Raw genomic sequence first — 113,330 nt, 5'->3', positions numbered from 1 at the left:
GGACGAAAATCGCTGACGCTCCATCCGCGAGCGCCCTCATTTCCCGGAGGTTCCCATGGCCGATACTGCGACACAGAAGCCCGTACCCGTGACCGTTTTGACCGGTTACCTCGGCGCCGGCAAGACAACGCTTCTCAACCGCATCCTGTCCGAAAGCCACGGCAAGAAATACGCCGTCATCGTCAACGAGTTCGGTGAAATCGGCATCGACAACGATCTTATCGTCGAGTCGGACGAAGAGATCTACGAGATGAACAACGGCTGCGTCTGCTGCACGGTGCGTGGCGACCTGATCCGCGTGGTCGAAGGCCTCATGCGCCGTCCGGGCCGCTTCGACGGCATCATCGTTGAAACCACCGGCCTTGCTGATCCGGTGCCGGTTGCCCAGACCTTCTTCATGGACGACGACGTGCGCTCCAAGACGGAACTGGACGCGGTCGTGGCCCTCGTGGATGCCAAGCATCTGCCGCTGCGCCTGAAGGATAGCCGCGAGGCTGAGGACCAGATCGCCTTTGCCGATGTCGTGGTCGTCAACAAGACGGACCTCGTAACGCCGGCAGAACTGGCGACGATCGAGGAGATCGTACGCGCCATCAACCCGACGGCTCGCATCTACAAGACCACCCGTTCGGGTGTCGATCTCGCCCGCGTGCTGGATCAGGGGGCGTTCAACCTGGAACGCGCGCTGGAAAACGATCCGCATTTCCTCGAACATGGCCATGAAGACCATGTCTGCGGACCGGATTGCGACCACCATCACCACGATCATGACCACGGGCACGACCATGGCCATCATCATCATGACCATGGTCACGATCACCACCATGACCACGGGCATGATCACCACCACCATGCAGCACCGTCTGCCATCCATGATGTGACCGTAAAGTCCATCTCGCTGCGCGGCGGTGAAATGAACCCGGATCGCTTTTTCCCGTGGATCCAGAAGATCACGCAGACGCAAGGCCCCAACATCCTGCGTCTGAAGGGCATCATTGCATTTGCGGGCGATGACGAGCGTTATGTGGTTCAGGGTGTTCACATGATCATCGAAGGCGACCACCAGCGCGCCTGGAAGGAAGGCGAAAAGCGCGAAAGCCGCCTCGTCTTCATCGGCCGCGATCTGGACCGCGAGAAGATCGAACAGAGCTTCCTCGCCTGCCAGGCAAATGGCTGATAACAGGTCCTGCCTCAAGAACTGACATAGAAAAGGATTGCCCAGGAAATGCCGACAGTTGCCCCGTTCGACATCGAAGGACACGTGATTGCGACACATTTCCTGGGTGATACGCCCTTCTTCGCCACGGCTGCGGGAGAGTTGCGCAGACTGGATGAAGGAGAAAAGGTCACGCCCCTGCATGCGGGTATGCTGACCTGCATCAAGGACCCTTTCAGCGCTTCCCTGCTGACGGGCGGCGAAGACGGCAAGGTGATGCGTGTGGCTGCCGATGGCTCGAGCAAGCTGATTGCCGAAGCGCCACGAAAGTGGATCACGGTTGTCGCGGGCGGACCGCAGGGTGCGGTGGGTTACGCCTACGGCAAGGCCAGCATCATTGTACTGCCGGATGGTTCAACCAAGGAATTCGGCGAAGAGCGCACGGTCGAGGCGCTGGCCTTTGCGTCCAAGGGTTTGCGCATCGCAGCTGCACGCTACAACGGCGTTTCCCTGCATTGGGTCAGCACCAATACGCCGCCGACCGATCTGGAATGGAAAGGCGCGCATACCGGCGTGACCTTCTCGCCAGATGGTCGCTTTCTTGTCACCACCATGCAGGAAAATGCCTTGCATGGCTGGAAGCTGGACGGCAAGCCGGGTGAGCCGCGCCATATGCGCATGACCGGTTATCCGTCCAAGGTCAAATCCTACTCCTGGTCTCCCAAGGGAAAATGGCTGGCAACCTCTGGTGCGCCAGCGGCTATCGTCTGGCCTTTCTCGGCCAAGGATGGCCCCATGGGCAAGGCACCGCTGGAGCTTGGCACGCGCGCAAACATCATGGTCACCTGCGTTGCCTTCCATCCTGCCGAGGAGGTTCTCGCCATCGGCTACATCGATGGCATGGTGCTGGGCGTTCGTGTCGGCGATGGCAAGGAGGCGCTTCTGCGCCGTCCGGGAAATGGCGCCATCACCGCCATGAGCTGGAGTGCCAATGGCAAGCTTCTGGCGTTTGGTTCCGAAGCTGGCGACTGCGGCATCATCGATATCGCAGCCTGACCGCTCTGGACGCTGTCATTCGGCGTAGATCATCTTCCGTGTCATTCCGCCGTCAAGCGTCAGAACCTGCCCGTTCATGAAGCCTGCGGACGCTATATAGACAACCGCCTCCGCAATGTCCTGCGGTTGCCCAACGCGACCTGCCGGATGCTGCGCATGATCTTCTGAGCTCAAGGTTTCATCGCCGCTGATCCAGCCGGGCGCAATGGCGTTCACGCGGATTTTCGGCCCGAGACTGATCGCGAGCGCATGGGTGAGCGCGACGATGCCGCCCTTCGACGCCGCATAGGCTTCCGTATGAGGCTCTGACATGAAGGCTCGCGTCGAGGCCATGTTGATGATATTGCCGCCCGCCTGCATCAGCGCCACTGCAGAGCGAGTCATCAGAAAGGCCGCAGTCAGGTGGCTGTCTGTTACCTTGCGCCAGGCATCCAGCGAAAGGGTCTCGATCGAACCATTCACCGGGCCGGCAATGCCAGCATTGTTGACCAGGAGATCGAGACTGTCCCATCCGAGTTCGGCAAACGCGCCGTGGACGGAAGCCTCGTCGCCCACATCGCAAAAGATAGACCGGCTACCATCGTCTTGAAGCTCGGCGTCAAGTTCCTTCATGTCGAAGGAGGCGACCTCCCAGCCCAGTGTCCGAAGATGCCGCATGATTCCTGTGCCGATAAGGCCGGCACCGCCTGTCACAATCGCTCTTTTCATGAATCGTCAGATAGTTGCCTGTTTTCGAGGGTCAAGCAGACCGTTGAGACTGAATGATTGCGGCCAGCAGATCATGCAGCCGATCCCTGTAGCCATTGGCCGCTGAAGGCGCTCCTTCTTCGGAGGTCATTGTCACGGTCATCTGCAACTCGGGAATAATGTAGAGCATCTGGCCACCATAGCCCCAAGCGAAGCGAACATCCGCCTCCCCGATCCGCTTCAGAAACCAGCCATAGCCGTAGCCATCGCCGGAATAACGGGAGTTCGTCCGCTGTTCCCATGAGGCGCGAACCCAGGCTTCGGGAACAAGCTGCACCCCCTCAGCGGTACGTCCACCGCGACGATACAGTTCCCCGAACGTGTGAAGCGACCGTGTCGTCATGGCCATCTGATTGCCGCCGAGATAAATGCCCTGGCGATCTCTGGCCCAGGAGCCGATCCGAAACCCATCGAGAGGTTCAAGCCATTCCTGCGCGAGTGCAAGCGTCGGCTTTTTGCCGACACGGGTCAGAATGGCCGACAGCAGATGCGTGGAGGCCGTCGAATACAGCATGGAACCACCGGGTTCTTCGACAAACTCCTGCGCCAATGCAAAACGCACCCAGTTTCGGCTCGCCACGAAGCGTCCGTAATTGGGGCCGGACAAGGGGTCCATGCCAGTCTGCATGGAAAGAAGATTGCCGACCGTGACCCGCAGCAGGCGCGGATCGGGACTGTCAGGCAGATCCGCCTTGAGGATCGGTGCAATCGGCTGCCCGACGCCTTCAAGCAGGCCTTTGGAAATCGCGATGCCGACCAGAGCCGACACGATGGATTTTGAAGCCGATTTGATGTTCGTCGATTCGGCAGGGCTATGGCCGTGATAGCCACGCTCTGCCAGCGTCTCTCCATCGCGAGAAACGATGACGGCCTTCAAAGCCCTCAATCTCTCTGCGCCATTGAGGCTCTCGGCCAGACTGCCATTTGGCGGATTGACCTCCTGTGCGGGAAGGCGCGTCGCGTAAAGCGCAAAGGGTGCGGCAAGGATGGTTCTGCGATTCAACATCCTGCTGATGTAAGGCAGAACATGCGCCAGCGTGATGCGGATTCAAGCGGATGTGAGCTATCGTGACGAGTGGTAATGCGCAAATCCAGAAATGAAGCGAGGGACAACGCTTTCACGTTGCCCCTCGTTCGTTCCCCCACAGAAGAGACCTGCCACGGTGCCGGATGCCCCCATCCGAACGATTCTTCATGGAGGTAGCTTGAAGATCAGAACCGATAGGTTACACCGGCGCCCACCAGCCACGGATCAAGTTTGGCCTTGCCCGAGAGGCGGCCGAGGGTCGTATGATTGGCGCTCCAGTCGGTTTCGAGGAAGATCTTCTTCACATCGAAGTTCACGCCCCAATGTTCGTTGAACATGTAGTCGAAACCGACCTGCAAGGCCGCGCCAACATGATGATCCACCTTGAGGTTGCTGAAGCCACCCTTCTCGGATTCGTTATAGAAGAAGGTGTAGTTGATACCTGCACCGACATAGGGCTTGAAGGCGCCGAGCTCGGTGAAATGATACTGAAGCGTGAGCGTTGGCGGCAGAATCCAGGTCTTGCCCACGTTCACACCGGCCAGCGTTCCAGCGCCGCCGATCTTCGAGCTTGTCGTGCCGAGGATAAGCTCGGCAGCGAGGTTGTCCGTGAAGTAATAGGAGATATCGAGTTCAGGCGTGATCGAGTTCGAGTACTGGAGATCCGACCCGGCAACACCGTTGACGGAACCCTTGTCGTTGGGGATGACGCCCAGCGCACGAACGCGAACCTGCCAGGGGCTATGCGCAGCCGCAACGGCGTCCTGCGCTGCCTGTGCGGGATCCGATACTCTCAAATCCGCCGCCTGCGCTGCGCCCGAAAGAAGGACCGTAGCCGCACCCAGGATGGCGGCAATGGCTGGTCCGTTCTTGATCATGATACTCTCCTTGGTACGTCAACTTGTCTGTCGAGGAGAGTTTCTAAAGCTGGCAACCTCTGCTGTGGTTGATCCGGATCAACACCGCTTGACGATGGTCAACCCGGACACCAATTCGCCACATCTCGTGTGGCGGCTTTGCAAAAATGCAACAGTCCGGACAGGCTCAAAAAAGAAAACTCCCTCCTGCAGGGACAGGAGAGAGCTTCACTGGAGATAGAGTAAGGCAGAATCAGGCAGCGCGGCGCAGAGTAGACGAACGGGAAAGCTTGCGCCCGGACGCGGTCAGCATTCCGGCGGCCCCCTCAAGCCAGCCGGCTTTGAGTTCGAGAGCGAGGAAACGCTCGCGGGCAAATGGTCCCGGCATGACGAGATGCTGCGTTTTTTCCGCAAAGAAGCCGAAGCGCTCATAATAGGGGGCATCGCCGACCAGCAGGATCGCACCGTGACCGCGGCCTGTGGCCTCGGCAATGGCAGCACGCATCAGTGCTGCGCCGATTCCCTTGCCCTCATGGGCTGGATCGACCGCCAGCGGACCAAGCAGAAGTGCATCCACAGCAACGCCATCGCGACCGACGCCGGCTTCCACGTTCCACAGGCGAACAGTGCCGATGACATGGCCTTGGCCGTCACGGGCAACCAGAGCCAGCCCTTCTGCCGGAACACGACCACGACGCAGCTTTTCGGACGACTTCTTGCGGCGGCCCGCCCCCATGGCACGGTCCAGCAGAGCCTCGCGGGCAACCACGTCTGCCGGTGTCTCATCGGCAATGATATAGGATTTCGGCGCAAGCAATGCGCGCACAGTGTCAAGAACAGCGGCCATCTTGGCCTCCGAAGCTCAAAACCGTTCAAACGGCTCAATCGGGAATGGTGAGATGCGGCTCCGGTTCGCGACCGGAGCCAACAGATCAGATGACATAAGCCTTCAGCGGATCAAAGCCGTTGAAAGCAACCGCCGAATAGGTCGTCGTGTAGGCGCCCGTGCCTTCGATCAGAACCTCATCGCCCACCGTCAGAGAGATCGGCAGCGGATACATGTTCTTCTCATACAGCACGTCTGCCGAATCGCAGGTCGGGCCGGCCAGCACGCAAGGCTCCTTGGCGTCGCTGTCGCGATCCGTGCGGATCGGATAGCGGATGGCTTCATCCATGGTTTCTGCCAGACCACCGAACTTGCCGATATCGAGGAAAACCCAGCGATGCTCGTCATTGTCGGACTTCTTGGACACCAGCACGACTTCAGCCTTGATGACGCCTGCATTGCCCACCATGCCGCGACCCGGCTCGATGATGGTCTTCGGCAGGTTATTGCCGAAGTGCTTGCGCAGCGACGCGAAGATGGCCTGACCGTATTCTTCCGCCGACGGAATATCGCGCAGATACTTTGTCGGGAAGCCGCCGCCCATGTTTACCATCTGCAGGAAAATGCCCTGCTTGGCGAGCTGTGCGAACACGCGCTTGGCATCGGCCAGAGCCGAATCCCAGGCATCGACCTTGGTCATCTGCGAGCCGACATGGAAGGAAACGCCGTAGGATTCCAGACCCAGCTGATGCGCATAAACCAGAACATCGACAGCCATCTGCGGCACGCAACCGAACTTGCGCGACAGCGGCCATTCAGCGCCTTCGCCGTCCGTCAGCACGCGGCAGAAAACGCGTGCACCTGGGGCAGCACGGGCAACCTTTTCCACTTCCTCGTGGCTATCGACGGCAAACAGGCCGACGCCCAGCTCGAAAGCGCGCGCAATATCGCGCTCCTTCTTGATGGTGTTGCCGTAGGAGATGCGCTGCGAGGACGCTCCAGCGGCCAGCGCCATCTGGATTTCGGCAACCGATGCGCAATCGAAGTTGGAACCCAGCGAAGCCAGCAGCTTCAGGATTTCCGGCTCCGGATTTGCCTTTACGGCGTAATAGATCGCGCTATCCGGCAGGGCGTGACGAAACGCCTTGTAGTTGTCGCGGACGATATCAAGGTCCACAACCAGGCAAGGGCCTTCCGGACGTCGGGTGCGGAGAAAGTCGAGAATACGTGCAGTCGTCATCGGTCAGATCCCTATAGAGCTTCTCCGGCGGACCGGAGGACAAAGACGCGCCATAAGGTGAACGAGGCCCGGCCGGTGGAAAAACCCGGTGCTTCGATCGCGCCTTATTGCGCAGGGTTTGGATCAACGCCCTGCCAAGAGCATGGATCCGGCTTTGTCTGCCATGGATTGGAGGGGATCATCCCAACCGCACTTCCGGCAATGATGGTGTGCCTCTTCAGTATTGCAGGCTGATGGAAAGCCTGCAGAGACTAGAAAGGCCCGCACCGTCGTTGCTTCAAGATGTCCTCGCATTTTCCGGTTGGCCGGAGTAGCGACTGGAGGGGTTAGTTCCAGGTACCTTACCGATTATCCTCACCACTCGAGGGTCGGCGGACACCCACAGGCACGTGCGACTTTGGGCAGCACGGAAATATGAATAATCACGGTCATAATCAAGAGGTTTTTTCACCCTCACCGCAAAATTCACATTGCGCAACGACGAGTAACGCTCCACGAAAGAAACTGAATGACAAAAGGGACGAGAGTGTGGACACGCTGACGCGCATGCGCGCCTTCATAGATGTCGTGGAAGCGGAGGGCTTCTCTGCTGCTGCAAGGCGGACGGGTCGCTCCAAAGCCCTGCTTTCCAAGTATGTTCGCGAGTTGGAAGACGATCTGGGAGCCCTGCTTCTGAACCGTACGACACGGCAGTTTTCGCTGACCGAAGCGGGCCATACCTATTATCGCAGCGCCTCCGACATCCTGAAGGAGATCGACAACCTGTCCGATCTGGTTCGGGAGGGGAATGCCGATCTCAAGGGACGCCTGCGCCTTTCCGTGCCCCGCACCTTCGTGGATGCCGATGTGGGCCAGTCGCTCATCGATTTTGCCAAGCATCACCCGGATGTTTCTCTCGAGATCGTGGCAGAAGACCGTTTCGTGGATCTGATCGAGGAAGGGTTTGACCTTGCGATTCGCGTCACCCGCCTGGAAGATTCAGGAATGATCGCCCGCAAGCTGGCTGATTTCCGGATCTATGCCTGTGCGACGGCCGAGTATCTCGTCCGGTATGGACCGATCAATCATCCGCAGGATCTTTCCGGCAAGCCGGTGATCATCGACACCAATGCCCGCACGCACAATCACCTGCGTTTCCGCGATCCGCAGGGGGGAACGATCTCGGTGTCTGTCTCCGGCCAAATAGAAGTTAACAGTCCACAGGCGACGCTGCGCGCTGCGAAGGCAGGCATAGGCATTGCGCTCATTCCTGATTTCATTGCCAAGAATGCCATCGAATCAGGCGAGCTTGTTGCTGTCCTCGACGATTTCATCTTCCGCGATCGCGGCATCTACGCCGTCTATCCCCATCGCCGCTATCTGCCCGCCAAGGTCAGAAGTTTCGTCGATTTCCTTCACAACTGGTTCCGCAAATCGGCATGAGGAAGAGCTGAGACTGAAGGTGGATTGACGACAGCCGAAATTCCGTCCCATTTGCGGAAGAGAGCTTTGCGGCATCAGCAACGTGGATTCGGAAATGATCAAGAAACGGTGGCTTGCAGCCGCCCTGTTGGGCTTAACTCCGGTCTCTGCCGACGCGCATCCACACATCTTCGTGGAAGCACGCATGGAAGTACTGGCCAACGACAAGGGCGAACTGACCGAAGTTCGCAATGTCTGGCGTTTCGACGAGTTGTTTTCCTCCAGCGTCCTTCTGGATTTCGACAAGAACACCAACGGCAAGCTGGATGATTCGGAACTCGCCGAACTTGGCGAGACGATGCGCACCTCGCTTGCGGACTTCCATTACTTCACGACGATCACGCAGGACGGAAAGAACATCCCGGTCCTGAAGCCGGATGTCATCCATGTCAGCGTGCAGGACCAGCAGGTTCTCGCCTTCTTTGCCGTCAAACCGTCGCAGCCGGTTCACCTCAAGGGCCGACTGGCATTCGGCATCTACGATCCGTCGCTGTATACCTCGATCGATTTCCCCAACGACGCAGATCTTGTCCAGGAAGGAAAAAGCTTCGGCGCCTGCAAGAGGCAGGTCGTGCGCCCCAATCCGGATGAGGTTATCTCCCAGAATCAGGCCTCGCTGACCGATGCCTTCTTCAACGATCCGTCAGGCACGGACATGACCAAACTCTTTGCAACACGTCTGGAGGTGACATGCTGAGGAAGCGATCCATCGTCATCGCGGGCTGCATGATCCTCGGCGTGGCCATCGCCGCCCATGCGCAATCGCCGCTGGGGGTCGGAACGGCAGAGCCATCTTTCAACACGGGTGGTTTCCTCGGTCCTTTCCTCGGCTGGATCAATGCCTGGCAACAAAGCTTCTATCGCGCCTTGACGGGCTCACTGCGGGCCATGCGGGAAGACCCGTGGGCGCTGAAAACGCTGATCGGCCTGTCCTTCGCCTATGGCGTGTTTCATGCCGCAGGCCCCGGCCACGGCAAGGCTGTGATCTCCTCCTACATGATCGCGAATGAGACGGCGCTGAAGCGCGGCATCATGATTTCGCTGATCTCGGCCCTGCTCCAGGGCGTGGCAGCGATCGGTCTCGTGATCGTGGCCTATATGCTTCTGCGCGGCTCCGGCATTACCATGACCAAGGCCACCTGGGCGATGGAACTGGCAAGCTTCGGCATGGTCACGCTGTTCGGTCTCTGGCTGCTGGGGCGAAAACTCTATGAACTGCGGCCTCGCTATTCCTCGCTGCCGATTTTTGCCAATGCCACTCCCGGTACTGGCGCAACCGGGCTGAACTTTCAGGCCATCGAAGTGGGCCATGACCACGCGGACCTGGCACCCGGCACCTATTGTGCCGATTGCGGAGAGCTGCATATTCCAGATCCGGCAGCATTGAAGTCCAAGGATTTCAGCCTGCATGAAGCCTGGTCGGCCATGATCGCGGTCGGACTTCGTCCCTGCTCCGGCGCCATCCTCGTCATGAGCTTTTCGCTTTTGAACGGGCTCTATCTGGGAGGTGCGCTTTCCGTGCTCGCCATGTCGCTGGGCACTGCCATCACCGTCTCGATCCTGGCCATCATCGCCGTCGGCGCGAAGGATCTTGCCGTTCGTCTTGCAGGCCCACGGTCACGCGGCGCGCGCCTCGTGTCCAACGGTATCGAGGTCTTCGGCGCACTGTTCATCGTACTGGTGGGCGCCACCCTGCTGGCGGCATCGCTTCAGGGCAGCATGGTGCAGGGTGGCTAAACCGAAGGGGCATCAGTCGCGCTTGCGCTGATGCCGTGCCCTCAGCCAGAAGATGGCGAAGAACGAGAGGACTGCCACGGTGCCGAAGGCTGCTGCAAGCCATGGTGAGAAATCCGCCAGCCAGAGCATGATGGCAGGCATCGCAAAGAACAGCAGCAGAAAGCCAAAGAAAATGACGGCGGCCGCAATGGCGGGCGATTTCTGGCCCTGCCCGCTCATGCTGCTTGTTCCTGAAGTTCAGCGCGAACCTCTTCCAGGCGCCGCTTCTGGTGACCATGGTCGTCAAAATTGGATGGATCGAGCCATGCCTCAAAGGCTTTGGCCAAAACCGGCCATTCGCCATCAATCATCGAGAACCAGGCCGTATCGCGGTTGCCTCCGCGCGAAATCATGTGCTGGCGGAAAACGCCTTCAAACGTGAAGCCATAGCGCAGAGCCGTGCGCTTGCTCGGCTCGTTCTCGTTATGGCATTTCCATTCGTAGCGCCGATAACCGAGATCTTCGAACACATGCCGCGCCAGCAGATAATGCGCTTCCGTCGACAGCGGCGAGCGCGTCATGCCGGCACCATGCGCGATGGAACCCACCTCGATGACACCGTTTGCGGGATCGGGACGCATCAGCGTGCCCATGCCCACCACTTCGCCATCTTCCTTGTCCCGGAAGACGAAGGTGACGTAGCCAAGTCGCGTGTTGATATCGTCGATCCAGTCTGCAAACTCATCCGGCGTCCGATAGGTCTTGTTGGGGAAATAGCGGATGAGATCGTTGATCCCCTCCTCGCCACCAAGCGCATCCCATAGGGTGATACGGTGAACTGCCCGCTCATACGGCTCGGCAATGACATAGCGCCCTTCCAGGCGCACAGGTGCCGGCGCCGGGCAGCCCTTGAAATTCGCAAGATCGCGCATCGTGTTATTCCCCTCACTCTTGGGCTCAAGGCTTAAGCGAGGCAGGCGACAAAAACAACTGCGCCGCATGCCGCACCGCTAGTGGAATGAATTTGACATTTGGTTTCCGCCCACCGCACGCTCTCAAAGCAAATGTCGGAATCGAACCACTAATTTATCCCGAGCGGGAGACATCGGTTACAGGCTGACCTTGGCCGAAGAGACTGTCGCCTCAATATGGTCGACCAGCGGATCCGGCAGTTTCAACCGACCGGCCAGAAGGTCCAGATAGCCGCGCTCGGCCCTGGTATCCGGATCGATTGCCAGACGCGACGCGGTGTAGATCTCGACGCGCTGCTCCTCGGTTCGACCAGCGGCCACCAGCGCATCGAGGTCGATCGGGTCAGCAAGCTCCTTTGACAGGAAGGCCTCGGCTTCCGCGCCAAGATCGACCTCGTGAACTTTCTCCATGATCTTCTGCCGTTCGAAGGCATCGATATGACCATCTGCCTTAGCGGCAGCGATCATTGCGCGCAGAAGCGTCAGCGCAAAATCATTGCTGAGCGAAGGCGATTCGAAATTGAAGGGAGAATCGGCTGGAGGCTGAAGCGCGGACGGATCCACCGGGCCGGACTGCGGCGCCTTTCCGGACTGGTAATTGCGGTAGGCGAGATAACCAAGGCCAGCGACTGCGGCGATACCGCCAAGCGTTGCGACATTGCCGGCGAGTTTTCGGCCCGTCTTCGTGCCCAATATGGCGGCGGCAAGCGCGCCAGCCTTCATCGGGTTGTTGCGAGCAAAGCCGCCCACCTGATCGGCACGCCCCTTGACCGAGCCGGAAAGGCCGGGAATCTGCGAACCAAGGAACTGATCCAGAAGCTTCTTCGCGTCGAACATTCATCTTCTCCCTGTTGGTCTTCAGGCAGGAGATAGGAAGCCCGACGCGAAATACAAAGGCGTTCAGCCCTTCAATGCGGCCGCTTCCGATGCCAGTTTCGTGATTCCGGCCCAATCGCCAGCAGAAACCAGCTCCTTCGGAGCAACCCAGGATCCACCCACGCAAACCACATTCGGCAGGCTCAGATAGTCCCGAGCATTCTTCAGCGAGATGCCACCCGTCGGGCAGAAGAGCGTTCCAGCCAAGGGCGAGGACAAAGCCTTGAGGTAAGCGGAACCACCAGCCTGCTCGGCCGGGAAGAACTTCAGCACATCATACCCGGCCTCGCGAAGCGTCATCACTTCGCTGGCCGTCGCGGCACCCGGCAAGAGCGGCACGGAACTGTCCTTTGCCGCAGACAAGACACCCGGCGCGACGCCAGGGCTGACGATGAAGGTCGAGCCTGCCTTCACAGCGGCATCGAAATCACGACCGTTCAGAATGGTTCCGGCACCGACATTGGCGCCTTCGACTTCCGCCGCAACCGCCTTGACCGCATCGAGAGCAGCAGGCGTGCGCATCGTGATCTCGATTGCGCGCAGGCCACCGGCGACCAGCGCACGCGCAAGAGGAACAGCCGAGGCGACATCTTCCACGATCAGAACCGGTACGACCGGCTGGAGCTTGAGAATGGACAGAAGGCTTTCGGTTTTGCTGCTCATCATGGACCTCCCGGAGGATGATTTTGAAACGATTGAAAAACCCTTAGTGTCCCTGCGGCAAGGTGTCGAGCGGAAAAACCGCCTGCTTTCCGTTCTCGCTCTGGTTTGCGCGCCGAGTTTACAATAGGTTGTCGCAACAGACGCGATAGGGAAGCTGATGGCCAAGGAAATCGAGCGCAAGTTTCTGGTTCGGTCCGATGAATGGCGCACCAGAGCGGTATCGAGTGCCAAACTGATGCAGGCCTACATCACCGTGAACGAGGACCGCAATGTCCGTGTCCGGTTGATCGACGGGACGTCAGCACGCCTGACCATCAAGGTCGGCAAAAGCGCGATGGTGCGCGATGAATTCGAGTATGAAATCCCTGTTCAGGATGCCGAGGAGCTGACCTCGTCCGCCATTGGAATCGTGATCGAGAAGGTTCGCCACCGCGTCCCCATCGCAGGCAAGACCTTCGAAATCGATGTCTATGAGGGATTCTATTCCGGTCTTGTCGTTGCGGAGGTTGAACTGGAAAGCGAAGAGGACCATTTCGAGCGCCCCTCCTGGCTCGGTGAGGAAGTAACCGGCGACCGGCGCTACTCGAATATGATGTTGGCTACGAATGATCTGGCATCGGAGTTGATCCATGGCGTTTCGCATCAGGCCCTCTAGATCCTTCCCGCAAGAATTCCGCCGTGTCACACGTTCTCAGTTGAACGTGGCAATCGAAACGCTGCAACAGCGCGAGAACGGCGTTCATGAGGCTATCCACGCCGCACGCAAGCGCTTCAAACGGGTGCGTGCGCTCTATCGGCTGATTGAACCGGATTCGAAAGACTTTCGCCATCGGGAGAATGCGCGCATCCGGGACATGGCGAAGAGCTTGTCCACGGTGCGGGATGCGACTGCACTGGTCGAGACACTCGATTATCTCCAGTCGGTGACGGACCAACCGGACGAACTTCGATCGCTGGCAGAGGTTCAATCATGCTTGCGCGATCGCCGCGATCGGATCGCAAGCGAGGAAGAGCACGATCTGGAGCGCAAGCTGAGTGACGCGGTTGCAACCTGCACCGATGCAGTGGCAGCGCTTGACGAGCTGGAGATTTCCGCAAGCAGGGCAAGAACCGCCCGGCGGCTGGAGCGGGTGTGGGCGAAGCAGCTACGAAAGGCTCAGCGCGCAATTACCGCCTGTCACGAAACGCGCGCCGAAGATGCCTTTCACGAACTGCGCAAATGCGGCCAGATCTACTGGATGCATCTGGCAATCCTGAGAGATCTTTGGCCGACCGCCATGAAGGCAAAGGAAAGCGAAGCCCGCGCGCTCGTCGCGCTGCTTGGTCATGAGCATGATCTCAGTGTGTTGTTGCAGGTGATCAATGAAGACCCGGCGCTGGTGCCGGATAGTGATAGCCTCGCGCATCTCTATGCCGCCATTATCCGCAGCCAGCAATCTCTGCGGGAACAGACGTTGGACCGTGCAAGCCATGTCTTTGCCGAGGATCCTGCCCGCGAAGCCAGCATTATCGCAACGCTCTGGAGCGAAGCATCCGACTGAAAATCCCTTCGTTATCCTATTTTTAGGGCTCCAATATTGATGACATAGAGTCAATTTCGTAGCGCTATTATATCTTTTTACGAGTGTTGATTTAGTCTTTTTTAATTGAGTAGACGCACTCTCGCCCCGGGGAACAACGGGGGACTTCGACATTGCTTTCGCGCCGCCTATTCTGCGCTACCACCCTGACGATTGCGGCTTTTGGGGCCGTAGCACAGCCTGTGAAGGCTGCGGGGACGGACACCATCTATTACAATTCCAGTGGCAACAAGGAAAAGACGCTGGGCTTCGAAGTCTTGAAGCTAGCGCTTGAAAAATCTGGCAAATCCTACGCCTTGAAGCCTTCGCCAACGGGATATAGCTCGAACGCCGGCATGGTGGATGCCATTGCCAACGGCGCCCAGATCGATATCGCCTGGGTCAACGCATCGAAAGCCGTGTCGTCAAAGCTTCTTTCGGTACCCTTCCCTGTCGACATGGGTCTGGGCGGCTATCGTCTCTTTCTGATTGATTCCAGGCGACAGGCAGAGTTCAGTACAGTCCGCAACCTGCAGGGTCTGAAAAATTTCATAGCGCTGCAAGGCACCGGTTGGGCCGATGTGGACGTCATGCGCAAATCCGATCTGACCGTGCGTACCGGACCGCAGAAAAATCTCTACAGGATGACAATCGGCAAGCGCGGCGACTACTTCGCCAGAGGCGTCAACGAAGCCCTGAACGAACAGGCCAAGCAGGTTGCGGATTTGCCCGATCTTTCGGTCGAAACCTCGCTCGTCCTGCAATATCCGTCTGCCTCCATCTTCTACGTCTCGAAGGCTCGGCCGGAACTGCGTGACGATCTGATGCGCGGCCTCGAAGCCGCCTGGAAGGACGGTTCGTTCCAGAAAACCTTCCTGTCGAACCCGGACATAAAGCTGGCGCTGGACAAGGGAAACCTGAAGAGCCGCACCATCATCAAGATCCCGAATCCGAACCTGCCGGAAGACATCCTCGCCATGGACGAGCGCTACTGGTTCAAGCCCTGATCCCGGGCTGCAGGCATCTTCCGTCTTTCATACATCTCAGGAATTAGACGCATGTTCAAAAGCAAGTCCGTTCGCATGCAGGTCATGCTGCCCTCTCTGGCGCTCATTGCCATCGGCTCCATCGCGCTCAGCGGTTACTCGGTCTGGTCGCAGGCCGAGGCACAGCGGGAAATGTTCGATCGCAAGGTCAACCTCACAGCCTCCATGACAACAGCCGGCGCATCCACCGCCCTGTGGCAGTTCGACAAGGGTCTCGCGAAGGAAACCTTCGACCCGGCCACGACGGATGCTGATTTCCGCGCCGCCGTGGTGATGGACGAGACCGGCAAAACCTTCTTCTCTTCGGGAGAAAATGCAGCCGTGGCAGCCGCCGCGAGCCATGCGGCCAAGCCAGGCGCCATCACAGAGGACTCACCCCTCAACTTTTCCGTCATCGCGCTGAAGCATACGGAAGAAGGCAAGGAAATGACCATCGGCAAGATGGTGCTGGCCTTCGATTCGACCGCCGTCATGCAGGGCATCTGGGCCTCGCTGCTGGGGCAGGCTGCCATTGCAGGCCTGACCCTGCTCGGCTCTGCCATCGCACTTCTCTTCCTGCTTCGGGGCATCACCGATCCGCTGCTGGCACTTTCGACAGTCATGAAAAAGCTGTCCTCCGGCGCGCTGCAGACAGAGGTTCCCAATCAGGACCGCGCCGACGAAATCGGCGAAATGTCCCGCGCGGTTCAGTATTTCAAGCAAAGCGTCCAGCAGGCGACACAGTTGCAGGAGGACGCAGAACAGAACCGCTCGCAGGCCGAAGAGGATCGCCGCCTGAAAGCCGAGGCGGAGAAGCAGCGCATGCAATCCATGGCTCAGGCCAATCAGGCTCTCGCGCGTGGCCTGAGCGCTCTTTCCCACGGCGACCTGACCGTCCAGATTGAAGAGCGGTTCACGCAGGAATACGAAGAACTGCGTACGAACTTCAATCAGGCAGTCGCCCAACTGAGACAGACGCTCTCGGTCGTGGTGTCATCGGCCATGAACATCGATGCCGGCACGCAAAACATCGCATCGAACACCAACGATCTTTCGCGCCGGACCGAACAGCAGGCAGCATCGCTTGAAGAGACAGCAGCGGCGCTGGATGAAATCACCGCCAACCTGTCCTCTTCCCTGCATCGCACGGAAGATGCCCGTCGCGTAGCGACCGAAGCTAACCAGAACGCCATGCGCTCTGGCGCAGTCGTCGCGCAGGCTGTTGAAGCCATGAGCCGGATTGAATCCTCTGCAACGCAGATCTCGAACATCATTGGCGTGATTGACGACATCGCCTTCCAGACCAACCTGTTGGCTCTGAACGCCGGTGTGGAAGCGGCCCGCGCTGGCGAAGCCGGAAAGGGCTTTGCAGTGGTCGCACAGGAAGTACGCGAACTTGCCCAGCGTTCGGCCAATGCCGCACGCGAAATCAAGGTTCTCATCCAGAACTCGACAAATGAGGTAGAGGCTGGCGTGCGGCTCGTTTCCGACACGGGTGCAGCACTCTCAAGCATTGGGCAGCTGATCGTTTCCATCAACGACCATGTCGGCGCCATCGCCATTTCGGCGCGCGAACAGTCGACCGGACTGGCGGAGATCAACACCGCCGTCAACCACATGGACCAGAGCACGCAGCAGAATGCGGCCATGGTCGAGGAAACGAGCGCCGCGTCCACCGCGCTTGCCCATGAGGCGGCACGCCTCAGGGACCTCGTCGTGCAGTTCAGCCTGGAAAGCCCCGGCGCAGCCGCGAGAAACCGCTACGCAGCCTGATCAAAAGACCCGAAACCAATGGCCCTCCCCTTGAGGGCCATTGTGGGGGCCCATTTTGAGGGCCATTTTCGTCGACGCGTCAGGGCTTGATGAAAGTCAAAGTAAGGCTGAACCTCGGAATTCCGTTGATTTGCGGGCTCCAAGGGATTATTTCGCCAGTCATGACCGACATCACCAACACCTCCGCAGGCGCGGAACCGGGCTCGTTCCTCGTTGCAGCGCTCTATCATTTCGCCCGCTTCGAAGGCTTCGCGGATTTCCGCGAGCCGCTGCAGACCCTGTGTGATGAAACCGGCGTGAAAGGCACTCTGCTGCTGGCGCGCGAAGGCATCAACGGCACCATTGCCGGAACCGATGCAGCCATTGCAAGCGTACTCTCCTTCATCCGCGCCCGCCCGGAATTCGCACATCTGGAGCACAAGGAAAGCCGCGCATCCAAGATGCCGTTCCTGCGCATGAAGGTGCGGTTGAAGAAGGAAATCGTGACGATGGGGGTCGAGGACATCGACCCCAACCGGATCGTTGGAACCTACGTCGATCCGAAAGACTGGAATGCGCTCATCTCCGATCCGGAGACGATCCTGATCGATACACGCAACGACTATGAAACGGCGATCGGCATCTTTAAGGGTGCGGTCGATCCGCAGACAAAGACCTTCCGCGAGTTTCCCGATTGGGTTCGCAACAATTCCGGCCTGCATAACAAGCCGAAGATCGCCATGTATTGCACCGGCGGCATTCGCTGCGAGAAGGCAACGGCCTTCATGAAGGAGCAAGGCTTCGATGAGGTTTATCACCTCAAAGGCGGCATTCTGAAATATCTCGAGGAAGTGCCGGAAGAAGAAAGCCTTTGGGAAGGCGCCTGCTTCGTCTTCGATGAACGGGTCTCCGTGACGCACGGCCTGAAGGAGGGCGATCACAAGCTGTGCCACGCCTGCCGCGAGCCACTGACGCCCGAGCACCGCGCCTCACCGCTGTTCGAGGAAGGCGTCTGCTGCCCGAACTGCTACGATACGCGCACGGAAGCCGATCGCGACCGCTATCGTCAACGGCAGAAGCAGATCGCACTGGCCAAAAAGCGCGGCGAAAAACATCTCGGAAGCTGAACGAACGAATACAACCGAAGCCTATTCGGCCGCCCGCAGTCTGGGTGGAGAATCATAGGTCTGGCGGACGAGGCGCGTGATCTCCTCTGCCGGGCTCGGTCTGCCGAACAGATAGCCCTGCAACAGTTCGCAACCCGCCAGCCTGAGCGCATCCGCCTGCGCGCCCGTCTCCACGCCCTCTGCCGTCACGGGCATATCCAGCGCGCGTGCCAGCGCGACCGTTGCATGAAGCAGTTCGGCAGAGCGCTGGTTTTCGGTAATGTCCTGAACGAGTGTCTTGTCGATCTTGACCCGGTCGAACCCGAACTGGCGAAGATAACCCACGCTCGAAAAGCCTGCGCCGAAATCGTCCAACGCCACGCGAATACCCATGCCGCGCAACATTTCAAGCGTCTGGCGGGCACGGGCCGGGTTCTGGATGAAATAGGTTTCAGTCAGCTCCAGAGTAAGGCGTCTCGGTTCGATGTCCGCCTCCTGCAGGATCTCTTCCACCCGGCCGACAAAGGCAGGATCGCGGAACTGGCCGGGTGATACGTTGACCGAAAGCGTGAGTTCCGGCCACTGGCGCAGTTCGAAACAGGCCGATCTCAGAACGCACATGCCCAGCAGATCAATAAGCCCTGTGCTTTCTGCAATCGGAATGAAGACATCCGGAGAAATGGGTCCATGCCCTTCGCGTGTCCAGCGGGCCAACGCCTCCACACCAGCGATCCGGCCATTGTTGGACCGCACAACGGGCTGATAGGCAACGCCGATTTCCTGCCGTTCGATTGCCGCACGCAGGTCAAGTTCCAGCTGATTGCGCATTTCGCGCTCATCGTCCATCGACGGATCATAGAGCGTCCAGCGACCGCGGCCGTCTTCCTTCGAGCGATACATGGCCATATCTGCCCGACGAATGAGTTCCTCGCTGGCCACGAGACCCTTTCGGGACACGGAGAGCCCGATGCTGCATCCGATGACGGCGACACGCTCGCCAATAACCAACGGCTCGCTGAGAAACTCAAGAATTCGCTCTGAAAGCTCCGAAGCCTTCTTGTGAACGTCAAAGCCTGAAAAAGCCATGGCAAACTCATCGCCACCGACACGGGCCAGAACCGTTCCTTCCTGGCAAAGCACTTTGAGGCCGGCAGAAACGCACCTGATCAGAAGATCACCGGTTGCGTGTCCATAGGCATCGTTGACTTCCTTGAAACCGTCGAGATCGAGATAGAGAAGCGCGACATCATGGTTTTCATGCTGGGCATGGACCACAAGCTGCTGCAGATCGCTGAAAAGTCCGGCACGATTGGCAAGGCCGCTAAGGCGATCCGTAAGAGAAAGCCGAACAGCCGCGGCCTCGTCAGCACTCATCCTCTTCAGTGCCTGGCTACCGCTCACAAAAAGAAGAGCCATGTAGATGGCAATCATCAGGACGGCGCACCATACGAGCGGTCGGACCTGTGCAAGGCTCGTATCGCCGGGATAGCGCGGAACCCAGGATAATGCGGCGAGTTGCTCGCCTTGCGGGTTGAACAGCTCGACGCGATGGGAACTCCGGTCGTTTCCACGTTCCAGCGCAAGACCGGGAAGCACATAGGCCTGCGAAAGGCGCGTCACCGTCGTATCTGTCAGGTGGCGCAGGAAAACGATATAGCGGCTCTCTTCCAGCAGACCGACACGTTCTCCGGATTTCTTGCGAATCAGGCCTACAGCCATCGCCGCAATGCCGGTCTTGGTCCGGGCAAAGCCAGTTGCTTCAGGATAGTCCTCCTGGCGCGTTGACCTTACCCTGTCGAACAGCGTGCGCACGTCCACTGTCATGTATGTGTCGAGTTCCGGCTGGATGTCATCGCCATTGGCATGGGCCGTCAGCGCATTACCCTGATGATCAAGAATGATTGCCGCATCGAAGAGCTCGCTGTTGAAGCTCATGTCACCGAAGTTGCGCTTGAGCCAATCCAGATCCGGCTGGATGTAAGCAAACTGCACGGCATCATCCCAAGCAGCATAATCGTGCAAGGTCGCAGCAAGCTGATCCCGGAAGGTGCGAACAGCGCCGGTCACCGCCTCGCGCGAACGATCCTCATCAAGCTGGTTGGCGTAATGGGCAACACGGTCCAGGGCTGTGAAGACCATGGAGGAAACGCAGATCATCACGGCGCCGAAGATAAGCAGCATCGAGCGAACCGCCGATCGCCGATCGACCTTCGCTGCGGATTGCTTGAACTGGGATGAGACAAACCGCATTTACACGCCCTGATACACCCGGCGACTTTGAACGGTAAGCGTTCGATTTTGGTTAAAGTTCATCGCGGGATCAGGCGGAAATTATTGAGGTCGCTGACATCTCGATAGCGCGACCTATAAAATGGGCCAACCTGGCCCATTCTGGGTGTTGCTGAAGCAAAATGAACGGGTGACAGCCTTCGAAAGGCGGGGCTTAGGCTGCGAGGTTGAATCCTCGATCAAATCGTTCGAACGAAGGTTTGGCGAGCACATATCCCTGGATCAATGTTACACCAAGATCCTGAAGGACCTCGAGTTCCCCTGCCGTTTCCACGCCCTCGCAAATCGGTTCGATACCGAGATCGGTCAGCATGGCCAGCGTATGACGCACGACTTTGCGTTTGGCCTGATCTGTATCGATATTGCGGATCAGTTCCATATCAAGCTTCACGAGATCAGGCTGGAACTGCGCCAGAAGATTGAGCCCGGAATAGCCGGCACCGAAGTCATCGATCGCCGTCTTGAAACCCATGCTGCGATAGGCCTTCAGGATCTTGAGAAGATGATCCGGGTCAACCCGCTCGTTCTCGCAGAATTCGAAAATGATCCGCTCCAGCGGGAACTGGCACTGTTCTGCGGTCTCCAGTGTCATGCGGATACAGGCGCGAGGTTCATACACCGCGTTGGGCATGAAGTTGATCGACAGCATCTCCGACGAACGCGGGTCATAAAGCTTGGCTGCCAGTTGAATGGCGGTTACCCGGCATTTCTGGTCGAAGGCATAACGGGTCTTATCGTCGACGCGTGAGAGAACACTGCCAGCCCCGGAGCCGTCGACACCTCGAACCAGAGCTTCGAAGGCGAAGGGCTGTCCAGTGCGTATGTTGACGATCGGCTGAAAAGCCATGGAAATATCAAAGTCCAGTCCTTGGCCGTCGCGGCAGCCTGCACATTGAGCCGACATAAATAAACCTCCTGTTATATCAGGATGATTCCATAAACTGGTTAAGTAAATTAAACATAATTACATATCAGATTTAATATGATTTCCTCTCGGAAAGTGATCGGCCAATATCCGATACCATTCTCCGCTCTTTTTGATCGTGCGAACTTGGGTGTCATAATCGACATGAACCAGACCGAAGCGCATGCGATAGCCCTCCGCCCATTCGAAATTGTCCATCAGGCTCCAGGCGAAGTAACCACGAAGCGGGATGCCGTCCTCAATGAGATCAGCAGCCACGGCGAGATGTTCGCTATAGTAATCGAGGCGCATCTCGTCATCGATTGCGCCATCAACCACATCCGTGTTGTCGCAGGCACCGTTTTCGGTGATGTACATCTCCGGCAGATCATACCGCTGATAAAGCTGGGTGACCATGTCTGCCATGGCTGACGGATAGATCTCCCAGCCGATATCCGTCTTGGCCTCGTTGACAAAAGGAGCGGGTTTCGTCGCCGGGAACTCCGCACCCTCTGCCGGATCGTCCGACACACGCATGGGTGTGTAGTAGTTCAGGCCCCACCAGTCGACTTTCTGGCTGATGATCGCCAGATCCCCCTCTTCGATCACCGGCATGCGGTGACCCAGCGCCTGCATGAAATCGGCTGGATACTCGCCCTTGAATACAGGATCGAAAAAGACGCCATTGTGAAACTGGAAGGCGCGCTCTGCTGCTTGGCCATCTGCTTTGCTCTCGGAGTCCGCAACAACCGCATGGGCGTTCAGGACCAGACCCAGAGGCACATTCGGAGACACATGGCGGATGGATTCCACCGCCAGCCCATGCGCCAGGTTCGTGTAATGCAGGGCATGAAGGGCTGCATCCATATTGCGTTCGCCGGGTGCATGAACGCCATAAAGGTGGCTGAGCCAGACGGAGCACCAAGGCTCGTTGAACGTCGCCACCGCATCGAGCCGGTCGCCTAGCCGCGCCATGACAACCTTGGCATAGCGTTGGAACGCGTGGGCTGTAGAGCGTGCCGTCCAGCCCCCATCGCCCATCAGGGCCAACGGCAAATCCCAATGATAGAGCGTCGCGAAGGTCTTGATGCCGCGCGCCTTGCAGCCATCGACCAGGCGGTCGTAGAAATCGAGACCCTTCTCGTTGATGCGCCCGACGCCATCGGGAATGATCCGCGGCCAGGCAATGGAGAACCGGTAGCCCAAGACGCCCATCTCCTTGATGAGATCGAGATCTTCCTCAAGCCGGTTGTAATGATCGCAGGCAACATCGCCGTTATGCCGCTGGTAGACGCGGCCCGGCATGTTGGAAAACGCATCCCAGATCGAGGCCTTGCGCCCATCCGCCTTTGTCGCGCCTTCAATCTGGAAGGCAGCAGTGGCGACACCAAACAGAAAATCGCCCGGAAAACGGTCGGCAAGGATTTTCGGATCGATCATGAGCTTGTCCTCAGTTTCGGGCAGATGGCCTACTCAAATATTGTCACTGTCTGTGTAGACCATGGGCAGAAAGGCGTGAAGATCTTGTGCCAGGGCCCAAGATCTTCATCAGAATGGTAAACGGGAAGATCCAGCCCGGTTCTACACCTTCACCCAGGCTCCATTCTTCCTGGAGCTTTCGATGCAGGCCGTAACAAAGGCCACGCCCTTCACTCCATCATCGACGGTTGGATAAACCACGGCGGGATCAACCGTTGCGCCAGATCGCGCCGCCTGGATTGCAGCCGCCGCTTCCGAATAGATTGTGGCGAAGGCTTCCAGATAGCCTTCCGGGTGGCCGCTCGGAATACGGGTCACCCGTGAAGCTGCGGAACCGGCCCCCGCACCACCACGGGTAATCAACTGCTTCGGCTCGCCGAGTTTCGTGAACCACAGATAGTTTGGATCGGCTTGCGTCCATTCGATGCCAGCCTTCGTGCCGTAGATGCGGACCTTCAGGCCGTTCTCATTGCCTGTCGCGACCTGGCTGCACCACAGAAGCCCTTTTGCGGGCATTTCAGCCCCCTTGGCCTTGAAGCGCATCATCACATGCGCATTGTCATCCAGCCGCCGTCCTTCAACAAAGGTGTGCACATCGGCGGCCAGCTCCTCCAGTTCGAGGCCTGAAATGAAAGAACCGAGATTGTACGCATGCGTGCCGATATCGCCGGTCGAGCCGCCGACGCCGGATTGCGCCGGATCCGTGCGCCAGACCGCCTGTTTCGCACCAGTCTGCTCAACCGGTTCTGCCAGCCAGTCCTGCGGATATTCCATCTGGACGAGCCTCAGATCACCAAGTGCACCCGTTTGCACCAGTTCGCGTGCATGGCGCACCATGGGATAGCCGGTGTAGTTATGCGTCAGGATGAACAGGGCCTTCGAGTTGTCCGCGACCTCTTTCAGTTTCCGGGCATCATCCAGATTGGATGTGAGCGGCTTGTCGCAAATGACATGGATGCCCCGCTCCAGAAAAGCCTTGGCGGCGGCGAAATGCACATGGTTGGGCGTGACGATGGAGACCGCTTCGATCCCGTCCGATCTGGCCGCTTCCTTTTCGGCCATCTCTGCAAACGAACCGTAGCAGCGATCGGGATCAAGCCCCAGAGCAACGCCTGAGGCTTTCGATTTGTCCGGCGTGGAAGACAATGCTCCCGCCACAAGGTCATAGTGGTCGTCCAGCCGTGCAGCCATGCGATGCACTGCACCGATGAACGCGCCCTGCCCGCCACCCACCATGCCGAGACGGATTTTGGCAGACACTGAGTCGGATTTACTCGCTTCGATAGTCATGAAGTTCTCTCCTTGCCCGGCTTGCCTTAAAGACCCAGCATCCGTCGGTTTGCCGCGTCGTCCGTTCCACCCGAAGCGAAGTCATCGAATGCCTTTTCCGTGACCTTGATGATATGGGCCTTGACGAATTCGGCGCCTTCACGCGCACCATCTTCAGAGTTCTTGAGCGCGCACTCCCACTCGACGACTGCCCAGCCATCGAAGTCATTGGCGGTGAGTTTTGAGAAGACCGCGCCGAAATCCACCTGTCCATCGCCAAGAGAGCGGAAGCGACCGGCCCGTTCGACCCAGCCCTGATAACCGCCGTAAACGCCCTGGCGTCCGGTCGGATTGAACTCCGCGTCCTTGACGTGGAACATCTTGATCCGGTCTTTGTAGATGTCGATGTTGTCGAGATAGTCGAGGCACTGCAATACATAGTGCGACGGGTCGTAGAGCATGTTGGCGCGCGCATGATTGCCGAGGCGCTCCAGAAACATCTCGAAGGTCACGCCGTCATGCAGGTCCTCGCCGGGATGGATTTCGTAGCAGACATCCACGCCCTGCTCATCGGCGAAATCGAGAATGGGCTTCCAGCGGCGCGCAAGCTCATCGAAAGCCGTTTCGACAAGACCGGCGGGACGCTGCGGCCAAGGGTAGATGAACGGCCACGCCAGCGCTCCGGAAAAGGTCGCATGCGCCTTGAGGCCGAGGTGGCGCGAGGCTTTCAAGGCCATCCTGACCTGCTCCACCGCCCATTCCTGCCTCGCCTTGGGGTTCCCGCGAACCTCCGGTGCTGCAAATCCGTCGAAGGCTTCATCATAAGCTGGATGCACGGCGACCAGTTGTCCCTGGAGGTGGGTGGAAAGCTCCGTGACCTCGATCCCATTGTTTCGCGCGACACCCGCGAATTCATCACAGTAATCCTTGGACTCGGACGCCTTCCTGAGATCGATCAACTGACCCGCCCAGCTCGGAACCTGAACGCCCACATAGCCCTTGTCTGCCGCCCATTTGGTGATTCCGTCCCAAGAATTGAACGGTGCCGTATCTCCGGCGAATTGACCTAGAAAAATCGCAGGTCCCTTGATCGTTTTCATGCTATCTCCTCCCTGAGATCAAACTGAAACGTTACAGTAACGGCTATCCGAGTCTCATTCGACTGACAACCATAGATTATTAGAGCGGACTGATGGAGCTTCCTTCCACGGAAGCCGTCCCAAACTGGAACTGAATTGCTTCCTGTATGTGGCGGGATCTTGTCTTGACGTACCATTTCGAGAACGCGCTATTGTCCTGCTGGAGAAATTACGATAGATAGTCACCAAAATTCCCCCCACTGTATTTTCAGCATGGAATATAGGCTTTTCGAACTCATAGATCCGCTGACCGACCTTCGGGATTGTATATTTTCGGCACAGCCCGCTGTTTGTTTGCAAACGATTCCAGAATGGTTCGCAGTGTTTGCTTTGGAAGAACATGAATCTTGCCTGACAAAACCATAGAGTGTAGATGAAGCCATAATCGATTGCTCTGACCGTTACACTTTAGAAGTCGCTTGTTTAGCATCATGGCTTTTTCGATTTGCGAGACATCAAGGCGGATAGTCACAGGATGAATGCAGCCGGCATCGGAAGAATTATTCTCTACGCGCACGATGTTGACGCCATGGTCGCCTTTTACGCGCATCATTTCGGATTTCGGGCACGCTCGGTCCTCGGCGAAGCCATGACTGAACTCACTCCGGTCGAGGGCGGTACGGTTCTTTTGATCCAGAAGGCGGGTGACGGCCTTACCCATGGACAATCAATCCTGGAGCTTGTGTTCGATGTCGTCGACGTCGATGATTTCGTGACACGCGCAACGGAGCGCGGGCTTGCATTCTCGCCAGTGGTCCAGGCGGAAGGTTATCGTTACGCCCGGACAACCGATCCGAATGGCAACACGATCTCTGTCTCCAGCCGCGCCTTCATGCCTCGCTGATACGCGAAGGGAGATCATCCTTGCGGATGATCTCCTCGGATGTCTGATCAGACGTAACGGTTGACCACGTTTTCCAGAAGTTCCTGCTTGCCGGACTTGGGCTGCGGGTTCACGTTCTGGCTTTCCACGCGGGCGGCAATCGCCTCAAGGCTTTGCTCGCCCCTCAACATGGCCTGATTTTCGGCCTTGTCCCAACCAGCGTAGCGGGAGTTGAGCGGACCGGACAGGGCCTTGTCCTCGATCATCCTGGCAGCTGCCTTGAGGCCGCGTGCGCAGCAATCCATGCCACCGATATGGCCGATCAACAGATCTTCCGCGTCGAGAGACTGACGGCGCAGCTTGGCATCGAAGTTCGTGCCGCCCGTGGTAAAGCCGCCGCCCGACAGAACTTGGTAATAGGCCAGCGCCATCTCCGGCACATTGTTCGGGAACTGGTCCGTATCCCAGCCGGACTGGTAATCATTGCGGTTCATGTCGATGGAACCGAAGATGCCGAGCGCATTGGCAAGCGCCAGTTCGTGCTCGAAGGAGTGGCCGGCAAGGATCGCATGGCCCTGCTCGATGTTGACCTTCACTTCCTTCTCAAGACCATAGTTCTTAAGGAAGCCGTAGACGGTCGCCACATCGTAATCATACTGGTGCTTGGAAGGCTCTTGCGGCTTCGGCTCGATCAGGATTGCGCCCTTGAAGCCAATCTTGTGCTTGTATTCGACCACGAGATTCAGGAAGCGGCCCATCTGGTCCATTTCCTTCTTGAGATCCGTGTTGAGCAGCGTCTCATAGCCTTCGCGGCCACCCCAGAGAACATAGTTCTCGCCGCCGAGCTTCTGCGTGGCGTCGATGCAGGTTTTGACCGTTGCTGCAGCAAAGGCGAACACATCCGGATCCGGATTGGTGGCGGCACCGGACATGTAACGGCGATGCGAGAAGAGGTTTGCCGTACCCCAGAGAAGCTTGACGCCGGTCGCTGCCTGCTTTTCGGCAAAGTACTCGACAATCTCGTTCAGGTTCTTAGTGTTCTCGGCAAAGCTGTTGCCTTCCGGGCGCACATCGGCGTCATGGAAGCAATAGTATGGCGTGCCCAGCAGCTGGAAGAATTCGAACGCCACGTCGGCCTTCATCTTGGCAGCGTCCATCGTATCCTTGAACCAGGGACGCTCGAAGGTGTTGCCACCGAACGGATCCGTACCCGGCCAGACGAATGTATGCCAGTAGGCAACGGCAAAACGCAGGTGATCTTCCATGCGCTTGCCGAGAATCACCTCGTCCGGGTTATAATGGCGGAAGGCAAGCGGGTTGGTGCTTTCCGCGCCCTCATATTTAATTTTCTGGATATTGCCGAAAAAGCCGGTGCTCATGGGTGTTTCCTCTTTGGATCGGTATTAGTTCATTGTGGATTTGATGGCTGGGTAAAGCGCGCGGTAGCGGCCATAGGCCTCTTCATAACCTTGGGAAAGCGCGCTGACCGGTTCGACCGTCTCTGCCGTTTGCGGCGCCGTACAAACAGCCAGAGGGTCGGCACCGGTTGAAGCGATCAGACCGAGACGGGCGGCGCCGAAGGCTGCACCAAAGTCACCGTCCGCCGGAATGTCGACCGGCATGCCCAGCGCCGTCGCAATGGAGGCAAGCCAGTAGCGCGAACGCGAACCGCCACCGATGGCGGTGACACGCTCAATACTTGTGCCCGCCGATTTCAGTGCCTCGAGACTGTCACGGATCGCGAAGGTAACGCCTTCCATCACCGCTTGCGTCAAGGCAGCGCGCGAGGTTTCATGCCCAAGGCCGATGAATGCACCGCGGATCTTCGCATCGTTGTGCGGTGTCCGCTCGCCCGAAAGATAGGGCAGGAAGGTCACGCCCGTCGGCGCCTGAAGCGCATCGCCCAGCTCTGCGGAAAGCTCGCCCGGCGTCTTGCCGGTAACATGCGAGTGCCAGTTCAGCGCGTCGGTCGCCGACAGAATGACACCCATCTGGTGCCACGTGTTTGGCAAGGCGTGGCAGAAGGCATGCACGGCGCTTTCCGGCTTCGGCAGATAGCTTCCATTGGCGGCAAAGAGCACGCCGGACGTGCCAAGCGAAACGAAAGCCTGCCCTTCGGATACGGTTCCCATGCCGCAGGCTGAGGCCGCGTTGTCCCCTGCTCCGCCAGCCACAATGACGCTGGAAGCCATGCCCCACTCGGAAGCAAGTTCACCACGAAGCGTGCCGCCAGCTTGCGTGCCTTCCACGAGGGACGGCATCTGCTCCTCGGAGAGATCGGTCGCAGCCAGAAGCTCGGAGGACCAGCTCCGTTTTCCGGTATCGAGCCAACTTGTGCCGGCCGAATCCGACATTTCGGAAATGTGCTCGCCAGTCAACCACAGACGCAGATAGTCCTTGGGAAGCAGAACCTTGGCAACCTTGGCAAAGATCTCCGGTTCATTGTTCTTCACCCAGGCAAGTTTCGGAGCCGTAAAGCCTGGAAACACGATGTTTCCGGTCAGCGCCCGAAAACGCGGATCCGCATCCAGTTTAGCCGCCTCGGCATAAGAACGGGTATCGTTCCAGAGGATGCAGGGGCGAAGAACCTGATCGTCAGTGCCGATCAGGGTTGCGCCATGCATATGGCCGGAAAGGCCGATACCCTTGACCGCGCTCAAAGCCTTGCCATGGCTTGCCTTCAGCGCACCAACCGCTTCTTTCGTCGCGCTGATCCAGTGCGAAGGATCCTGCTCGGACCAACCGGGGTGAAGACGTGAGACATCGAGCGATGCATTGGCCGATGCAATCACTGTCTGGTCGGCATCGATCAACATGGCTTTTACGCCGGAGGTGCCGAGATCTAGACCAAGAAACATGGTGAGCCCTTCCCTTCTGCCATCAAGGCAGATTTTCCTTCAAGAAAATGTCGATGCGGATACGTTCCTGCGCGACGACGACGCCAGCCCCATCCGCCTTCGCCTTCAGCACCCGAATGGCGCTGCGAACCTCGTGGCCGGCATCCTGGTTGAGCACCGCGTCGATATGGCCTGCCAGCAGGGCCGCGCGTGTGACGGAGGTGAGTTCATGACCGATGGTGACGGGGCGTCGCCCCGGCGGGAAGGCTGCCAGCGCCCGGATCAAACCTCGATTACCGGCACCGAAACTATAGATGCCTGCGAGCTCCGGATGATCGGCCGCTGCCTGTGAAACAAGCGCTTCGACACGAACCGGGTCATCGCCCCCTTCCACCACGGGCAGGATGCTACGCTCGGGAAACTGTTCCCGGAGCACGGACTGAAAGCCTTCCAGGCGCTCACGGTGATCCTGCACCTGCAGCGATCCTGCGACAGGCAGGATCGGGCCGTCACGGCGCCCCAGAAAACGTCCCAGCAGTGTGGCCGCCGTTCGCCCTGCCGCCAGGTTGTCGATGCCCGCATAATGGGCGCGGGAAGAGTTCATGAGGTCGGAGACGACCGTAACCGCGGCCAGTCCGCTCTCGGCAAGTCTCTCAAGCGCCTCACGCACGTGGGGATGATCGATCGCCACGAAAGCAACGCCATCCATCTGCTCCGCGCGAACGGCATCAAGGGCCGAAGCCAGGGCCTCGGCATCAAAGGCAGGCACATCGATCAGCTGAATGGAAATTCGGTCCTGCGCGGCCCAGCGACGAACCGCTTCCAGTTCGCCACGCAGACCGATCATGAAGGAATTATCATTGGCAGGAATGATGAAGGCAAAGGTGTAAACCCGGCTCTTGGCAAGATTCGCAGCGGCGACATCGCGAACGAAGCCAAGCTCGGCAACCGCCGCCTCAACCTTTTCGCGGGTGGGCGCACGAACACCCGGTCGACCGTTCAGAACACGGTCAACGGTCGCGAGGCTGACCCCCGCGCGTGCAGCGATATCGTGAACTGTCGGCTTCATGTTTCCTCCGCACAAAGGCATAGCGGAGGATTTGAGGTACGTAAATCAGAAATTTGGAAAGCTCTTGCTTTTTTAGCACGAGCGATACTGAAGGAAACGAAACGGGGCTGCCGTTAGGGACGACGGCAGCCCCGGTGCTGACGATCCGGCAGGGGTCCGGAGGGTCAGTGGGCCGCATCTGGAGGCGGTGCGGCCTTGGGACGGGAGATCATCGATACGAGCAGGATCAGGCTGCCGAACAGAATGGTCAGCCCCATGAAGACGTCGATGAAGGACATGATTGTTGCCTGCTGGCTGACCATGCCGGAAAGCTTCTTGAGCGCGGCGGTGGTGCCGTCCATGCCATAGGAATTGAAGTTGCCAGCCACATTGTTCATCCACTCCAGCGCCGCCGGATTGCCGAAGTTCACATGTTCGGACAGACGGGCATAGTGGGCGTCCGAGCGCTGGGTCAGCATGGTGTTGATGATGGCGAGCCCGACGGCCCCGCCCAGGTTGCGGGTGAGGTTGTAGAGCCCGGAGGCGTTCTGGATGCGTTGCGGCGGCAGCGTTCCAAGCGCCACGTTGTTGATCGGCACCATGCAGAGCATCAGCGAGCAGCCGCGCAGGACCTGCGGCAGGAGGAGCTCGTAGAAATCCCAGTCCGCCGTCAGGCCTGTCATGAGATAGGTGCCGCAGGCAAAGCCGAAGAAGCCGATGCCCATCATCACCCGCGGATCCATCTTGACCGACAGCCTGCCCGCGATCGGCGCTGTCAGGAACATGGCGAGGCCGGACACGAACATGGTCTCCCCGATCATCAGTGCATCATAACCGCGAATGCGCGCCAGATAGAGCGGGTAGATGTAGGTAAGGCCGTAAAGTCCCACACCCATGATGAAGGAGAAGAGCGAGCCGAAGGCGAAGTTCCTGTTGGCAAACGCCTTCAGATCCACCACCGGAAACTCCACGGTAAAGGCACGCCAGAAAAAGACGACAGCGCCCACCGTCATGACGACGGCACCGATCACGATATGCTCGTCCGAGAACCAATCCTTGTTGTTGCCCTCTTCCAGCACATATTCGAGGCAGCCGAGGAATAGCGCCATGGAGGCCAGCCCCCACCAGTCAAACCGCTTCATCAGTGAATGCTGCGGCTTGTCGAAATCGATGAAGCTCCAGGCAAGCAGCGTGACAAAGATGCCAGGCACGATGTTGACCAGGAACAGCCAGTGCCAGGAAAATGCGTTGCTGAGATAGCCGCCAACCGTCGGTCCGATGGTGGGCGCAAGCGTCGCAATCAGGCCGATGATCGGCGACACCACCGAGCGCTTGGACGGCGGGAAGATGGTGAAGGCTGCGGCGAAGACAGAAGGAATCATGCCGCCGCCGATGAAGCCCTGCAGGGCGCGGTAGATGATCATCTGCTCGATATTCGTCGCCGTTGCGCAGAGCGCGGATGCGAGCGTGAAGCCTCCAGCGCAGACCGTAAACAGAACCCGTGTCGACAGGATACGCGCCAGCGTGCCGGACAGCGGAATCATGATGACTTCCGCGATCAGATAGGATGTCTGGACCCAGGCGATCTCATCTGAGCCGGCGGAAAGACCCGCCTGGATCTCTGAGAGTGAGGCGGAAACGATCTGGATGTCGAGAATGGACATGAACATGCCGACAACCATCGCAAAGAAAGCGATCAGCTTTCTGCGGTCCATGGGAGGATCGGCGGGCATGGCGCCGGCAGTCGCGGTCATGGCGGCCATGGGAGCTCCTTCACGCAGTCCTGGCCCCTGCCGGGCTGGAGACTGCATCAAACATTAGCTGGGTGCGATGCCCGCGAGTGGATCGTGGGCATCGGAAGCGATAGCCTAGCGACTTGCCTGCGGTGCGGCGCCGGGGGCGGTGCGGACATCCACATCGGCAATGACGCTGAGGCCCGCCCGCAGACGTCCGCTGTCCAGAACGTCCTTCGGAACCGCGATGCGGACCGGAACACGCTGCACGACCTTGGTGAAGTTTCCGGTCGCGTTCTCGGGCGGCAGCAGAGAGAAGACGGAACCCGATGCAGGCGACAGCGAAACGACCGTCCCTTCGATCGGCTGGTCATCGAAGGCATCGACATGGACGCGGACCTTCGAGCCTGGCACGATGTGGCCGATCTGCGTTTCCTTGAAGTTGGCGCTGATGTAGAGATCAGACATCGGCACCAGCGATGCAAGGCGCTTGCCCGCCGTTACGAAATCACCGGTCTGAACCGCCAGATTGCCGATCGTGCCATCATAGGGGGCTTTCAGGACCGTGAAATCCAGATCGCGCTTCGCCTGATCGACCGCCAGTTGCTGAAGCTTCACCGTATTGGTGGCTTCGTTGCGCTGCGCCTTCAGAAGTTCGACATTGGCCTGCGCAGAGGTGACAGCCGCCTGCCCTGCCTTTAGGTTGGCCTGTGCCTGTTCAAGCGCGATCTGTGCATTGTCGAGCTCAGCCGTCGTGCCGACATTTTTCGATGCCAGTTCCGCAGCGCGCTTCTGCGTGATTTCGGCGCCACGGACCGTCGCCTGAAGCGCACCCAATTGCGCCTGCGCCTGCAGCACACTTGCCTCGCCGCCTGCGATCTGCGCGTCGATGCGGCTGACCGCGAGGCGAGCGCTTTCAACATTGGCCTGCGCCTTTTCCAGCGCCAGCAGATAATCACCCTGGTCGAGAGTGACGAGGGGATCGCCAGCCTTCACCGTCTGGTTTTCGATGACGTTGACCTTCTGGACATAACCGGAGACCTTCGGCGAGATCACGGCAATATCGCCTTCCACATAGGCATCATCGGTCGAAATCAGGAACCGTCCGTCCGTCCACCAGTTATAGCCATACCATCCGCCAGCGCCCAAAAGGGCAAGAACGAGGATCGGCAACACAGGACTGCGTTTTTTCTTCTTGGCCTCGCCCGACTTCGTCGCCGCCTGCCCTGCATCTGTCGTGGGCTTTTCAGCAGCAGGCGCACCCGGCTTGGGCTCGGAACGCTGTTCCGTCTTGTCCTTGGTTTCAAGGTCTTCGGAGCCGTTGGGGGACACGACGCGGAGAGGACCGTTATTGGAAGGCGAGGTCATTGCTATCACCGTAGCTGGATGAACGATCGGATCGAACCGATCGGTTTAATGTAACTTGACATAAAACGTTCCAACCGACATATCAAGGGCAATCGAACCGATCGGTTCGAAAAGGTTAAGAATTTGGATCGTGTATGTCTGACAAACCCTACGTGGCCTGTGAAACGCCGGTTCAGTCCGGGCGATTTGCAGCCGGAGAAGATCCGGCCAAGCGAGAACAGATTCTCGATGGCGCAAAGCGCGTCTTCATGACTGTTGGCTTTGACGCCGCCAGCATGAATGACATTACACGCGAGGCAGGTGTTTCCAAAGGAACGATCTACGTCTACTTCGATGGGAAAGACGATCTGTTTCGCGCCCTGATGGAAAGAGAGCGCGGCAACATCGCTCGCTCCATGCAAGACGTTCTGGACGGCCAGACCGATGCGGCCGAAGGTCTTCAGCGCTTTGCGACGGCCTTCGCTGCACGGATCATGCGCGAGGATACGATTTCCGCCATGCGCACGATGATCGGTGTCGTTCCCCGCATGCCGAAGCTTTCGAAGCGTTTCTTCAACGCGGACAGCCTGAACGTACGCACTGTTCTGGAAGATTTCATTAGCCGACAAGTGGCGGAAGATAAGCTCGCCGTAGACGATGTGACGATGGCGGCGCGCCAGTTCATCGACCTTTCGACAGGCACTTTCTTCAAGCTTCGCCTTTTCGGAGACATGAGCGAAGCGCCGGATCAGCAGGAAATCGATGCCGTAGTGTCTGCCGCCGTGCGTGTTTTCATGGCGGCCTACGGAAAAAAATCTCAATAGAGATTGGAATAAGCTTCATACCCCTTGCGTAAACAGTGCTTCCGGCTTGATTAAGCCGATCGCTCTCCTACACTTCGTCAGCCGGCTCTCCATTACGGCGCAAGGGAAATCAGTTCATGCAAGACATAATGATGCTCGTACAGGACCCGGCTGCATGGGTCGCCCTGGTCACGCTCGTGGTCATGGAGGTTGTACTTGGTATCGACAACCTCATTTTCATCTCGATCCTGACCAACAAGCTGCCACCGGAAAACCGGGAAAAGGCGCGCAAGATCGGCATCGGCCTGGCCCTTGTCATGCGTCTCGGTCTGCTCGGCACCGTTGCCTGGATCGTACAGCTGACAAATCCGGTGTTCGAACTCTTCGGTCATGGCTTCTCCTGGAAGGATCTCATCCTCATCGCCGGTGGTCTGTTCCTGGTCTGGAAAGCAACGAAGGAAATTCACCACAATGTCGACCCGATCGATCACAAGGCAGATATGGTCGGCGGCGCCGCTGCCATGAGTTTCAGTGCAGCCATCGGTCAGATCCTCCTGCTCGACCTGGTCTTCTCCGTAGACAGCATCATCACCGCCGTTGGCATGACCCCGCATCTGCCGATCATGGTGATCGCTGTTCTGGCAGCCGTAACGGTCATGCTGGTCGCGGCCAACCCGCTCGCCAACTTCATCGAGAAGAACCCCACCATCGTCATGCTGGCGCTGGCGTTCCTCCTGATGATCGGCACGACGCTGATTGCCGAAGGCATGGGCTTCCACGTGCCCAAGGGCTACATCTACGCGGCCATGGCCTTCTCGGCCCTTGTGGAAGTTCTCAACATGGTTGCTCGCAATGCACGTCAGAGAAAGCTGAAGCGCTAGGCTCGCAGCATACGGACCGTCGGACGGTTGGAACTTTGAGCAGGTCATTGTATTGAGATGACGCGTCAAACTTCACCTCCGGCGGCATTCCGCCGCCTATCCCCATCCGGAGCGGCATGACAACTGAACAGATCCTTTCGTTCTCAGTGATTGGCGGCATGATGGCGGTCTTCATCTGGGACCGTTTTCGCTACGACGTCGTGGCCTGCTGCGCACTGGTCGTGGCCGTCGCGCTGGGCGTCGTAAAGCCCGACCATGCCTTTTCCGGCTTTTCGGATGATATCGTCATCATCGTCGGTAGCGCCCTTGTGGTCAGTGCGGGCGTGGCACGCTCCGGCATCGTCGACGTTGCAATCAAGAAGTTTTTTCCAAACCTGAATTCGGTTCGAACGCAGATGGCCCTGCTGATGATTGTCGTGGCGGTTCTTTCTGCATTCATCAAGAACATCGGCGCACTCGCCATCATGATGCCCGTGGCATTTCAGTTCGCACGGCGAGCGGGCGTTTCTCCATCGCGCTATCTCATGCCCATGGCGTTCTCTGCCCTCCTCGGCGGCCTGATGACGCAGATTGGCACTTCCCCGAACATTGTCGTCTCGCGGTTGCGGGGCGAGATGACCGGAACACCCTTCACGATGTTCGACTTCACCCCAGTTGGAGGCATTCTGACGCTCGTCGGCGTGACCTTCCTGATGTTCTTCTACTGGCTGGTTCCGGAACGGCAGAAGCAGTCGAACAGCATCGAAGAAGCGGTCGAGATTTCCAATTACGCTTCGGAGGCAACCATTACCGGTCAATCAACCATGATGGGCAAACCGCTGGCCGAACTCCTGAAGCTGGGCGATGGAGAGGTGGTTGCAACGGCTGTTTTGCGCGGCCATTCCCGCATGTCCCCCTTTCCGGATATCATTCTGCGTGAGGATGACTCCGTGCTCCTGGAGGGTCGCTCGGCGGCCCTGGAACGCGTTGTGTCCAGCGCAAAGTTGCGCCTGTCCGGCAAGGCCCTTAATGGCCCCGGCAAGGTGGAGCAGGATCTCATTTCCATAGAAGCGGTCATTTCGCACCAGTCGCCTCTTGCAGGTGTCTCAGCCCGCAATCTGGCTCTCTCCTACACTCGGGGAATAAACCTGCTTGCGGTCAGTCGTCGTGGGGAGCGGCTACGGGAGCGATTGAGTGACCTTGTGCTCAGAGAAGGTGACGTGATCGTCATGCAAGGTGCCCGTAGCACCCTGCCCGGAGTATTGCAGGATCTGGCACTTCTGCCGCTGGCACAGCAGGAAGTCATGCTCGGCACTCAACGCAGAGCTTTGTTTCCGATTATTATACTCGCACTGGCAATGATTTCCACAGCGCTGGGATATGCGCCAGTTGCCGTTGCATTTTTTGCAGCGGCGCTTGGCATGGCGGTTTTCAAGGCAGTTCCGCTGAACGATCTCTACAAATCGGTCGATGGCCCAATTCTGGTGATGCTGGGAGCTTTGATCCCGGTGTCGGACTCGCTTCGAACGACGGGAGGAAGCGAGCTTATTGCAGGCTGGCTAGGACAGGTGGCGCACAGCCTGCCGCCCTATGGCGCCATCGCCCTCATCATGATCACCGCCATGGCGGTTACCCCGTTCCTCAACAATGCGGCAACCGTGCTCGTCATGGGACCGATTGCCGTGAGCTTTGCGACGACCTTGGGTTTCAGACCGGAAGCCTTCTTGATGGCGGTCGCCATTGGCGCGGGCTCCGACTTCCTGACGCCCGTCGGGCATCAATGCAACACGCTTGTCATGGGGCCTGGCGGCTATCGCTTCTCGGACTATCCAAGGCTTGGGCTCCCGCTATCGATCCTGATCGTTCTGGTCAGCGTGCCTGCGCTTTTATGGTTCTGGCCTGTTCAATAAGGGTCGGATCTGCCAAAAATCTTGACGCTTGCGGCGGAATATGCGCTAAGGCCAGCCAATCCGATTAGTGAGGCTTGCGTCCTTCCGACGCGCCATTTCCTTTTTTGAGCAGGCACAAATGAGCACTTCCGGCGTCCGCGTCCGCATCGCACCTTCCCCAACCGGCGAGCCGCATGTCGGCACGGCCTATATCGCGCTGTTCAACTACCTCTTCGCCAAAAAGCATGGCGGCGAATTCATTCTGCGCATCGAGGATACCGATGCTACCCGCTCCACCCGCGAATTCGAGCAGAAGGTGCTGGATGCACTGCGCTGGTGCGGTCTGGAGTGGAAAGAAGGCCCGGATGTCGGCGGCCCCTATGGTCCCTACCGCCAGTCCGACCGCAAGGACATGTACCAGCCCTTCGCGCAGGAACTGCTGGACAAGGGCCATGCCTTCCGCTGTTTCTGCACGCCGGAGCGCCTGGAGAAGATGCGCGAAGAGCAGCGCGCCAACGGCAAGCCTCCGGGCTATGACGGTCTGTGCCTGCGCTACTCCGCCGAAGAAGTGACGGCCAAGATGGACGCGGGCGAAGCCTCGGTCATCCGCATGAAGATCCCGACAGAAGGCGCCTGCGAATTCAACGACGGCGTCTATGGCGATGTGTCGATTCCGTGGTCTTCGGTGGACATGCAGGTTCTCATCAAGGCCGATGGTATGCCGACCTACCATATGGCCAACGTCATCGACGACCATCTGATGAAGATCACGCATGTGGCGCGCGGCGAGGAATGGCTGGCATCTGTGCCGAAGCACATCCTTCTGTATCGCTATTTTGGCTGGGACGAGCCGAAGTTCATGCATCTGTCCCTGATGCGCAATGCCGACAAGTCCAAGCTCTCCAAGCGCAAGAACCCGACGTCGATCTCCTATTATTCGGCACTCGGCTATCTTCCGGAAGCGCTGATGAACTTCCTTGGCCTGTTCTTCATCCAGATCGCGGAAGGCGAAGAGCTTCTGTCGATGGAAGAACTGGCGGACAAGTTCGACCCGGACAACCTGTCAAAGGCGGGCGCGATTTTCGACATCCAGAAGCTCGACTGGCTGAACGGCCGCTGGCTGCGCGAAAAGCTGACCCCTGAAGAGTTCATTGCCCGCACCATCGAATGGGCTTCGGAAAATAGTCGTCTGACCGAAGGTCTGAAGCTCGCCCAGAGCCGCATTTCGAAGCTCGGCGAACTGCCGAACCTCGGTGGCTTCCTGCTGTCATCGGATGTAGGCCTGACACCTGCCTCCTTCGGCGGCCTGAAGACTTCGCCTGCCGAGACGCTGGAAATCATCAACACCGTTCAGGCCGATTTCGAAAAGATGCCGGAGTGGACGACGGAATCCATCGATCAGGAACTGCGGGCCGTGGCCGACAAGCTGGGCAAGAAGCTGCGTGTGGTCACCCCGCCGCTCTTCATCGCGATGTCGGGCAGCCAGCGTTCGCTGCCACTGTTTGACTCGATGGCGCTGCTTGGCCGCTCCGTGGTGCGCCAGCGCCTGAAGATCGCCGCAACTGTCGTCGCCTCCATGGTGGGTGCAGAGAAGTAATAGACGGAGCCGTCATCACTGGCGGCATTCGAAACGAAGATGGCCCCAAGAGGCAAACCCGATGACCGAACAGAAGACCGAAACCGCCCTCTCCTCCGACGCGACCGAAGTGCGCCGCCAGAAACTGGCGCTGCTGCGCGACAAGATTGGCGATGTCTATCCCGCGCATTTCCACCGCACCATGACGAATGCGGAACTCGCAGCGAAATACGAAAGCCTTGAGCCTGACGTGGAGACGCAGGATATCGTCACCGTCGCAGGCCGCGTTTATTCCTCGCGCAACTCCGGCATGTTCATGGATATCCGCGATGCGTCGGGCAAGGTCCAGATCTTCAGCCACAAGGACACGACGCCTGAAGCCGCCCGCGACATGCTGTCGATGATCGATATCGGCGATATCATTGGCGTGACGGGCGTGGTGCGTCGTACCAAGCGCGGCGAGCTGACGATCAACGCGCATGAGATCACCATGCTGACGAAGTCGCTGCTGCCGATGCCCGAAAAGTGGAACGGTATTGCCGACGTCGAAATTCGCTACCGCAAGCGTCACCTCGACATCATGTCGAACGAGGAAAGCAAGCTGCGTTTCCAGCAACGCTCGAAGATCGTTTCCGGCTTCCGTCACTTCCTCGAAGGCGAAGGCTTCCTCGAAGTCGAAACCCCGATGCTGCAGACGGTTTACGGCGGCGCGACAGCTGATCCGTTCAAGACCTTCCATAACACGCTGAAGATGGACATGTATCTGCGCATTGCGCCGGAACTGTTCCTGAAGCGTACGCTGGTTTCCGGCCTCTCGGACAAGGTGTTCGAGATCAACCGCAACTTCCGCAACGAAGGCGTTTCCACCCGGCATAATCCAGAATTCACCATGATGGAATGCTACTGGGCCTACGCGGACTACGAAGACATGATGGCGCTGGTCGAGCGCCTGTTCGAGCATCTGGCAACCTCCGTCCACGGCACGACCGATGTGGTCTTTGGTGACAAAACCCTGTCCTTCAAGGGACCGTTCAAGCGCGTTCCAATGCCGGATGCGGTGAAGGAAGCAACCGGTATCGACTTCCTCTCCATCAAGACGGATGAAGAAGCACGCGCCGCCGCCAAGGCCGCCGGTTTTGAAGTCGAGAAGGACTGGACCTGGGGCGAGTGCCTGGCCTTCATCTTCGAGGAAAAGGTGGAAGGCACGCTGATCCAGCCATCTCACGTCACACATTTCCCGAAGGACATTTCGCCGTTCGCCAAGGAAGTTCCAGGCGAGCCACGTCTGGTCGAGCGGTTTGAGACCTATTGCAACGCCTGGGAAGTGGGCAATGCCTTCTCCGAACTCAACGACCCGGAAGAACAGCGTCGCCGTATGGAAGAGCAGCTGGAACAGGCGCATGCCCGCGGCGAAAAGGACAAGCAGCTGGACGACGAGTTCCTCGATGCCATCGATCAGGGCATGCCGCCCGCTGGCGGTCTCGGCATCGGTGTCGACCGCCTGATCATGCTGTTGACGAATGCGCCGTCGATCCGCGACGTGATCCTCTTCCCGGCCCGCCGCAACAAGGCCGACTGATCACGCCGTTCGAAATGCCATTGAGCAAGGCCCGCCGCAAGGTGGGCCTTTCGCATTCTGATACTGTTCAGTGCGAGGGCTTGGGTGCCGGCGCAGCCTTCGGCGCATCCGTGGGAGCTGCCACCTTCATCGGGTCGATGCCATCGCCTTTGCCGCTCGCCTTGCCCGCTGCTTCATGAGGCTCCGGCTTGCCATCCGCGGATGCAGTTGGCGCACGCGAGACAGGCTTTTCGGTCACGGTCGGTTTATCGTTACCGAAGATCATGCCCTTGATACGGTCCAGGAAACCGGGCTGTTCTGCCACAGCCGTATGTTCGGGGCTCGGCGTCGCGTGATCACCCGCCACCTCGGTCTTGTGTTCTGCCTGGCTGGCATTTGCAGGCTCAGCCCCGTGCTGGGCCGCAGCTTCCGCCGCCTGCGATTTGTTGCCAAAAATCATGTTGGTCAGAGAGCTTACGAGACCTTCGCTCTTGGGTGCTTCTTCATGAGCCGCACCTTCAGCCGCAGGAGCATGCCCGTCCGGGGCCTTCTCACCATGGCCCTTGTCAGCCGCAGGCTTGTCGTGTCCGGAAGCTTCCCCGTGACCCGATTTTGCACCGTGGTCTGCGCCCTTCGCACCCTTCGCGCCCTTGGCGGGCTTTGCACCATGCGGATCGGCAGCCTCGGGAACGATCGGCGAGACGCAGTCTTCGAAATCCTTGAGAGCAGCAGCCATCACCTCAAGATCCTCCAGCGGCGGAGAGATCTTCAGGCCGAAATATTCGCCGTGGTTGGCTGCGCCTTCGACATAAAAGCCGGAAAGAACCGGATCACTCGGATCGGGCGCTTTGGTCGTGTCGGGAATGTAAATGACCTGGGCACCGATCGCCCGGCCGCGCATGGCTGCCCGTTGCGTCGGTCCGTTCTTGTCAAGAACGGTCACCTGAACCAGATCGGCCTTTTCCGACTTCTGGACCGCTTTTGCAACCCGGACCGCGGTCTTCAACCGCTGCGGACCATCCCCGCCTTCGGCAAAGACAAACCGGCGGACCCAGGAATGTCCTTCCTGCTTGAGCTTGATTTCCTGAAGCGTCGTGCATTTGAGGCCGTTCACCTCTTCCCAGGAGGGACCAAGCAGCTTGTCGGCACCCACATACAGGGCCGCTGCTCCGCTTCCACCGATAAGAAGCAGTCCTCCTCCCAGAATCATGACGAGAGTGCGTGACAGTCGTATTTTTACGCCTTTCACGCCCGGCACTCCGGCATGCTTAACTCCAATCGACGCAATACAAATCTCGAGACGAGGCATCCTCCATCATTACTCTTGAAGAAGCTTTAATACGGCACCGCAATCCACAGCCTGACGATGCATCAATTCGAGACAGAACACGCGAACTGACGCATCTAATGCAAGTGATTTGCAATAGCATTGACAGCTCAACTTCTGCCGCTACATTGTAATGCGAACCATTTGCAATAAGGATCCGATGCCGTGTCTCTGTTCCGCCTTGCCGTGCCGCTTTGCCTTGTTTTCTCGATGCTTGGGACCAGCAGCCATGCTGCCGAAAAGCCGAAAGTGGTGACGACCTTCACCATCATCGCGGATATGGCCCGCAACGTTGCAGGGGATGCAGCCGACGTCGAAAGCATCACCAAACCCGGCGCGGAGATCCATAATTATCAACCGACCCCCCGCGACATTTTGCGCGCAAGAGATGCAAACCTGGTCCTGCGCAACGGCCTCAATCTGGAACAATGGTTCGAAAAATTTCTGGTCAATCTCGGCAAGGTACCAAGCGTCACCGTATCGGACGGGGTCACTCCCATGGCGATTGCTGGCGGAGCCTATCAGGGCAAGCCAAACCCGCATGCCTGGATGTCGCCGGAAAATGCGCTGATCTATGTGGAGAATATTCGCAAGGCGCTGGTTGGCATCGACCCTGCGAATACCGAGACCTACAACAGGAACGCCAAGACCTATAGCGACAAGATCCGCGCTGCTGTCCAACCCATGCGCGATGCCTTGTCGAAGCTGCCGGAAACCAATCGCTGGCTGGTCACAAGCGAAGGCGCATTCTCCTATCTGGCCCGCGATTTCGGCATGAAGGAACTTTACCTCTGGCCGGTCAATGCCGACAGCCAGGGCACGCCGCAGCAGGTCAAGGCGGTCATCGATGCGGTCAGGTCCAACAAGATCGGCGTCGTCTTCTCGGAAAGTACGGTGTCACCCGATCCCGCAAAGCAGGTCGCCCGCGAAACGGGTGCCCGTTATGGCGGCGTCCTCTACGTCGATTCGCTGAGTGAGGCGAACGGCCCTGTTCCGACCTATCTCGATCTCTTGAAGGTCACCACCAGCACCATCGTGAAAGGGCTTGCGCCATGATGATGGGCAAATCGAAGCGCTTCAGTTCGGGGCTCTCTGTCAGCCATGTAACGGTCGCCTACAAGAACGGCCATGTGGCGCTGCGCGATGCAAGCTTTAACATTCCGAAGGGCACCATCACAGCGCTGGTCGGCGTGAACGGTGCCGGAAAATCCACTCTTTTCAAGGCGATCATGGGCTTTATCGGTCTGGCGGAAGGCCATGTGGACATGCTGGGCATGCCCGCCAGGCAGGCACTGAAGCAGAACCTTGTTGCCTATGTTCCGCAGGCAGAAGAGGTGGATTGGAACTTCCCGGTTCTTGTGGAAGACGTGGTGATGATGGGACGCTACGGCCACATGAATTTTCTGCGGATTCCCTCTCGCCGCGACAAGGAGATGGTGACGCAGGCGCTGCGGCGGGTCAACATGGAGGCCTTTCGCAAACGCCAGATCGGCGAACTGTCCGGCGGTCAGCGCAAACGCGTTTTCCTTGCCCGCGCACTGGCTCAGGAAGGTCAGGTCATTCTGCTGGATGAGCCCTTTACGGGCGTGGATGTCACCACCGAAGAGCAGATCATATCGCTCCTGAAGTCCCTGCGCGATGAAGGCCGCATCATGCTGGTCTCTACTCATAACCTCGGCAGCGTTCCGGATTTTTGCGACCGCACGGTCTTCGTGAAAGGCACTGTCATCGCCTATGGACGGACCGAGGAGACCTTCAACGAAACCAATCTGGAAAAGGCATTTGGTGGGGTCTTGCGGCATTTCATTCTTGGCGGCGCAGACCTGCATGACGACGACGACGCGCGGCATGTCCGCGTCATTACCGACGATGAGCGGCCCTACGTGACCTATGGCAAGCAGGGCGGCAAGCTTGTCGCCAAACCGCAGGCCAGCCCGGATCATAAGGCAAAGCAGGAGGCGGCCGATGCTCCAGACGCTTCTTGAGCCCTTCTCCTACGGCTACATGCTGGATGCCATCTGGGTCAGTGCGCTGGTCGGCGGGGTGTGCGGCTTTCTCTCCGCCTACCTCATGCTCAAAGGCTGGTCGCTGATCGGCGATGCCCTGTCCCATGCCATCGTACCGGGTGTTGCGGGTGCCTATATGCTGGGCCTGCCCTTCGCGCTCGGCGCCTTTCTGTCCGGCGGACTGGCGGCGGGGGCCATGCTGTTTCTCAACCAGCGCACGCGCCTGAAGGAAGATGCGATCATCGGCCTGATCTTCACATCCTTCTTCGGGCTTGGCCTGTTCATGGTGTCGCTGTCGCCCACCTCGGTGAACATCCAGACCATCGTGCTCGGCAATATTCTGGCCATCACCCCGGAAGACAAGCTGCAATTGCTGCTGATCGGCGGCATCAGCCTCTTGATTCTGAGCCTGAAGTGGAAGGATCTGATGGTGGCCTTCTTCGATGAGAACCATGCCCGCACCATCGGCTTGAGACCGGATCTGCTGAAGGTTCTGTTCTTCACTCTGCTGGCCGCATCAACAGTTGCGGCGCTTCAAACAGTGGGCGCCTTTCTCGTCGTTGCCATGGTGGTGACACCGGGGGCCACCGCCTATCTGCTGACCGACCGCTTCGAGAAACTCATCGCCATGGCCGCTGGGATCGGCGCCGTCACAAGCTTCGTAGGCGCCTATGCGAGCTATTTCCTCAACGGTGCCACGGGAGGCATCATCGTCGTGCTGCAAACGCTGATCTTCCTCACAGCCTTCGTGTTTGCGCCCAAACATGGCGTGTTGGCAGCCCGTAGACGTCGCAGATTGACACTGCAGGAGACGGCATGAGCGAGCTTCTTGAATGGGTCATCCTGCCCTTCCAGCTTCCCTTCATGCAGAACGCCTTCCTAGTCACGCTGATGATCTGCATTCCCATGGCCATGCTCTCCTGCTTTCTTGTGTTGAAGGGCTGGTCACTGATGGGGGATGCGGTCTCTCACGCCGTGCTTCCGGGTGTGGTGCTGGCCTACATGCTCTCTTTGCCATTAGCACTCGGCGCCTTCGTTGCCGGGCTCGTCTGTGCCATCGGCACCGGTTTCATTAAGGAAAATAGCCGCATCAAGGAAGATACCGTGCTCGGCATCGTATTTTCCGGCATGTTCGGTCTCGGCCTCGTGATGTTTGTTGCCGTGAAAAGCGACGTGCATCTCGATCACATCCTGTTTGGCGACATGCTGGGTATCGGGCCTGCCGACCTGCTGCAGTCTGGATTGATTGCTCTGGCCGCAACACTCTTTCTGGCGATCTTGCGTAAAGACCTGCTGCTGCACGCCTTCGATGCCCAGCATGCCAAGGCGATCGGCCTTCCAGTCACAGTGCTGCATTATGGCTTGCTAACGGTCCTGTCTCTGACAGTTGTGGGCGCACTGACAGCGGTTGGCATCATTCTCGCGGTCGCCTTTCTGGTAGCACCGGGTGCAATCGCCTATCTGCTGGCCCGTCGCTTCCACGCCATGCTTCTGACATCCGTTGTCGTCGCATTCGGCTGCTCATTCGTTGGCATCTATGCGAGCTTCTTCATCGATAGTGCGCCAGCCCCCACCATCGTTCTGTTGATGACGGTGGTGTTCATCCTGGCCTTCCTGCGCAACAGTTTTCAGGCACGAACGCTCTCCGATGCATAAAAAAACGGCCCGTTCGAAACAGGCCGCTTTATTCGTCTCAACGTGAGGGCATCAGGCGGCAGCCAGTTCTTTCTTCACCATCTCGCGCAGGGCTACGAGGTCCTTGGCGAACAGACGGATGCCTTCCGACAGCTTTTCCGTTGCCATCGCGTCCTCGTTCAGCATCCAGCGGAACTTCTTCTCGTCGATCGGCTGGAATGCATCTTCGGTGATATTGTCCGGCGAAAGCTTCCGTTCCAGCGTGCCTTCAGCCTTGTCCAACTCGTCCAGCAGCGCAGGGCTGATCGTCAGGCGGTCGCAACCCGCCAGCGCCTCGATTTCGCCAGCATTGCGGAAGGACGCACCCATGACGATCGTCTTGATGTCATTGGCCTTGTAGTAATTGTAGATCTGGCGCACGGAAACGACACCCGGATCGGTCTCTGCCGTGTAGTCCTGACCTGTCGATTTCTTGTACCAGTCGAGAATACGACCGACGAACGGCGAAATGAGGAACACCTTGGCATCGGCGCAGGCGATGGCCTGAGCCTTGGAGAACAGAAGTGTCAGGTTGCAGTCGATGCCTTCCGTCTGCAGAACTTCGGCCGCCTTGATGCCTTCCCAGGTGGAGGCGAGCTTGATCAGGATACGATCCCGCTCGATGCCGCGCTCCTTGTAGGCGGCAATGATGCCATGCGCCTTTGCAATCGAGGCCTCTGTGTCGAAGGAGAGGTCTGCATCCACTTCCGTGGAAACGCGACCGGGCACCAGTTCAGCCAGGGCTGCACCAACGGAGATGGCCAGACGATCGGCAACGGCAGCCACCACAGCATCGGACGATCCGTTCTGGCTCTTGCCCCAGGTAATCGCTTCCTTGACCTTGTCGGCGAAAGCCGGGGTGCCCAGCGCCTTGAGTACGATCGTGGGATTGGTGGTGCAATCCACCGGCTTCAGACGCGCAACCGCCTCGATATCGCCCGTATCGGCGACCACCGTGGTCATGGCGCGGAGTTGTTCAAGTTTGGATGCCATCCGATGTTCCTAACGCTTTCATTTGCGGTCGGAGAGTCTGCTCTCCCATGAGTCTACTATGTGCGCGCTCACACGCTGAAGTCAAGACATTTGCTGAATGGATTTGACATTTGTTTCATCTCAACGGATAGTTCCGGTGGAACATATCAACGGATAACAGCAGGCGCAGTGGCAAAGCTCAGACGCGAAACGCATCAGGCCTATTCGGAAGCGGCATCCCTTCGGTTGCGCGCCGCATGGCTCTATTACAATCAGGGCCTGACGCAAAAGGATGTGGCGGAAAAGCTCGGCATCAGCCGCTCCACCGTCATTCGCATGCTGGACGAAGCCTTGAAGCGGTCCGAGGTTCAGATCTGGATCAGCGAGGGGATCGATGATTGCGTCGAACTCGCCGTCAAGCTCGAAAAGGCCTACGGGCTGGACGAAGCCATCGTCGTACCGGCGCCGGATCGATCCGATGCGGGCGGCATTGCAAAGGCTGTCGGTCTAGCCCTTGGCCATTTCCTGACGGAAGTGGTGGCCGATGATATGACAATCGGCGTCGGCTGGGGGCGAACCATGACCGCCTCGCTTTCCGGATTTCGTCCACCGCGGCGGGAGAACTGCAAGGTGGTTTCCCTGCTCGGCGGCATTGTTGCTGTGCATCAGACCAACCCTATCGACTACACCTGGCGCCTTGCCAGCCAGTTGGGGGCGGAATGCTACATGTTCCTTGCGCCGCTCCTGGTAGATTCGGTTCAGACCAAGCGCGCACTGATCGAGCAATGCGGTCTGAAAACCATCTACGATCTCGCCGAAAACCTCGATCTTGCCATCGTTTCCTGCGGCGATATCGGCCCGCACTCGACTTCGCTGTCAGAGGGCTTCATCTCGAAGACTGAGCTTCAGGATCTGATTGAGGCGGGCTGCGTCTGCGACACCATGTTCAATTTCCTGGACGCCGAGGGCCGCACGATCGATCATCCCATCAACGAGCGGGTCATGTCCGTCGATCTGGATACTCTGAAGAAGGCAAAGCACATCGTGCTATCATCGGGTGGGGCCCACCGCGCCCATGCCATTCTCGCCACCATCCGCCGCATCGGCTGCAATACGCTGATTACCGATGAGGGTGCCGCGCGGGCATTGCTCGCTAAAGGCTAAACCTCATCTGGCCACGCCTTGCCGCCATGTTGAACAAACAATATTTCGACCGCTTCCTCGTTAACACGGTAAGCGACGATATAAGACGTTGCGCTTATGACGAGTTCCCTCGTTCCCGGAATCTCTCCGATACGACCAGCAAATGGATTGTTGGACAGCAGCTGTTCGATCCGCGAGTGGATCACTCGAACGAGCTGCGCGACAGCACGGGGATTGCGCTCAGCCACAAAATCACCGATCGCCTCAAGCTCGCGAAGGTAACGCCGCGTCCAGACGATTTTCACGCTCAAACCGGATCATACTTGGTCAGTACACGAGAAATCTCATCCTCGGATGCGAACTCTCCACTGTCCGCCTCGTCAAGGCCAGATTGAACTCCCGCGATCCAACGCTCCTGCCAGGCAAGAGACCGGCCATTGGCGAGAGCGTCTTCAATGATTTGACTTCTGGTAAGCCGCGAGCGCTCCGCCAAGAGATCGATGCGGCGGCTGATATCGTCAGAAAGTTCAATACTGCTCTTCATCGTCGAATGATCTCACAAGAGAACCGCTGCATCAAGTTCCCTCACCCCTTCCCCGCTTCCCAGCCGAGAATGGCGCGCTTGCGCGTGAGGCCCCAGTGATAGCCGGTCAGCGCGCCGCTTTTGCCGAGCGCCCGATGGCATGGAACCACGAAGGAAATCGGGTTGCGCCCGATGGCAGCTCCCACTGCGCGGCTGGCTGTCGGCTGACCTATATCGCGCGCCACATCGGAATAGGTCACAGCCTTGCCGAAGGGTATTTTCAACAGGCTTTGCCAGACCCGGATCTGGAAATCCGACCCAATGAGAACCACGCGCAACGGCTCTTCGCAGGCCCATCGCCGAGCGTCGAAAACCCGGGAAATATAGGGCGCGGTCGCGTCAGAATCCTGAACGTAATGTGCATTCGGCCAGCGTCGTGCCATGTCGTGAAAGTAGGCATCGCGTCCACCCTCATCATCCGCAAAGGCCAGCCCCGCAAGCCCCCGATCCGTAACCATCACTAGCGCCAGCCCGAAGGGTGACGGATGGAAGCCATAGCGCATGGTCAGTCCACCGCCTTTCGCCTTCCACTCTCCCGGGCTCATAGCCTCGTGCGTCACGAAAAGATCGTGCAGTCGGCTAGGTCCCGACAGGCCAACCTCCAGAGAGGTTTCCAGAAGCGGAAGCTCCTCCTGATGCAGCAGCCGTTTGGCGTGGTCCAGCGTCACTGCCTGCAGAAAGGCCTTAGGCGAAAGGCCCGCCCAACGCGTGAACACCTTCTGCAATTGCGTGGGCGATTGGCCGAGTTCCGCTGCGATCGCGTCCAGCGATGGCTGTTCGCGATAGTCAATAGTGATCAGTTCGATGACCTGCTTGACGATGGCATAGTCCTCGCCAGAGGGCGTAATATCAGTGGCCGTTTCGGGCACGGGCGACAATGCGTTCATGGCAACATTCCTCTTCGTCGGCGCAATTCATCACGCCGGCGCGCTGCACGCCACCCGTTTCTTGCGTAGATCAAGGCAGATCAAACCCGCTGCTTCACCGTCGCAAGAGCGCCACGAAATGCCTTGGCAAAGCTTTCCCGGTCATCAGGGTTCAGGAAGGATCCGATATCCGTATGCCGTCCCTCTCCCGTCACATGCATGGAGGTAATGCCGTATTCGTGGTGGCGCCGCACCCGAAACCGTGCCCAGAAAGGATTGAAGCTGTGCTCGACCACGCGCCCGGCAGGCGAAAATTTGCGGACGGAAACACTGGTCCGCGAGACGGTCACCTCTTCGCGCGCGCGCCCTGACCGATAGTTCAGCAGGAAAGCGCCCCATAGCAAAAGGAAATCCAGGCCGAAGAAAAGCCCGATCGGCCAGGCCCCCGTCGCAAGGAAGAAGATCGCATGCAGCATGCAAATGGCGCCGCTGATGGCCAGCATGATGCGGAAACCCCGTGGCCCAAGGGAGCGATACGGAGTGAGTTCTGCGGCAAAAACCGGTTGTTCTTCTGTCGCCTGCACGTTGCCTTCCATCCTCTGCCTTGCGATACAAGCCATATGGCAACTCTTGAAACCTAATCCACATGCAAACCAGACAAAAGTCAAATGGCGCGGCGAGAAGCCGCAGACATGCCCGCACTGCCTACAACAAGGCAGAGCTGGAAGAGATCTTCCGCAGGTTCTCGATCCAGAGGCCGGAACCGAAGGGCGAACTGGAACATGTGAACCCGTTTACACTCGTGGTAGCCGTTGCTCTGTCCGCGCAGGCAACCGATGTCGGGGTCAATCGCGCCACGCGCAAACTGTTCCAGATTGCCGATACGCCGGAAAAAATGCTCGCGCTTGGCGAAGACGGCGTCATCGAGCATATCAAGACGATTGGACTTTATCGTAACAAGGCAAAAAACGTCATCGCGCTCTGTCGAATGCTGATTGATGAATTCGATAGTCAAGTGCCAAAGACGCGTGAGGAATTGATGCGCCTGCCGGGCGTAGGTCGAAAGACGGCCAACGTCGTCATGTCCATGGCCTTCGGCATTCCAACATTGGCCGTCGATACCCATGTTTTCCGCATCGCCAACCGCATCAAGCTGGCTCCGGGCACGACCCCGGATGCAGTGGAGGAAAACCTGCTGCGGGTGATCCCGAAGGATTATCTTTTCCACGCGCATCACTGGCTGATCCTGCATGGTCGCTACACCTGCAAGGCGCGCAAGCCGGAATGCGAAACTTGCGTCATTGCGGATCTCTGCCGCTATCCCGCCAAGACAAACGATATTCCAGCTATCCTAGAGGAATTACCCGCGCAGATGATTGGCGCTTCCAGTCTGGCCGACGAGAGTGAATGACGGATCGCGGCGGCTGATCGCCTTGTGAAGGTGGACCATCAGGCCCGCCGCAAACAGGGGCGTCAGCAGATTGACGAAGGGAATAGCCAGGAATGCTGCGATCAAAAGGCCCGCCAGAAACACCGTACCTTTATGTTTCTGGCGAAAGGCCTTGGCTTCCGGCGGTGTGCGAAAGCGCATGGCAGCGAATTCGAAGAATTCACGCCCCAGCAGGTAACCGTTCACGAGGAAGAAGGCGACAAGATTGACGCCTGGAATGAACAGCAGAAACAGGGCGATGATATTGCCGACGATGACAACTCCGAGAAATTGCACGGATTCCAGAATGGCGCGGCCAAGCGGTAGGGCCGTACCGGGTGTATCTGAGGCATAGTCCCGCTTCTCGACAACCTCTGCCACATCATCCAGAAACAGACCGGCGATCAACGCTGTGATAGGCGCGATTAAAAGAGCAAGCCCGAGTGCCAGACCGATCCCGGCCACGATGGCGAATAGGAAAGTCAGCCAGCCTGCCCAGTCCGGCACGGTTGGCATCAGCTGCGCAAAATAGGGCCAGATATAGAGGGCGAAGATCTCGCGCAGGGCAAACCATAGGCCGATCAGCACCAGGATCGTCAAGCCAAGGACCTTCCAGAACACGGAGCGTGTTTCCGGCGCAAAAAGGTTTACGAGCGACAGTCGCGCGGCTTCTAGGATCATGGGTCGGCGGCTCCTTTTGTTACCACCCATGTAGGAGGCGGAGATTTTTCAAACAAGCGGTGAAGCCTGCTGTTTCAAATCCCTTCCAGCTCGGCACGATGACGATGCATGGCCATGAAGCGCCGGTAGTCCCGCTCATAAACATCTCTGCGTGCAGGATCGCACCGCCGGATCGTTCCGCCCTGATCCATGGCTCTGCCGGCATCTGCCATCGTTGCGTTCATCCCGGCTGCCACGGATGCCGCCATGGCGGAGCCCAGAAGCACCGCATCCGGCGCATGGGGAATGCGGATGGAACGCCCCGTCACATCCGCATAAAGCTCCACAAGCAGTGGGTTATGAATGTGACCACCCCCGGCATGCAGCATGTCGAAACGATAACCGATCGCTTCCATCGCATCGAGAATATGCCGAAGGCCGAGAACCAGCGCCACACAGGTGCGCCAGTAGATCCGGCACAGACCGTCGAAACTCGTATCGAGCGTCAGCCCGCTCATCACGCCAGTTGCACGCGGATTGGCAAGAGGAGAACGATTTCCGTGGAAGTCCGGAAGAACATGCAGGCCTTCTCCGAACCGATCGCCTTCCCGCTGCCTCAACACGATGATGCGATCGATGATGGCCTGATGGCGCGCCGAATCCGGTTCGCCGCCACTGGCGTGCATTCGCACAATGTGATCGAGAAGAGCTCCCGTCGCGGACTGGCTCCCTTCCACCAGCCAGAAACGGTCAAGCGCCGCTTCAAAAAATGGTCCCCAGAGCGACGAACCGTGACGTTCGGTCCTTGAAAAGGCGACGAGACAGCTTGATGTTCCGCCGATGAGTGCAGCGTTCCGCTCCAGCGCGTCGTCATCGGCCAGCACTCCGGCAAGAAGGCCAAGACCGCCTGCATAGGCGTCGATCAGTCCGGCGGCGACAACGCAACCCTGATCGAGGCCAAGCTCCTGCGCCGCGTGCGCGCTCAGATGGCCGATTGCCTCGCCGGGTCCGGCGCTTCGATCTGGAAGGTTCCCCTTGTCGCGAAAATCCTCCAGCCCGGCCAGGGCCAGAAAACTGGTGTTCCATCCCTCTGGCTCGTGCGCCAGATAATTCCATTTCGCGGTCAGCGTGCTGCGCGAGCGCGCGGCAGATCCCGTCGCACGCCAGGTCATGAAATCGGCAAGATCGAAGAAGAAGCCAGACTTCTGCCATTGCTGCGGCATGTACCGCTTGAACCACATCAGCTTCGGGATCTGCATTTCCGGCGAGAGAGAGCCGCCGACATGATCGAGAACCGGATGGCCTGTTGCATTCATTTCTTCGGCTTCAGCCACGGCACGATGGTCGAGCCAGACAATTGTATCGAAACGCGCATCGCCCGTTTCTGAAACGGAAAGCTGCGCGCCCTGGCTATCGCGTATGACGAGTGAACAGGTTGCGTCGAACCCCAGACCCGCAATCTGAGAGGCTTTTACGCCGGAGGCGGACAATGCCTGACGCACGGCAGAGCAGGTTGCACGCCAAATGTCTTCGGAATCATGTTCGGCAAAATCGGCCGGTCCCCTTCGCATTTCGATCGGGTGACGCGCCTTGGCCAGCATGCGGCCGTCACGGCTGAAAATGCCTGCGCGCGCACTGGTCGTACCTATATCGACCGCGACCAGATACTCCCGCATCAGGCTTTGCTTTCCATCCCGTTGGGCCAGCACCCTCGTCCGCATGTCGAACTCAGGCTCGAGCCTCACATTCTTTTTCGACAAGGTGGATCAAATCGGCCATGTCGTCAAATATGACGGTCGGCTTGAGTGCGGAAATCTCGGTGCGATAATCCTCCCGATCGGCATGCGATCCGCCGGTGAAGGCAAAGACTTTCATGCCTGCCCGCTGCGCCGCAATAATACCCGCCGGACTGTCCTCCACCACGATGCAGCACAGCGGATCTACGCCCATTTCTTTTGCCGCATGAAGAAAAAGATCAGGCGCCGGCTTTCCGTTTTTGACCATCGTGGCGCTGAAAATATACGGTTCGAGATGCTCCCTTAAGCCCGTCAGATCAAGCGACAGGCGAATGCGTTCGGGCTGGCTTGAGGACGCAACGCATTTGCGCCAGGGCAACTGCGCAATAACCTCCGCTATGCCAGCAATCGGCTGTAACTCCTTCTCGAACCGCGCGTAGAGGTCTCGCCGCATCCGCTCCAGAAATGCGGCATCGGCACGGATGTCGAAATCCGTATCCAGCACAGAAACCAGCGTTGCCATGCTGCGCCCGAGAAATCGTTGATAGGCTTCGGTCTCGGTCAGATGGCCGCCATGCGCAGCCACCGTATCCAGAAGCACGCGGATGGAAAGCGGTTCGCTATCCACCAGCACACCGTCACAGTCGAAGATCAACAAGGGTTCGCGCGTGTTCGTCATCGCGCAAGATTAGCTCACCAGGCGATCATCAAGATAGAGCTTAAGTGTCTCCGCAGTCCCCTTCGTCCACAGCGTCTTCAAGGCATGCGCAAAACGGCTGCGGAAATGCTCGGAACCGGACACCGCCCCGAAGATCTCGTCAAAAGTCAGGAAGGCATCCGGATTGTCTTTCGCCTCAAGCGCTGCCGCTTGAAGTTTTTCCGCGCTCGCATCGTTGAAGACGATCGGCTTGCCACTGTCCGTCGTTCCGGCAAAGTATCGGCACCAGAGGGCTGAAACCAATGACAGCCCGACGATATCCTGCCCCTGCCTCAAACGGTCTACGGTGGAAGGCAGAATGAATTTTGGCTGGCGGTTGGATCCATCCTGAGCGAGGCGCGGAATGGTGTCGCCAATCTTCGGGTTGAGAAAACGCCGCTCGATCAGTTGGTAATAGTCGTTGAGATCCGTATCGGGCACCGGCGGTACGATGGGAATGATCTCCTCGCGTTCCAGCTTGGCAAGGAAGGCCCGGATCAGCGGATGCTCCATCGCTTCATGTACGAAATGAATGTCGAGAAGCGCTGCCGGATAGGCAATCGCCGCATGGCCACCGTTCAGGATGCGGATCTTCATCAGCTCGTAGGGGGCAACGTCGACTACGAATTGCACACCCACTTTTTCCAGCGCCGGACGACCTGCGGGGAAATTATCCTCCATCACCCACTGCTTGAACTCTTCGCAGAAGACAGGCCAGTTGTCGTCAATGCCGAATTCGTGGTTCAGAAGGTCGATCTCGCGCTTGCCGGTCGCAGGCGTAATGCGGTCCACCATGGAGTTTGGAAACGCGACGTTCTGATGGATCCAGTCGGCAAAGGCCGGATCGGAGAGACGGGCCAGACCGCAGACGGTATTTTCCGTCACGTGGCCATTGCCCGGAATGTTGTCGCAAGACATGACCGTGAAGGGAGCGATGCCCTTCTCCCGCCGCAGCTTCAGACCGGCGATGATCAGCCCGAACACCGTCTTCGGCTGAGCGAGGTTCTGGCTGTCCGCAACGATGGCTGGATGGGCCGGATTGAAATGGCCCTCGGCATCGATGAAGTATCCGCCTTCGGTGATGGTCATTGAAACGATCCGGATCTTCGGATCGGCCAGGGCTGCGACAATGGCGCCAGAATCTCCGACAGGCAGGATATCGACCATCGGCGCCGTAATCCGTGCGCCAGTCTTGTTATTGTCCTGCTCAACGACGGTAGTCAGGAAATCCTGCTCTGCCAGCTTGTCGCGCATGGCCTGGTCGGACGGCAGGACGCCTGCTCCAAGGATGGCCCAGTCATGGTCCCGGCCAAGATTGAACAGATCGTCCAGATAGACCGCCTGATGGGCACGATGGAAGTTTCCGACACCGAAATGCAGAATGCCCGCGGAGAGATGACCCGGATCATAGCCCGGAACAGTGGCGGTTTTGCCGGCATCGGCAAGCGTGGAAAGAGAAAGTTTCACAGTCATCGTTCGGTCCTCGAAGGATCCCAGAAATTGAAGAGGCTGATCGCTAGCATCAGCGATCAACTCATCCAGTTGCCGCCGTCGACATTGTATGTCTGGGCGACGATGTAATCTGCCTCGGGAGAAGCCAGGAAAATGGCCATGCCGGTCAGGTCTTCGGCGCGGCCCATGCGACCGAAAGGCACCGCCTCTCCCACCAGCCGCTTCTTTTCGCCAAGCGGACGATTTTCATATCTGGCGAAATGCGCGTCGACGCCGTCCCAGTGCTCGCCATCGACCACCCCCGGGGCAATTGCGTTGACATTGATGCCGTGCTTGATCAGATCGAGCCCTGCCGATTGCGTCAGAGAAATGATTGCCGCCTTGGTGGCACAATAGACACCGACCAGCGCTTCGCCCCGTCGGCCTGCCTGGCTTGCCATGTTAATGATCTTGCCGCCCTGCCCGCGGGCGATCATGCTTCTGGCAACCGCCTGCAGCATGAACAGCGAACCGGCGACATTGATCGAAAACAGCGTCTCGTAGCTCTGCCGGGTGATCTCGACGATGGGCGCCAGATCAAACAGCGCCGCATTGTTGATGAGAATATCGACGCCGCCCGTTTTCGCCTCGACCGCCTTTACGGCTTCATCGATGCTGTCCTGACGCGTAACATCAAGATGCACCGCATAGGCTTGAGCACCGATTTCGTTGGCCGTCTCGGTCGCGCGCTCCAGATTGATATCGGCGATGGCAACCGTTGCACCCTCGCGCACATAGGCCTCCGCGAAAGCACGCCCGATGCCCCGTGCCGAGCCGGTGATGATGGCAGATTTGCCCTGAAGACGACCTGTCATAGCGCAAGCCCCCTGTCGTTGAAGCGATGCAGCTTGGTTTCATCCGGCGTCAGGTAGACGCGGTCACCGTGGCGAACGCCAAACTCGCCACCGGCACGGGCCGTTACGGTTCCGACCTCGGGAACCTCGATATGCATGAACGTGTCCGAACCCAGATGCTCGGCGATGGTGACGGTGCCTTCCCAGAGACCGCTGTCACGGGAGAGACCGATATGCTCCGGGCGGATGCCGACCGTCTTCGCACCATTGGCCTGAGCAAACTTGCCTTCGATGAGGTTCATGCGCGGAGACCCGATGAAGCCTGCGACGAACAGATTGGCCGGTTTGCGGTAGAGCTCCAGGGGAGAGCCGACCTGCTCGATATTGCCGCGATTGAGCACGACGATCTTGTCGGCCATGGTCATGGCTTCCACCTGGTCGTGCGTCACGTAGATCATCGTGGTCTTGAGCTGCTGGTGCAGCTCACTGATCTCGAGACGCATGTTGACACGCAGCGCCGCATCGAGGTTCGACAGCGGCTCATCGAACAGGAAGGCCTTCGGCTGACGCACGATGGCGCGACCGATCGCGACACGCTGGCGCTGACCGCCAGACAGCTGACGCGGCTTGCGCTCCAGATAATCCGTAAGGTTCAGAACACGCGCCGCATCGGACACCTTGCGGTCGATCTCGCCCTTGTCCATACCCGCCATCTTCAGCGGGAAGGCGATGTTGGAACGCACGCTCATATGCGGGTAGAGCGCATAGGACTGGAATACCATGGCAAGACCGCGCTTTGCCGGCGGCAGTTCCGTCGCGTTCTGCCCATCGATGACAATCTCGCCGCCGGACACATCTTCCAGACCGGCAATCAGGCGCAACAGGGTGGACTTGCCGCAGCCGGAAGGGCCGACGAACACCACGAACTCGCCCTCGTTGATCTGCAGGTCGATCGAGGGAATGACCTTGGCTTCGCCAAAGACCTTGGAGACGCTGCGAAGAGTAATGGAACCCATCTTCGTTTTCCTTGAATAACGGCCGACTACTTCACGGCGCCAAAGGTCAGGCCGCGCACGAGCTGCTTCTGGCTGAACCATCCGAGGATGACGATCGGTGCGATCGCCATGGTCGAGGCAGCAGAGAGCTTTGCGTAGAAAAGACCTTCGGGGCTGGAATAGGAGGCGATGAATGTGGTGAGCGGAGCCGCGTTCGAGGTTGTCAGGTTCAACGTCCAGAAGGCTTCGTTCCAGGCCAGAATGATGTTGAGCAACAAGGTGGAGGCAATGCCGGGAACCGCCATCGGTGTCAGGACATAGATGACTTCCTTCATGAGGGAGGCACCATCCATGCGGGCAGCTTCCAGAATTTCGCCCGGGATTTCCTTGAAGTAGGTGTAGAGCATCCAGACGATGATCGGCAGGTTGATCAAGGTCAGCACCACCACGAGCCCGATGCGGCTATCCAGCAGACCGCCATCGCGGAAGATCAGATAGATCGGGATCAGGGCGCCAACCGGCGGCATCATCTTGGTCGAGAGCATCCACATCAGCACATCCTTGGTGCGCTTGGTCGGCGAGAACGCCATGGCCCAGGCCGCAGGAATGGCAATGAGGAGACCCAGCAGCGTCGAGCCGAACGAGATAACCACCGAATTCCAGAAATGGCTGAAGTAGTCCGACCGGCTCTGCACCTCGTGGTAGTTCTCCATCGTCCAGTTGAAGAAAAGGAAGACGGGAGGGGAAGCGATGGCATCGCCTTCCGACTTGAAGCTGGTGAGGAAGGTCCAAAGGATCGGAAAGAACATCAGGAACCCGATGGTCCAGGCCATCACCGTGAAGGCGACTTTTCGTTGAGTAGAGACTTTGCGTGCCATGGATCAAGCCTCCAGATTCTTGCCGATCATGCGGATCAGGAAGATTGCAACGATATTGGCCAGCACGACCGCGACAATGCCACCGGCAGAGGCTCCGCCCACATCGAACTGCAGAAGCGCCTGGGTGTAGACGAGATAGGTGATATTCGTGCTCTGCGTACCCGGCCCGCCATTGGTGGTGACGAGGATTTCGGCAAAGACCGACAGAAGGAAAATCGTCTCGATCAGCACCACCACCGTGATGGCGCGGGCCATGTGTGGGAGCGTGATGTAGATGAATTTGGAAATGGGACCGGCACCGTCCATTTCGGCGGCTTCTTTCTGCTCTTCGTCAAGCGATTGAAGCGCTGTCAGCAGGATCAGCGTTGCAAAGGGCAGCCACTGCCACGCCACAATGATGACGACGGACGTCAGCGGTGCCACAGCCAGCCAGTCCAGCGGTTCCGCGCCGAACAGGCGGAAGAGCCATGCGAACAGCCCGTTGACCGGGTTCATGAACATGTTCTTCCACACCAGCGCCGCAACCGTTGGCATGATGAAAAAGGGCGCAATGACCAGGATGCGCACAATGCCCTGGCCGAACATCGGCTGGTCGAGCAGAAGCGCCATCAGAATTCCGCCGATCACCGATATGGCAAGCACGCCGCCGACCAGGAGAAGCGTATTCTTCAACGCATCGAAGAAAGCCGGATCGGTCAGGAAGAACTCGTAGTTCAGCAGACCGGTGAATTCTTCCGTACCGGGCATCAGCAGGTTGTAGCGCAGCAGGGAGAAATAGATCGTCATGCCAAGTGGCACGATCATCCAGGCAAACAGCAGGATGACGGACGGAGCCATCATCAACCGCGCAGCCGAACGCGTATGGGTCGTCGCCATTTTGGCCGCCTCTTGATGGTTGGTTTGTGATCTGTTCTGTCGCGTAAGGGGTTGGCCGCAGACTACTGACGAACCCGCCTCCTACCGCGACGTCATTCTCGGCCTCGAGCCGAGAACCTACTGAAGTCCAATATTCAATTGGTTGCAGATGCTCGGGACAGGCCCGAGCATGACGAAAAAGCTGAAGGCGCTTTGTCAACAGGCTGAGATGGGCCGCAGAAACTGCGGCCCATCGAACCATCACTTCTTCGGGTAACCGGCCTTCTTCATTTCACGCTCGGTCAGCTGCTGTGCGCTGGCCAGAGCCTGATCGACCGTCATCTGACCGGCAAGAGCCGCAGAGAACTGCTGTCCGACAGCCGTGCCAATCGCCTGAAATTCGGGGATCGCCACATACTGCACGCCTTCATAAGGAACCGGCTTGACGGTCGGCTTCTTCGGGTCAGCCGCGTTGATGCTGTCGAGCGTCATCTTCGCGAAAGGAGCCGCCTTCTGGTACTCCGCGTTCTGGTAGAGCGAGGTGCGCGTGCCCGGAGGAACGTTCGCCCAGCCTTCCTTCTCGGCCACGAGGTTGAGATAGTCCTTGCTGGTTGCCCAGGCGATGAACTTCTCTGCCGCTTCAACCTTCTTGGAGCCTGCAGGGATTGCCAGGTTCCACGACCACAGCCAGTTGCCACGCTTGCCCATGCCGGTATCGGGAGCCAGAGCGAAGCCAACCTTGTCGGCGACCTTGCTTTCCTTCGGGTTCGTCACGAAGGAAGCAGCAACCGTTGCGTCGATCCACATGCCGCACTTGCCGGTCTGGAAGAGCGCCAGGTTTTCGTTGAAGCCGTTCGAGGAAGCGCCCGGAGGGCCAGCGTCCTTCATAAGCTTGACGTAGAAGTCGAGCGTCTTCTTCCACTCAGGCTGATCGAACTGCGGCTTCCAGTTCTCGTCGAACCAGCGGGCACCGAAAGCGTTCGAGGTGGCCGTCAGGAAGGCCATGTTCTCGCCCCAACCGGCTTTGCCGCGAAGGCAGATGCCATAGGTCTCAGATCCCTTGTCGGTGATCTTGCGGGCCGCATCGGCAATGAAGTCCCACGTCGGGGCATCCGGCATCTTCAGCCCGGCCTTGTCGAACAGGTCCTTGCGGTACATGACCATCGAGCTTTCGCCGTAGAAGGGCGCGGCATAAAGCTTGCCATCAACGGTGAGACCCGAACGGATCGGCGGCAGCAGATCGTTCGCATCGTAGGCGGCATCCTTGGAAAGCTTGTCGAGCGGCGCAAGCCAGCCCTGCTTGCCCCAGATCGGGGCTTCGTAGATGCCGATGGTCATCACGTCATACTGGCCACCCTTCGTCGCCACATCCGTCGTCACCTTCTGACGCAGAATATTTTCCTCAAGGGTTACCCATTTGACGTCGATGCCGGGGTTTTTCTTGGTGAACTCATCCGTCAGCTTCTGCATGCGGATCATGTCGCCGTTGTTGACGGTCGCGATCGTCAGCGTTTCTGCAGATGCAATACCGGAGAATGCCAGCGCAGAGACCGCGCCAAGCAGAATGGTCTTCAATGTCATGTCTTCCTCCCAGAAGAACGAAAACGAGCATTCGCTTTGCTCGTGGGCAATTACTCACTTTTAGAGCAAAAATGTCAAGCAGCTATCGTCGCTGCATTGCAGCGAAAACACTTCAACACTCTGATTTTTCTAGTGAAAAATTTTAGATCAACGCTTGAGCAAATGCTCAGCAGTACGCTCATCCGTGATGAGACCGTTGATCATTCCGCCCTTCAGCGCCGCAGCGATAGCCTGCTCCTTGCGCTTTCCGAGACCGACACCGATGACGATCGACCGGTCCCGTGGTGGGATCGGAACGCTGGCCACGCGCTCGTTGATCGGATGATCGAGAAGCAAACCGTCATGTCCGAACACCCAGCCACAGATTTCTCCAACAGCACCGGACTGCATCAACGCAGTCATTTCGTCGGGCGCCAGAAAGCCATCGACACACAGCGGCGCATCGACACCCAGTTCGCCAACGCCAACAAAGGTGACATCGGCTTCAGCACCAATATTGAGTGTAGATTGAATAATGCTTTGCTGATGGAGCGCATCCCGCTCCTCGGCAGAAGAGCAGAGAACGGGCAAAGGCATTGGAAAATGGCGTGCCTTGATCGCATCCGCCATGGAGAAGATGACGTTGTAATAGGCCGCGGACCCATCGGGTCCGATATTACCGGTCAGCGAGACCACGCGATGCTGCGGGCATTCCATCGGCTCGAGTTGATCGACGGCAGCTTTCAGCGTCCGTCCTGTGCCGATCGCAAGAACGATTGGATCTGCCTTCTTCAGCCACCGCTCGATTTCCGCGGCCGCGGCTTCGGCTATGCCGACCGTCGTGGACGTGGCAGCCGGATCGCTTGGAACGACTTCGATGTGCTGCAGACCATATCGCTTCTGAAGGGCAGCGCCATATTCGAGGCATACACCGATCGGATGGTCGACACGAACCTTGATGAGACGTTCCGCGACAGCCAGAGACACTAGGCGCTGCGCCGATTGCCGGGAAATTCCCATTGTGGCGGCAATCTCGTCCTGCGTTCTGCCCGCGACATAGTAGAGCCAACCTGCTCTTGCTGCATCATCGAGCCGCCCTTGCGTATCGGATTTCCTGGCCATGTGTGAAGTCTCGCCCTGATCTCAGGCACTGCTGGCATGTTTGACAATGGAATGTCAAATGCCATGCACCGAATTGCAACAAGGCCGCACCGTAACGGCGCGGCCTTGCATCATTCTGAACAAGACGGATCAGTCGACTTGAACCAGGTGCCCCTCGGAAATCTCGCGATACTGGCGCACGGGCGGAACATATCCGGCCGGACGCACGGGGCTCTTGATCTCATCCGTGGACAGGTTGCGCTTGATGCTTCTGCGGGATGGATCCGGAACCGGGACCGCCGCCATGAGCTTTTTCGTGTAGGGGTGCTGGGGATTTTCAAAGACTGCCGCGCGCGGCCCGATCTCGACGATTTCACCCAAATACATCACCGCCACCCGATGGCTGACCCGCTCCACGACTGCCATGTCATGGCTGATGAACAGATAGGCCAGATTGAGACTTTGCTGCAAATCAAGCAACAGGTTGCATACCTGCGCCTTGATGGAGACATCGAGCGCGGACACCGCTTCATCGGCAACGATAACCTTCGGGTCGAGCATCAGCGCGCGCGCAATCGCGATGCGCTGCCGCTGACCACCGGAAAACTCGTGCGGATAGCGCCGCATCATGTCCGGTGAGAGCCCAACCTTGGCAAGAAGATCAGCAGCCTTGTCGCGAGCCTGAGCGGTTGTGCCAAGCTTATGCTCGATATACGGCTCCATAACCGCCGAACCAATGCTCATGCGCGGATTGAGGCTGGCGAACGGATCCTGGAAAACCATCTGGATCGAGCGGCGCATGGTGCGAAGCGTCGTCCTGTCGAGGCCCATGACATTGTAGCCATCGACCATCACCTGACCGGCTGTCGGCTCCACAAGACGGGTGACAGAGCGACCCGTGGTCGACTTGCCACAGCCCGATTCGCCCACCAGCGACAGTGTTTCTCCCTCGAACAACTGGAACGAAACCTTCTCGACCGCGTGGACGGCACCTGTCTGCCGGCCAAGGATCCCGGAGCGGATAGCAAAACGAGTGGTCAGATCCCGAACTTCGAGGATCGGGGTCTTCGTCTTGGCGACGGTATCGGTCACTTCGGCCAGTGGCTGGGCCTCGCCGGACTTAACGTCGATGATGGGGAAGCGCAGTGGCAGCTGCCGATCCTTCATCGAGCCCAGACGCGGAACGGCCGCCAGGAGCGCGCGCGTGTAGGGATGCTGGCCACGATGGAAGATGTCGTCCGTGGCACCCGTCTCCACCTGTTCGCCGCGGAACATGACGATGGTGCGGTCAGCGATTTCTGCAACGACCCCCATGTCATGCGTGATGAAGAGAACGGACATGCCCTCCTCATCCTGCAATTCCTTGATCAGATCCAGGATCTGACCCTGAATCGTCACGTCGAGTGCGGTCGTCGGCTCGTCGGCGATCAGAAGCTTTGGCTTCGAGGCGAGCGCCATGGCAATCATCACGCGTTGGCGCATACCGCCGGAAAACTGGTGCGGATACTCGTCGAAGCGGCCTTTCGCATTCGGGATTCGCACCTTTTCCAGAAGCCGGATAACCTCAGCCTTTGCCTCCGCCGCCGAGATGTTCTGATGCACCGTCAGGGCTTCGGCGATCTGCTTTCCGATCGGAAAGATCGGATTGAGGCTCGTCATCGGTTCCTGGAAGATCATTGAGATGTCATTGCCGCGAACCTGGCGCATCTCCTCTTCCGGCAGCGATAGCAATTCCTTGCCACCGAGAAGGACGCGGCCCTCGATCTTGCTGGAGACCTTTGGGAGAAGGCGCATGATGGAAAGAGAGGTCACGCTCTTGCCGGAGCCGGACTCACCAACGATCGCGACCGTTTCGCGCGGCGCAATCGAAAAGCTCATATTGCGCACGACCGACTTCCACTCGCCATTGACGCGGAAGGATGTGGTCAGGTTCTCGACAGTCAGGACCGGCTTTGCCACGCCGTTTTGCTGGGAACTTTCGGTAGAATTAGCCATGGAGTTTTCCTTGTGGTCTACCGCAGATCAGGCAGCGAGCTTGGTTTCGGCCAACGTCACCCAATAGCTTATGCCATAGGGAATGGCCTCGTCATTGAAGTCGTAGGCCGGGTGATGAAGATTGGCTCCCTCGCCTATTCCAAGGAAAATAAAGGCGCCCGGTCGGGCCTCCAGCATGTAGGAAAAATCCTCGGCGCCCATCTTTGGCGCCATCTCGGTTTCGACGCTCTTTTCGCCCGAAACATTGGCCGCGACTGATGCGGCAAAATCCGTTTCTTCCGCATGATTGACGGTGACCGGATAGCCGCGCACATAGTTGACCTCTGCAACCGCGCCATGGGCGAGTGCGGTTCCCTGCGCCACCTCGACCACGCGCTTGGCCGCCAGTTCGCGAACCTCTGGATCGAGCGTGCGCACGGTTCCCGTCAGCTTCACGTCCATCGGGATCACGTTGTAGGCGTCACCGCCGTGGACGGTGGTGACGGACACGACAACGGACTTCAGCGGATCCGTTTCGCGCGATGCGATCGATTGAAGTGCAACGATGACATAGGCCGAAGTCAGCACGGGATCGATGGAGAAATGCGGCTGCGCCGCGTGGCTCCCTTTGCCCTTGATGGTGATCTCGAACGTATCGGCCGCCGCCATGACGCCGCCCTTGCGAATGGCGAAATCGCCCAACGGAACCCCTGGCGTATTGTGCAGGCCGTAGACTTCCTTGATGCCGAATTTCTCCATCATGCCGTCCTGCACCATGGCAAGACCGCCGCCGCCGCCCTCTTCCGCTGGCTGGAAGATCACAGCGACGGAACCGGCAAAGCGGCGCGTCTCGCACAGATACTGCGCCGCCCCGAGAAGCATTGCCGTATGACCGTCATGCCCGCAGGAATGCGCCTTGCCGGGGACCTTGGAGGCCCATGGCTTGCCGGAACTTTCCAGAATGGGCAGCGCATCCATGTCCGCACGCATGCCGATGGTCGGCCCGTCGCCGAGCGTTCCCTTGATGATGCCCACGACACCGGTCTTGCCGATCCCGGTTTCCACAACGTCGCAACCGAAGGCCTTCAGCTTCTCCGCGACAAAAGCGGACGTCTTGAAAACATCGTACAAAAGCTCCGGATTTTCATGAAGATGACGACGCCAGCCGGCGACTTCTTCCTGCATTTCAGCGGCGCGATTGAGAACTGGCATGACTGCAACCTCATATAATTTCAGCTGTTTCCCTTATTGTTGACAGGGATATTGCGACGTAAGTGATAATAAATGCAAGCTTCAAATTTCATTCTTGAACGCTATTTGAGCTTGTGTTTAGATGGCTCAAAATTTGATCATATAGTCGTTCGGGATGGCGAAAACGTCGGCCGGATGAACGTCAAGGCGACGGGAGAAACACAAGAATTCATCATTCGGCTGGGAGGAAACAGCGGGATGTGAATGCGGCGCGACCGATAAGGTTGGCGTCGCGGCTATGGCAGCCATAATCAATTTAATCTTCAAGGGGAAAACAATGAAGAGAACAAAGATCCTGTTGGCAGGTACGGTGGCCGCATTGGCCTTTGCCAATGTCGCACATGCCCAGCGCGGGACGGACGGGGACTTGAAGATCCTGTTCTGGCAGGCTGTTTCCACCCTCAATCCATATCTTTCCGGTGGCACGAAGGAAGTTTACAGCGCCTCGCTCACGATCGAGCCTCTGGCGCGCTACGATGAAACCGGCAAGCTGACGCCGTGGCTCGTCACCGAGATTCCGACGGTCGACAATGGCGGCGTCGCCAAGGACATGAAGAGCATCACCTGGAAGCTGAAGCCAGGCGTGAAGTGGTCGGATGGCTCGGCCTTCACGGCAGAGGATGTGGTCTTCACCTGGCAGTACTGCACGGCGCCGGATGGTGGTTGCGCACAGAAGGCACAGTTCGAAGGCATCACCAAAGTCGAAGCGGTTGATCCTCTGACGGTCAAGGTCTCCTTCGCAGAACCGAAATACTATCCCTATGGTGCGTTTGTTGGCGCGCAGCAGCCGATCATCCAGAAGGCCCAGTTCAAGGATTGCGTCGGCGCCAAGGCTCCGGGCTGCACATCCGCGAACTTCGGCCCCATCGGCACCGGCCCCTTCGTCGTCAAGGAATTCAAGCCGAACGACGTCATCACCTTCACCGCCAACGCCAACTATCGCGATGCAGCCAAGCCTGCCTTTGCGTCTGTCACCCTGAAGGGCGGCGGCGATGCCGCATCTGCGGCCCGCGCGGTTCTGGAAACCGGCGAATATGACTACGCCTGGAACATGCAGGTTGAGCCGGAAGTCCTGGCGACCATGCTCAAGGCTGGAAAAGGCACGCTGGTGACGGCGTTCGGAACGCAGGTCGAGCGTATCAACCTGAACTGGACGAACCCTGATCCGAAGCTCGGCGACAAGCGTTCGACCGTCGAGGGCGGCAAGCATCCGGCACTCTCCGATCCGGCGGTTCGCAAGGCGCTGTCAATCGCCATCGACCGCGACATCATCGATGAAGCCGGTTACGGCGAAGCTGGAAAGCCGACCTGCAACATCGTTCCGGCCCCCGATGCCTATGTCTCGACCGCCAACGACTGGTGCCTGAAGCAGGACATCGAAGGCGCCAACAAACTTCTCGACCAGGCTGGCTGGAAGAAGGGTGGCGATGGCATTCGTGCCAAGGACGGCGTGAAGCTTTCCTTCCTCTACCAGACTTCCACCAACTCGGTTCGCCAGGGCACGCAGGCGCTCGTCAAGGATTGGTGGCAGCAGATCGGTGTCGCATCCGAACTGCGCAACGTCTCGGCCTCCGTCTTCTTCGGCGGCGACCCGGCAAGCCCGGATACCTTCCAGAAGTTCTATGCCGACGTGGAAATGTACACGAACAACTTCGACGGAACGGATCCGGAAAAGTATCTGGCAGAATGGCTGTGCAACAAGATCCCGTCTCCAGCCAACGGTTGGCAGGGTCAGAACATTCCGCGTTACTGCAACCCGGAATACGACAAGATCGTTGCCGAGCTTTCCAAGACGGCTGATCTCGGCAAGCGCGCCGAACTCGCCAAGAAGGCCAACGACATGCTGACCGCCGAGGGTGCGCATATCCCGCTCATCCATCGCGGCCAGATTTCGTCCCACTCGGTCAAGCTGAGCGGCGTGAAGATGAATGCTTGGGATTCCGAACTCTGGAATGCCGCAGACTGGTCTCGTAAGAAGTAATTGAGTGAAAGCGGGCCTCGTCCCTTGGGGGAGGCCCGCTTTTCCTTGCTCCAAAAGCGTCTGGAGACCGCCATATGTTTACCTATACGATCCGGCGACTTATGTTCGCCGTGCCGACGCTGCTTGTCATAAGTTTCGTCATTTTTGCGCTGCTTGATCTTGCGCCCAATGATCCGCTCGGCGACCTGCCGCTGACCATTCCGCCGGAAGTGCGTGAGCAGATCCGCGCCTCTATGGGTCTCGATCAACCTTTCCTCATCCGCTATCTCTTGTGGTTGAAGCAGTTCTTCATCAACGAGCCGCTCAACATCTTCGAACAGATGACCGGAATCACCGTGGGCGACGGCGAACGGATGCGCGTGCTCTCCTGGGCGACCCGCAGCCCGGTGGTCGACCTCATTGTACAACGTATGCCGCAAACCCTCTGGGTCGTCGGCATGGCCTATCTGTTCGGTGTGCTGATAGCGATACCAGTCGGCGTCATTTCCGCCTATCGCCAGTATTCGATCTTTGACCAGATCGGGACCTTCGTCACCATGGTCGGCTATTCGGTGCCAACCTTCTTTACCGGCGTCGTGCTGATCGTCATCTTCTCTTCCTACCTGCAATGGTTTCCGTCGATCTACGACACCAATCTGGTCGTCAACGACTGGTCGAGCTTCGTCCAGCAGGTCAAGCAGATGGTTCTGCCGGTCACGGTTCTGGCGCTCTATAACGCCTCCCAGATTGCTCGCTTCGTTCGCGCCTCCATGCTGGACAATCTCAGCCAGGATTACGTGCGTACGGCGCGTGCGAAAGGCGTCAAGGAAAAGGCGGTCCTTCTTGTGCACGTCCTGCGCAACAGCTTGATCCCGGTGGTGACGGTCATCGCGCTGGGCGTTCCGACCATTTTCTCCGGCGCCATCATCACCGAGCAGATCTTCCGTGTGAACGGGCTCGGCCAATTGCTGATCACAGCGGTTCAGGGGGCAGACATTCCACTGGTACAGACCCTCACCTTCATATTCGCGGTCCTGATCGTGCTGTTCAACCTCATTGCCGATGTTCTCTACGGCATCCTTGATCCGAGGATTCGCTATGACTGATGCCGTCATCAACCAGCCCGTGACCGCAAAGGCTGAGATCGAGACACCGTCCATCCTGTTCTGGAGAAAGTTTCGAAAGCACAAGGGTGGCGTGGCCGGCCTGATTGTCTTCGCCTTCATCCTGCTTGTCGTCTATGTCGGTCCTTTCATTCACACGATAGATCCGAACAAAATCGACATCCGCGCAAAAAACCAGGGGCCTTCCTGGAAGCACCCGTTCGGCACGGACAATCTCGGCCATGACATGCTGGCACAGGTCATGGCAGGCGGGCAGATCTCGCTCGCCGTGGGATTGACTGCGATGCTGCTTGCCTTGCTGCTTGGCACGCTGGTCGGCGTCCTGTCGGGTTATTTCCGCAAGCTCGATGGCCCCTTGATGCGTCTGACGGACCTTTTCCTGGCGCTACCGCTTCTGCCGCTCCTGCTCGTCATCATCATGCTGTTTCGCGATACTCTTCGTGCAGCATTCGGACCGGAGACCGGCATTTTCATCCTGATCGTCTTCGTCATCGGCGTGACGAGCTGGATGCACACAGCCCGTATCGTTCGTGGCGACGTGCTTGCAGTAAAGAGCCAGGAATTCATCATCGCCGCGAAGAGCAGCGGCATGAGGGAATCCCGCATCGTTCTGCGCCATATCCTGCCGAACGTGCTCAGTTCCATCATGGTTTCGGCAACGCTTGGCATCGCGGCTGCGATTATCACCGAGTCTGCGCTATCCTTCCTCGGTCTCGGTTTTCCGTCCGACTTCCCGACATGGGGCCGTCTTTTGTTTGACGGGGCGAACTTCCTGCAGTTGACGCCGTCGCGTGTCTTCTGGCCAGGGCTCGCGATTTCCCTGACCGTGCTCAGCGTCAACTATGTAGGCGATGCGGTGCGAGACGCGCTGGATCCGAGAACGCAGGCTCGTTGAGCCGAGCCTGGACGGTGCCCCGGTGAGCCGGGGCATCTGCATCCAGCAACCAGAAAATCTTTTTTTGATTTTTCTGGCAACGGACGGAACCTTCTTCGGGCAGGCCCGTTATTGATGTATCTGGAAGCGCCCCCGTCCCCCGCCCTTCAAAGCTTCCGGATACCTCTTCATCCCCCTCGAAGAGACCCAACGGTCTTGGCTTCTGTAAAAAGAAACCAAGACCGTTTCTTTTTGTGCTTAGCGCAAAAGTGCGACCAGCCAGACACCTCAGAAGCGTTACACCTGCGGCTCCTCGATAATGATCGAGGTGATTATTCGGACGCGTGTTCCAGAGGGAAGACAAGGCTGTAGCTGATGCGATCCGGCGTGATGGCATAGCGTGCCTTGCCGTTGACGGAAGCAGGTACCACCCGCTCCAGGACAGTACTGCCAAAATTCGCCTTCAGGCTGCTGTTGTCCCTTCCCTCGATATGGCGCACGGGATTGGGCAGTCCTTCCTCCCAGCGTACCTCGAGCGAATCCTGACCGTTTGCCTGCACGCGTTGGCAGGTGACCATAATGGCTCGGCCACTTTTCGAAAGGGATCCGTGACTGACCGCATTGACGATCAACTCATGCAGCGCCAGACCGAGATGCAACGAAGCATTCGGGCTCAACAGGACATTATCACCGCTGACTTTGATCAGGTGCGCATTCTCGGGAAGATACTTCTCAGTCTGCTGCTGAACCAGTTCGTAAAAATACGCCCCACGCCAGCTTGAATCCGTGATCAGATCCTGGGACTGCGAAAGCGAATAAAGCCGCCCCCGGAACTTGTTGAGAAATACATCCAGCGTCACGGAATAGCGTGCGGTCTGCAGCGCGATACTCTGAATGATGGCCAGCAGATTCTTGGAGCGGTGGCTGACTTCACGCAGCAGCGCTCGAAGAAGCCGCTCTCGATGGCGTTCCTCCGATCGGTCAATGATCGTCGTCACAAGATGGATGCCGCCTTCTGCGGTGGAAATTGCCTGAACCCTGAATTCGTAGACCTCATCGGAGTTCACAGTGAACTCGAGATGTCCCTTCTGGCCATGCTCGGTGATGCCATCTTTCAGCAGCTTCAGCTTTGCTGCAATTTCCTCACCGAACAGGCTGATATCGGTTGGTGCATCGGTTAGCGCCTGCGACCAGGCATCCGGGAGGTTGGTGACAAAAATATAACGACGCTGGAGATCCTGGATCGTAACGCTCGCGCCGAGATCCAGGAGAGCGGGCATGAAGAAATCGCGTAACGCCTCACCGCTTTCACCAGCTTGTTGCCATGTCAGCTGATGCGACAATTAATTGCTCCGCCCTGATCTGCGATACCGGCAAAATACGCGTCTTTGCATATTAGACCGTTGCTAGCCCCTTATAGGCGGCAAGTCGACCGGTCTCAACCCGATACGCTATTAATTTCTACTCTCATAAACCAAACAGCCGGACGTGTATCCGGGCCGGACCATTCGGTGATCGATATTTGAAGTCTGTTGCTTGACCCGCGTCACACATACCGGGGGCATCTGTGAAATAGGCGACGGCTGAACGCTCAACCGTCGCCTTGGTTCCAGACGGAACCGGATTATCAACGCGTATCACAAGCTGGCCCGCTCACGCGGCAGCCTTGACGGCCTCATTGAAGAAGAGAGCCTGGCTGATCAAGGCTTTGACCATGTCAGGGTTGAACGGCTTGGTCACCAGGAAGGCTGGCTCCGGCCGCTCACCTGTCAGCAGGCGCTCCGGAAACGCGGTAATGAAGATGACCGGGACACTGGAGGTTTTCAGAATTTCATTCACGGCATCAATGCCGGAACTGCCGTCTGCCAGCTGGATATCGGCCAGAACCATTTTTGGGCTGGAGCTCTGGAAGAGGGCAACAGCTTCTTTGTGCGTGCGGGCAATGCCAGTTACGCGATGGCCGAGATCTTGGACCATCTGCTCGATGTCGAGCGCGATCAACGGCTCGTCTTCGATGATCATGATATCTGTCGCAACCTGACGCGAGATCTCGCGCGATGCTTCATCCAGCAGACGCGTGACCTCGTTGACGTCAACGTCCAGGATTTCCGCGGTTTCTTCAAGCGTAAAGCCTTCGACCGAAATCAGCAGAAATGCATGGCGTGCTTGTGACGGAAGCGACGCAAGGTTGGCAACGGCACGCTGCTCCCATGCGAAGGGCGACTCGATCGGACGGATCTCGATTGCAGTGGAACCAAAGATTGCGACGAAAAGTTTATACAGCGAAACGCGGTCCTTTGAACTTTCCGGAAAGATGGAAATATCGGCAATCAAAGCTTCCAGGACCGCCGCGACATATGCGTCTCCCGAGGTCTGCGAACCGGTCACGGCGCGGGCGTAACGGCGCAGATAAGGAAGGTGGGACGCAACGCGAGTGGTAAGTGACATTCAGAATCTCCCCTGATGCCCAGTGGGCAATGAACGTGGTATCAACGGTAACCCAGAAAAAAAGTTCCGTCTTTAGGGAACTTTTTTTATTCAAGCGCATTTTCAACAGACGATACCGCAACAGGCTGCCTGCGTGATGAGTGAAGACGAAACCAGAAACAAAGAGAAGATGAACACACCACAATCGAGCAACTTCCGGCCGGGCGCCATGCTCCCGAACGCTTCGATTTCACGCAAATTGCGGGAATTCTATGATGCGGTTCAGGAAGAAGGGATTCCGGATCGCTTCCTCGATCTCTTGGAGCGCCTCGAAGAGGCGGAAAAGAGTGCAAAATCGGTGAATGCGAAATGACCACGGATCAAGAAAACGACGATCGCGCTTTCAAGCGAGACCTACTGGCCTCCCTGCCGAACCTGCGTGCCTTCGCGGTTTCGCTGACCGGACGCCACGACAAGGCTGATGATCTGGTGCAGGACACCATCATGAAGGCCTGGGCGAACCAGAAGAGCTTTACTGCGGGCACGAATATGCGCGCCTGGCTCTTCACGATTCTTCGCAACGAATTTTACAGCCAGATGCGCAAGCGTGGCCGTGAAGTGCAGGATAGTGATGGGCTGTTCAGCGAGCGGTTCTCGGTGCATCCTGAACAGTATGGCCGTCTGGATCTGCAGGACTTCCGCAAGGCGCTGGATACTTTGCCGGACGATCAGCGTGAAGCCATCATTCTGGTGGGCGCTGCAGGCTTTGCCTATGAAGAAGCGGCGACGATCTGCGGCTGTGCCGTCGGTACGATCAAAAGCCGTGTCTCGCGCGCCCGCACAAGGCTTCAGGAAATTCTGGGTGTTTCCGGCGAGGGCGATTTCGGTCCCGATCCCGGTGACGCCGCCATCACTGCCAGAGCCTTCGGGAGCTAAGGCCGCTTCGCGCCAGCATAAACGTCCTGCACCACCTCTACCAATCTCTCATCATCGAACGGTTTCAACACAACAGGAATTCCCTGAAATCCGGGAACTCCTGAACGGTGACGGCTGTCCACGGACGTAAAAACGAATCCAGCGCCCGCCTCCCGCAGGCGCTGGATTCTCCCCCATAGAACCTCTGTTACAAAATCGATGTCAATCAACATGACATCGAATGCCCCTTCCATAAGCAAGGTATCGAGATCGCGCGGCATGGCAATCGTAACGCGGCACCCGAATGCCTCTCCTAGAACCTGTTCGGCTTCCATAGCCACCAGATAGTGTGTATCGATGACCAGAAAGTGCACGCGAATTTCCCGGATGGTGAAACCAAGGAAAGCCATAGAACATTCATGGAACGGTGGGTCATTTAAAAAAGACATAGCGGCAGTCAGTTTTTCTTCTATTGTCTTTTTCCCATGCCAAAAATCGGTCCGCCATGGCTCAAAGCAAATCATTCGCTCCTGTCCGCATCCCCTGTGAACTCTGTCCGTTACGTGCTCGGGAAACATTCCGTGATTTTGATTCGACCGAACTCGGGTTCGTGTCCTCCTTCAAGATTGCAGAACTTCTCCTTGAACCGGGAACGACGATCATCGACGAAGGCCAGCGCCACCCACAGCTCTACACGGCTCTCGCAGGATGGGGCTTCCGCTACAAAATCCTGGAGGACGGGCGACGGCAGATCCTGAACTACGTGCTGCCCGGGGACCTGATCGGTCTCCAGGGAAACCTGATGTCGGAAATGCTGCATTCAGTCGAAGCGCTGACGAAGATGACCCTCTGTGTCTTCGAGCGCGAACGCCTGACCTCTCTATTTCAGAACCATCCCTCGCTGGCCTATGACCTCACCTGGATTGCCTCGCGCGAGGAATCCATTCTGGATGAACATCTTCTCTCCGTCGGGCGCCGCACGGCTCTGGAGCGCGCGGCCTATCTTCTCGCCTTCCTGGATCACCGGGCTCAGGCAACCGGCGTTTTCCCCGAAGAGGGGCCGAAGGTTCTGCCCCTGACCCAGCAGCATGTTGCCGATACACTCGGACTGTCGCTCGTCCACACGAACAAGACTTTGAGGCGCCTGTCGGATGCGGGTGTCGTGCGCTGGCTGGATCGCGGCTCGGAGGTTCTGGAGCGCGGCAAGCTCTTCGATATCGCAGGTTGGCAACCCTCTGTCGAAGGCATGCGCCCGTTCATCTGACTTGCTTCATCGGACATATTTCCCAAACGAAAAACGCCCCGAAACCGGGGCGCCTTCAGACCACTGGATGTGTCGTTATTCCGCGACGATTGCCCGCAGCATCCAGAGTGCCTTTTCATGGAATGTAAGGCGATCGGTCAGCATGTCTGCGGTTACCACATCGCCGGCTTCATCAGCCTTTTCCGCCGTGTCACGCATGACCTTGACGGCAGCCTCATGGTCGGCAACGAGGTCGTTGACCATGTCCACGGCCGTCAGCTTGCCAACTTCGTTTGCCTTTGGCGCAAACTGGGCTGCTTCGCCCAGCGTTGCCGGAGCAAGATGTCCCAGCGCGCGGATACGTTCCGCGATGATGTCCGATGCCTTGAACAGCGCATTATAGTGCTCTTCCGTCAGCTCGTGCAGCGGCTTGAACAGAGGGCCAACGACGTTCCAGTGGTAAACATGGCTCTTGATCGTCAGCCGATAGGTGGCAGCCAGAATATCGGACAAGCTCTTTGCAGCCTGCGCCCGGTATTTCGTTTCCAGCCCAATGTTGATCTCTTCGTCGTGGGACTTGGGTTTAAGAACTGCAGATGCGTTTGCCATGTCATGGCTCCTCTGTTTGAGCTTGTTTAAGCGCTTGGGTCCGATGGATCGTTTCCACCGCCCAGAAGCTTCAATGCGATGAGGCCCACACCGCCCGATATGGCGGCGGCCATAAGCGGTTTCGATTTCACCAGCAGCGGCAGCGCTGAGACCGCCGCTGTCAACATCATGGCCCGGCTGCCTGCGGCTGCCTCGCGACGACGCTTTTCATCGGCCTTGTTCTTGATGGACACCGCCAGAAGAATAATCAGGACGATGAGCAGTGACCCACCTGCAACCGATGCAAGGGCATTTACCGGACCGATCTTGCGAGCGAGATAGACTGCAAGCGCTGCAATGCCGGTTCCATAGGCCGTCAGTGCAAAGAGTGCAGCGATGGCATAGAGAATGACATTGCGCTTGGTCCGCTGGGCGAAACCTCGCACATCCGACGTCAACAGCGAGGCCAGAAGAGGCGCAAGTGCACCCATGTTAGCGACGCGACAGAAGCGCGAACAGGAAGCCGATGCCGGCAGCGATTGCCACAGACTGAAGCGGCTTCGTGCGGATCTGGCGCTCGATATCCTTTTCGATCGACTGAAACTGCGCACGGGCAGAATCAAGAGCCTGTGCCGAAGCATCCATGGCCTCGTTCGAGGCACGACGCGCCTTGTACTTCAGGTCGTCAGCCTTGTTGGATCCGGCAGCGGCCACGGAACGGGCAAGTGCCGCAAGGTCTTCGCGAAGTTGCTGGAGCTGCTTTTCGATATCGCCTTCAGAACCGGTACGCGTGAAATCATTCGGTGAATTCATGGACATCATCATCTCCTGATAATTGAATAAGACCCGGAAAGCAGATCGGCTCTGGCGCCAATCGTCCCCCACTGCGACGAGCACCCCGCAGGCTCTCGTTTTCATGCCGTCAACGCCGATCTCTGCAATTTGTTCCCTACCGGACCGGGAACAAAAAAGCCTTGAGCGATGTCAATCGCTCAAGGCCTATGGTCTTCGCCGATGGAAGACTATCAGGCGGCGGGCGGCTCCGGCCAACGGGTGACACCCCCGCTCATGATCTCGAAGGCTCTCGACAAGCGAAGAACAAACTGATCGGCGAAACGTGGGCCGACGATCTGCATTCCGATCGGCATGCCGCTTTTGGAGAAACCGCAATTGATGGAGGATGCCGGCTGCTCCGACATGTTCCATGGCACGGTAAAGGCGATATGCTCGAACGGCAGCGCCGGATCATTGGTGGGTGACGCCCATTCCGCCGGATAAGAGACGATCGGATTTGTCGGCGAGATCACGGCATCGACAGTGGTAAACAGACGCCCGCAGGTCTTGCGCATTTCGATGGTCTGGTTGAAACCGCGCACGGCCTCCACACCGGATACTTCGGCGCCACGCTTCGCCCACTCGAAGATATAGGGCAGGATCTCGGCGTGCTTTTCTGGGCTCATGGTCTCGATGTCGCCCCAGAAGCGGGAACGCCAGAACTTGTCCAGACCGTCCAGCATGGCCCGCGTCAGAACGGGACCGACCGGTATGATCTCCGCGCCTGCCTGCTCGAACAGGCGTGCGGCAGCAATGATGGCATCCTTCACCTCTTCTTCCGCACCAATCCCGGTGCCGGCATCCAGCATCAAGCCGATCTTCAGGCCCTTGAGATCGATGTGGAAATCCAGCCAGTGGAAATCATTGGGCGGAAGGGATGTACCGTCGCGCCAGTCGGGACGCGAAAGCGGCTCCATCGCAATGGCGGAATCTTCAACACAACGGGTCATCGGCCCCGCGCAACGCCCGACATAATAGGGATCGACAGGAATACGGCCATGGCTGGGCTTGAAGCCGAAGAGACCTGTCCAGCCCGCAGGCAAGCGCACGGATCCTCCGATATCGGTGCCGATATGCAAAGGCCCGAAGGAGGCGGCACCGGCAGAGGCCGCACCGGCGCTGGATCCGCCGGGGTTCTTCGACAGATCCCACGGGTTGCGGCTCAAGGGATGAAAGCTGGAAAGGCCCGAAGACAACATTCCATAATCCGGACACGTGGTCTTGGCAAAAATCACCGCCCCATCTTCCCGGCAGCGGGCAGCAATTGGCGCGTCTTCCGCTGCCGGAACGAGATCGACTGCCTTTGTGCCAAGCGGAACCGGATCGCCCTTCGTGGCAATCAACTCCTTCAATGTCACCGGAATTCCATCCAGTACACCGAGGGTCTCGCCGCTCGCCCAGCGCTGCGTGGAGGCAGAAGCCTGCGCCCGCGCACTCTCGGGATTGTAGAGATAAAGCGCCTGAACATGAGGCTCGAAGGCTTCGATGCGCTCTTCCACCGCCTGCCAGTATTCCAGCGGAGAGAGTTTCCTGGCGGCATAGAGCTCGCGGATCTGCCGGATGGTCAGGCTCAGCAATTCATTCATGGCATTGTCTTTTCACTGTTTCGTCAAACATTGTCGCGCGGGTCGAGAAGATCACGAAGGCCATCGCCCAGCATGTTGAGGCCAAGCACCGCCAGCGCAATGGCGCTACCGGGCAGAAGCGCAAGCCATGGCGCCTGCCCCATGAAGGTCTGCGAATCCGAAAGCATGCGGCCCCAGGTAGGCGTTGGTGGCGGCATGCCCAGACCCAGAAAACTGAGGCCCGCTTCCGTCAGGATCGCCAGACCGAGCTGGATGGTGACTTGAACCAGAATCTGGTTGGTGATGTTCGGCAGCACATGCACATAGGTGATCTTGGCGCGATTTCGCCCCATGCTGACGGCGGCCATGACATAGTCACGCGTCCAGATCTGCCGCGCAGCGCTCAAGGTGACACGGGCGAACACGGGGACCATGAAGACCGCAATCGCAATGATGGCTGTGAACCGACCTGCCCCGATAAAGGCACCGAACAGCATGGCCGAGAGGATCGGCGGAATGGAAAAGATGATGTCGCAGGCGCGCATCACCACCGTTTCCGTCAGCCCCCGGATCGCAGCGACCGTGACCCCCACCAGGGTGCCGAGCGTCGCCCCGATCGCCACTGCAAGGAACGAGGTCGAAAGCGAGTTCCACGCTCCCACCATCAACATGGATGCCATGTCGCGCCCGAACTGGTCCGTGCCCAGAAGACCGTGCGCCAGCGGCGGCTTAAGCTTGTGCACGATCTGCATCTTCGTGGGCGCAAACGGCGTCCAGACAAGTGAAAGTAGTGCGATGGAGACGAGCAAAGCTGTGATGATGAGACCGGCGAGAAGTGTCGGGCGGCGCAGGATCTGTCGCATCAGCGCGCTCCTGCCCGCAATCGCGGGTCGATGAACAGATAGAGCATGTCGACGAGGAAGTTCATGACGATCACCAGACCGGCGAAGAACAGAATCACATTCTGCATCACCACCACGTCTCGCTGGGAAAGCGCCTGATAGGCAAGCCGCCCCAGGCCCGGCAGGTTGAACACGTTTTCCACCAGCACGGCCCCTGCAATCAGGAAGGTGAATTGCAATCCCAGAATGGTGACGACAGGCACCATGGCGTTTGGCACCGCATGCAGCCAGAGCGCAGTCCTTTCCGACAAGCCTTTGGAGCGGGCAGTGCGAACATAATCCTCGGACATGACCTCAAGAACGGAGGTGCGGGTGACCCGTGTCAGCACGCCCGCCTGCGGCAGAGCGAGCGCGATGGCAGGCAACAGAAGCGCCTTGAGGGATACCCAGAAACCTGCACTCCAGCCCGGAAATCCGCCCGCGGGCATCCAGCCGAGCGAAACTGAAAAGAGGAGGATCAACAACAGGCCGACCCAAAAGCCCGGAACGGCGATGAAGAGTTGCGAGACAACGCCCACGACATAGTCCAGGCCGCTGTTGCGTTTACCGGCAGACATCACGCCGAGCGGCAGTGCAAGGCTGATGGAGAGAAATACCGCAAGCAGGGCCAGCGGCACCGTCACCGCCAACCGTTCCGCAATCAAACCCGCGACCGGGACGCTGTAGGTGTAGGACGTTCCGAAATCGCCGCGTAGGGCCTGCTCCAGCCAGATCCCGTAGCGCGCCAGAAGCGGCTGATCGAGGCCCATCTGTTTCTGAAGCGCAGCCAGCGTTTCCGGCGTCGCCGAGGTGCCGAGCATGACAGACGCCGGGTCGCCTGGCAGAAGATCCATGACGAGAAAAATCAACGCCGAGACGATCAGGAGGGTAACGACAAGACCGGCGATGCGGCGGACGATGAGGGCAATCATATCCTGTCCCTTCAGGCTTTCCGGGAAAGCGAAGGATGAAACGCCTGTTTCAGGCATGCAATGGATTTTGAAAGCGGCAGAAACTTTACTGGCGTTCCGCCGCCTCTCAGCCGGTTACTGCGCCCATTCAACCTGGGCCAGCACGTTGGATGGGATCGGTTCGTTTTCCCAGAGCCCCTTGAGGTTCTTGTTCCACACGCCAAGCTTCGGCATCACGAAGAGGTAGAGGGCCGGCACATCCTCTGCCAGGATCTTCTGCGCCTCGCCATAGAGCTTCGCCTGTTCGCCGGCATCGGCGGTGGCGTCCACTTTTTTCAGAACCTCGTTGAAGGCCGGGTTCTTGTAATTGAAGTAGTAGGGATCACGCGCATAGATATCGATGTCCATCGGTTCGGCATGCGCCACGATGGTCATGTCGTAATTGCCGCCCTTGAACACATCGGCCACCCATTTTGCCGGAAACTCGGTGGTTTCGATGTTCAGCGTTACCCCCACATCGGCAAACATGGCCTGCAACATCTGCGAACTGCGTTGCGCATAGGCCATTTGCGGCGCCTTGATCGTGAAGCTCAGTCCACTGGCGAAGCCGGCTTCTGCCAGAAGCTTGCGTGCCTTTTCCGGATCGTAGGGGTAGGTCTTAGTCAGATCCACGAAGCCACGATCGTTCGGCGTATAATGGCTGCCGATGGCCGTGCCAAAGCCGGACCACGCCCCATCGATCAGCGCCTGGCGGTCTACCGCCATCATGAGGGCCTGGCGCACGCGCTTGTCATCGAAAGGCTTCTTGGCATTGTTCATGCCAGCCACGACCTTCAGTTCGGTATTGCCGATGACGGTGGTGAGCTTGCTGTCACCCTCGAAGCTTGCCATCAGTTCGGGTGCTGCAAATTCCGGAAAGGCATCCAGATCACCGGATTTCAGAGCCGCAGCCTGCGCCTGCGCATCGGCTATGAAGCGGAAGGTAACCTTCTCCAGCTTGGCAGTGCCTGCCTTGTCCCAGTAATCCGGGTTCTTTGCCAGTTCGACCTGAGAGCCCTTGGCCCAGCTGACGAACTTGAACGGGCCAGTGCCAATCGGGTTTGTCTTGTTCTCGGCCGCACTCTTCGGCGCAACCATGACCGAGGACGGCCAGCCCAGCCAGTAGAGGAAATTGCCCGTCGGGCTCTTCAGCTTCACCACCAGCGTCGCTGCATCCGGCGTCTCGACGCTATCGACCGACGCGAAATAGCGCTTCTGCGGATTGACGGAATCGGAAGCCCGCGCGCGATCGATCGAGAATTTCGCAACGGCGGAATCGAACACTTCACCATTGTGGAAGGTTACGCCCTTGCGCAGCTTGAATGTATAATTCAGCCCATCCGGCGAAATGACCCAGCTTTCGGCCAGTTGCGGCTGCACCTTGCCATCCTTGTCGATGGTCGTCAGGCCTTCGAAGATGTTCTGCCACGTCACCTGACCGATGGCGACCGGTGCGGCAGCCGTCGGATCAAGGCCCGATGGCTCCACCGACATTCCAAGCGAAAGCGAGGTTTTGGGAGCCGCCTGCGCGGAACCAAGCGCACCCAAGGCGACGCCAGCCGCCAATGTGAGAACGACGAAGGTTCGGCGCGAAAAGCCGGTCGAGGTGGAAAGCGTGAGGCGTGACATGCTTGAAAATCCCCTGGATCTTGCTCCATCTGCCGTTTCAAGCGCGGCAGCAGAGCTGTTTATGCGAAAATACTGTCATTTCGCAGGCGCACACACAATGGCGAATTTTGTGTGCTCTGTGTAGCCGAAATCGCTACACACTCTTCTTGGGTTTCTGTCCTGCCTTGCGGGGTTCTGCTCCGCGCATGAAAGCCTCAATGAAATCCACCAGCTTGGCGGCGGCAAAGGAAAGCTGGCGATCGGGCGCGACGCAGAGCTCAATCGCCGTCTTCACCGCCCGCCCGCCGGAAATCGGAATGGCGGACAGAAGCCCCATCTCGATTTCGCGCGTAATGGTCAGCCTCGGCAGAAGCGTCACCGCCGCTTCGCGCAAGACCAGTTCCTTCAGCATCTCCAATGATCCCGTGACGAAAACCGGGTCGAGTTCGACACCGACCTTGGCAAACTGCTCCTCGAAGGCCTGACGGGCACCGAAGCTCTTGTCGGGCAGCGCCAGAGGAAGCGCGGCCACATCCTTGAGCGAGATTTCGGTCAATCCCGCCGCCGCGTGCCTGGCAGAGGTGATGAGATCATAGGCGACTTCCGAGCGAAGCCGCACCTTGACCCCTGTCAGCTTGGGCGCAAACAGAGTGACGACAAGATCGGCCTCCGCGCTCGAAAGCGCCTCGATGGCCTGTCTGGCTGTCGTGATTGCCACCTCGAACCGCAGATTGGGATATTTCAGGCTGAACTGCGCAAGCACGGGCGCAAGCAGGTTCGCGACCGCAGCCCCGTTGGCATAGATCACCACCCGCCCACGCTGGAGACCCTGAAGATCGTCAATGAGTTGATGCACATGTTCCAGCTCGCGCAATGTCTTGCCTGCGCGTGCCGCAAGCAGCTCGCCAGCCGCCGTTAGACGGATACCCCGACTGCTGCGTTCAACCAGCGGGGTGCCGAAGTAATGTTCGAGGTTTTCGATCTGGCGGCTGACGGCGGTTGCCGCAACGTTCAGATTTTCTGCGGCGGCGCGCATGGAGTTGGTGCGCACCACCTCATCGAAATACATCAGGGCCCGAAGCTGCATGGACATCCGCCAAAAGTGAGTGCGCTCGCTCTAAGCCGTCCGGCGGAAGCCTTCGCTCGCCACCAACAGCTGGCGCGTATACTCTTGCGAAAACTCGCGCTTTTCCAGAGCCTCGACGGAAACTGTTTCCACGACCTCACCCTTTTTCATCACCGCCAGCCGCTCGCACATGTGGCTGATGACGCCAAGATCGTGGCTGACCATGATGAAGGTAAGGTTCCGGTCCTTGCGCGCCTGCTCCAGCAGGTTGAGGATTTCGGCCTGGATGGAGGCATCGAGCGCCGATGTCGGCTCATCCAGAAGCAGGATTTTCGGCTCCAGGATCAGCGCACGGGCAATGGCAATGCGCTGGCGCTGACCACCCGAAAGCTGGTGCGAATAGCGGAACCGGAAGCCGGAGCCGAGACCCACCTCATCCAGCGCGCGGGCAATGCGGGCATCGACGTCGGAAAAGCCATGGATTGCAAGCGGCTCCAGCAACAGCCGATCGACTGTCTGGCGCGGATGCAGCGAACCATAGGGATCCTGAAACACCATCTGGACCGTACGATAGAATTCCTTGTCGCGGCGGGAACCGGAATAGCTGCGACCAGCAACCGTCAGGCTGCCGGATTCGAACACATTCAATCCCGCAACGGCGCGCAGCAATGTCGATTTACCCGAGCCGGATTCTCCAACGATTCCGAAAGATTCGCCCTCGTTCACATTCATGGTCACATGGCTGAGCGCGACAAACTCGTCGAATGTCACGACCATATCGCGAACGGAAAGTGCAGTACCGGTCATTGCGTCCACTCCGCCTGTCGCTCCAGCACCGGAAGCGGATGCCTATTGCTGCCGATCGTTGGCAGGCAGTTCAACAGTCCCCGCGTGTAGGGGTGCTGCGCCGCTGCCAGATCGGCCGATGGCAATTCCTCCACCACGCGGCCGGCATACATCACCAGTACGCGATCGCAAAAGGAGGAAACCAGCCTCAGATCATGGCTGACGAAGATCAGCCCCATGCCGCGCTCGGCCACAAGCTTGTCCAGAATGCCGAGCACCTCCAGTTGCACCGTCACGTCAAGCGCGGATGTCGGTTCGTCCGCGATGAGCAACTCCGGGCCGCAGACCAGCATCATGGCGATCATGATGCGCTGACCCATGCCGCCGGAGACCTCATGCGGATAGAGATCGAACACGCGTTCGGGATCGCGGATCTGCACCGCCTCCAGCATGGCAAGCGCCCGATCCCGGGCCTGGCGACCAGACACACTTTCATGCGTCCGCAGCGTTTCGATGATCTGCTTGCCGATTGGCATGACGGGATTGAGCGAATATTTCGGATCCTGCAGGATCATCGCCATGCGCTTTCCGCGCATATCGCGACGCTGGCGCTTGGACGCGGAAAGAAGATCGATACCGTCGAAGTTCAACCTGTCGGCGGTAATCTTCGCATGTCCGGGCGTCAGGCCCATGATGGCGCGACCGGTCTGCGATTTGCCGGAGCCGGATTCGCCGACGATGCCGAGCCTTTCCTTGCCAAGCGTGAAGGATACGCCACGCACGGCATTCACTTCGCCCGTGCGCGTCGGAAAGCTCACGCGCAAATTCTCCACGGTCAGAAGCGGGCTCATTGTCCGGCCTCCTTCGGGTCGAGTGCATCGCGCAAGCCATCGCCCAGCAGATTGAAACCAAGGCTGACGATGAGGATGGCAAAGCCCGGCATGGCGGCAACCCACCACTGGTCGAGAATGAAGCGACGGCCAGAGGCAATCATTGCACCCCATTCCGGCAGCGGCGGCTGGGCACCGAGGCCGAGGAACCCAAGACCGGCGGCCGTTAGAATAATACCCGCCATGTCCAGCGTCACACGTACGATCAGAGAGGATGTGCAGAGCGGCATGACGTGCCGAAGCACGATGCGGAAGGGCGAAGCTCCCATCAGCTTGACCGCCGAAATGAATTCCGAGTTACGGAAGGTCAGTGTCTCGGCGCGGGCGATACGGGCGTAGGGCGGCCAGGAGGTCACGGCAATCGCCAGAATGGCATTCTCGATCCCCGGTCCAAGAGCCGCGACCAGCGCCAACGCCAGAACGAGCTTCGGAAAGGCGAGGAAAATGTCGGTGATGCGCATGAGAACGGCATCGATCCAGCCCCCGGCATAACCGGCAACCGTTCCCACCAGCAGACCGATGGGCGCGGCAATAACCGCCACAAGCACCACGACCATCAACGTCAGCCGCGAACCATGAATGAGGCGCGAAAGAATGTCGCGTCCCTGGTCGTCGGTTCCCAAGAGAAAGCCTTCTGAGCCCGGCGGCAACAGGCGTGAATTGCGCAGGTCACCGATCACCGGATTATGCGGCGAAATGACATCCGCCAGGGCCGCGACTACGATCAGCGCGATGATGATGAAGAGGCCAAGCAGCGCCAGCCGGTTTTCCGAAAACCGCCGCCAGACGACATAGGCGCGGCCAAGTTGCGCCTGCCTGCGGGTTGTCGGGCGGTCGGAAAGCAGCCATTCGCGGCTATACGGTTTCAATGTGGTCTCAAGGCTCGTCATCGGCTGCGCGTCCTCGGATCGAGCGTCCGGTACAGCAGATCGGACAACAGATTGATGGTCACGAACACGGCGCCCACAACAAGCGTGCCACCCAGCACGGCGTTGATATCCGCGTTCTGCAGCGAATTGGTGATGTAGAGGCCCAGTCCCGGCCAGGAGAAGATCGTCTCCGTCAGGACCGACCCTTCCAGCAGGCCTGCATAGGAAAGCGCGATGACCGTAATCAGCGGCACGGCGGCATTGCGCAGCGCGTGGAACCAGATGATGCGGGTCTCCGAAAGCCCCTTCGCCCGAGCGGCGACGACATATTCCTGCGCCAGTTCGTTCAGCATGAAGGAGCGCGTCATGCGGCTGATATAGGCCAGCGAAAAATATCCGAGCAGTGCGGATGGCAGGATGATGTGCCGGAAAAGATCCCGGAAGACTTCCCACTCGCCCTGCATGATGGCATCGAACAGGTAGAAGCCGGTCGTAGAAACAAACGTGTATTCGTAGACCACGTCGATACGCCCCGGATAGGCAACCCAGTTCAGCTTCGCGTAGAAGAAGAGCAAGGCCAGGAGCGCCAGCCAGAAGACCGGCACCGAATAGCCGATAAGCCCCACGACACGCACCACCTGATCGGCAATGCTGCCGCGCTTTACCGCCGCCAGAACGCCGAGCGGCACGCCGAATAAAGCGCCGATCAGGGTACCGACGGTTGCGAGCTCCATGGTCGCCGGAAACACACGCTTTATGTCTTCCAGCACCGGATTGCTCGTCAGTACCGAGGTTCCGAAATCACCGGAGAGAACCTGTTTCAAGTAGATGAAAAACTGCTGCCAGAGCGGCAGGTTCAGCCCCAGTTCCTCGCGAACGCGCTCCACCACATGGGCAGGCGCACGATCGCCAACAATGGCGAGCGCCGGATCGATGGGCACCACGCGACCGATGAAAAAGGTAACGGCCAGAAGGCCGAGGAAAGTGGTCAGGACCGTCACCGCAAAACGCAGGATGGCCCATGCCGTGCGGTTGTTGCGACGCCGCCGTGGCCGCGTCGCTCCGCTCGTCTCGGGAAGTGTCAAGGAACCGGCCCTTAGTCCTTCGAGATCGTGTAGACGAAGTTGGTGTCAAAGCTCGGACCGAGCTTGAAGCCCTTCAGCTTGGCCGAATAGCCCGCCACTTCCACCTGCTGGAAGATGATGACGAACGGACCCTTGGCCAGAACTTCCTTCTGAAGCTTCTGGTAGATCTCGGCGCGCTTTGCGCTGTCCTTCTCCAGAAGTGCAGCCTGCGTCTGCTTCGTCAGTTCCGGCACATCCCAGGCATTGCGCCATGCGAGCGTCTTGTTCTTGCCCGCATCGGAATTGTCCGGATTGGCCGTGAAGGTTTCCGCATTCGAGTTCGGATCGAAATAGTCCGAACCCCACTGGCCGATATACATATCGTGCTGGCGAGCGCGGTACTTGGTCAGCGTCTGCTTACCATCACCCGGAATGATTTCCAGCTTTACGCCTGCCTGCGCCAGTGTCTGCTGATAGGCTTCGGCAATACCGGTTACGGGCTGCGTGTTACGCACATCCATCGTCACCTTGAAGCCGTCCTTCAGTCCGGCCTTTGCCAGCAGTTCCTTGGCCTTGGCAACATCAAGCTTGTAGGGATTTTCAGAGCTTGCACCCAGCTGGCCTTCCGGCAGGAAGGTCTGGTGGATCTTGCCGATGCCGTTGATGAGCGTCGCGCCGATCGCATCGTAGTCCATCAGATACTTGAACGCCTCGACCACTTCCGGCTTGGCAAGGTTCGGGTTCTTCTGGTTCAGGCCGATATAATAAACGGTACCCTTTGGAGCGGACGTCTGGGCCAGCGTGGACTTGGATGCAATCGCCTTCAGATCATTTGGCTCGAGGTTACGGGCGATATCGATATCGCCGTTTTCAAGAGCCAGACGCTGCGAGGCGCTTTCCTTCATGTAGCGGTAGATGACGCGCTTCAGCTTGGGCTTTTCGCCCTGGAAATTCGGATTGGCTTCCAGAACGACGGCTTCGTTCGCCTTCCAGGTCAGAACCTTGAACGGGCCAGAGCCAGCATAGCCGGTCTTCAGGAATTCGTTGCCGAAATCATTGTCCCACTTGGCTTCAGCGGTTACCGTAACCGGCTTGGCCTTGGCAGCAACAACCTTCTTGTCAACGACCGAGGCAACCGTGGCCGTCAGAACGTTGAGGACAAAGCTCGGCGCGTAGGGCTTGTCGACCGTCAGAACGAAGGTCGAGGCATCGGCAGCCTTTGCCTTTTCGGCGACATTGTCACCCTTCAGACCGAACTGCGTCAGCAGGAAGGCTGGCGACTTGTCAAGCTTCACGGCGCGCTCGAACGAATAGGCCACGTCCTCTGCCGTGATCGGATTGCCGGATGCAAACTTCAGGTTCGGCTTCAGCTTGAACGTGTAGGTCAGACCATCGTCGGAAATCTTCCAGCTTTCTGCCAGCTGACCGACGACCTTGGATGTATCATTCGGATCGAGCGTGACCAGCTTTTCGTAAGTGTTGGCGGTCACTTCGGCTGTGGAAAGCTCGAAAGCCTCGCCCGGATCAAGCGAAATGATGTCGTCGATGGCAAAGCCGACAACCAGCGTATCGGCTGGCGTTGCAGCAAAAGCCTGCGGCGCAGACAGCATCATGACAGAGAGGGCAGCACTGGTGCCAAGGAGGCGGAGGCTTCGATTGAACGCGTTCATGGTCTGGTTCCCCATTTCTTTAAAACAGTGTTTTTTAAAGCACTTAGCCGTCTCTCAAGCCCAGGTTTCCGCAAAGATCCTGAACCAGTTTTCACGGCATAGCTTTATTAGTTCGTCCTGACCGTATCCCGCGTTTCTGAGAGCCGCAACCAGTTTCTGATTGCCCGCCGCATCATTAATTTCCTGTGGAACAGTGGCTCCGTCGAAGTCTGAACCAAGCGCCACGCAATCAATGCCCATGCGCTCGACCATGTAGTCAATGTGCTTGACCATGAGTTCGAGCGAGGTGTCGGCATCGTCGCGCGCATCGGGCCGCAACATGGTCACGGCATAGTTGAGGCCGACCAGACCTTTTCGCTCGCGGATGGCATCCAACTGCTTGTCGGTCAGGTTACGGGCCACCTCGGTCAGAGCATGGACATTGGAATGGCTGGCAACGAGCGGCTTTTCAGAGGTCTTCTCCACATCCCAGAAACCTTTTTCGGTGATGTGGGCGAGATCGATGACGATACCGAGACGATCGCATTCCTTCACCAGAGCAAGGCCTGCATTGGTCAAACCCGGCGCCGTATCCGGTGACATGGGATAGGCAAATGGCACACCGTGGCCGAAGATGTTGTGGCGGCTCCAGACGGGTCCCAGCGAGCGCAGGCCCGCCGCATGGAAAACGTCGAGAGCGGCCAGATCGGCACCGATCGCCTCGCAGCCCTCCATATGCATGACGCAGGCGAAGATTCCGTCGTCCATCGCAGCCCGGATTTCCGGCACCGTGCGGCAGATCCGCCAGGCATTGGCTCGATCAAGCTGCAGCGCGACGGCAAATTTTTCCATGGCGATATCGAGCGACGGCTGGCGGGCCAAAGGGGCCGCGAGCGGGGTGACATAGTGCCCCTGCCCGTCCGGCTCCTGCAAAATCAGATCGCCTGATGGAATGTAGATAGCGCAGAGTCCACCGGCCAAACCACCAGCCTTCGCGCGGGGGCCGTCGATATGCCCCTCTCTCGTGCCCTGCATGAACTCGCGGACAGGATCGGCACCGTTGCGCATGTTGCGCCATAGCCGCAAGAGAACATCGTTGTGGCCGTCGAAGACTAATTCCATTGTCATTTCCGATTATGCAGATGAGCGAGAATGCCGCGATCCTAGATTCTTCGCGGCAGACCGCAAGGCGAAAAGTAGCAGGCTACATCCACGCGTCGTTGGCAACCCGCCGGAGAAATGGCGTTTGCAAAACACCGCGAACACGCGATGTCCACTGGGCATCGAGTGCATTTAGCACCTCTTCCCAGCGCCGCGTCTGCAGCATGGCCGCACCAATGGCAACCGGTTCGCAACCGGTTTTTTGCAGAAGCGCAAGCCCTGCTGCGATGGAGGTTCCGCTGGACAGGACATCGTCGATCAGAGCAATACGACGTCCTTCGATCAGCGGCACCATACGAGGATCGAGGTAGAGCCTCTTCACCTGATCAGGCGTTGTGATGGAGGAGATCGGAACGGAAAGCTCATCCCGGTACCAGAATTTGCGCGAATTCCCACAGGGCACATAACGGGCATGGCCGAGTTTGCGGGCGACTTCCGCAGCAAGTGTCAAACCGAGTGTCGGAAGCCCCACGATGATCTCAATGTCATCACCTCTCAACTCGTCTGCCAATTGACCAGCCAGCACATCGATGACCTCGAAAGAGGCCTGGTTGATGATAAGCGATGCAAGCGCATGCACGCCGTCCGACAAGGGGCGGATCGGAAGACGCAACTGCCGCCCGTCCTTTAGTCGCGCCGGATAGAAGCCCTGATGAGGACCGATTTCCGGAAACGCGCCAGCCGGATGAATGGTCTGCCAGAACTCGTGCGGTTTCATGACGTCATTGTCTCATCTCTCGGGATATGCGTTCACGCGTAGAAGGGCTCGTTGCGCCAGCGTCCGACCTCTTCGATCAGCCACGCCCGAAACAGCGCCACAGGCTTCAGGTCCATTCGGGTAACCGGTGCGACGAGATAATAGGAGCTTGGGCTTCGAACCTGCTGCGGGTAGGCCTCAACAAGGGTTCCAGACTGAAGCTCCGCCTCGATCAGGAAAAGCGGCATCAGCGCCACGCCCAGTCCTGCGCTGCAGGCTTGCGCCACACTGGCAAACTGTTCGAACCGCATGCCCGGCGCGGGAACGCCCTGCACGCCGACAGCCTCGAAGAAATGTGTCCAGGCGCCGGGCCGCGAAGCCATGTGCAGCAGCGGCAGACCCGCAAGATCTTCCGGCTTCGAAACCGGGTTTTGCCGAAGAAATTCGGGGCTGCAAACGGGCGCAACCATCTCGTCCATCAGGAAGGTGCATTCCGCTCCCGGCCAGTTCGGCTGACCGATATGGATTGCCACATCCAGACCATCCTGCTCGAAATCGAAGATACCGATGCGGGTGGCAAAATTCAGCGTGATTTCCGGATGGGCGCTGACAAAGCGCGGTATTCGCGGCAAGAGCCACCGCGTTCCGAAGGTCGGCAGCATGGCAAGGTTCAACGTGTCGCCATGCCGTTTCGTCATGGCCTGCAGAGAGGCAGTACGGATCTGCGCAAGCGCGGCACCAATGGCCTTGGCATAGGCGCGGCCTGCTTCCGTCAACTGCACACCCCGGCTGCTGCGCTCGAACAACAGAATGCCAAGCTGGTCTTCAAGACCGGAAATCTGCCTGCTGATGGCGCCTTGCGTCAAGGAAAGCTCGTCTGCAGCCGAAGAAAAACTCCCGAGCCGCGCAACGGATTCGAATGCGGCCAGTGCACTGGTGGACGGAAGAAGCCTGCGACTGAGATTGGTCATGGCCTATTCCTATAGCTCATATCAACGTGAGTAAACGGCGCTTTACGCCGATCCCGCGTCTGCCCATTATGCACCCACATTTTTCTGGAGGTTTTGACGATGAGCGACCGCACCGCATTCAATTGGGCTGATCCCTTCCTGCTGGACGACCAGTTGACGGAAGATGAGCGAATGATCCGCGATGCGGCTGCAGCCTTTGGCAAGGCCGAACTGCTGCCACGCATCCAGGAAGCCTACCTCTCCGAAACAACCGAGCCGGAACTCTTCCGCCTGATGGGACAGACAGGTCTTCTGGGTGTGACCCTGCCGGAAGAATACGGCGCGGCCAACGCATCTTATGTTGCCTATGGTCTGGTTGCCCGCGAAGTCGAGCGCATCGACTCAGGCTACCGTTCCATGATGAGCGTGCAGTCCTCCCTCGTGATCTACCCGATCTACGCCTATGGTTCGGATGAGCAGAAGAAGAAGTATCTGCCGGGTCTCGTTTCCGGCGAACTCATCGGCTGCTTCGGCCTGACCGAGCCGGATGCCGGTTCCGATCCGGGCGGCATGAAGACCCGCGCGGAAAAGATCGAAGGCGGATACCGTCTGCGCGGCTCCAAGATGTGGATTTCCAACGCGCCGATCGCAGATGTTTTCGTTGTCTGGGCCAAGTCGGAAGCGCACAACAACGAGATCCGCGGCTTCGTGCTTGAAAAGGGCATGAAGGGTCTTTCCGCGCCAAAGATCGGCGGCAAGCTTTCGCTGCGCGCATCGATCACCGGCGAGATCGTCATGGACGGCGTCGAGGTCTCCGAAGACGCGCTTCTTCCAAACGTATCCGGCCTCAAGGGTCCGTTCGGCTGCCTCAACCGTGCACGCTATGGCATTTCCTGGGGCGTTCTGGGTGCTGCCGAAGACTGCTGGCTGCGCGCACGCCAGTATGGTCTGGATCGCAAGCAGTTTGGCAAGCCGCTGGCTGGCACGCAGCTTTACCAGAAGAAGCTTGCCGACATGCAGACCGAGATCTCGCTTGGGCTTCAGGCCAGCTTGCGCGTTGGCCGCCTGATGGACGAGCACAAGATGGCGCCGGAAATGATTTCCATCGTCAAGCGCAACAACTGCGGCAAGGCTCTGGATATTGCACGCCAGGCACGCGACATGCACGGCGGCAACGGTATTCAGATCGAGTATCATGTCATGCGTCACGCGCAGAATCTGGAAACGGTCAACACCTACGAAGGCACGCATGACGTTCATGCACTCATCCTCGGACGCGCTCAGACCGGCATTCAAGCTTTCTTTTAAAGGCGAGTGACCCACCCGACCAGCCAAAGTCAGGCGTGAGCGACCAAGTCACTCGCGCCTGTCCTTTTTATTAGTAATACTTTTTAGTGGGGGCGTTGATTGTGGCGGTCAATTGTCCTACGTGAGGAGCCGAAACCTTCCAAGGCTTGGGTGTCAGCCCCTTTGGCGCCTGTCGTGTTTCCCGCGACGTTTTTGAACTCAAAATGAGGTCACCATGCATAGCTATCCAGATGTAAAGCTTTTCATTGCAGGCGAATGGCGCGATGCCCTGAGCGGCAAGACGATCCCGGTCGAGGATCCAGCCACGCAGGACATTATCGGAAAGATCGCGCACGCGGAAAAGGCTGACCTCGATCTGGCGCTGGACGCTGCGGACAAGGGCTTCAAGGTCTGGCGCGAAACGTCAGCCTTCGAGCGCTCGAAGATCATGCGCAAGGCAGCCGACATCGTGCGCCAGCGGATCGATTACATCGCCTGGCTGATGACACGCGAACAGGGCAAGCCGATTGCGCAGTCCAAGGCGGAAATAAACAACGCCGCCGATACCATCGACTGGTTCGCCGAAGAGGCACGCCGCACCTATGGCCAGATCATCCCGGCCCGTTTCGGTGGCGTTTCCAACATGGCGATCAAGTTCCCGGTTGGCCCGGTTGCCGCCTTCACGCCGTGGAACTTCCCGATCAACCAGATCGTGCGAAAGCTCTCTGCTGCCGTGTCCGTCGGCTGCTCGATCATCGTCAAGGCACCGGAAGAAACCCCGGCTTCGCCAGCCGAACTCATCCGCGCCTTTGCGGATGCCGGCATTCCGGCCGGTGTTGTCGGTCTGGTCTACGGCGTCCCGGCTGAAATTTCCGAATACCTGATCCCGCATCCGGTCATCCGCAAGATCTCGTTCACCGGCTCCACGCCGGTTGGCAAGCATCTGGCGGCCCTTGCCGGAAAGCACATGAAGCGCGCGACCATGGAACTCGGCGGTCATGCCCCGGTCGTCGTCTTCAACGATGCCGATCTGGAAAAGGCCATCGAAGTCTCCGCAGCCGCAAAGTTCCGCAATGCCGGTCAGGTCTGCGTTGCACCGACCCGCTTCCTCATTCAGGATGGCGTTGCCGACCAGTTCATCGACGGCATTGTGAAGTACGCGGAAAACCTGAAGGTGGGTAATGGCCTCGAGGCTGACGTGACCATGGGGCCGCTTGCCAACGAGCGCCGCATCCCGGCCATGGAAGGCATGATTCAGGATGCCGTTTCCAAGGGCGCCGTTCTGAAGACGGGCGGCAAGCGCATTGGCAACAAGGGCCACTTCTTCGAGCCGACGGTTCTGACCGATGTGCCGACCTCCGCCCTGATGATGAACGAAGAGCCCTTCGGCCCGATCGCCATCGTCAACCGCTTCTCCACGCTGGATGAGGCGCTGGAAGAATCCAACCGCCTGCCCTTCGGCCTTGCCTCTTATGCCTTCACCGGTTCGGTCAAGACCGCACACGCGCTCGGCCAGCGTCTGGAAGCCGGCATGTTGACCATCAACCACAATGGTCTGGCGATTCCGGAAGTGCCGTTCGGTGGCATCAAGGATTCCGGCTACGGCACGGAAGGTGGTTCGGAAGCCGTCGAAGCCTATCTGGAAACCCGCTTCGTCAGCCAGATGAACTGAGCGTTTCAGCAGCCGTGATTAAAAAAGGCGTCGGGAAACCGGCGCCTTTTTCATTTGATTTGCAGGTTTTGAGAAAAGCCCATCTCACCCCAGTGCAAATACCTTGGCGCGCCGCAGCGTCACGAAGCCCTGTTCGCCTGCGGAAATGTTACGCTCCGGGTCCACATCGAACTCAAGCGGTTCTCCCGTAGATGCTGTCGCGATCACACGGCGCTCGCCGGGACGGTCCAGCACCCTAGCAACGCTTGCAGGCACACCCGGCTGCGTTGCGGACCAATCGAGATCGCGGGGACGTGCAAAAATTTCCGCCGGACCATCCGCCACACCCTCGGCAGCAGCCACGGCAACGCCAGCAACATGCGCGCGCCCGTCACGCACTTCGCCAGTCAGCCGGTTGGCATCCCCTAGAAATTTCAGCACGAAGGCATTCTTCGGATCACGGCAAACCTCCTGCGGCGTGCCTTGCTGAACGATCTTGCCGTCCTTCAGAATGACGACCCGATCCGCAAGATCCAGCGCCTCTTCCTGGTCATGCGTCACGAAAATCGTGGTGATGCCCAGTTCATCATGGATCTCCCGCAGCCAGCGGCGAAGGTCATGGCGAACATTCGCATCCAGCGCACCGAACGGCTCATCCAGAAGCAGAACCTTTGGATCGACGGACAGGGCACGGGCGAGTGCCACGCGCTGTCGCTGACCGCCAGAAATCTGCGCCGGAAAGCGATCTCCAAGGCCTTCAAGGCGAACCAGCTTCAGAAGCTGGTTCACGCGTGCGGCAATTTCCGCCTTGCTGCGCTTCACCTTGGAAACGCTCATGCCGAAGCCGATATTTTCCCCCACTGTCATATGGGGGAACAGTGCATAATGCTGGAAGACGAAACCGACACCGCGATCGCGCACCGGAATGTCGGTGGCATCCTGATCCCCGAAATGGATGTGTCCGCCGTCGGCATATTCCAGCCCCGCCACCATGCGCAGGATCGTCGTCTTGCCGGAACCGGATGGACCAAGCAGTGCAATCAGCTCACCGCTTTGCACGGTCAGCGACACGCCATGCACGGCGCGGAAGGTGTCGAAGGTCTTGACGACGTTATCGAGACGAATTTCCATGGCAATCAATGTCCTGTCGAAGCGGCATCGGTAGCTTGGGTCTTGCGGCGTCCGGCACCGCGACGCTCCAGCGCAACCTTGGCAATGATGGTGAAGACGGCGAGCAGCGCCAGAATGGAGGCCGAGGCAAAGGCACCTGCCGCCTGATAATCGTGGTAGAGCAGTTCGATATGCAGCGGCAGCGTATTGGTCTGGCCGCGAATGTTTCCAGACACGATGGAAACCGCGCCGAACTCGCCCATCACGCGCGCATTGCAGAGAACCACGCCATAAAGCAGCGCCCATTTGACGTTGGGAAGCGTGACCGAGAAGAATGTCCGCCAACCCGAAGCGCCGAGCGATGTAGCAGCCTCTTCCAGATCGCGCCCCTGCGCCTGCATGAGCGGGATCAGTTCGCGGGCGACGAAGGGAGCCGTCACGAACATCGACGCCAGCACGATGCCGGGAAGCGCAAACAGGATCTTGATGTCATGTGCGTCGAGCCAGGGACCGAACAAGCCCTGCAGACCATAGACGAAGAGATAGGCAACACCGGCAACGATGGGCGAAACGGAGAACGGGATCTCGATCACCACCAGCAGCAGCCGCTTGCCGCGAAAATCGAATTTGGTGATGGCCCAGGCCGCTGCCACACCGAAGGCAGTATTGATCGGCACCGCGATGAGGGCCGTCACCACTGTCATCATGATGGCATGGCGAGTATCCGGATGGCTCAGCGTCGCCGTATAGACCTTAAAGCCTTGTTTCAAAGCCTCATGGCCGATGACGAGCAAAGGCGCCAGAATGAGCAGCGCCCCCAGAATAAGGACGAGACCAATCAGCACGCGGCGAAAAACCCGTCCATCTCCAACGCGTGGCGGTTTCTTGTGAGAAGCAAAAGCGCTCATCTCTATCCCTTCACCGTGTAGCGCAGGGCGCGTGACTGAAGCCAGTTTGTCACCGCCAGCATGGCGAAAGCCGTCAGGAGCAGGACCGACGCAATGGCCGCAGCCGCCTGATAATCATATTCTTCCAGCCGGATGAAGATCAGCAGCGCGGTGATCTCCGTCGACATTGGCTGATTTCCGGCAATGAAGATGATCGCGCCGAACTCTCCCAGCGAGCGGGCAAAGGAAAGCGAAAGCCCAGCCAGCAGTGCAGGAGTCAAAAGCGGCAGGATTACCTTGCGGAAAATCGTCCAGTCCGAACCGCCGAGAGATTGGGCCGCCTCCTCCAGCGCCGGATCAAGATCTTCCAGCACCGGCTGAACCGTTCGTACGATGAACGGCAGGCTGGTAAAACACATGGCAATCATGATGCCGATGGGCGTGTAGGCCACCTTGATCCCCGCTTCGGACAAGACGGAACCGAACCAGCCATTGCTTGAAAAAAGGGCCGTCAGCGAGATGCCCGCAACTGCCGTGGGCAGGGCAAATGGCAGATCCACCATGGCATCGATGATACGCCGACCGGGAAACCGGTAGCGGGTCAGGACCCAGGCCAGTGCCAGTCCGAAAACGAGGTTGAACAGCGTCGCAATCAGCGCGGAGAATGCCGTCACGCGGTAGCTCGCCACTGCGCGCGGTGACGAGACAATGGACCAGTACTCGGCTGGTCCAAGGCTCGCTGCCTTGAACACCAACGCCGACAGCGGCAGGACCACGATCAGGCCAACATAAAAGAGGGTTATGCCCAGGGACAGATGCAGGCCGGGCAGGACATTGCGTTTCACAAGGTAAGTCCTGTTGTAAACGGACAAACCCGGCAGTTGACGAACCACCGGGCCTATCCTTCCTTGGGAGGAGAATTCAGCGACTGCCGTATAGCTTGTCCAGCGTGCCACCGGAAGCAAAGTGTTCCTTCTGGATCTTGTCCCAGCCGCCAAACACATCGTCGACCTTCACAAGACGAATCTGCGGAAACTCGTTCTTGAACTCGGCCACTACCTTTTCGTTCAGCACGCGGTGGCCAAACTCAGCGGCGATCCGCTGGCCCTGTTCGCTGTAGAGAAAGTCCAGATACTTCTTGGACAGCTCTTCCGAGCCGCGCTTCTTGGCAACCTTGTCCACGACCGCTACCGGGAATTCCGCCAGAAGCGAAACCGACGGAATGACGCTCTCCACCTTGTCCTTGCCATACTGCTTGGCAATGCCGCGCGTTTCCGCCTCGAAGGTGATCAGCACATCGCCGGTTTCACGCTCGACGAAGGTGGTGGTGGCTGCACGGCCTCCGGTATCGAAGACAGGAACATTGTCGAAGATCTTCTTGACGAAAGCCTCGACCTTTTCCTCGTCACCCTTGAACACTTCACGTGCATAGGCAACGGCTGCAAGATAGGTATAGCGCGCATTGCCGGATGTCTTGGGGTTCGGGAAGACGACCTTCACGTCATCGCGTGCAAGATCGTTCCAGTCCTTGATGTTCTTGGGGTTCCCGGCACGCACGAGGAAAGACGGGAAGGAATAGAACGGCGAGGCACTGTTCGGAAACGCCTTCTGCCAGTCCTTTGAAACGAAGCCCTGCTTCACGAGGAAGTCGATGTCGGTCACCTGGTTGAAGGTGACGACGTCAGCGTCCAGACCTTCCACGATGGCGCGCGCCTGCTTGGAGGTGCCTGCATGCGACTGATCGATGTTGATGCCTGGGTTCTGCTTGATGAAGGCTTCGTTCTCGGCTGCGAACAGCTCTCGCGCCACGTCGTAGGAAGCGTTCAACAACTTGGTCGGCTGCTGGGCAAAGACTGGACCAGCGACAAGAGCGGCCAAGGCTGTGCCGAGAATGAGAAGGCGTTTCATCAAAGTCTCCGATGCGATCGATTGTTATCACTAACCTATCGATGCACCTCACAACCTGCGAGGAACGGTAAACCCTCAACGCCTTTGCGATTGACAAATTTTGGCCAAATTCAAGGCACCGTGCGTGCTTTATTCCTGCCCTTGGGCGAGGCCTTCGTTCGAAGGCAGGGGCGGGAAGCGGCAGGGGTGCGCCGCTTCCCGCAAGTCGCTCACTCCGCGGCGGTGGAAAGGTTGAGCGACAACTGGTCCTTGCGCTGGTCGTCATTGTCACCAGCGCCGGATTTGGATGCCTTGTCCCGTCCGAAGAACAGGGCATAGGCAGCAGGCAGAACAAGAATGGTCAGGACGGTGGCAACCATGATGCCGCCCATCATGGCATAGGCGAGCGGTCCCCAGAAAAGCCCACGCGAGATCGGTATCAGCGCAAGCACGGCCACCAGTGCCGTCAGCATGATCGGACGGAAGCGGCGAACCGCCGAGCCAATGATAGCTTCACTGCGCTCCATTCCCGACGCAATATCCTGGTCGATCTGGTCCACCAGAATGATCGAGTTACGGATGATGATGCCGAGCAGTGCGATGACACCGAGGATCGCCACGAAGCCGAAGGGAGCGCCGGTGATCAAAAGTGCCGCTGCGGCTCCGATGATTCCGAGAGGACCGGTCGCCAGCACCAGCATGGCCTTGCCGAAATGCTGCAACTGGATCATCAGCAGCGTAACGATCACGAAGAGCATGACGGGCGCCTTGGCGGCAATCGACATCTGGCTTTCCGCTGCATCCTCTGCGCCGCCCTGGATTTCGACCTTGTAGCCGGCAGGCAGGTTTTTGCGCAGATCCGCCATCCCGCTGTACATCTTCGCAGCAAGATCGTTCGGTTCGACACCGTCCGGAACCGTTGCCTTGATCGTGATGGTCGGCAGACGGTCGCGACGCCACTCGATCCCGTTTTCCTGAACCGGCTCGATACGGGCAATCTGGCTGACTGGCACGAAGGCGCCGCTGTCCGTGGGAATATAGACGGAGTTGACAGCGGTCAGCAGGTCTCGCGTGGCATCCGGTTCGCGAGCGACGATGGAGACGGTCTCTTCGCCATCACGGAACTGGTCGAGCGTCACACCCGACATCGATGCATAGAGCATCTGTCGGACGCGCTGAGATGTTACGCCAAGTGCCCTCGCCCGATCCTGGTCGATGACGAGCTTCATGGTCGTCACCGGCTCCAGCCAGTCGTCATGGATCGTGCCCAGTTGCGGGTTCTGATGGAAGCGCTGCTTCACCTGATCGGCAATCTTGCGCACCTCTTCGCGGTCGGGACCGACGACGCGCATCTGTACGGCCCAGCCGACCGGCGGCCCGAGGAAAAGACGATCCACCTTGCCACGCACGGACGGGAAGTCTTCCGCAAGGATCTTGCGCAGCTTGATGATCATGCGCTCGCGCTCTTCGAGGCCGTTCGACATGACGAGCAGCTGGGCATAGTTGGGGTTGCGAAGCTGCTGGTCCAGCGGCAGGAAGAAGCGCGGAGCCCCCTCACCGATGAAGGTCGCGACGAATTTCTTGTCAGGATCGTCCATGATCTTTGCTTCCAGCGCCTTCGCCTGACGCTCCACCTCTTCGATGGCGGTGCCTTCCGGCAGCCACATATCGACGAGAATTTCGGGACGCGAGGATTGCGGGAAGAAGCTCTGCGGGATGAACTGGAAGGACCAGAGGCTGGTGCCGAAGACGCCAAGCGTTGCCACCAGCACGATCAGCCGGTGCCGCACGCTCCAGGAAACCGTGGCGCGAAGCCCGCGGTAAAACCGCGTGTCGTAGACATCGTGATGCGTGCCCGCATGCGCGCGCTGCTTCAGGATCATATATCCGAGCCAGGGCGTGAAATAGACCGCAACGAACCAGGATGTCACGAGTGCGATGCCGACCACGTAGAAGAGAGACCGGACATATTCACCCGCAGTCGAATCCGCAAAGCCGACCGGAATGAAGCCCGCGGTCGTGATCAGCGTACCCGTCAACATGGGAAAGGCGGTGGAGGAATAGGCGAAGGTGGCAGCGTTGAGCTTTTCCAGCCCTTCCTCCAGCTTTCGCTCCATCATTTCGACCACGATCATGGCATCGTCGACAAGAAGGCCGAGCGCGATGATGAGAGCGCCGAGCGAGATACGCTGCAGTTCGATGCCGAGCTCGTACATGATGGCGAGTGTCGCCGCCAGCACCAGCGGAATGGAGATGGCAATCACGATGCCGGAACGCCAGCCGATGGACAAAAGCGAGACGACCAGAACAATGACCAGCGCTTCCAGAAGCGCCTGCGTGAATTCGCCGATCGCCTCATGCACGACCTCCGGCTGGTTGGCGACCTGCGAAACCTCAACGCCATAGGGAAGCGCATTTTCGAAGTTGCGATAGGTTTCTTCGATCCATGTGCCGACGTCGGTAACCTTGTAGCCATTCTGCATGACCACACCGATCTGGACCGAATCCTTGCCATTAAAGCGGAACTTGCGGTCGTAGGGTGAGATCAGGCCCTTGCTGACGGTGGCGATATCGCCCAGCCGAAACACTTGGCTACCGCTGCGAATGCGCAGTTCGCGAATATCCTCAGGTGTCCGCATGCCCCCTTCCACGGTGATGCGCACGGAACGGGTCGCCGTCTGTACATTGCCTGCGGGATCCACATTATTCTGCCCGGCCAGTGCGTTTTTCACATCGTTGAGCGTCAGCTTGCGCTCCGCAAGTGCCTTGGAGGATACGTCGATGTAGATGCGCTCCGCCTGGTCGCCAAGAATGGAAACCTTTTCCACGCCCTTCGTCGCCAGCAGCATGTCGCGGGCCTTGGTCGCGAAGTCCTTGAGCTCAGGATAGCTGAATCCGTCGCCCGTCAGGGCGTGGAGGGTCACATAGGTATCGCCGAACTCATCATTGAAATAGGGCCCGAGAACGCCGCTCGGCAGATCCTGCTCGATGTCGCCAATCTTCTTGCGGACCTGATAGAAGGCGTCAGCCACCTGCTGGGAATTGGTGTTACCCTTGATCTGCAGCGTGGTGATCGAGAAACCGGCGCGGGTGTAGGATTTCACCCAATCGAGATGCGGCGTTTCCTGCAGCTTGCGCTCGATCTTGTTGACGACCTGATCCTGCATTTCCTCGATGGAAGCGCCCGGCCAGACCGCCTGCACGACCATGACGCGGAAGGTGAAGTCCGGGTCTTCCTTCTGGCCCATGTTCATGATGCCGAGGCCGCCGATCAGAATGATGATCCCGAACAGGAAGCGGCCGATGCTGGGATGAGAAATTGCCCAGCGCGAGAGGTTGAACGGCTGCCTGGGCGAGCCGGGTGTGCGAAACGCCTTCATGACTTAATCCCCTGTACCCGGATCGATCAGGACTTTGAAGGCGCGACTGCGGTAGATGCGCCACCTGCTGTCTGACCTTCGCCTTCGTAGATTTTGACCTGCAGATCAGGCTGCATGAACTGCGTTCCGGCTGCGACAACCAGATCGCCAGCCTTCAAGCCATCGGCGATCCGCACGCCGTCTTCGGCAAATCCGTCAACCTGTACCGGGTGCGGCTGGACCTTGGAGGATGCAGGATCGACGAGCCAGACGATCGATTTACCGTCCTGCTTCGCGAGTGCCGCGAGCGGAAGCACGAAACCGGGGGCACTGCCGGACACCTCGGTAGAAATGGTCGCCGTCATGCCCAGCCGAAGCGCCGGGTTGTCCGGCAGGCTGACGCGAACGGTGAATGTACGCGACTGCTGGTCTGCACTGCCTGCCACTTCCCGCACCTTGCCTTCCAGAGCCAGATTGCCATCGGCCCAAAACGAGGTCTTGACGGACTTGCCTGGCGAGAACTGCCGAATTTCTGCTTCCGGCACGGCTACCTCGATCTCCTTGGCACCATCCTGCGCGACTCGGATGACCGGCGTACCAGCCGCTACAACCTGACCCGCCTCGGCATTGACGGCCGTGACGATACCGTCAACGTCGGACGAGAGCACGCCGTAGCCGACGCGATTTTTCGCCTGCGTGAGGGACGATTGAGCTGCATCGCGCTGCGCGATCGCCTGACGAGATGCAAGCTGGGCCTGCTCCAGCGAGGATTGGGATGTGATGTTCTGGCTCTGCAAGGTCTCTGCACGCTTGAGGGCTAGCTGCGAGATTTCCACCTGCTTTTCGGCGGATGCGAGTTCAGCCTCAGCCTGACGTACCGAAAGCTCATAGTCTGTCACATCGATGCGGGCGACCGGCTGTCCTGCCTTGACCCTTTGGCCGACATCGACGAGACGCTCGCTGATCTTGCCATCGACCCTAAAGCCCAGCGGCACTTCGGTGCGGGCGCGAATAGAGCCCGAATATTGCAGCAAAGGCCCTGCCTGCCGGGCCTTCACCTCAACGACCTTCACCGGGCGAATGACCTGCTCGGCAGCCTTTTTCTCTTCCGTGCAGCCGGACAGAATGGCTGCAACAGCCACAATCGCCACACCCAGCTTCCCCAATCCCACAACCGACATCGTGCGGTCCCTTCTCCACGCTCACTCGGAGCAGATTTTAACGCAGCGCCTGGATCGCAAACTCGATCAGGGCTTCAGGTGTCATGACTTCATCGGAAGCGGCCGTCTTTGCCACCAGTTGCGGGTGACACAGACAGACGCCTGCATGCATGTAGCACTCGGCAGCAAGCCGGGCGTCCTGCTGGCGGAATTCGCCGGCTTCGATACCGTCCTTGATGATGTTCTCGATGATCCCGCGAACACGTGCGAGATGTTCCTCGATAACCGGCCATTGCTGGTCCATGGCAACAAGCACCATCTCGTGGACCTTCTGCTCATCCAGCATCGTTTCCATCACCAGAGAATGCTGAAGAAGCGTATGCGCCCGCAAACGGTCTGCGGCCGAAGCCTTGCGCCCTGCGCTCTCGGCCAGGGCATCGTACTGAGCTGCCAGCATGCGGCGAGCGAGAGCCTGATGAATATCGGCCTTCGACGCAAAGAACCGGTAGATGTTGGCGGGCGACATCGACAGTTCCTTGGCGATGTCGGCAACATTCGTTTTGGAGTAGCCGTAGTGCTTGAACACCCTTTCGGCACACTCCAGAATCCGTTCGACATTGTCCTGTCTGGCCGTATCGCTCGCCACTGTAGAATGATCGTTCATTGACTTCCGCTTGATGACTGACGAATTTCGAATTTCGTCAGTCATACAGTGAATATGATCACTTGGTCAACTGGCAGACAGAACGAAATACTCCTGGAACTTTATGACAGAGTGTCAGTTCAGCGAGGCTGCGAATCAGGTCGGGAGAATGAACATGGCCGAAGGCCGCACTGTGCGACGCCACGTGCAGGATCGATATCGGCTGCTGATCGAATCCATTATCGATTACGCAATCTACATGCTTGATGAAGAAGGCCATGTCGCCAGCTGGAATCCTGGTGCGCGCCGCCTCAAGGGATACGAACCAGACGAGATCCTGGGCCGTCACTTTTCCAACTTCTATACGCCAGAAGATCGCGATGCCGGGGAACCGTGGCGTGGTCTTGAAGCAGCAAGACGCGAGGGTCGTTTCGAGAACGAAGGCTGGCGGATCCGGAAGGACGGCAGTCGTTTCTGGGCCAGCATCGTGATCGATGCAATCAGGGACGATGACGGCCATCTCATCGGCTTTGCCAAGATCACCCGTGATATCAGTGAAAAACATCAGGCCCAGCTTGCATTGGCTCAGGCACGCGAGGACCTGTTTCAGGCGCAGAAACTGGAGGCCATCGGTCAGATGACCGGTGGAATAGCCCATGACTTCAACAACGTCCTGACGGCCATTCTCGGCTCCCTGCATCTCTTGAAGAAGCGTCTGCCAGACGATCCGGAACTTGCGCAGCTTCTGGAGAGCGCCCTGCGCGGGGCAGAACGCGGCGCCTCATTGACCAAACGGCTTCTGGCATTTTCGCGACGCCAGGAATTGCATGTGCGCGAAGTCGAAATTGCTCCGCTGGTCGAAGGCTTGATTGATCTGGCCAGCCGTTCGATCGATCCCGATACCCGTATTGAAACGCAGCTCGAAGCAGCGCTTCCGCCAGTACGTACCGATCCCGCCCAGCTGGAGATGGCGCTTCTCAACCTGATCGTGAATGCGCGGGATGCGATGCCGGAAGGTGGTGTCATCCGCATACAGGCGCAGATCGACGGGCAGGAACGAGACGATACGGGCGATCAGCAATTCGTTTCCGTTGCGGTCATCGATGAAGGCGAAGGCATGGATGCAGAGACATTACAAAAGGCAACGACACCTTTCTTCACGACAAAAGGGATCGGCAAGGGAACGGGGCTGGGACTGGCCATGGTTCAGGCGCTGACGGAACAATCAGGCGGCTTCCTGCGTCTTCACAGTGAACCTGGCTTTGGAACACGGGCGGAAATCATTCTTCCGGTCGCTGTTTCCACTGCTGTTTCTGTGAAGTCCGAGGAGCCTCTGAACTGTATGTCTGCCCCTTTCGACAAGAAACTGACCGTGCTCGCCGTTGATGACGATGCACTCGTTTTGATGAACACCACCATGATGCTGGAAGATCTGGGTCACACTGTCATCGAGGCCTTCAACGGCCCTGAAGCGCTAAAGGTCCTTCAGTCGAGGCAGGATATCGATATGGTCATAACCGACCAGTCCATGCCGATGATGACCGGCGTGGAGCTGGCGGATCGGGTACAGGAAGCCCACCCTAGTATTCCCGTTATCCTGGCAACGGGCTATTCTGAACTGCCGACGGGACAGTTTTCGGCGCGGCCCCATCTCAACAAGCCTTTCACACAGCATGAGCTGCAAACCGCCATCGCGGGCGTCTTCTCGCAGTCCTGAACCTTGAGCCCTCTTGTGCGTTTGAGTTTTGAAACTCGAACCACGGAGCAGAGAAATGGTGTTCAAACCCCAGACATTTCACGAGAAGGCACCAACGGTCGTAACCGAATTCCCGACGGAAGCAGCGCTTGAGGCGCAAGTGGCAGCGGCCCTTGCCGAAGCAGGCGGACTGGATGCGGCAGACATCTCCGTCACAACCAAAGCCGGAACCGTCACCCTGATTGGACGCGTGCTCCTCGACACTCAGATCGAGCGCGCCGAAGAGGTGGCTCGCTCCGTCCCGAACGTCACCGACGTCGTCAACAAACTCGTATCTGAACAGACACACTGACTACACAAGCGACCAATTGATAAAGCCCGCGACGAAATCAATCGTCGCGGGCTTTGTTTTTGTGCGTGAGTGTCAGCGGCGCGGCAGGCTGTAGGCGATGACGTAATCGCCCGGCTTGGTGCCGATCGAACCGTGGCCACCGGCAACCATGACAACGAACTGTCGGCCGTCATCAACCGAATAGGTCATGGGTGTTGCTTGACCGCCTGCGGGCAGACGTGCTTCCCACAGCTGTTCACCCGTCGTGAGATTGTAGGCGCGCAGGTAGTTGTCAACCGCGGCACCGAGGAAGGCGATACCGCCCTTGGTGATCATCGGTCCGCCAATACCTGGAACACCAACCTTGAAGGGCAGAGGAAGCGGCGTCATGTCGTAGACGGTGCCGTTCTTGTGCTTGTAAGCGGTTTTTCCGGTGCGCAGATCGGCGCCTGCGACATAACCCCATGGCGGAGCCTGGCAGGGAATGCCAAGCGGACCGAGGAATGGTCCCATGCGCACGGCGTAGGGAGCGCCATCATTGCGGTTCAATCCCTGTTCGGAACCCTTCTCGTCCTGACCCTTTGGTGGAACCTCTGACCGTGGAACCAGCTGCGAGGTGAAAGCAAGGTATGTCGGCATGCCGAACATCACCATGCGTTCCGGATCAACCGCAACCGAACCCCAGTTGAAGGTGCCGAAATTGCCGGGATAGACCAGCGTTCCCTGCAAGGAAGGCGGCGTATACTGGCCGTCATACTTCAACTGCTTCAACCGGATACGGCACACCATCTGGTCGAACATGGTGACGCCCCACATGTCCTTGCCCTGCAGCGTTGGCGGGCGGAAATTGAGCGCGGAAATCGGCTGCGTCGGCGCCGTGCGATCTTCCGGAATGGCACCGCCCGGCGCTGGCTGCTCCGTGACCGGCAGGATCGGCTCACCATTGCGGCGATCAAGAACGTAGATATCGCCCTGCTTGGTCGGTCCGACAAGCGCTGGCACCATGGCGCCATCCGGCTTGCTGAGGTTCATCAGAACAGGCTGGGCTGGCACGTCCATGTCCCAGAGATCGTGGTGAACGAACTGGCGCATCCAGCGGTCCGCCCCGGTATTGATATCAAGCGCGACGATGCCCGCCGAATATTTCTCGACGTTCTCGGAGCGGTTCATGCCGAGCTGGTCGGGAACCTGGTTGCCAAGAGGAATGTAGACGAGCCCCAGTTCCTCATCCACGCTGAAGACTGACCAGCTATTGGGCGAGTTGGTGGTGTATTTCTGCCCTTCCGGCAAAGGCTGGGTCTGCGTCGGATTACCGGAATCCCAGTTCCAGACCAGAGCGCCGCTGTTGACGTCGAAAGCGCGGATGACGCCGGACTGTTCTTGCGTCGAATAGTTGTCGTTGACAGCACCGCCGATGATGATCTTGCCCGCGGCAATGACCGGTGGCGATGTGGAATAGTAGTAGCCTGCCGGATTGTGCGGCATCTTCTGCTCCAGATGCAGGACGCCGTTCTCCGCAAAGGAAGGGCAGACCTGGCCGTTTGCCGCGTCCAGTGCGATCAGCCGCGCATCCGAGGTAGGAAGATACACGCGTTCGGCACAAGGTTGACCGGCTGCAGTCTGCGGGTCCTTGTAATAGGTCACACCGCGGCAGGTCTGATGCTGGCGGTCGGGATTCAACCCGACATTGGGGTCATATTTCCATTTCTGCTTACCAGTCGTCGCATCAAGAGCGATCGCCCAGTTGTGTGGCGTGCAGAGGTAAAGCGAATTGCCAATCTTGAGCGGGGTTACCTGATAGGTCGTCTCTCCAACATCCTCAGGCAGCTTTACGTCACCTGTCTGGTAGCGCCAGACCTCCTGAAGATCAGAGACGTTTTGAACGTTTATCTGGTCCAAAGGAGAGTACCGCTGCCCATAGGGCGTCCGGCCATACTGGTGCCATTCGCCCGGAGGCACATTGCCACCCAGCGCCGGAGCAGCCGCAATCTTGTCTGTCGGCAAGTTGCCGGAAAGGTCATTGCTGTTCACAAACATGGAAATGACGGCAATGAGAACCGCAAGGCCGACCGATGCGGCAAGCGGTGCGGCACCCGCACTATAGCGATGACCGGTGTTCGGGCTCACAAAGCCGAGCGGCCTGCGGATCCATGGCGTGAGAAGCCACATGCCAGCCACGATGATGACGCCGCCGCGCGGACCAAGCTGCCACCAGTCAAGGCCGACTTCGAGAATGGCCCAGCCCAGAGAACCGAGAATGATGAGGGCGTAGAGCCAAAGGGCTTCTGCGCGGCGAAGAAAAAGCAGGATGGCGGTAACAATGAAGGCGATACCGGTGATGAGGTAGTAGGCACTCCCTCCCAGCATCAGCAGTTGTGCGCCGCCAGCCGCCAGCGCGATCCCGATCAATGTGAACAGGACCGCTGTGATCGTAACAGGCATAACGAAATCCTTGAAAAAAAAGGTGCAGAGAAACGAGGCCGAACGACCTCCCGCGCCCGGTGAACTTCAGCTCACGCCAAAAGGTTCCCGAATTTTTCAAAGATGACTGCGGATAAGGGAGATTCTTCGCTAATCGTCCTCACCCAGTTCCAGAAGGATCTGGTGACGCGCCCGGTTCAGCCTGCTCTTGACCGTTCCCACGGCCACGTTGCAAATTTCAGCAGCGGACTCGTAGCTTTCCCCCAGGATTGCAACAAGCGTCAGCACTTCGCGGTAATGCGGAGGAAGCTTCGCCAAGGCACGCTGAACTTCGCGTGCCCGCGTTTGCACTTCCTGGGTCGCTTCCATCGGGCTATCGCCGGAAACACATTCTTCCAGTCCCGGCGCTTCCCGGCCAAGCACCTTGGAGCGGGTGTAGAACGTGTTTCGCATGATGGTGAAAAGCCAGGACTTCAGCTTGGTACCCGGTTCGAACTTGTCGAGATTGGCGAGTGCCTTCATCAGCGTTTCCTGCACAAGATCGTCCGCATCCGTCGGGTTGCGGCAGAATGTGCGTGCAAAGGCGCGCAGCGCTGGAATGAGCCTGACAATATCTGCGCGAGCAGGATCGCGACTCAGCTGTTTATCGGACACCGTTTGAAACCTCTCCAAAACCTGGTGGGGTGGCGGTGGGAAAAGTCGCATCCGTGTATTTTGTTCCGCTAAAATGAGCATATCTCAGGTTGTCCGAAATCGTACAAAAACCTGCGCGTGATAAGCGCTCGCGCTCTGGCGGAACCAAAGCCTCTCTTTGCGGTTGAACTGGCGTTCTGAAGGAGAAGAAGCCGTGGCACCCCGCGCGAACTGGAAAGGCCATCTGACCCTTGGTGATCTGAGCTGTGCGGTCGCTCTCTACACCGCAGCCTCGACATCCGACCGGGTCAGCTTCCACATTATTAACCGCCGCACCGGACACCGTGTGCAGAGACAGATGGTGGATGCCGAAACCGGCAAGCCGGTCGAGCGCGACGACATCGTCAAGGGCTATGAGCTCTCCAGCGGCGACTATGTCCTGCTTGATCCCGACGAAATTGCCGAGGCCGTGCCCGAAAGCGACAAGACGCTTGCCCTTGAAACCTTCATTCCCTGCAATGAGATCGACACCATTTATCTCGATCGGCCTTACTACCTCGCCCCGGCGGACAAGGTATCGGCGGAGGTTTTTGACCTTATCCGGCATGGCTTGGAGGCAAAAAGTGCGGCAGCGCTCGCACGCACGGTGCTGTTTCGACGCCTGCGGACGCTGCTCATTCGACCACACGGCGATGGACTGATCGCCACAACGCTGAACTACGACTACGAAGTCCGATCTGCAAGCGAGGCATTTGCCGACATCAAGGAGTTCAAGATCGAAGGCGAAATGCTGGATCTGGCACAGCATATCATCAATACCAAGCGCGGGAGCTTCGAGCCGGGAGCCTTCGAGGATCGATACGAGAACGCTCTGCAGGAACTCGTGAAAGCGAAGATCGAAGGCCGCAAGCCACCGAAGAAGCCCAAGCCCAAGGAAACGAATGTGGTGAACCTGATGGAAGCGCTTCGCATGAGCGCCGGCCTAAAGGAAAGCGAGAATAAGCCAAAGCGTAAAGCGTCCAGGGCAGCATCCGACAAGAAGTCACCGAAGCGCGCTGCACGGCCTGCGACCCGGAAAGCGAGCTGACCAATGTCTCTTGCACAATACAACGACAAGCGCGACTTCAAGACCTCTCCGGAGCCACGCGGCAAGAAGGCAAAGCAAGCGGGCAACAGCTTCGTCATCCAGAAACATGCGGCAAGGCGGCTGCATTATGATTTCCGGCTGGAAATGGACGGCGTCCTGAAAAGCTGGGCTGTCACCAAGGGCCCAAGTCTCGTTTCGGGCGAAAAGCGGCTTGCGGTCCATGTCGAGGATCATCCGCTCGATTACGGCACTTTCGAAGGCACGATTCCCGAGGGCCAGTACGGTGCGGGTCAGGTCATTGTCTGGGATCGAGGAACGTGGGAACCGATCGGCGATCTTAAAAAGGCCTATAAAAAGGGTCATCTGGAATTTGCGCTTCACGGAGAAAAGCTGGAGGGCCGCTGGCATCTGGTCCGCATGGCTGGCAAACCGGAAGAGAGCCGTGAGAACTGGCTTCTGATCAAGGCGGAAGATGAGTTTGCCCGAACGGAGACAGACGCCGACATTCTGGAGGAGAGGCCCACCTCCGTGAAGACGGGCCTTGACCTCAAAACCAAGCCGTCGAAAACCCCAACAAGGAAGGCGCCGGAAAAGGCCTCTGAACCTGAAGAGAAAACCGTCGGTATCAAAGGTACACGGACGGCAGCCATGCCCGACTTTGTCGAACCTCAACTGGCGACACTGGTCAAATCCGCGCCGTCCGGAGAACGCTGGCTGCATGAGGTGAAACTGGACGGCTATCGCCTGCAGGCCCATATCAAAGACGGTGTCGTCAGGCTTTTGACCAGGACCGGTCTCGACTGGACCAAGCGCTTCGGCACGGACATCAACAAGGCGCTTCAAGGCCTCCCCGCTCGTCAGGCGATCATCGATGGCGAAGTGGCCGTAGAATCCGGCAGTGGCGCAACGGACTTTTCACTGCTGCAGCAGGACTTGAGCGAAGGACGGTCAGAACGCTTTGTCTTTCATCTGTTCGATCTCCTCTATCTTGACGGACAGGATTTGACCAAGGCGCGGCTGATGGATCGCAAGGCGGCATTGGAACGACTTCTGAACGAGTGCCCTGCCAATCTGCGCTACAGCGAACATTTTAGGGATGAAGGCGGGCTGGTTCTCAAGCACGCCTGTCGCCTGAGTCTCGAAGGCATAATTTCGAAGCTCGCGAACGCTCCGTACAAAAGCGGTCGCGGACGGGACTGGGTCAAATCCAAATGCTCCGCCCGCCAGGAATTCGTCATCGCAGGCTATATGCCATCCACGGTCTCGAAGTCAGCCATCGGCTCTCTGGTCATGGGTTACTACGAGGATGGCGTCTTGCAACATGCAGGCCGGGTAGGAACCGGCTTTTCGACCGCATCGGCGCGCTCCCTGTTCAAGACACTTGCGCCGCTTGAGACCGAACGGGCGCCGTTCGAGACAAAACTGACCGCAGATGAACGCCGCAATGTAGTCTTCGTCGAACCAAAGCTGGTAGCCGAGGTGGAATTTCGCGGCTGGACGGCAGATGCCCATCTGCGTCACGCATCGTTCCGGGGCCTGCGGGAGGACAAGCAGGCAACCGCGGTCGTGCGGGAAACAGGGCCCGACCGGGGCAAGGACAACACAACTCGCGACGTCCAGCGCAGCGTCAAGCTCACGCATCCGGATCGCATCTACTGGCCGGATGCCGGGGTCACCAAAGCAGGCCTCGCAGATTATTACGCCGAGGTATGGCCTTTCATGGCACCCTTCGTGGTCAATCGTCCGCTGTCTCTGGTTCGGGGCCCGGATGGCATCACCAAGCCTCTGTTCTTCCAGAAGCATGGATGGAAAGGCATGACAAAGAATGCGAAACTGGTGATCGATCCCGCCGACGAAAAAGGAGAGCAGAACATCACCATCCGAGATCTCGATGGGCTGCTCGGTCTTGTGCAGGGCGGAACGCTCGAAATTCATCCGTGGGGTTCCAGTGTTTCCGATTGGGAGCGCCCCGACATGGTCATCATTGATCTGGATCCCGGCGAGGGTACAGGCTGGCAGGCGGTCATGACAGCAGCCGGAGAAGTGCGCTCGAGGTTTGCAGATATGGGCCTCACCGGTTTCCTGAAGACATCCGGCGGCAAGGGTCTCCACATCGTTGCTCCGGTAAAGCCGAAAGCAATATGGCCGACGGTAAAGGCCGCCATGAAAGCCCTCGCTGATGCCATGGCGGGAGACAGTCCAGACCTCTATGTGTCGACCGTGACAAAGTCCAAGCGCAAGGGAAAGATCCTGATCGACTATCTGCGAAACGGCCGTGGCGCGACTGCCGTTGCCCCCTATTCGACCCGTGCCAGACCGGGCGCGCCCGTTTCCATGCCGATTGATTGGAATGAGCTTGGCCAAGGAATAGGCCCGGCCCATTTTACAGTTGAGAACGCAAGCGCCCGATTGAACGCACTCCGTCAGGACCCTTGGGCAGATTTCCGAAAGGCGGAAGCGCCGATTAACCATCGCCCCGACAAAAAGTAGTATTCACTTCCCCTTGGCGCGGCGCTCGTCGTCAAGGCTCTTCTTCAGCGCGCTCATGATGTCAACAACGTTGTCGGAGCGCTTCGCACCGGATTTCGAGGGCGTAGCTCGCGTCTTCTTGCTCTTCTTTCGGCGCTTGATGATATCGAGCAGCTTGTCCTGAACCGGATCGTCCGCCATGGCAGGATCCCATTTCTCAATGCGTTCGCCGATCAGTTTCTTGATGAGCGACAAGTGCTGAGCATCGGATTTTCCGGGCTGTGCCAGCTGATAATAGGCGTCCGCATCGCGCACTTCATCGCCATATCGAAGCGTCCAGACAATGATGCCCTTCCCGTCCGGCACCAGCATCACGGCACGCTCCCGGCGATACATGACAAGCCGCGCAATACCAACCATGCCGGTGGCAGCCATGGCTTCACGGATGACGGAGAATGCCTCCTCGCCGACCTTGTCGTCCGGCGCCAGAAAATGCGGACGGTCATACCAGATCCAGCCGATCTCACCGGAGGGAACGAAGGCTTCGATGTCTATCGTGCGAGTACTTTCGAGACCGACATCATCCAGCTCTTCGTCCTCGAACAGCACATAGTCGTCTTCGCTCCGTTCGAACCCCTTCACCTGATCATCGTCATCGACCGGCTTGCCGGTGACGCCGTCGACATATTGCGACAGGACTCGATTGTGCGTTTTGGCATTGAGATTGTGAAATCGCACCTTTCCACTTTCTGAAACGGCTGGCGCCATCGTCACCCGGCAGGTCACGAGCGAAAGTTTGAGATAGCCTTTCCAGAAAACATGCGGCGCCACGGCGTTTCCTTCTCTGAATACCGGAACTCCCGACATTAACCGCCGGGATAGCTGTCGGTTCCGTCGTTGCGACCAGTCATCTCGCAGACGGAACAAATGAACAGGACTATCCGTTTGCGAAGCAGATCGAACACACGAAATCTGTTTCACGGAAAGGCGGAGAAAATGAGCATCGTTGGCACTCAGGTCATCGCGGAAGGCAGCGGCAATGCCGGCTATACGGTTGAATTCGTCGGAGATAACGGCGACGTCGTCTCGGTAACTCTTCGCTCGGATACCGATGGAATCAACCGTAACAACGCTGTTTCAAAGGCAAAGGAATTTCTGAGCCGGATTGTCGAAAGCGACGCCCTGCCGGACAAAATGGTTGAAGGAGAGCGCAAGCAGGCTCAATCTTCGACCATGGCGACAGATAATCGCCCCTCCAAGGCAGCCCAGGAAGAGCAGTTGAACGAAGGTCTGGAAGACACATTCCCGGCAAGCGACCCCGTTTCAGCAACCATCACGTCCATTCCGGGCCGCGATCGGACCCACTGATCGTCCCAACGTAAATCGATACCTCCCTGCAACGCCCGCTGCCATAGACGTCAGCGGGCGCCTCTCTGTGCACTGCACAACCTTGACAAGGATGCAGGATCAGGGCTTTCCCTCTTACTTGAGAGATCACTGATAATCTCTTGCTGGAAAGCCGAGAGGTCAGGATGAAGAAAGTGACAGGCAATACCAATCAGGAAGAAGCGCAGCGTCTTCGAACAGTCGGACCGAAGATCGCCGACCTTTTGAGTGAGATTGAGAAGGAGGCAGTGCCGGAGCGGCTGATGGACTTTGCGCATGAGCTGCAACGCGCACTTGCTGAAAAGCTCGATAACCAAGACTGATGATGTCTTGATCTTTCCGATGGATCGGCTCGATACCCCGTCGTGGGTAGTCCGCTGAGAAAATTCTCTCCCAAGCCGTGGAACCTGGCCTGCATCGGCCTGTTAGGAGGCCGCCAGCTTTGAGGCACTCACAACCACGAGCGGAGAGAAACACATGGCAACGAAGACGCTTGACGACCTCTTTCATGAAACACTGAAAGACATCTACTATGCCGAGCGAAAAATCTCGAAGACCCTTCCAAAGATGGCACGCGGCGCCCAGAACGAGCAGTTGAAGCAGGCCTTTCTCGACCACAAAGAGGAAACCGATGGCCAGATCGAGCGCCTTCAACAGGTATTCGAACTGATTGGAAAGCGGGCACGCGGCAAGACCTGCGATGCAATCGAAGGCATCATTTCCGAGGGCGAAGAAATCCTTGAAGAGTTCAAGGGAACCCCGGCATTGGATGCGGGACTTCTGGCAGCTGCCCAGGCAGTCGAGCATTATGAGATTGCGCGCTACGGCACCCTCTGTGCCTGGGCAAAACAGCTTGGCCTTGACGAAGCCGCGCAGCTGCTTTCCGAAACGTTGAAGGAAGAAAGTGCGACCGACGAAAAGCTGAGCAAGCTAGCACAGACAACGCTGAACTCGGCTGCGAAGAAAGCGGCCTGAGCCTCGTTGGGCCGACCGGTTCGGTCGGCCCAAAGCTTTCGATCTGATCAGACCGCGGGACGAGACCCTTCCGGCTTGACTGCAATCATCTGACCGTTGAGTTCCTGACGGCGGAAGACGATCCGGCGCAGCGTGTCGGTTTCGCGCAAGGCATGTAGCCGCGCAGCTTTGAGTGCAAGAGAATAGGATGGATAGGAAGCGGAAGCCTTACCGTCGAGCACGTAGATCCAGCCCGAGGAATGCGGAATGATATCAAAGCATTTTTCCATCGATTGAGCCCTCCCAAGCTCGGCTCCCAAACTGCCGACATCCACATAAGTTCCCGCCTTCTAAAAAATTAATTTTTAGCCTTGCCAGTTTTCGATGCAGTGCACAAAATCAACCTGGACGTGGAACCTATTCGATTTTGCTAACGTTACCGGTGTTGGGCGAATGGAGAGGAATATGGCGGACTCCGAAAGTTGGATAAAGCAGCGTGCATATGAGCTGTGGGAGGCCGACGGCCAACCCCACGGAAAACATGACGAGCACTGGGCTCAGGCCCGCGCAGAATATGAGGCCCGTGAAAAAAGCAACGGGAAGGCGCCTGCAAAGCGTAAGGCAAGCGCTGGTTCCGCAGAAGAGAAGCCGTCCGCGTCGAAGGGTAATTCAACAAAGCCTCGGGCAGAAAAACCTGCGATAAGGAATTCCGACGCAGGCAAGGTCGATGAAGCAAAGCCTGTGGACAAAAAACGAGTTTCCCTGAAAAAGGCAGAAGCAAAGGCGGTTTCGAAAATCGCCGCTGCAAAGCCCGCGGTCGACGCGAACCCGGTTCGAAAGCCGCGCAAATCTCAACCCGCCTGATTTAGCTCAGGCCGGTCGTTCCCCGTTCATATCTTTGTGCCGTCGCACGCGTTGCGGCGGACGATCCCGTATTGCATCTGGACGTATCAATCGAAAATGCGCGCGTCGAAACTCTTTCTAATTTTCTCCAACCATTGGAACGCGGCTTCATTTCGCGCGGTTCGGCCCGATGAAAGCGTTTGTGCGGACCGACCGATGCGTGAAGGAAGGACATCGACATGATGAACGCGCCAGTCAATTTCGAAAACAGATTTCGGCGTGATGAAATCATTGAAAAGTCGAGGTATTCCCGCGCAAGGATGAAAGAATTAGAGCCGATGAAAGTGCTTTCCGTGACGTCCGAAATGTACCCCCTCATCAAGACCGGGGGTCTGGCGGACGTTACGGGTTCTCTTCCCAAAGCTTTGGCAAACTGCGCGATACAGACGACGACGATGCTTCCCGGCTACCCTTCCGTTCTTGCCAGGCTGCCGGACCTCCTTCCGCTCACGAGCTTCGAGGACCTGCTTGGCCAGCGTGCTACGCTGTTTCGCGCTGAGCATGAGGGTCTGGACCTTCTAATCCTTGACTGCCCTACCCTCTATGATCGTGACGGCGGCCCCTATATCAACGGAGCGGGAGAAGATCATCACGACAACTGGTTGCGATTTGCAGTCCTGTCCAAGGCTGCAGCCAATGTGGCCAATGGAGCACTTCCGGGTTGGCGACCGGATCTTGTCCACACGCATGACTGGCAGAGCGCACTGACCTCCGTTTACATGCGGGAGGCGGGATGCGACGTGCCGGTCGTTCTGACGATCCACAATCTCGCTTTTCAGGGCCAATATGGTGCCGATCGTCTCCCGGCGCTGGATCTGCCGCCACATCTGTTCAACACCAATTGCCTCGAATATTTCGGCGATATCAGCTATCTCAAGGGTGGCCTGCAAACGTCGGACATGATTACGACCGTCAGTCCAACCTATGCCCGGGAGATCCTGACCAGCCGCTTCGGCATGGGGCTGGATGGCGTGCTCAATCAGCGCGTGATGTCCTTGCGTGGCATCGTAAACGGCATCGATATGGATGTCTGGAACCCTTCAACGGATCCGTTTCTGCCAAGGAATTTCGATTCCACCAGCCTGAAGCGCAAACGCGAGAACCGGGCACCACTTCTGGAGCGTTTTGGGCTGGAACAGGGCGATGGGCCTGTTTTCTCGGCGATCACCCGGCTGACCTGGCAAAAAGGCATGGACATGTTCGCGGAAGCGGCGGACGAGGTGCTGTACCAGGGCGGCAGGATTATCGTTTTCGGCCAGGGCGATCACGAGATCGAACGTATTCTGAGGCGCACCGCAGACCGGTTTCCGGGAAGGATGGCCGTGCACACCGGCTATGACGAGCCGACAGCCCATCTCATCCAGGGTGGGTCGGATGCTATCGTTCAACCGTCTCGGTTTGAACCCTGTGGCCTGACACAGCTGTACGCGCTCCGCTATGGCTGCGTGCCAGTCGTCTCCCGCACTGGCGGGCTATCGGAGACGATCATCGATGCAAACGACGCCGCCATGTCGGCGCGGGTCGCAACCGGCTTCCAGTTCCATCCGGTCAATACGGATGGCTTGCGACTGGCCTTGCGTCGTGCGCTCGATACGTATGGAGATACGCGCAACTGGGCGCGGTTGCAGCATCAGGGCATGAAGACGCACTTTTCATGGGAACGGAGCGCCGAGAAATACGCGGCCATTTACAACAACCTGCTGGCTCGACGGCAGGAGGCGACAGATCAGCGGCGATATCGATGAAACCGATTTGATGGCATGCAAAAAGCTGGCGCGATG

The 113,330-nt window shown here is 58.4% G+C and carries 106 protein-coding genes; 39 read left to right on the top strand and 67 right to left on the bottom strand.

All coding sequences use genetic code 11. The features are described 5' to 3' along the window. Positions 1 to 55 precede the first annotated feature (55 nt). Together G6N80_RS14135 and G6N80_RS14130 are read left to right on the top strand one after the other, a co-directional pair. The gene (locus tag G6N80_RS14135; protein ID WP_165134640.1) at positions 56 to 1,177 is read left to right on the top strand and encodes a CobW family GTP-binding protein; all 1,122 of its coding nucleotides are present in this window, start codon (positions 56 to 58) and stop codon (positions 1,175 to 1,177) included. 48 nt (positions 1,178 to 1,225) lie between these two features. Beyond that, entirely contained in the window at positions 1,226 to 2,212 is a 987-nt protein-coding gene (locus G6N80_RS14130) for a WD40 repeat domain-containing protein (RefSeq protein WP_165134637.1), read from the top strand. A gap of 15 nt (positions 2,213 to 2,227) precedes the next feature. Here G6N80_RS14130 and G6N80_RS14125 read toward each other — a convergent pair whose 3' ends face one another. The 5 genes from G6N80_RS14125 to odc2 form a co-directional block, all read right to left on the bottom strand. Then, a complete protein-coding gene (locus G6N80_RS14125) occupies positions 2,228 to 2,920 on the bottom strand; it encodes an SDR family oxidoreductase (protein ID WP_165134634.1) in 693 nt (230 codons plus the stop codon). Between the two features lie 31 nt (positions 2,921 to 2,951). Beyond that, positions 2,952 to 3,965 carry a serine hydrolase domain-containing protein gene (locus G6N80_RS14120; RefSeq protein WP_165134631.1) on the bottom strand — a complete coding sequence of 338 codons (1,014 nt, stop codon included), beginning with the start codon at positions 3,963 to 3,965 and terminating at the stop codon, positions 2,952 to 2,954. A 206-nt stretch (positions 3,966 to 4,171) separates the two neighbouring features. Next, positions 4,172 to 4,864, bottom strand: coding sequence for an OmpW/AlkL family protein (locus G6N80_RS14115; protein ID WP_062555770.1), 693 nt, complete (start codon positions 4,862 to 4,864; stop codon positions 4,172 to 4,174). Positions 4,865 to 5,096: 232 nt separating this feature from the next. Continuing rightward, complete coding sequence (locus tag G6N80_RS14110) at positions 5,097 to 5,690, bottom strand: GNAT family N-acetyltransferase (RefSeq protein WP_062555771.1); 594 nt, start codon at positions 5,688 to 5,690, stop codon at positions 5,097 to 5,099. 85 nt (positions 5,691 to 5,775) lie between these two features. Next, on the bottom strand, positions 5,776 to 6,909 hold the full coding sequence (odc2, locus tag G6N80_RS14105) for an ornithine/lysine decarboxylase (RefSeq protein ID WP_062555772.1): 1,134 nt from the start codon (positions 6,907 to 6,909) through the stop codon (positions 5,776 to 5,778). A 528-nt stretch (positions 6,910 to 7,437) separates the two neighbouring features. Between odc2 and G6N80_RS14100 the strand changes: the two genes are divergently transcribed. The 3 genes from G6N80_RS14100 to G6N80_RS14090 all read left to right on the top strand — a co-directional run bounded on the left by G6N80_RS14100 (position 7,438) and on the right by G6N80_RS14090 (position 10,107). Then, positions 7,438 to 8,331 (top strand): LysR family transcriptional regulator, encoded by an 894-nt coding sequence (locus G6N80_RS14100; protein ID WP_165134628.1) that lies wholly within the window; start codon positions 7,438 to 7,440, stop codon positions 8,329 to 8,331. Positions 8,332 to 8,425: 94 nt separating this feature from the next. After that, on the top strand, positions 8,426 to 9,067 hold the full coding sequence (locus G6N80_RS14095) for a DUF1007 family protein (protein ID WP_062555774.1): 642 nt from the start codon (positions 8,426 to 8,428) through the stop codon (positions 9,065 to 9,067). After that, positions 9,061 to 10,107: a nickel/cobalt transporter gene (locus tag G6N80_RS14090; RefSeq protein ID WP_062555775.1), complete on the top strand. Its 1,047-nt coding sequence runs from the start codon at positions 9,061 to 9,063 to the stop codon at positions 10,105 to 10,107. The genes G6N80_RS14095 and G6N80_RS14090 overlap by 7 nt, the downstream gene beginning before the upstream one ends. A 12-nt stretch (positions 10,108 to 10,119) precedes the next feature. On the opposite strand, the gene G6N80_RS14085 is transcribed toward G6N80_RS14090, so the two are convergent. The 4 genes from G6N80_RS14085 to G6N80_RS14070 all read right to left on the bottom strand — a co-directional run bounded on the left by G6N80_RS14085 (position 10,120) and on the right by G6N80_RS14070 (position 12,596). Continuing rightward, on the bottom strand, positions 10,120 to 10,326 hold the full coding sequence (locus G6N80_RS14085; RefSeq protein WP_062555776.1) for a hypothetical protein: 207 nt from the start codon (positions 10,324 to 10,326) through the stop codon (positions 10,120 to 10,122). Beyond that, positions 10,323 to 11,018, bottom strand: coding sequence for a GNAT family N-acetyltransferase (locus tag G6N80_RS14080; RefSeq protein WP_062555777.1), 696 nt, complete (start codon positions 11,016 to 11,018; stop codon positions 10,323 to 10,325). The genes G6N80_RS14085 and G6N80_RS14080 overlap by 4 nt, the downstream gene beginning before the upstream one ends. Before the next feature lie 177 nt (positions 11,019 to 11,195). Continuing rightward, positions 11,196 to 11,894 (bottom strand): tellurite resistance TerB family protein, encoded by a 699-nt coding sequence (locus tag G6N80_RS14075; protein ID WP_062555778.1) that lies wholly within the window; start codon positions 11,892 to 11,894, stop codon positions 11,196 to 11,198. A gap of 63 nt (positions 11,895 to 11,957) precedes the next feature. Next, positions 11,958 to 12,596 carry a 2-dehydro-3-deoxy-phosphogluconate aldolase gene (locus G6N80_RS14070; RefSeq protein WP_062555779.1) on the bottom strand — a complete coding sequence of 213 codons (639 nt, stop codon included), beginning with the start codon at positions 12,594 to 12,596 and terminating at the stop codon, positions 11,958 to 11,960. Positions 12,597 to 12,753: 157 nt separating this feature from the next. On the opposite strand from G6N80_RS14070, the gene G6N80_RS14065 reads away from it, so the two are divergent. The 5 genes from G6N80_RS14065 to trhO all read left to right on the top strand — a co-directional run bounded on the left by G6N80_RS14065 (position 12,754) and on the right by trhO (position 18,059). Further along, entirely contained in the window at positions 12,754 to 13,251 is a 498-nt protein-coding gene (locus tag G6N80_RS14065) for a CYTH domain-containing protein (protein WP_165134625.1), read from the top strand. Further along, positions 13,226 to 14,137, top strand: coding sequence for a CHAD domain-containing protein (locus G6N80_RS14060; protein ID WP_165134622.1), 912 nt, complete (start codon positions 13,226 to 13,228; stop codon positions 14,135 to 14,137). Before G6N80_RS14065 ends, G6N80_RS14060 begins: the two co-directional genes overlap by 26 nt. Positions 14,138 to 14,289: 152 nt before the next feature. Beyond that, positions 14,290 to 15,162, top strand: coding sequence for a hypothetical protein (locus tag G6N80_RS14055; RefSeq protein ID WP_165134619.1), 873 nt, complete (start codon positions 14,290 to 14,292; stop codon positions 15,160 to 15,162). A 51-nt stretch (positions 15,163 to 15,213) separates the two neighbouring features. Beyond that, positions 15,214 to 16,953: a methyl-accepting chemotaxis protein gene (locus tag G6N80_RS14050; RefSeq protein ID WP_165134616.1), complete on the top strand. Its 1,740-nt coding sequence runs from the start codon at positions 15,214 to 15,216 to the stop codon at positions 16,951 to 16,953. A 161-nt stretch (positions 16,954 to 17,114) separates the two neighbouring features. Then, entirely contained in the window at positions 17,115 to 18,059 is a 945-nt protein-coding gene (gene trhO, locus G6N80_RS14045; RefSeq protein ID WP_062555784.1) for an oxygen-dependent tRNA uridine(34) hydroxylase TrhO, read from the top strand. A 21-nt stretch (positions 18,060 to 18,080) separates the two neighbouring features. On the opposite strand, the gene G6N80_RS14040 is transcribed toward trhO, so the two are convergent. The 5 genes from G6N80_RS14040 to G6N80_RS14020 all read right to left on the bottom strand — a co-directional run bounded on the left by G6N80_RS14040 (position 18,081) and on the right by G6N80_RS14020 (position 25,079). After that, on the bottom strand, positions 18,081 to 20,288 hold the full coding sequence (locus G6N80_RS14040) for a putative bifunctional diguanylate cyclase/phosphodiesterase (protein ID WP_165134613.1): 2,208 nt from the start codon (positions 20,286 to 20,288) through the stop codon (positions 18,081 to 18,083). 193 nt (positions 20,289 to 20,481) lie between these two features. Further along, positions 20,482 to 21,174: an EAL domain-containing protein gene (locus G6N80_RS14035; protein ID WP_246251488.1), complete on the bottom strand. Its 693-nt coding sequence runs from the start codon at positions 21,172 to 21,174 to the stop codon at positions 20,482 to 20,484. 117 nt (positions 21,175 to 21,291) lie between these two features. Next, positions 21,292 to 22,671: a GH1 family beta-glucosidase gene (locus tag G6N80_RS14030; protein ID WP_165134610.1), complete on the bottom strand. Its 1,380-nt coding sequence runs from the start codon at positions 22,669 to 22,671 to the stop codon at positions 21,292 to 21,294. Positions 22,672 to 22,812: 141 nt separating this feature from the next. Further along, a complete protein-coding gene (locus G6N80_RS14025) occupies positions 22,813 to 24,000 on the bottom strand; it encodes a Gfo/Idh/MocA family protein (RefSeq protein ID WP_062555788.1) in 1,188 nt (395 codons plus the stop codon). A gap of 26 nt (positions 24,001 to 24,026) precedes the next feature. Next, entirely contained in the window at positions 24,027 to 25,079 is a 1,053-nt protein-coding gene (locus G6N80_RS14020; protein WP_165134607.1) for a sugar phosphate isomerase/epimerase family protein, read from the bottom strand. 514 nt (positions 25,080 to 25,593) lie between these two features. Between G6N80_RS14020 and G6N80_RS14015 the strand changes: the two genes are divergently transcribed. Continuing rightward, the gene (locus G6N80_RS14015; protein ID WP_062555790.1) at positions 25,594 to 25,962 is read left to right on the top strand and encodes a VOC family protein; all 369 of its coding nucleotides are present in this window, start codon (positions 25,594 to 25,596) and stop codon (positions 25,960 to 25,962) included. A 47-nt stretch (positions 25,963 to 26,009) separates the two neighbouring features. On the opposite strand, the gene xylA is transcribed toward G6N80_RS14015, so the two are convergent. From xylA to G6N80_RS13990, 5 genes are all read right to left on the bottom strand, one after another. Further along, positions 26,010 to 27,320 (bottom strand): xylose isomerase, encoded by a 1,311-nt coding sequence (gene xylA / locus G6N80_RS14010; protein ID WP_165134604.1) that lies wholly within the window; start codon positions 27,318 to 27,320, stop codon positions 26,010 to 26,012. A 24-nt stretch (positions 27,321 to 27,344) separates the two neighbouring features. Further along, positions 27,345 to 28,799 (bottom strand): xylulokinase, encoded by a 1,455-nt coding sequence (xylB, locus tag G6N80_RS14005; RefSeq protein WP_165134602.1) that lies wholly within the window; start codon positions 28,797 to 28,799, stop codon positions 27,345 to 27,347. A 22-nt stretch (positions 28,800 to 28,821) separates the two neighbouring features. Beyond that, positions 28,822 to 29,847 (bottom strand): LacI family DNA-binding transcriptional regulator, encoded by a 1,026-nt coding sequence (locus G6N80_RS14000; protein WP_165134599.1) that lies wholly within the window; start codon positions 29,845 to 29,847, stop codon positions 28,822 to 28,824. Between the two features lie 164 nt (positions 29,848 to 30,011). Next, complete coding sequence (locus tag G6N80_RS13995; protein WP_062555794.1) at positions 30,012 to 31,589, bottom strand: DHA2 family efflux MFS transporter permease subunit; 1,578 nt, start codon at positions 31,587 to 31,589, stop codon at positions 30,012 to 30,014. 105 nt (positions 31,590 to 31,694) lie between these two features. Next, positions 31,695 to 32,927, bottom strand: coding sequence for an HlyD family secretion protein (locus G6N80_RS13990; protein WP_062555795.1), 1,233 nt, complete (start codon positions 32,925 to 32,927; stop codon positions 31,695 to 31,697). A gap of 134 nt (positions 32,928 to 33,061) precedes the next feature. On the opposite strand from G6N80_RS13990, the gene G6N80_RS13985 reads away from it, so the two are divergent. The 5 genes from G6N80_RS13985 (at position 33,062) to lysS (ending at position 39,613) form a co-directional block, all read left to right on the top strand. Further along, a complete protein-coding gene (locus G6N80_RS13985; RefSeq protein ID WP_062555796.1) occupies positions 33,062 to 33,730 on the top strand; it encodes a TetR/AcrR family transcriptional regulator in 669 nt (222 codons plus the stop codon). A 116-nt stretch (positions 33,731 to 33,846) separates the two neighbouring features. Continuing rightward, positions 33,847 to 34,590 (top strand): TerC family protein, encoded by a 744-nt coding sequence (locus G6N80_RS13980; RefSeq protein ID WP_062555797.1) that lies wholly within the window; start codon positions 33,847 to 33,849, stop codon positions 34,588 to 34,590. A 116-nt stretch (positions 34,591 to 34,706) separates the two neighbouring features. Further along, positions 34,707 to 36,479, top strand: a complete 1,773-nt coding sequence (locus G6N80_RS13975) for an SLC13 family permease (protein WP_062555798.1) — start codon at positions 34,707 to 34,709, stop codon at positions 36,477 to 36,479. A 118-nt stretch (positions 36,480 to 36,597) separates the two neighbouring features. Next, positions 36,598 to 38,055: a glutamate--tRNA ligase gene (gltX, locus tag G6N80_RS13970; RefSeq protein WP_062555799.1), complete on the top strand. Its 1,458-nt coding sequence runs from the start codon at positions 36,598 to 36,600 to the stop codon at positions 38,053 to 38,055. A 61-nt stretch (positions 38,056 to 38,116) separates the two neighbouring features. Beyond that, the gene (gene lysS, locus G6N80_RS13965; protein WP_165134596.1) at positions 38,117 to 39,613 is read left to right on the top strand and encodes a lysine--tRNA ligase; all 1,497 of its coding nucleotides are present in this window, start codon (positions 38,117 to 38,119) and stop codon (positions 39,611 to 39,613) included. A 67-nt stretch (positions 39,614 to 39,680) separates the two neighbouring features. On the opposite strand, the gene G6N80_RS13960 is transcribed toward lysS, so the two are convergent. Then, positions 39,681 to 40,841, bottom strand: a complete 1,161-nt coding sequence (locus G6N80_RS13960) for a hypothetical protein (protein WP_183898029.1) — start codon at positions 40,839 to 40,841, stop codon at positions 39,681 to 39,683. Between the two features lie 288 nt (positions 40,842 to 41,129). Here G6N80_RS13960 and G6N80_RS13955 point away from each other — a divergent pair, with 288 nt between their 5' ends. From G6N80_RS13955 to G6N80_RS13940, 4 genes are read left to right on the top strand one after another with little or no spacing between them, the layout of a single operon-like run. Further along, positions 41,130 to 41,975, top strand: coding sequence for a metal ABC transporter substrate-binding protein (locus G6N80_RS13955; RefSeq protein ID WP_165137081.1), 846 nt, complete (start codon positions 41,130 to 41,132; stop codon positions 41,973 to 41,975). Next, complete coding sequence (locus G6N80_RS13950) at positions 41,972 to 42,904, top strand: manganese/iron ABC transporter ATP-binding protein (RefSeq protein ID WP_165134593.1); 933 nt, start codon at positions 41,972 to 41,974, stop codon at positions 42,902 to 42,904. The genes G6N80_RS13955 and G6N80_RS13950 overlap by 4 nt, the downstream gene beginning before the upstream one ends. After that, positions 42,885 to 43,745: a metal ABC transporter permease gene (locus G6N80_RS13945; RefSeq protein WP_062555802.1), complete on the top strand. Its 861-nt coding sequence runs from the start codon at positions 42,885 to 42,887 to the stop codon at positions 43,743 to 43,745. The genes G6N80_RS13950 and G6N80_RS13945 overlap by 20 nt, the downstream gene beginning before the upstream one ends. Further along, positions 43,742 to 44,581 carry a metal ABC transporter permease gene (locus tag G6N80_RS13940; RefSeq protein ID WP_062555803.1) on the top strand — a complete coding sequence of 280 codons (840 nt, stop codon included), beginning with the start codon at positions 43,742 to 43,744 and terminating at the stop codon, positions 44,579 to 44,581. The genes G6N80_RS13945 and G6N80_RS13940 overlap by 4 nt, the downstream gene beginning before the upstream one ends. 51 nt (positions 44,582 to 44,632) lie before the next feature. Here G6N80_RS13940 and tal read toward each other — a convergent pair whose 3' ends face one another. Beyond that, complete coding sequence (gene tal, locus G6N80_RS13935) at positions 44,633 to 45,592, bottom strand: transaldolase (protein ID WP_062555804.1); 960 nt, start codon at positions 45,590 to 45,592, stop codon at positions 44,633 to 44,635. A gap of 168 nt (positions 45,593 to 45,760) precedes the next feature. Between tal and G6N80_RS13930 the strand changes: the two genes are divergently transcribed. Then, positions 45,761 to 46,735, top strand: a complete 975-nt coding sequence (locus tag G6N80_RS13930; RefSeq protein ID WP_062555805.1) for a sugar-binding transcriptional regulator — start codon at positions 45,761 to 45,763, stop codon at positions 46,733 to 46,735. On the opposite strand, the gene G6N80_RS13925 is transcribed toward G6N80_RS13930, so the two are convergent. The 4 genes from G6N80_RS13925 to G6N80_RS13910 all read right to left on the bottom strand — a co-directional run bounded on the left by G6N80_RS13925 (position 46,732) and on the right by G6N80_RS13910 (position 48,759). Further along, complete coding sequence (locus G6N80_RS13925; protein WP_165137079.1) at positions 46,732 to 47,019, bottom strand: type II toxin-antitoxin system RelE/ParE family toxin; 288 nt, start codon at positions 47,017 to 47,019, stop codon at positions 46,732 to 46,734. The genes G6N80_RS13930 and G6N80_RS13925 overlap by 4 nt on opposite strands. A 2-nt stretch (positions 47,020 to 47,021) precedes the next feature. Beyond that, a complete protein-coding gene (locus G6N80_RS13920) occupies positions 47,022 to 47,258 on the bottom strand; it encodes a CopG family ribbon-helix-helix protein (protein WP_062555806.1) in 237 nt (78 codons plus the stop codon). A gap of 41 nt (positions 47,259 to 47,299) precedes the next feature. Next, complete coding sequence (locus tag G6N80_RS13915; RefSeq protein WP_165134590.1) at positions 47,300 to 48,184, bottom strand: methylated-DNA--[protein]-cysteine S-methyltransferase; 885 nt, start codon at positions 48,182 to 48,184, stop codon at positions 47,300 to 47,302. An 80-nt stretch (positions 48,185 to 48,264) separates the two neighbouring features. After that, positions 48,265 to 48,759 carry a DUF2244 domain-containing protein gene (locus G6N80_RS13910; RefSeq protein WP_165134587.1) on the bottom strand — a complete coding sequence of 165 codons (495 nt, stop codon included), beginning with the start codon at positions 48,757 to 48,759 and terminating at the stop codon, positions 48,265 to 48,267. 50 nt (positions 48,760 to 48,809) lie between these two features. Here G6N80_RS13910 and nth point away from each other — a divergent pair, with 50 nt between their 5' ends. Continuing rightward, positions 48,810 to 49,574, top strand: a complete 765-nt coding sequence (nth, locus tag G6N80_RS13905) for an endonuclease III (RefSeq protein WP_062555809.1) — start codon at positions 48,810 to 48,812, stop codon at positions 49,572 to 49,574. Here nth and G6N80_RS13900 read toward each other — a convergent pair. From G6N80_RS13900 to G6N80_RS13845, 12 genes are all read right to left on the bottom strand, one after another. After that, positions 49,524 to 50,273: a sulfate transporter family protein gene (locus tag G6N80_RS13900; protein WP_165134584.1), complete on the bottom strand. Its 750-nt coding sequence runs from the start codon at positions 50,271 to 50,273 to the stop codon at positions 49,524 to 49,526. The genes nth and G6N80_RS13900 overlap by 51 nt on opposite strands. A 74-nt stretch (positions 50,274 to 50,347) precedes the next feature. Continuing rightward, the gene (locus G6N80_RS13895; protein ID WP_165137076.1) at positions 50,348 to 51,928 is read right to left on the bottom strand and encodes an FGGY-family carbohydrate kinase; all 1,581 of its coding nucleotides are present in this window, start codon (positions 51,926 to 51,928) and stop codon (positions 50,348 to 50,350) included. Between the two features lie 52 nt (positions 51,929 to 51,980). After that, entirely contained in the window at positions 51,981 to 52,667 is a 687-nt protein-coding gene (locus G6N80_RS13890) for an HAD family hydrolase (protein WP_062555812.1), read from the bottom strand. A gap of 9 nt (positions 52,668 to 52,676) precedes the next feature. Then, positions 52,677 to 54,158 (bottom strand): mannitol dehydrogenase family protein, encoded by a 1,482-nt coding sequence (locus tag G6N80_RS13885; RefSeq protein WP_165134581.1) that lies wholly within the window; start codon positions 54,156 to 54,158, stop codon positions 52,677 to 52,679. A gap of 56 nt (positions 54,159 to 54,214) precedes the next feature. Continuing rightward, positions 54,215 to 54,991, bottom strand: coding sequence for an L-iditol 2-dehydrogenase (locus tag G6N80_RS13880; RefSeq protein ID WP_165134578.1), 777 nt, complete (start codon positions 54,989 to 54,991; stop codon positions 54,215 to 54,217). Next, complete coding sequence (locus G6N80_RS13875; protein ID WP_165134575.1) at positions 54,988 to 55,986, bottom strand: ABC transporter ATP-binding protein; 999 nt, start codon at positions 55,984 to 55,986, stop codon at positions 54,988 to 54,990. Before G6N80_RS13875 ends, G6N80_RS13880 begins: the two co-directional genes overlap by 4 nt. A gap of 26 nt (positions 55,987 to 56,012) precedes the next feature. Beyond that, positions 56,013 to 56,843, bottom strand: a complete 831-nt coding sequence (locus G6N80_RS13870) for a carbohydrate ABC transporter permease (RefSeq protein WP_062555815.1) — start codon at positions 56,841 to 56,843, stop codon at positions 56,013 to 56,015. 3 nt (positions 56,844 to 56,846) lie between these two features. Next, positions 56,847 to 57,719 carry a carbohydrate ABC transporter permease gene (locus G6N80_RS13865; RefSeq protein WP_062555816.1) on the bottom strand — a complete coding sequence of 291 codons (873 nt, stop codon included), beginning with the start codon at positions 57,717 to 57,719 and terminating at the stop codon, positions 56,847 to 56,849. A gap of 240 nt (positions 57,720 to 57,959) precedes the next feature. Beyond that, the gene (locus tag G6N80_RS13860; protein ID WP_062555817.1) at positions 57,960 to 59,279 is read right to left on the bottom strand and encodes an ABC transporter substrate-binding protein; all 1,320 of its coding nucleotides are present in this window, start codon (positions 59,277 to 59,279) and stop codon (positions 57,960 to 57,962) included. Positions 59,280 to 59,426: 147 nt separating this feature from the next. Further along, positions 59,427 to 60,380: a sugar-binding transcriptional regulator gene (locus G6N80_RS13855; RefSeq protein ID WP_165134572.1), complete on the bottom strand. Its 954-nt coding sequence runs from the start codon at positions 60,378 to 60,380 to the stop codon at positions 59,427 to 59,429. A 129-nt stretch (positions 60,381 to 60,509) separates the two neighbouring features. After that, positions 60,510 to 62,354 carry an ABC transporter ATP-binding protein gene (locus G6N80_RS13850; protein WP_062555819.1) on the bottom strand — a complete coding sequence of 615 codons (1,845 nt, stop codon included), beginning with the start codon at positions 62,352 to 62,354 and terminating at the stop codon, positions 60,510 to 60,512. 27 nt (positions 62,355 to 62,381) lie between these two features. Further along, positions 62,382 to 63,545, bottom strand: coding sequence for a M20 aminoacylase family protein (locus tag G6N80_RS13845; RefSeq protein ID WP_062555820.1), 1,164 nt, complete (start codon positions 63,543 to 63,545; stop codon positions 62,382 to 62,384). A gap of 316 nt (positions 63,546 to 63,861) precedes the next feature. Here G6N80_RS13845 and G6N80_RS13840 point away from each other — a divergent pair, with 316 nt between their 5' ends. The 3 genes from G6N80_RS13840 to G6N80_RS13830 all read left to right on the top strand — a co-directional run bounded on the left by G6N80_RS13840 (position 63,862) and on the right by G6N80_RS13830 (position 67,563). Continuing rightward, a complete protein-coding gene (locus G6N80_RS13840) occupies positions 63,862 to 65,565 on the top strand; it encodes a peptide ABC transporter substrate-binding protein (protein ID WP_062555821.1) in 1,704 nt (567 codons plus the stop codon). A gap of 74 nt (positions 65,566 to 65,639) precedes the next feature. Continuing rightward, the gene (locus G6N80_RS13835) at positions 65,640 to 66,650 is read left to right on the top strand and encodes an ABC transporter permease (protein ID WP_062555822.1); all 1,011 of its coding nucleotides are present in this window, start codon (positions 65,640 to 65,642) and stop codon (positions 66,648 to 66,650) included. Continuing rightward, entirely contained in the window at positions 66,643 to 67,563 is a 921-nt protein-coding gene (locus tag G6N80_RS13830; protein WP_062555823.1) for an ABC transporter permease, read from the top strand. The genes G6N80_RS13835 and G6N80_RS13830 overlap by 8 nt, the downstream gene beginning before the upstream one ends. A 311-nt stretch (positions 67,564 to 67,874) precedes the next feature. Here G6N80_RS13830 and G6N80_RS13825 read toward each other — a convergent pair whose 3' ends face one another. Next, complete coding sequence (locus tag G6N80_RS13825; RefSeq protein WP_062555824.1) at positions 67,875 to 68,885, bottom strand: sensor histidine kinase; 1,011 nt, start codon at positions 68,883 to 68,885, stop codon at positions 67,875 to 67,877. Positions 68,886 to 69,195: 310 nt separating this feature from the next. After that, positions 69,196 to 69,990, bottom strand: coding sequence for a response regulator (locus G6N80_RS13820; protein ID WP_165134569.1), 795 nt, complete (start codon positions 69,988 to 69,990; stop codon positions 69,196 to 69,198). Between the two features lie 169 nt (positions 69,991 to 70,159). Here G6N80_RS13820 and G6N80_RS13815 point away from each other — a divergent pair, with 169 nt between their 5' ends. Both G6N80_RS13815 and G6N80_RS13810 read left to right on the top strand, forming a co-directional pair. Beyond that, complete coding sequence (locus tag G6N80_RS13815) at positions 70,160 to 70,342, top strand: NepR family anti-sigma factor (RefSeq protein WP_062555977.1); 183 nt, start codon at positions 70,160 to 70,162, stop codon at positions 70,340 to 70,342. Then, complete coding sequence (locus tag G6N80_RS13810) at positions 70,339 to 70,905, top strand: RNA polymerase sigma factor (RefSeq protein WP_062555826.1); 567 nt, start codon at positions 70,339 to 70,341, stop codon at positions 70,903 to 70,905. Before G6N80_RS13815 ends, G6N80_RS13810 begins: the two co-directional genes overlap by 4 nt. On the opposite strand, the gene G6N80_RS13805 is transcribed toward G6N80_RS13810, so the two are convergent. Beyond that, on the bottom strand, positions 70,902 to 71,408 hold the full coding sequence (locus G6N80_RS13805) for a response regulator (protein ID WP_156379264.1): 507 nt from the start codon (positions 71,406 to 71,408) through the stop codon (positions 70,902 to 70,904). The genes G6N80_RS13810 and G6N80_RS13805 overlap by 4 nt on opposite strands. An 86-nt stretch (positions 71,409 to 71,494) precedes the next feature. On the opposite strand from G6N80_RS13805, the gene G6N80_RS13800 reads away from it, so the two are divergent. Beyond that, positions 71,495 to 72,148, top strand: a complete 654-nt coding sequence (locus tag G6N80_RS13800; protein ID WP_376748558.1) for a Crp/Fnr family transcriptional regulator — start codon at positions 71,495 to 71,497, stop codon at positions 72,146 to 72,148. Between the two features lie 75 nt (positions 72,149 to 72,223). Here the strand turns inward: G6N80_RS13800 and G6N80_RS13795 are convergent, their stop codons facing one another. The 16 genes from G6N80_RS13795 to G6N80_RS13720 all read right to left on the bottom strand — a co-directional run bounded on the left by G6N80_RS13795 (position 72,224) and on the right by G6N80_RS13720 (position 87,706). Next, a complete protein-coding gene (locus G6N80_RS13795) occupies positions 72,224 to 72,736 on the bottom strand; it encodes a Dps family protein (RefSeq protein ID WP_062555829.1) in 513 nt (170 codons plus the stop codon). Between the two features lie 26 nt (positions 72,737 to 72,762). Continuing rightward, the gene (locus G6N80_RS13790) at positions 72,763 to 73,206 is read right to left on the bottom strand and encodes a hypothetical protein (RefSeq protein ID WP_165134566.1); all 444 of its coding nucleotides are present in this window, start codon (positions 73,204 to 73,206) and stop codon (positions 72,763 to 72,765) included. A 1-nt stretch (position 73,207) separates the two neighbouring features. Then, positions 73,208 to 73,534: an ElaB/YgaM/YqjD family protein gene (locus G6N80_RS13785; protein ID WP_244484783.1), complete on the bottom strand. Its 327-nt coding sequence runs from the start codon at positions 73,532 to 73,534 to the stop codon at positions 73,208 to 73,210. 206 nt (positions 73,535 to 73,740) lie between these two features. After that, a complete protein-coding gene (locus tag G6N80_RS13780) occupies positions 73,741 to 75,135 on the bottom strand; it encodes an amidase (RefSeq protein WP_165134563.1) in 1,395 nt (464 codons plus the stop codon). 23 nt (positions 75,136 to 75,158) lie between these two features. Next, positions 75,159 to 75,977: an ABC transporter permease gene (locus G6N80_RS13775; RefSeq protein ID WP_062555833.1), complete on the bottom strand. Its 819-nt coding sequence runs from the start codon at positions 75,975 to 75,977 to the stop codon at positions 75,159 to 75,161. Next, positions 75,977 to 76,927 carry an ABC transporter permease gene (locus G6N80_RS13770; protein WP_165137073.1) on the bottom strand — a complete coding sequence of 317 codons (951 nt, stop codon included), beginning with the start codon at positions 76,925 to 76,927 and terminating at the stop codon, positions 75,977 to 75,979. Before G6N80_RS13770 ends, G6N80_RS13775 begins: the two co-directional genes overlap by 1 nt. Positions 76,928 to 77,041: 114 nt before the next feature. Next, a complete protein-coding gene (locus G6N80_RS13765) occupies positions 77,042 to 78,574 on the bottom strand; it encodes an ABC transporter substrate-binding protein (protein ID WP_165134560.1) in 1,533 nt (510 codons plus the stop codon). Between the two features lie 133 nt (positions 78,575 to 78,707). Further along, a complete protein-coding gene (locus G6N80_RS13760; RefSeq protein WP_062555835.1) occupies positions 78,708 to 79,640 on the bottom strand; it encodes a LysR family transcriptional regulator in 933 nt (310 codons plus the stop codon). 30 nt (positions 79,641 to 79,670) lie between these two features. Next, a complete protein-coding gene (locus G6N80_RS13755; protein WP_062555836.1) occupies positions 79,671 to 80,426 on the bottom strand; it encodes an ABC transporter ATP-binding protein in 756 nt (251 codons plus the stop codon). After that, positions 80,423 to 81,256 carry an ABC transporter ATP-binding protein gene (locus G6N80_RS13750; protein WP_165134557.1) on the bottom strand — a complete coding sequence of 278 codons (834 nt, stop codon included), beginning with the start codon at positions 81,254 to 81,256 and terminating at the stop codon, positions 80,423 to 80,425. The genes G6N80_RS13755 and G6N80_RS13750 overlap by 4 nt, the downstream gene beginning before the upstream one ends. Then, on the bottom strand, positions 81,253 to 82,185 hold the full coding sequence (locus G6N80_RS13745) for an ABC transporter permease (protein ID WP_062555838.1): 933 nt from the start codon (positions 82,183 to 82,185) through the stop codon (positions 81,253 to 81,255). The genes G6N80_RS13750 and G6N80_RS13745 overlap by 4 nt, the downstream gene beginning before the upstream one ends. Further along, on the bottom strand, positions 82,182 to 83,180 hold the full coding sequence (locus tag G6N80_RS13740; protein WP_425503927.1) for an ABC transporter permease: 999 nt from the start codon (positions 83,178 to 83,180) through the stop codon (positions 82,182 to 82,184). The genes G6N80_RS13745 and G6N80_RS13740 overlap by 4 nt, the downstream gene beginning before the upstream one ends. An 80-nt stretch (positions 83,181 to 83,260) precedes the next feature. After that, positions 83,261 to 84,898 (bottom strand): ABC transporter substrate-binding protein, encoded by a 1,638-nt coding sequence (locus G6N80_RS13735; protein WP_062555840.1) that lies wholly within the window; start codon positions 84,896 to 84,898, stop codon positions 83,261 to 83,263. A gap of 54 nt (positions 84,899 to 84,952) precedes the next feature. Beyond that, positions 84,953 to 85,999 carry a dipeptidase gene (locus tag G6N80_RS13730; RefSeq protein ID WP_165134554.1) on the bottom strand — a complete coding sequence of 349 codons (1,047 nt, stop codon included), beginning with the start codon at positions 85,997 to 85,999 and terminating at the stop codon, positions 84,953 to 84,955. Between the two features lie 82 nt (positions 86,000 to 86,081). Further along, positions 86,082 to 86,756: a phosphoribosyltransferase gene (locus tag G6N80_RS13725; protein WP_165134551.1), complete on the bottom strand. Its 675-nt coding sequence runs from the start codon at positions 86,754 to 86,756 to the stop codon at positions 86,082 to 86,084. A 32-nt stretch (positions 86,757 to 86,788) separates the two neighbouring features. After that, positions 86,789 to 87,706 carry a LysR family transcriptional regulator gene (locus tag G6N80_RS13720; protein ID WP_165134548.1) on the bottom strand — a complete coding sequence of 306 codons (918 nt, stop codon included), beginning with the start codon at positions 87,704 to 87,706 and terminating at the stop codon, positions 86,789 to 86,791. A 99-nt stretch (positions 87,707 to 87,805) separates the two neighbouring features. Between G6N80_RS13720 and G6N80_RS13715 the strand changes: the two genes are divergently transcribed. Beyond that, positions 87,806 to 88,993, top strand: coding sequence for an acyl-CoA dehydrogenase (locus tag G6N80_RS13715; RefSeq protein ID WP_062555844.1), 1,188 nt, complete (start codon positions 87,806 to 87,808; stop codon positions 88,991 to 88,993). Positions 88,994 to 89,207: 214 nt separating this feature from the next. Continuing rightward, positions 89,208 to 90,644 carry an NAD-dependent succinate-semialdehyde dehydrogenase gene (locus G6N80_RS13710; RefSeq protein ID WP_165134545.1) on the top strand — a complete coding sequence of 479 codons (1,437 nt, stop codon included), beginning with the start codon at positions 89,208 to 89,210 and terminating at the stop codon, positions 90,642 to 90,644. 84 nt (positions 90,645 to 90,728) lie between these two features. On the opposite strand, the gene G6N80_RS13705 is transcribed toward G6N80_RS13710, so the two are convergent. From G6N80_RS13705 to G6N80_RS13675, 7 genes are all read right to left on the bottom strand, one after another. Continuing rightward, positions 90,729 to 91,754: a sulfate/molybdate ABC transporter ATP-binding protein gene (locus G6N80_RS13705; protein WP_165134542.1), complete on the bottom strand. Its 1,026-nt coding sequence runs from the start codon at positions 91,752 to 91,754 to the stop codon at positions 90,729 to 90,731. A gap of 5 nt (positions 91,755 to 91,759) precedes the next feature. After that, a complete protein-coding gene (gene cysW / locus G6N80_RS13700) occupies positions 91,760 to 92,641 on the bottom strand; it encodes a sulfate ABC transporter permease subunit CysW (protein ID WP_165134539.1) in 882 nt (293 codons plus the stop codon). A gap of 2 nt (positions 92,642 to 92,643) precedes the next feature. Beyond that, positions 92,644 to 93,465 carry a sulfate ABC transporter permease subunit CysT gene (gene cysT, locus G6N80_RS13695; protein ID WP_062555980.1) on the bottom strand — a complete coding sequence of 274 codons (822 nt, stop codon included), beginning with the start codon at positions 93,463 to 93,465 and terminating at the stop codon, positions 92,644 to 92,646. A 76-nt stretch (positions 93,466 to 93,541) separates the two neighbouring features. Next, positions 93,542 to 94,528 (bottom strand): thiosulfate ABC transporter substrate-binding protein CysP, encoded by a 987-nt coding sequence (cysP, locus tag G6N80_RS13690; RefSeq protein ID WP_062555847.1) that lies wholly within the window; start codon positions 94,526 to 94,528, stop codon positions 93,542 to 93,544. A gap of 209 nt (positions 94,529 to 94,737) precedes the next feature. After that, complete coding sequence (locus G6N80_RS13685; RefSeq protein WP_165134536.1) at positions 94,738 to 97,887, bottom strand: efflux RND transporter permease subunit; 3,150 nt, start codon at positions 97,885 to 97,887, stop codon at positions 94,738 to 94,740. 26 nt (positions 97,888 to 97,913) lie between these two features. After that, positions 97,914 to 99,047 carry an efflux RND transporter periplasmic adaptor subunit gene (locus G6N80_RS13680; protein WP_165134533.1) on the bottom strand — a complete coding sequence of 378 codons (1,134 nt, stop codon included), beginning with the start codon at positions 99,045 to 99,047 and terminating at the stop codon, positions 97,914 to 97,916. A 37-nt stretch (positions 99,048 to 99,084) separates the two neighbouring features. Next, complete coding sequence (locus G6N80_RS13675) at positions 99,085 to 99,690, bottom strand: TetR/AcrR family transcriptional regulator (RefSeq protein ID WP_062555850.1); 606 nt, start codon at positions 99,688 to 99,690, stop codon at positions 99,085 to 99,087. A 154-nt stretch (positions 99,691 to 99,844) separates the two neighbouring features. On the opposite strand from G6N80_RS13675, the gene G6N80_RS13670 reads away from it, so the two are divergent. Together G6N80_RS13670 and G6N80_RS13665 are read left to right on the top strand one after the other, a co-directional pair. Continuing rightward, positions 99,845 to 101,386, top strand: a complete 1,542-nt coding sequence (locus G6N80_RS13670; RefSeq protein WP_246251487.1) for a PAS domain-containing sensor histidine kinase — start codon at positions 99,845 to 99,847, stop codon at positions 101,384 to 101,386. Positions 101,387 to 101,441: 55 nt separating this feature from the next. Then, a complete protein-coding gene (locus tag G6N80_RS13665; RefSeq protein WP_062555852.1) occupies positions 101,442 to 101,717 on the top strand; it encodes a BON domain-containing protein in 276 nt (91 codons plus the stop codon). Between the two features lie 72 nt (positions 101,718 to 101,789). On the opposite strand, the gene G6N80_RS13660 is transcribed toward G6N80_RS13665, so the two are convergent. Both G6N80_RS13660 and G6N80_RS13655 read right to left on the bottom strand, forming a co-directional pair. Further along, the gene (locus G6N80_RS13660; protein ID WP_165134527.1) at positions 101,790 to 104,138 is read right to left on the bottom strand and encodes a glucose/quinate/shikimate family membrane-bound PQQ-dependent dehydrogenase; all 2,349 of its coding nucleotides are present in this window, start codon (positions 104,136 to 104,138) and stop codon (positions 101,790 to 101,792) included. A gap of 129 nt (positions 104,139 to 104,267) precedes the next feature. Beyond that, the gene (locus G6N80_RS13655; RefSeq protein WP_244484784.1) at positions 104,268 to 104,771 is read right to left on the bottom strand and encodes a sigma-70 family RNA polymerase sigma factor; all 504 of its coding nucleotides are present in this window, start codon (positions 104,769 to 104,771) and stop codon (positions 104,268 to 104,270) included. Positions 104,772 to 104,964: 193 nt separating this feature from the next. Between G6N80_RS13655 and ku (G6N80_RS13650) the strand changes: the two genes are divergently transcribed. Both ku (G6N80_RS13650) and ligD read left to right on the top strand, forming a co-directional pair. Next, the gene (ku, locus tag G6N80_RS13650; RefSeq protein WP_165134524.1) at positions 104,965 to 105,837 is read left to right on the top strand and encodes a non-homologous end joining protein Ku; all 873 of its coding nucleotides are present in this window, start codon (positions 104,965 to 104,967) and stop codon (positions 105,835 to 105,837) included. 3 nt (positions 105,838 to 105,840) lie between these two features. Continuing rightward, complete coding sequence (ligD, locus tag G6N80_RS13645) at positions 105,841 to 108,327, top strand: DNA ligase D (protein ID WP_165134521.1); 2,487 nt, start codon at positions 105,841 to 105,843, stop codon at positions 108,325 to 108,327. Positions 108,328 to 108,330: 3 nt separating this feature from the next. On the opposite strand, the gene ku (G6N80_RS13640) is transcribed toward ligD, so the two are convergent. After that, entirely contained in the window at positions 108,331 to 109,137 is an 807-nt protein-coding gene (ku, locus tag G6N80_RS13640) for a non-homologous end joining protein Ku (RefSeq protein ID WP_062555983.1), read from the bottom strand. 165 nt (positions 109,138 to 109,302) lie between these two features. Here ku (G6N80_RS13640) and G6N80_RS13635 point away from each other — a divergent pair, with 165 nt between their 5' ends. The 3 genes from G6N80_RS13635 (at position 109,303) to G6N80_RS13625 (ending at position 110,667) form a co-directional block, all read left to right on the top strand. Beyond that, positions 109,303 to 109,674 carry a hypothetical protein gene (locus G6N80_RS13635; protein ID WP_062555855.1) on the top strand — a complete coding sequence of 124 codons (372 nt, stop codon included), beginning with the start codon at positions 109,303 to 109,305 and terminating at the stop codon, positions 109,672 to 109,674. Between the two features lie 164 nt (positions 109,675 to 109,838). Further along, a complete protein-coding gene (locus tag G6N80_RS13630; protein WP_165132422.1) occupies positions 109,839 to 110,015 on the top strand; it encodes a hypothetical protein in 177 nt (58 codons plus the stop codon). Positions 110,016 to 110,169: 154 nt separating this feature from the next. Then, positions 110,170 to 110,667: a YciE/YciF ferroxidase family protein gene (locus tag G6N80_RS13625; RefSeq protein WP_062555856.1), complete on the top strand. Its 498-nt coding sequence runs from the start codon at positions 110,170 to 110,172 to the stop codon at positions 110,665 to 110,667. Between the two features lie 47 nt (positions 110,668 to 110,714). On the opposite strand, the gene G6N80_RS13620 is transcribed toward G6N80_RS13625, so the two are convergent. After that, a complete protein-coding gene (locus tag G6N80_RS13620) occupies positions 110,715 to 110,936 on the bottom strand; it encodes a hypothetical protein (RefSeq protein ID WP_165134518.1) in 222 nt (73 codons plus the stop codon). Positions 110,937 to 111,030: 94 nt separating this feature from the next. Here G6N80_RS13620 and G6N80_RS13615 point away from each other — a divergent pair, with 94 nt between their 5' ends. Further along, complete coding sequence (locus G6N80_RS13615; RefSeq protein WP_165134515.1) at positions 111,031 to 111,510, top strand: DUF2934 domain-containing protein; 480 nt, start codon at positions 111,031 to 111,033, stop codon at positions 111,508 to 111,510. Between the two features lie 317 nt (positions 111,511 to 111,827). Continuing rightward, on the top strand, positions 111,828 to 113,294 hold the full coding sequence (gene glgA / locus G6N80_RS13610; protein ID WP_165134512.1) for a glycogen synthase GlgA: 1,467 nt from the start codon (positions 111,828 to 111,830) through the stop codon (positions 113,292 to 113,294). Positions 113,295 to 113,330 lie beyond the last annotated feature (36 nt).

This window comes from Rhizobium rhizoryzae, assembly GCF_011046895.1.
In the GTDB taxonomy this organism is placed as follows: domain Bacteria; phylum Pseudomonadota; class Alphaproteobacteria; order Rhizobiales; family Rhizobiaceae; genus Neorhizobium; species Neorhizobium rhizoryzae.
This window is presented reverse-complemented; position numbering and strand designations above follow the sequence as displayed.

Excerpts from the sequence above, each read along its gene's own strand:
- G6N80_RS14015 (WP_062555790.1), top strand. The coding sequence starts at position 25,594 with ATGAATGCAGCCGGCATCGGAAGAATTATTCTCTACGCGCACGATGTT.
- G6N80_RS14135 (WP_165134640.1), top strand. The coding sequence starts at position 56 with ATGGCCGATACTGCGACACAGAAGCCCGTACCCGTGACCGTTTTGACC.
- G6N80_RS14130 (WP_165134637.1), top strand. The coding sequence starts at position 1,226 with ATGCCGACAGTTGCCCCGTTCGACATCGAAGGACACGTGATTGCGACA.
- G6N80_RS13710 (WP_165134545.1), top strand. The coding sequence starts at position 89,208 with ATGCATAGCTATCCAGATGTAAAGCTTTTCATTGCAGGCGAATGGCGC.
- G6N80_RS14020 (WP_165134607.1), bottom strand. The coding sequence starts at position 25,079 with ATGAAAACGATCAAGGGACCTGCGATTTTTCTAGGTCAATTCGCCGGA.
- cysP (WP_062555847.1), bottom strand. The coding sequence starts at position 94,528 with ATGAAACGCCTTCTCATTCTCGGCACAGCCTTGGCCGCTCTTGTCGCT.
- G6N80_RS14060 (WP_165134622.1), top strand. The coding sequence starts at position 13,226 with ATGGCGTTTCGCATCAGGCCCTCTAGATCCTTCCCGCAAGAATTCCGC.
- G6N80_RS13660 (WP_165134527.1), bottom strand. The coding sequence starts at position 104,138 with ATGCCTGTTACGATCACAGCGGTCCTGTTCACATTGATCGGGATCGCG.
- G6N80_RS14040 (WP_165134613.1), bottom strand. The coding sequence starts at position 20,288 with ATGCGGTTTGTCTCATCCCAGTTCAAGCAATCCGCAGCGAAGGTCGAT.
- xylA (WP_165134604.1), bottom strand. The coding sequence starts at position 27,320 with ATGAGCACCGGCTTTTTCGGCAATATCCAGAAAATTAAATATGAGGGC.
- G6N80_RS13755 (WP_062555836.1), bottom strand. The coding sequence starts at position 80,426 with ATGACCGGTACTGCACTTTCCGTTCGCGATATGGTCGTGACATTCGAC.
- G6N80_RS13895 (WP_165137076.1), bottom strand. The coding sequence starts at position 51,928 with ATGCGGGAGTATCTGGTCGCGGTCGATATAGGTACGACCAGTGCGCGC.
- G6N80_RS13910 (WP_165134587.1), bottom strand. The coding sequence starts at position 48,759 with ATGGAAGGCAACGTGCAGGCGACAGAAGAACAACCGGTTTTTGCCGCA.
- G6N80_RS13670 (WP_246251487.1), top strand. The coding sequence starts at position 99,845 with ATGGCCGAAGGCCGCACTGTGCGACGCCACGTGCAGGATCGATATCGG.
- G6N80_RS13940 (WP_062555803.1), top strand. The coding sequence starts at position 43,742 with ATGAGCGAGCTTCTTGAATGGGTCATCCTGCCCTTCCAGCTTCCCTTC.
- G6N80_RS14000 (WP_165134599.1), bottom strand. The coding sequence starts at position 29,847 with ATGAAGCCGACAGTTCACGATATCGCTGCACGCGCGGGGGTCAGCCTC.
- G6N80_RS14070 (WP_062555779.1), bottom strand. The coding sequence starts at position 12,596 with ATGAGCAGCAAAACCGAAAGCCTTCTGTCCATTCTCAAGCTCCAGCCG.
- odc2 (WP_062555772.1), bottom strand. The coding sequence starts at position 6,909 with ATGACGACTGCACGTATTCTCGACTTTCTCCGCACCCGACGTCCGGAA.
- G6N80_RS13890 (WP_062555812.1), bottom strand. The coding sequence starts at position 52,667 with ATGACGAACACGCGCGAACCCTTGTTGATCTTCGACTGTGACGGTGTG.
- G6N80_RS13850 (WP_062555819.1), bottom strand. The coding sequence starts at position 62,354 with ATGGCTAATTCTACCGAAAGTTCCCAGCAAAACGGCGTGGCAAAGCCG.
- cysW (WP_165134539.1), bottom strand. The coding sequence starts at position 92,641 with ATGAGCGCTTTTGCTTCTCACAAGAAACCGCCACGCGTTGGAGATGGA.
- G6N80_RS13920 (WP_062555806.1), bottom strand. The coding sequence starts at position 47,258 with ATGAAGAGCAGTATTGAACTTTCTGACGATATCAGCCGCCGCATCGAT.
- G6N80_RS13880 (WP_165134578.1), bottom strand. The coding sequence starts at position 54,991 with ATGACAGGTCGTCTTCAGGGCAAATCTGCCATCATCACCGGCTCGGCA.
- G6N80_RS13885 (WP_165134581.1), bottom strand. The coding sequence starts at position 54,158 with ATGACTGTGAAACTTTCTCTTTCCACGCTTGCCGATGCCGGCAAAACC.
- G6N80_RS13680 (WP_165134533.1), bottom strand. The coding sequence starts at position 99,047 with ATGTCGGTTGTGGGATTGGGGAAGCTGGGTGTGGCGATTGTGGCTGTT.
- G6N80_RS13855 (WP_165134572.1), bottom strand. The coding sequence starts at position 60,380 with ATGGCCAGGAAATCCGATACGCAAGGGCGGCTCGATGATGCAGCAAGA.
- G6N80_RS13990 (WP_062555795.1), bottom strand. The coding sequence starts at position 32,927 with ATGACCTCGCCTTCCAATAACGGTCCTCTCCGCGTCGTGTCCCCCAAC.
- G6N80_RS13860 (WP_062555817.1), bottom strand. The coding sequence starts at position 59,279 with ATGACATTGAAGACCATTCTGCTTGGCGCGGTCTCTGCGCTGGCATTC.
- nth (WP_062555809.1), top strand. The coding sequence starts at position 48,810 with ATGCAAACCAGACAAAAGTCAAATGGCGCGGCGAGAAGCCGCAGACAT.
- G6N80_RS13630 (WP_165132422.1), top strand. The coding sequence starts at position 109,839 with ATGAAGAAAGTGACAGGCAATACCAATCAGGAAGAAGCGCAGCGTCTT.
- G6N80_RS13995 (WP_062555794.1), bottom strand. The coding sequence starts at position 31,589 with ATGGCCGCCATGACCGCGACTGCCGGCGCCATGCCCGCCGATCCTCCC.
- G6N80_RS14125 (WP_165134634.1), bottom strand. The coding sequence starts at position 2,920 with ATGAAAAGAGCGATTGTGACAGGCGGTGCCGGCCTTATCGGCACAGGA.
- G6N80_RS13685 (WP_165134536.1), bottom strand. The coding sequence starts at position 97,887 with ATGAAGGCGTTTCGCACACCCGGCTCGCCCAGGCAGCCGTTCAACCTC.
- G6N80_RS14025 (WP_062555788.1), bottom strand. The coding sequence starts at position 24,000 with ATGACTATCGAAGCGAGTAAATCCGACTCAGTGTCTGCCAAAATCCGT.
- G6N80_RS14030 (WP_165134610.1), bottom strand. The coding sequence starts at position 22,671 with ATGATCGATCCGAAAATCCTTGCCGACCGTTTTCCGGGCGATTTTCTG.
- G6N80_RS13900 (WP_165134584.1), bottom strand. The coding sequence starts at position 50,273 with ATGATCCTAGAAGCCGCGCGACTGTCGCTCGTAAACCTTTTTGCGCCG.
- G6N80_RS14090 (WP_062555775.1), top strand. The coding sequence starts at position 9,061 with ATGCTGAGGAAGCGATCCATCGTCATCGCGGGCTGCATGATCCTCGGC.
- G6N80_RS14115 (WP_062555770.1), bottom strand. The coding sequence starts at position 4,864 with ATGATCAAGAACGGACCAGCCATTGCCGCCATCCTGGGTGCGGCTACG.
- G6N80_RS13845 (WP_062555820.1), bottom strand. The coding sequence starts at position 63,545 with ATGCCAGTTCTCAATCGCGCCGCTGAAATGCAGGAAGAAGTCGCCGGC.
- G6N80_RS13665 (WP_062555852.1), top strand. The coding sequence starts at position 101,442 with ATGGTGTTCAAACCCCAGACATTTCACGAGAAGGCACCAACGGTCGTA.
- G6N80_RS13770 (WP_165137073.1), bottom strand. The coding sequence starts at position 76,927 with ATGATTGCCCTCATCGTCCGCCGCATCGCCGGTCTTGTCGTTACCCTC.
- G6N80_RS13980 (WP_062555797.1), top strand. The coding sequence starts at position 33,847 with ATGCAAGACATAATGATGCTCGTACAGGACCCGGCTGCATGGGTCGCC.
- G6N80_RS13715 (WP_062555844.1), top strand. The coding sequence starts at position 87,806 with ATGAGCGACCGCACCGCATTCAATTGGGCTGATCCCTTCCTGCTGGAC.
- G6N80_RS13810 (WP_062555826.1), top strand. The coding sequence starts at position 70,339 with ATGACCACGGATCAAGAAAACGACGATCGCGCTTTCAAGCGAGACCTA.
- G6N80_RS14085 (WP_062555776.1), bottom strand. The coding sequence starts at position 10,326 with ATGAGCGGGCAGGGCCAGAAATCGCCCGCCATTGCGGCCGCCGTCATT.
- tal (WP_062555804.1), bottom strand. The coding sequence starts at position 45,592 with ATGGCATCCAAACTTGAACAACTCCGCGCCATGACCACGGTGGTCGCC.
- gltX (WP_062555799.1), top strand. The coding sequence starts at position 36,598 with ATGAGCACTTCCGGCGTCCGCGTCCGCATCGCACCTTCCCCAACCGGC.
- glgA (WP_165134512.1), top strand. The coding sequence starts at position 111,828 with ATGAAAGTGCTTTCCGTGACGTCCGAAATGTACCCCCTCATCAAGACC.
- G6N80_RS13780 (WP_165134563.1), bottom strand. The coding sequence starts at position 75,135 with ATGAATGAATTGCTGAGCCTGACCATCCGGCAGATCCGCGAGCTCTAT.
- G6N80_RS13830 (WP_062555823.1), top strand. The coding sequence starts at position 66,643 with ATGACTGATGCCGTCATCAACCAGCCCGTGACCGCAAAGGCTGAGATC.
- G6N80_RS13635 (WP_062555855.1), top strand. The coding sequence starts at position 109,303 with ATGAGCATCGTTGGCACTCAGGTCATCGCGGAAGGCAGCGGCAATGCC.
- G6N80_RS13820 (WP_165134569.1), bottom strand. The coding sequence starts at position 69,990 with ATGTCACTTACCACTCGCGTTGCGTCCCACCTTCCTTATCTGCGCCGT.
- trhO (WP_062555784.1), top strand. The coding sequence starts at position 17,115 with ATGACCGACATCACCAACACCTCCGCAGGCGCGGAACCGGGCTCGTTC.
- G6N80_RS13720 (WP_165134548.1), bottom strand. The coding sequence starts at position 87,706 with ATGACCAATCTCAGTCGCAGGCTTCTTCCGTCCACCAGTGCACTGGCC.
- G6N80_RS13790 (WP_165134566.1), bottom strand. The coding sequence starts at position 73,206 with ATGGGTGCACTTGCGCCTCTTCTGGCCTCGCTGTTGACGTCGGATGTG.
- G6N80_RS13870 (WP_062555815.1), bottom strand. The coding sequence starts at position 56,843 with ATGGCACGCAAAGTCTCTACTCAACGAAAAGTCGCCTTCACGGTGATG.
- G6N80_RS13785 (WP_244484783.1), bottom strand. The coding sequence starts at position 73,534 with ATGTCCATGAATTCACCGAATGATTTCACGCGTACCGGTTCTGAAGGC.
- G6N80_RS14120 (WP_165134631.1), bottom strand. The coding sequence starts at position 3,965 with ATGTTGAATCGCAGAACCATCCTTGCCGCACCCTTTGCGCTTTACGCG.
- G6N80_RS13760 (WP_062555835.1), bottom strand. The coding sequence starts at position 79,640 with ATGCAGCTTCGGGCCCTGATGTATTTCGATGAGGTGGTGCGCACCAAC.
- G6N80_RS14050 (WP_165134616.1), top strand. The coding sequence starts at position 15,214 with ATGTTCAAAAGCAAGTCCGTTCGCATGCAGGTCATGCTGCCCTCTCTG.
- G6N80_RS13840 (WP_062555821.1), top strand. The coding sequence starts at position 63,862 with ATGAAGAGAACAAAGATCCTGTTGGCAGGTACGGTGGCCGCATTGGCC.
- ligD (WP_165134521.1), top strand. The coding sequence starts at position 105,841 with ATGTCTCTTGCACAATACAACGACAAGCGCGACTTCAAGACCTCTCCG.
- G6N80_RS14110 (WP_062555771.1), bottom strand. The coding sequence starts at position 5,690 with ATGGCCGCTGTTCTTGACACTGTGCGCGCATTGCTTGCGCCGAAATCC.
- G6N80_RS13955 (WP_165137081.1), top strand. The coding sequence starts at position 41,130 with ATGCTTGGGACCAGCAGCCATGCTGCCGAAAAGCCGAAAGTGGTGACG.
- G6N80_RS13675 (WP_062555850.1), bottom strand. The coding sequence starts at position 99,690 with ATGAACGATCATTCTACAGTGGCGAGCGATACGGCCAGACAGGACAAT.
- G6N80_RS13725 (WP_165134551.1), bottom strand. The coding sequence starts at position 86,756 with ATGAAACCGCACGAGTTCTGGCAGACCATTCATCCGGCTGGCGCGTTT.
- G6N80_RS13775 (WP_062555833.1), bottom strand. The coding sequence starts at position 75,977 with ATGCGACAGATCCTGCGCCGCCCGACACTTCTCGCCGGTCTCATCATC.
- G6N80_RS13815 (WP_062555977.1), top strand. The coding sequence starts at position 70,160 with ATGAACACACCACAATCGAGCAACTTCCGGCCGGGCGCCATGCTCCCG.
- G6N80_RS13705 (WP_165134542.1), bottom strand. The coding sequence starts at position 91,754 with ATGGAAATTCGTCTCGATAACGTCGTCAAGACCTTCGACACCTTCCGC.
- G6N80_RS13625 (WP_062555856.1), top strand. The coding sequence starts at position 110,170 with ATGGCAACGAAGACGCTTGACGACCTCTTTCATGAAACACTGAAAGAC.
- G6N80_RS13620 (WP_165134518.1), bottom strand. The coding sequence starts at position 110,936 with ATGGAAAAATGCTTTGATATCATTCCGCATTCCTCGGGCTGGATCTAC.
- G6N80_RS14080 (WP_062555777.1), bottom strand. The coding sequence starts at position 11,018 with ATGCGCGATCTTGCGAATTTCAAGGGCTGCCCGGCGCCGGCACCTGTG.
- G6N80_RS13875 (WP_165134575.1), bottom strand. The coding sequence starts at position 55,986 with ATGGGTTCCATTACTCTTCGCAGCGTCTCCAAGGTCTTTGGCGAAGCC.
- G6N80_RS14065 (WP_165134625.1), top strand. The coding sequence starts at position 12,754 with ATGGCCAAGGAAATCGAGCGCAAGTTTCTGGTTCGGTCCGATGAATGG.
- G6N80_RS13835 (WP_062555822.1), top strand. The coding sequence starts at position 65,640 with ATGTTTACCTATACGATCCGGCGACTTATGTTCGCCGTGCCGACGCTG.
- xylB (WP_165134602.1), bottom strand. The coding sequence starts at position 28,799 with ATGTTTCTTGGTCTAGATCTCGGCACCTCCGGCGTAAAAGCCATGTTG.
- G6N80_RS13985 (WP_062555796.1), top strand. The coding sequence starts at position 33,062 with ATGTCTGACAAACCCTACGTGGCCTGTGAAACGCCGGTTCAGTCCGGG.
- G6N80_RS14075 (WP_062555778.1), bottom strand. The coding sequence starts at position 11,894 with ATGTTCGACGCGAAGAAGCTTCTGGATCAGTTCCTTGGTTCGCAGATT.
- G6N80_RS14035 (WP_246251488.1), bottom strand. The coding sequence starts at position 21,174 with ATGGCTTTTCAGCCGATCGTCAACATACGCACTGGACAGCCCTTCGCC.
- G6N80_RS13750 (WP_165134557.1), bottom strand. The coding sequence starts at position 81,256 with ATGAGCCCGCTTCTGACCGTGGAGAATTTGCGCGTGAGCTTTCCGACG.
- G6N80_RS13795 (WP_062555829.1), bottom strand. The coding sequence starts at position 72,736 with ATGGCAAACGCATCTGCAGTTCTTAAACCCAAGTCCCACGACGAAGAG.
- G6N80_RS13950 (WP_165134593.1), top strand. The coding sequence starts at position 41,972 with ATGATGATGGGCAAATCGAAGCGCTTCAGTTCGGGGCTCTCTGTCAGC.
- G6N80_RS13765 (WP_165134560.1), bottom strand. The coding sequence starts at position 78,574 with ATGTCACGCCTCACGCTTTCCACCTCGACCGGCTTTTCGCGCCGAACC.
- G6N80_RS14095 (WP_062555774.1), top strand. The coding sequence starts at position 8,426 with ATGATCAAGAAACGGTGGCTTGCAGCCGCCCTGTTGGGCTTAACTCCG.
- G6N80_RS13915 (WP_165134590.1), bottom strand. The coding sequence starts at position 48,184 with ATGAACGCATTGTCGCCCGTGCCCGAAACGGCCACTGATATTACGCCC.
- G6N80_RS13805 (WP_156379264.1), bottom strand. The coding sequence starts at position 71,408 with ATGATTTGCTTTGAGCCATGGCGGACCGATTTTTGGCATGGGAAAAAG.
- G6N80_RS13615 (WP_165134515.1), top strand. The coding sequence starts at position 111,031 with ATGCAGTGCACAAAATCAACCTGGACGTGGAACCTATTCGATTTTGCT.
- G6N80_RS13735 (WP_062555840.1), bottom strand. The coding sequence starts at position 84,898 with ATGAACGCGTTCAATCGAAGCCTCCGCCTCCTTGGCACCAGTGCTGCC.
- G6N80_RS13865 (WP_062555816.1), bottom strand. The coding sequence starts at position 57,719 with ATGGCGACGACCCATACGCGTTCGGCTGCGCGGTTGATGATGGCTCCG.
- G6N80_RS13745 (WP_062555838.1), bottom strand. The coding sequence starts at position 82,185 with ATGACGAGCCTTGAGACCACATTGAAACCGTATAGCCGCGAATGGCTG.
- lysS (WP_165134596.1), top strand. The coding sequence starts at position 38,117 with ATGACCGAACAGAAGACCGAAACCGCCCTCTCCTCCGACGCGACCGAA.
- G6N80_RS13975 (WP_062555798.1), top strand. The coding sequence starts at position 34,707 with ATGACAACTGAACAGATCCTTTCGTTCTCAGTGATTGGCGGCATGATG.
- G6N80_RS13730 (WP_165134554.1), bottom strand. The coding sequence starts at position 85,999 with ATGGAATTAGTCTTCGACGGCCACAACGATGTTCTCTTGCGGCTATGG.
- G6N80_RS13945 (WP_062555802.1), top strand. The coding sequence starts at position 42,885 with ATGCTCCAGACGCTTCTTGAGCCCTTCTCCTACGGCTACATGCTGGAT.